The organism is Nocardioides sp. LS1 (genome assembly GCF_003865225.1).
In the GTDB taxonomy this organism is placed as follows: Bacteria; Actinomycetota; Actinomycetes; order Propionibacteriales; family Nocardioidaceae; genus Nocardioides; species Nocardioides ginsengisegetis.
On sequence record NZ_BIFF01000005.1, the window covers coordinates 509,058 to 621,218 of the forward strand.

113 protein-coding genes and 1 tRNA gene (2 of these 114 running past the window's edge) are annotated in these 112,161 nt (G+C 72.2%); 48 read left to right on the top strand and 66 right to left on the bottom strand.

All coding sequences use genetic code 11. The features are described from left to right. The 9 genes from EJF31_RS21945 to EJF31_RS16690 all read right to left on the bottom strand — a co-directional run. On the bottom strand, positions 1–2,020 hold the 5' portion of the coding sequence (locus EJF31_RS21945; RefSeq protein ID WP_185736322.1) for a hypothetical protein. 563 nt of this gene lie to the left of the window's left edge; only the first 2,020 of its 2,583 coding nucleotides appear in the window; the start codon lies at positions 2,018–2,020; the stop codon falls past the left edge of the window. Beyond that, positions 2,017–3,648: a phosphate ABC transporter substrate-binding protein PstS gene (locus EJF31_RS16655; protein WP_125038247.1), complete on the bottom strand. Its 1,632-nt coding sequence runs from the start codon at positions 3,646–3,648 to the stop codon at positions 2,017–2,019. The genes EJF31_RS21945 and EJF31_RS16655 overlap by 4 nt, the downstream gene beginning before the upstream one ends. Further along, positions 3,648–4,823 (bottom strand): phosphate ABC transporter permease PstA, encoded by a 1,176-nt coding sequence (gene pstA, locus EJF31_RS16660; RefSeq protein ID WP_125038248.1) that lies wholly within the window; start codon positions 4,821–4,823, stop codon positions 3,648–3,650. The genes EJF31_RS16655 and pstA overlap by 1 nt, the downstream gene beginning before the upstream one ends. Position 4,824: 1 nt before the next feature. Further along, complete coding sequence (pstC, locus tag EJF31_RS16665; protein ID WP_125038249.1) at positions 4,825–5,832, bottom strand: phosphate ABC transporter permease subunit PstC; 1,008 nt, start codon at positions 5,830–5,832, stop codon at positions 4,825–4,827. A 208-nt stretch (positions 5,833–6,040) separates the two neighbouring features. Continuing rightward, the gene (locus tag EJF31_RS21950) at positions 6,041–6,457 is read right to left on the bottom strand and encodes a VOC family protein (protein ID WP_185736323.1); all 417 of its coding nucleotides are present in this window, start codon (positions 6,455–6,457) and stop codon (positions 6,041–6,043) included. 70 nt (positions 6,458–6,527) lie between these two features. Continuing rightward, on the bottom strand, positions 6,528–7,133 hold the full coding sequence (locus tag EJF31_RS16675) for an HAD family hydrolase (protein WP_125038251.1): 606 nt from the start codon (positions 7,131–7,133) through the stop codon (positions 6,528–6,530). Positions 7,134–7,136: 3 nt separating this feature from the next. Beyond that, positions 7,137–7,919, bottom strand: a complete 783-nt coding sequence (locus EJF31_RS16680; protein WP_125038252.1) for a 3'(2'),5'-bisphosphate nucleotidase CysQ — start codon at positions 7,917–7,919, stop codon at positions 7,137–7,139. 25 nt (positions 7,920–7,944) lie between these two features. Beyond that, complete coding sequence (gene pth, locus EJF31_RS16685) at positions 7,945–8,547, bottom strand: aminoacyl-tRNA hydrolase (RefSeq protein WP_125038253.1); 603 nt, start codon at positions 8,545–8,547, stop codon at positions 7,945–7,947. A gap of 50 nt (positions 8,548–8,597) precedes the next feature. Continuing rightward, complete coding sequence (locus EJF31_RS16690; RefSeq protein ID WP_125038254.1) at positions 8,598–9,272, bottom strand: 50S ribosomal protein L25/general stress protein Ctc; 675 nt, start codon at positions 9,270–9,272, stop codon at positions 8,598–8,600. A gap of 274 nt (positions 9,273–9,546) precedes the next feature. On the opposite strand from EJF31_RS16690, the gene pepN reads away from it, so the two are divergent. Further along, entirely contained in the window at positions 9,547–11,958 is a 2,412-nt protein-coding gene (gene pepN, locus EJF31_RS16695; protein WP_125038255.1) for an aminopeptidase N, read from the top strand. Positions 11,959–12,053: 95 nt separating this feature from the next. Here pepN and EJF31_RS16700 read toward each other — a convergent pair whose 3' ends face one another. The 7 genes from EJF31_RS16700 to EJF31_RS16730 all read right to left on the bottom strand — a co-directional run bounded on the left by EJF31_RS16700 (position 12,054) and on the right by EJF31_RS16730 (position 17,619). Next, positions 12,054–13,025, bottom strand: coding sequence for a ribose-phosphate diphosphokinase (locus EJF31_RS16700; RefSeq protein WP_125038256.1), 972 nt, complete (start codon positions 13,023–13,025; stop codon positions 12,054–12,056). Between the two features lie 43 nt (positions 13,026–13,068). After that, a complete protein-coding gene (glmU, locus tag EJF31_RS16705; protein ID WP_125038257.1) occupies positions 13,069–14,565 on the bottom strand; it encodes a bifunctional UDP-N-acetylglucosamine diphosphorylase/glucosamine-1-phosphate N-acetyltransferase GlmU in 1,497 nt (498 codons plus the stop codon). Between the two features lie 36 nt (positions 14,566–14,601). Beyond that, positions 14,602–15,201, bottom strand: a complete 600-nt coding sequence (locus tag EJF31_RS16710; protein ID WP_125038258.1) for a uridine kinase — start codon at positions 15,199–15,201, stop codon at positions 14,602–14,604. Positions 15,202–15,248: 47 nt separating this feature from the next. Next, a tRNA-Gln gene (locus EJF31_RS16715) sits at positions 15,249–15,327 on the bottom strand. A 26-nt stretch (positions 15,328–15,353) separates the two neighbouring features. After that, positions 15,354–15,608, bottom strand: coding sequence for a DUF6752 domain-containing protein (locus EJF31_RS16720; RefSeq protein ID WP_125038259.1), 255 nt, complete (start codon positions 15,606–15,608; stop codon positions 15,354–15,356). Beyond that, positions 15,605–17,188: a class I SAM-dependent methyltransferase gene (locus EJF31_RS16725; RefSeq protein ID WP_125038260.1), complete on the bottom strand. Its 1,584-nt coding sequence runs from the start codon at positions 17,186–17,188 to the stop codon at positions 15,605–15,607. The genes EJF31_RS16720 and EJF31_RS16725 overlap by 4 nt, the downstream gene beginning before the upstream one ends. Continuing rightward, entirely contained in the window at positions 17,185–17,619 is a 435-nt protein-coding gene (locus EJF31_RS16730) for an adenylyltransferase/cytidyltransferase family protein (RefSeq protein WP_125038261.1), read from the bottom strand. Before EJF31_RS16730 ends, EJF31_RS16725 begins: the two co-directional genes overlap by 4 nt. 139 nt (positions 17,620–17,758) lie before the next feature. Here EJF31_RS16730 and EJF31_RS16735 point away from each other — a divergent pair, with 139 nt between their 5' ends. Both EJF31_RS16735 and EJF31_RS16740 read left to right on the top strand, forming a co-directional pair. Beyond that, a complete protein-coding gene (locus EJF31_RS16735) occupies positions 17,759–18,886 on the top strand; it encodes an ATP-dependent DNA ligase (protein ID WP_125038262.1) in 1,128 nt (375 codons plus the stop codon). Beyond that, entirely contained in the window at positions 18,879–19,430 is a 552-nt protein-coding gene (locus EJF31_RS16740; protein ID WP_125038263.1) for a hypothetical protein, read from the top strand. The genes EJF31_RS16735 and EJF31_RS16740 overlap by 8 nt, the downstream gene beginning before the upstream one ends. Positions 19,431–19,432: 2 nt before the next feature. Here EJF31_RS16740 and EJF31_RS16745 read toward each other — a convergent pair whose 3' ends face one another. Genes EJF31_RS16745 through EJF31_RS16765 form a run of 5 tightly spaced genes read right to left on the bottom strand, consistent with a single transcriptional unit; the run spans position 19,433 to position 23,674 of the window. Continuing rightward, complete coding sequence (locus EJF31_RS16745; protein ID WP_125038264.1) at positions 19,433–19,942, bottom strand: DinB family protein; 510 nt, start codon at positions 19,940–19,942, stop codon at positions 19,433–19,435. Next, positions 19,939–21,021 (bottom strand): DNA polymerase domain-containing protein, encoded by a 1,083-nt coding sequence (locus tag EJF31_RS16750; RefSeq protein WP_125038265.1) that lies wholly within the window; start codon positions 21,019–21,021, stop codon positions 19,939–19,941. The genes EJF31_RS16745 and EJF31_RS16750 overlap by 4 nt, the downstream gene beginning before the upstream one ends. Before the next feature lie 18 nt (positions 21,022–21,039). Then, positions 21,040–21,348, bottom strand: a complete 309-nt coding sequence (locus EJF31_RS16755; RefSeq protein WP_125038266.1) for a hypothetical protein — start codon at positions 21,346–21,348, stop codon at positions 21,040–21,042. After that, positions 21,345–22,562, bottom strand: a complete 1,218-nt coding sequence (locus EJF31_RS16760; protein ID WP_125038267.1) for an acyl-CoA desaturase — start codon at positions 22,560–22,562, stop codon at positions 21,345–21,347. The genes EJF31_RS16755 and EJF31_RS16760 overlap by 4 nt, the downstream gene beginning before the upstream one ends. A 35-nt stretch (positions 22,563–22,597) precedes the next feature. After that, complete coding sequence (locus tag EJF31_RS16765; protein ID WP_125038268.1) at positions 22,598–23,674, bottom strand: ferredoxin reductase; 1,077 nt, start codon at positions 23,672–23,674, stop codon at positions 22,598–22,600. Between the two features lie 104 nt (positions 23,675–23,778). Here EJF31_RS16765 and EJF31_RS16770 point away from each other — a divergent pair, with 104 nt between their 5' ends. Together EJF31_RS16770 and msrB are read left to right on the top strand one after the other, a co-directional pair. Then, positions 23,779–24,654, top strand: a complete 876-nt coding sequence (locus EJF31_RS16770) for an adenylate/guanylate cyclase domain-containing protein (protein WP_221767619.1) — start codon at positions 23,779–23,781, stop codon at positions 24,652–24,654. A gap of 47 nt (positions 24,655–24,701) precedes the next feature. Next, complete coding sequence (gene msrB, locus EJF31_RS16775) at positions 24,702–25,103, top strand: peptide-methionine (R)-S-oxide reductase MsrB (protein WP_125038269.1); 402 nt, start codon at positions 24,702–24,704, stop codon at positions 25,101–25,103. Positions 25,104–25,125: 22 nt separating this feature from the next. Here msrB and hemQ read toward each other — a convergent pair whose 3' ends face one another. The 9 genes from hemQ to EJF31_RS16820 all read right to left on the bottom strand — a co-directional run bounded on the left by hemQ (position 25,126) and on the right by EJF31_RS16820 (position 34,492). Continuing rightward, positions 25,126–25,842 (bottom strand): hydrogen peroxide-dependent heme synthase, encoded by a 717-nt coding sequence (gene hemQ / locus EJF31_RS16780; RefSeq protein ID WP_125038270.1) that lies wholly within the window; start codon positions 25,840–25,842, stop codon positions 25,126–25,128. Between the two features lie 12 nt (positions 25,843–25,854). Beyond that, positions 25,855–26,505, bottom strand: a complete 651-nt coding sequence (locus EJF31_RS16785; protein WP_185736324.1) for a response regulator transcription factor — start codon at positions 26,503–26,505, stop codon at positions 25,855–25,857. Next, complete coding sequence (locus tag EJF31_RS16790; RefSeq protein WP_125038271.1) at positions 26,502–28,565, bottom strand: sensor histidine kinase; 2,064 nt, start codon at positions 28,563–28,565, stop codon at positions 26,502–26,504. Before EJF31_RS16790 ends, EJF31_RS16785 begins: the two co-directional genes overlap by 4 nt. A gap of 89 nt (positions 28,566–28,654) precedes the next feature. Then, entirely contained in the window at positions 28,655–29,386 is a 732-nt protein-coding gene (locus tag EJF31_RS16795) for a hypothetical protein (RefSeq protein ID WP_125038272.1), read from the bottom strand. A 128-nt stretch (positions 29,387–29,514) separates the two neighbouring features. After that, the gene (gene hemG / locus EJF31_RS16800; protein ID WP_125038273.1) at positions 29,515–30,957 is read right to left on the bottom strand and encodes a protoporphyrinogen oxidase; all 1,443 of its coding nucleotides are present in this window, start codon (positions 30,955–30,957) and stop codon (positions 29,515–29,517) included. Between the two features lie 78 nt (positions 30,958–31,035). After that, complete coding sequence (locus tag EJF31_RS16805) at positions 31,036–31,560, bottom strand: flavin reductase family protein (protein WP_125038274.1); 525 nt, start codon at positions 31,558–31,560, stop codon at positions 31,036–31,038. Continuing rightward, the gene (locus EJF31_RS16810; protein ID WP_125038275.1) at positions 31,557–32,069 is read right to left on the bottom strand and encodes an NADPH-dependent FMN reductase; all 513 of its coding nucleotides are present in this window, start codon (positions 32,067–32,069) and stop codon (positions 31,557–31,559) included. The genes EJF31_RS16805 and EJF31_RS16810 overlap by 4 nt, the downstream gene beginning before the upstream one ends. After that, positions 32,066–33,226 (bottom strand): LLM class flavin-dependent oxidoreductase, encoded by a 1,161-nt coding sequence (locus tag EJF31_RS16815; RefSeq protein WP_125038276.1) that lies wholly within the window; start codon positions 33,224–33,226, stop codon positions 32,066–32,068. The genes EJF31_RS16810 and EJF31_RS16815 overlap by 4 nt, the downstream gene beginning before the upstream one ends. 12 nt (positions 33,227–33,238) lie before the next feature. Further along, a complete protein-coding gene (locus EJF31_RS16820; protein WP_125038277.1) occupies positions 33,239–34,492 on the bottom strand; it encodes an SfnB family sulfur acquisition oxidoreductase in 1,254 nt (417 codons plus the stop codon). Positions 34,493–34,705: 213 nt separating this feature from the next. Here EJF31_RS16820 and EJF31_RS16825 point away from each other — a divergent pair, with 213 nt between their 5' ends. The 3 genes from EJF31_RS16825 to EJF31_RS16835 are packed head-to-tail and all read left to right on the top strand — an operon-like array spanning position 34,706 to position 37,520. After that, entirely contained in the window at positions 34,706–35,620 is a 915-nt protein-coding gene (locus EJF31_RS16825) for a LysR family transcriptional regulator (RefSeq protein ID WP_125038278.1), read from the top strand. Positions 35,621–35,661: 41 nt separating this feature from the next. Then, positions 35,662–36,666, top strand: coding sequence for a DUF4349 domain-containing protein (locus EJF31_RS16830; protein WP_125038279.1), 1,005 nt, complete (start codon positions 35,662–35,664; stop codon positions 36,664–36,666). Positions 36,667–36,707: 41 nt separating this feature from the next. Then, entirely contained in the window at positions 36,708–37,520 is an 813-nt protein-coding gene (locus EJF31_RS16835) for an NYN domain-containing protein (protein WP_125038280.1), read from the top strand. Here EJF31_RS16835 and hemE read toward each other — a convergent pair. Continuing rightward, the gene (hemE, locus tag EJF31_RS16840; protein ID WP_125038281.1) at positions 37,508–38,557 is read right to left on the bottom strand and encodes a uroporphyrinogen decarboxylase; all 1,050 of its coding nucleotides are present in this window, start codon (positions 38,555–38,557) and stop codon (positions 37,508–37,510) included. The two genes, EJF31_RS16835 and hemE, sit on opposite strands and share 13 nt — an antisense overlap. Before the next feature lie 70 nt (positions 38,558–38,627). Between hemE and EJF31_RS16845 the strand changes: the two genes are divergently transcribed. Beyond that, a complete protein-coding gene (locus EJF31_RS16845) occupies positions 38,628–39,266 on the top strand; it encodes a DUF3000 domain-containing protein (RefSeq protein WP_125038282.1) in 639 nt (212 codons plus the stop codon). A 3-nt stretch (positions 39,267–39,269) separates the two neighbouring features. Beyond that, entirely contained in the window at positions 39,270–40,628 is a 1,359-nt protein-coding gene (locus EJF31_RS16850) for an HRDC domain-containing protein (RefSeq protein ID WP_125038283.1), read from the top strand. A 6-nt stretch (positions 40,629–40,634) separates the two neighbouring features. Here EJF31_RS16850 and EJF31_RS16855 read toward each other — a convergent pair whose 3' ends face one another. After that, positions 40,635–41,978, bottom strand: coding sequence for an ABC transporter substrate-binding protein (locus EJF31_RS16855; RefSeq protein ID WP_185736325.1), 1,344 nt, complete (start codon positions 41,976–41,978; stop codon positions 40,635–40,637). A gap of 139 nt (positions 41,979–42,117) precedes the next feature. Here EJF31_RS16855 and EJF31_RS16860 point away from each other — a divergent pair, with 139 nt between their 5' ends. Then, positions 42,118–42,915 (top strand): hypothetical protein, encoded by a 798-nt coding sequence (locus EJF31_RS16860; RefSeq protein WP_125038285.1) that lies wholly within the window; start codon positions 42,118–42,120, stop codon positions 42,913–42,915. Here EJF31_RS16860 and EJF31_RS16865 read toward each other — a convergent pair. The 6 genes from EJF31_RS16865 to EJF31_RS16890 form a co-directional block, all read right to left on the bottom strand. Continuing rightward, a complete protein-coding gene (locus tag EJF31_RS16865) occupies positions 42,898–43,782 on the bottom strand; it encodes an aldo/keto reductase (RefSeq protein ID WP_125038286.1) in 885 nt (294 codons plus the stop codon). The genes EJF31_RS16860 and EJF31_RS16865 overlap by 18 nt on opposite strands. A 16-nt stretch (positions 43,783–43,798) precedes the next feature. After that, positions 43,799–44,221, bottom strand: a complete 423-nt coding sequence (locus EJF31_RS16870) for a type II toxin-antitoxin system PemK/MazF family toxin (RefSeq protein ID WP_125038287.1) — start codon at positions 44,219–44,221, stop codon at positions 43,799–43,801. 190 nt (positions 44,222–44,411) lie between these two features. Continuing rightward, complete coding sequence (locus tag EJF31_RS16875; protein ID WP_260430918.1) at positions 44,412–45,008, bottom strand: hypothetical protein; 597 nt, start codon at positions 45,006–45,008, stop codon at positions 44,412–44,414. A 9-nt stretch (positions 45,009–45,017) separates the two neighbouring features. Beyond that, positions 45,018–48,917 (bottom strand): ATP-dependent RNA helicase HrpA, encoded by a 3,900-nt coding sequence (gene hrpA / locus EJF31_RS16880; RefSeq protein ID WP_185736326.1) that lies wholly within the window; start codon positions 48,915–48,917, stop codon positions 45,018–45,020. A gap of 45 nt (positions 48,918–48,962) precedes the next feature. Continuing rightward, positions 48,963–50,450 carry a hypothetical protein gene (locus EJF31_RS16885; protein ID WP_125038289.1) on the bottom strand — a complete coding sequence of 496 codons (1,488 nt, stop codon included), beginning with the start codon at positions 50,448–50,450 and terminating at the stop codon, positions 48,963–48,965. Positions 50,451–50,691: 241 nt separating this feature from the next. Beyond that, positions 50,692–50,916: a hypothetical protein gene (locus EJF31_RS16890; RefSeq protein ID WP_125038290.1), complete on the bottom strand. Its 225-nt coding sequence runs from the start codon at positions 50,914–50,916 to the stop codon at positions 50,692–50,694. 203 nt (positions 50,917–51,119) lie between these two features. Between EJF31_RS16890 and EJF31_RS16895 the strand changes: the two genes are divergently transcribed. From EJF31_RS16895 to EJF31_RS16905, 3 genes are read left to right on the top strand one after another with little or no spacing between them, the layout of a single operon-like run. After that, positions 51,120–51,830, top strand: coding sequence for a response regulator transcription factor (locus EJF31_RS16895; RefSeq protein ID WP_125038291.1), 711 nt, complete (start codon positions 51,120–51,122; stop codon positions 51,828–51,830). Continuing rightward, positions 51,827–53,257 (top strand): cell wall metabolism sensor histidine kinase WalK, encoded by a 1,431-nt coding sequence (locus EJF31_RS16900; RefSeq protein WP_125038292.1) that lies wholly within the window; start codon positions 51,827–51,829, stop codon positions 53,255–53,257. Before EJF31_RS16895 ends, EJF31_RS16900 begins: the two co-directional genes overlap by 4 nt. Positions 53,258–53,304: 47 nt before the next feature. Continuing rightward, on the top strand, positions 53,305–55,128 hold the full coding sequence (locus EJF31_RS16905) for a glycosyltransferase family 39 protein (protein WP_125038293.1): 1,824 nt from the start codon (positions 53,305–53,307) through the stop codon (positions 55,126–55,128). Between the two features lie 9 nt (positions 55,129–55,137). Here EJF31_RS16905 and EJF31_RS16910 read toward each other — a convergent pair whose 3' ends face one another. Further along, positions 55,138–55,752 carry a TetR/AcrR family transcriptional regulator gene (locus EJF31_RS16910; RefSeq protein ID WP_373994725.1) on the bottom strand — a complete coding sequence of 205 codons (615 nt, stop codon included), beginning with the start codon at positions 55,750–55,752 and terminating at the stop codon, positions 55,138–55,140. Positions 55,753–55,801: 49 nt separating this feature from the next. Between EJF31_RS16910 and EJF31_RS16915 the strand changes: the two genes are divergently transcribed. The 3 genes from EJF31_RS16915 to EJF31_RS16925 are packed head-to-tail and all read left to right on the top strand — an operon-like array spanning position 55,802 to position 58,719. Continuing rightward, the gene (locus EJF31_RS16915; RefSeq protein WP_125038295.1) at positions 55,802–57,334 is read left to right on the top strand and encodes an NAD(P)/FAD-dependent oxidoreductase; all 1,533 of its coding nucleotides are present in this window, start codon (positions 55,802–55,804) and stop codon (positions 57,332–57,334) included. Beyond that, positions 57,331–58,173, top strand: coding sequence for an SDR family oxidoreductase (locus EJF31_RS16920; RefSeq protein ID WP_125038296.1), 843 nt, complete (start codon positions 57,331–57,333; stop codon positions 58,171–58,173). Before EJF31_RS16915 ends, EJF31_RS16920 begins: the two co-directional genes overlap by 4 nt. A gap of 12 nt (positions 58,174–58,185) precedes the next feature. After that, the gene (locus EJF31_RS16925) at positions 58,186–58,719 is read left to right on the top strand and encodes a DUF402 domain-containing protein (protein WP_125038297.1); all 534 of its coding nucleotides are present in this window, start codon (positions 58,186–58,188) and stop codon (positions 58,717–58,719) included. Position 58,720: 1 nt separating this feature from the next. Here EJF31_RS16925 and EJF31_RS16930 read toward each other — a convergent pair whose 3' ends face one another. Then, on the bottom strand, positions 58,721–60,079 hold the full coding sequence (locus EJF31_RS16930; RefSeq protein WP_125038298.1) for a threonine/serine exporter family protein: 1,359 nt from the start codon (positions 60,077–60,079) through the stop codon (positions 58,721–58,723). Positions 60,080–60,122: 43 nt separating this feature from the next. On the opposite strand from EJF31_RS16930, the gene EJF31_RS16935 reads away from it, so the two are divergent. Next, positions 60,123–61,256, top strand: a complete 1,134-nt coding sequence (locus EJF31_RS16935) for a glutamate--cysteine ligase (protein WP_221767620.1) — start codon at positions 60,123–60,125, stop codon at positions 61,254–61,256. Here EJF31_RS16935 and EJF31_RS16940 read toward each other — a convergent pair. From EJF31_RS16940 to EJF31_RS16950, 3 genes are all read right to left on the bottom strand, one after another. Continuing rightward, positions 61,253–62,371, bottom strand: a complete 1,119-nt coding sequence (locus EJF31_RS16940; RefSeq protein ID WP_221767621.1) for a DNA polymerase IV — start codon at positions 62,369–62,371, stop codon at positions 61,253–61,255. The genes EJF31_RS16935 and EJF31_RS16940 overlap by 4 nt on opposite strands. Positions 62,372–62,378: 7 nt before the next feature. Next, positions 62,379–63,479, bottom strand: a complete 1,101-nt coding sequence (locus EJF31_RS16945) for an aromatic acid exporter family protein (protein WP_125038300.1) — start codon at positions 63,477–63,479, stop codon at positions 62,379–62,381. 61 nt (positions 63,480–63,540) lie between these two features. Continuing rightward, positions 63,541–63,879, bottom strand: a complete 339-nt coding sequence (locus tag EJF31_RS16950) for a hypothetical protein (protein WP_125038301.1) — start codon at positions 63,877–63,879, stop codon at positions 63,541–63,543. 225 nt (positions 63,880–64,104) lie between these two features. On the opposite strand from EJF31_RS16950, the gene EJF31_RS16955 reads away from it, so the two are divergent. Next, positions 64,105–65,508, top strand: a complete 1,404-nt coding sequence (locus EJF31_RS16955) for a wax ester/triacylglycerol synthase family O-acyltransferase (protein WP_125038302.1) — start codon at positions 64,105–64,107, stop codon at positions 65,506–65,508. On the opposite strand, the gene EJF31_RS16960 is transcribed toward EJF31_RS16955, so the two are convergent. Further along, the gene (locus EJF31_RS16960) at positions 65,505–66,329 is read right to left on the bottom strand and encodes an oxidoreductase (RefSeq protein ID WP_125038303.1); all 825 of its coding nucleotides are present in this window, start codon (positions 66,327–66,329) and stop codon (positions 65,505–65,507) included. The two genes, EJF31_RS16955 and EJF31_RS16960, sit on opposite strands and share 4 nt — an antisense overlap. An 11-nt stretch (positions 66,330–66,340) precedes the next feature. After that, positions 66,341–67,507 carry a site-specific DNA-methyltransferase gene (locus tag EJF31_RS16965; RefSeq protein ID WP_125038304.1) on the bottom strand — a complete coding sequence of 389 codons (1,167 nt, stop codon included), beginning with the start codon at positions 67,505–67,507 and terminating at the stop codon, positions 66,341–66,343. Between the two features lie 92 nt (positions 67,508–67,599). On the opposite strand from EJF31_RS16965, the gene EJF31_RS16970 reads away from it, so the two are divergent. Next, complete coding sequence (locus tag EJF31_RS16970; RefSeq protein WP_125038305.1) at positions 67,600–68,844, top strand: phosphodiester glycosidase family protein; 1,245 nt, start codon at positions 67,600–67,602, stop codon at positions 68,842–68,844. A 12-nt stretch (positions 68,845–68,856) separates the two neighbouring features. Here the strand turns inward: EJF31_RS16970 and EJF31_RS16975 are convergent, their stop codons facing one another. Then, positions 68,857–69,345 carry a hypothetical protein gene (locus EJF31_RS16975; protein ID WP_125038306.1) on the bottom strand — a complete coding sequence of 163 codons (489 nt, stop codon included), beginning with the start codon at positions 69,343–69,345 and terminating at the stop codon, positions 68,857–68,859. 57 nt (positions 69,346–69,402) lie between these two features. Here EJF31_RS16975 and EJF31_RS16980 point away from each other — a divergent pair, with 57 nt between their 5' ends. Next, positions 69,403–69,981, top strand: coding sequence for a mismatch-specific DNA-glycosylase (locus EJF31_RS16980; protein ID WP_125038307.1), 579 nt, complete (start codon positions 69,403–69,405; stop codon positions 69,979–69,981). Between the two features lies 1 nt (position 69,982). Here EJF31_RS16980 and glgC read toward each other — a convergent pair whose 3' ends face one another. Beyond that, positions 69,983–71,239, bottom strand: coding sequence for a glucose-1-phosphate adenylyltransferase (glgC, locus tag EJF31_RS16985; protein ID WP_125038308.1), 1,257 nt, complete (start codon positions 71,237–71,239; stop codon positions 69,983–69,985). A gap of 53 nt (positions 71,240–71,292) precedes the next feature. Between glgC and glgA the strand changes: the two genes are divergently transcribed. After that, on the top strand, positions 71,293–72,483 hold the full coding sequence (glgA, locus tag EJF31_RS16990) for a glycogen synthase (protein WP_125038309.1): 1,191 nt from the start codon (positions 71,293–71,295) through the stop codon (positions 72,481–72,483). A gap of 68 nt (positions 72,484–72,551) precedes the next feature. Then, positions 72,552–72,947 carry a hypothetical protein gene (locus tag EJF31_RS16995; RefSeq protein ID WP_125038310.1) on the top strand — a complete coding sequence of 132 codons (396 nt, stop codon included), beginning with the start codon at positions 72,552–72,554 and terminating at the stop codon, positions 72,945–72,947. Positions 72,948–72,976: 29 nt separating this feature from the next. Here the strand turns inward: EJF31_RS16995 and EJF31_RS17000 are convergent, their stop codons facing one another. Continuing rightward, positions 72,977–74,386: a GntP family permease gene (locus tag EJF31_RS17000; protein WP_125038311.1), complete on the bottom strand. Its 1,410-nt coding sequence runs from the start codon at positions 74,384–74,386 to the stop codon at positions 72,977–72,979. Beyond that, positions 74,386–74,901 carry a gluconokinase gene (locus EJF31_RS17005; RefSeq protein WP_125038312.1) on the bottom strand — a complete coding sequence of 172 codons (516 nt, stop codon included), beginning with the start codon at positions 74,899–74,901 and terminating at the stop codon, positions 74,386–74,388. The genes EJF31_RS17000 and EJF31_RS17005 overlap by 1 nt, the downstream gene beginning before the upstream one ends. Before the next feature lie 143 nt (positions 74,902–75,044). Between EJF31_RS17005 and EJF31_RS17010 the strand changes: the two genes are divergently transcribed. Then, positions 75,045–75,773: a FadR/GntR family transcriptional regulator gene (locus EJF31_RS17010; RefSeq protein ID WP_125038313.1), complete on the top strand. Its 729-nt coding sequence runs from the start codon at positions 75,045–75,047 to the stop codon at positions 75,771–75,773. A 64-nt stretch (positions 75,774–75,837) separates the two neighbouring features. Here the strand turns inward: EJF31_RS17010 and EJF31_RS17015 are convergent, their stop codons facing one another. Continuing rightward, positions 75,838–76,326 (bottom strand): DUF4234 domain-containing protein, encoded by a 489-nt coding sequence (locus tag EJF31_RS17015; RefSeq protein ID WP_221767622.1) that lies wholly within the window; start codon positions 76,324–76,326, stop codon positions 75,838–75,840. Positions 76,327–76,505: 179 nt separating this feature from the next. Between EJF31_RS17015 and EJF31_RS17020 the strand changes: the two genes are divergently transcribed. Next, entirely contained in the window at positions 76,506–76,823 is a 318-nt protein-coding gene (locus EJF31_RS17020) for a WXG100 family type VII secretion target (protein ID WP_125038314.1), read from the top strand. Continuing rightward, complete coding sequence (locus tag EJF31_RS17025; protein ID WP_125038315.1) at positions 76,820–77,116, top strand: WXG100 family type VII secretion target; 297 nt, start codon at positions 76,820–76,822, stop codon at positions 77,114–77,116. Before EJF31_RS17020 ends, EJF31_RS17025 begins: the two co-directional genes overlap by 4 nt. On the opposite strand, the gene EJF31_RS17030 is transcribed toward EJF31_RS17025, so the two are convergent. Both EJF31_RS17030 and EJF31_RS17035 read right to left on the bottom strand, forming a co-directional pair. Then, positions 77,113–78,423, bottom strand: a complete 1,311-nt coding sequence (locus EJF31_RS17030) for a hypothetical protein (RefSeq protein ID WP_125038316.1) — start codon at positions 78,421–78,423, stop codon at positions 77,113–77,115. The two genes, EJF31_RS17025 and EJF31_RS17030, sit on opposite strands and share 4 nt — an antisense overlap. Before the next feature lie 108 nt (positions 78,424–78,531). Further along, complete coding sequence (locus EJF31_RS17035) at positions 78,532–79,218, bottom strand: alpha/beta hydrolase (protein WP_125038317.1); 687 nt, start codon at positions 79,216–79,218, stop codon at positions 78,532–78,534. Positions 79,219–79,304: 86 nt separating this feature from the next. On the opposite strand from EJF31_RS17035, the gene EJF31_RS17040 reads away from it, so the two are divergent. Together EJF31_RS17040 and EJF31_RS17045 are read left to right on the top strand one after the other, a co-directional pair. Then, positions 79,305–80,204 (top strand): alpha/beta fold hydrolase, encoded by a 900-nt coding sequence (locus EJF31_RS17040; RefSeq protein ID WP_125038318.1) that lies wholly within the window; start codon positions 79,305–79,307, stop codon positions 80,202–80,204. Between the two features lies 1 nt (position 80,205). Further along, positions 80,206–80,616, top strand: a complete 411-nt coding sequence (locus EJF31_RS17045; protein ID WP_125038319.1) for a DUF2237 family protein — start codon at positions 80,206–80,208, stop codon at positions 80,614–80,616. Between the two features lie 26 nt (positions 80,617–80,642). Here the strand turns inward: EJF31_RS17045 and EJF31_RS17050 are convergent, their stop codons facing one another. Then, positions 80,643–81,128 carry a hypothetical protein gene (locus EJF31_RS17050; RefSeq protein WP_125038320.1) on the bottom strand — a complete coding sequence of 162 codons (486 nt, stop codon included), beginning with the start codon at positions 81,126–81,128 and terminating at the stop codon, positions 80,643–80,645. A gap of 66 nt (positions 81,129–81,194) precedes the next feature. Further along, the gene (locus EJF31_RS17055; protein ID WP_125038321.1) at positions 81,195–82,718 is read right to left on the bottom strand and encodes a glycoside hydrolase family 30 beta sandwich domain-containing protein; all 1,524 of its coding nucleotides are present in this window, start codon (positions 82,716–82,718) and stop codon (positions 81,195–81,197) included. Between the two features lie 193 nt (positions 82,719–82,911). On the opposite strand from EJF31_RS17055, the gene EJF31_RS17060 reads away from it, so the two are divergent. Together EJF31_RS17060 and EJF31_RS17065 are read left to right on the top strand one after the other, a co-directional pair. Beyond that, entirely contained in the window at positions 82,912–83,238 is a 327-nt protein-coding gene (locus EJF31_RS17060) for a hypothetical protein (RefSeq protein WP_125038322.1), read from the top strand. A gap of 62 nt (positions 83,239–83,300) precedes the next feature. Then, positions 83,301–84,545: a serine/threonine-protein kinase gene (locus tag EJF31_RS17065; RefSeq protein ID WP_125038323.1), complete on the top strand. Its 1,245-nt coding sequence runs from the start codon at positions 83,301–83,303 to the stop codon at positions 84,543–84,545. 24 nt (positions 84,546–84,569) lie between these two features. On the opposite strand, the gene EJF31_RS17070 is transcribed toward EJF31_RS17065, so the two are convergent. Genes EJF31_RS17070 through EJF31_RS17080 form a run of 3 tightly spaced genes read right to left on the bottom strand, consistent with a single transcriptional unit; the run spans position 84,570 to position 86,116 of the window. Continuing rightward, the gene (locus tag EJF31_RS17070; protein ID WP_125038324.1) at positions 84,570–85,172 is read right to left on the bottom strand and encodes a hypothetical protein; all 603 of its coding nucleotides are present in this window, start codon (positions 85,170–85,172) and stop codon (positions 84,570–84,572) included. Between the two features lie 53 nt (positions 85,173–85,225). After that, positions 85,226–85,894: a SprT-like domain-containing protein gene (locus EJF31_RS17075; protein ID WP_125038325.1), complete on the bottom strand. Its 669-nt coding sequence runs from the start codon at positions 85,892–85,894 to the stop codon at positions 85,226–85,228. Positions 85,895–85,951: 57 nt separating this feature from the next. Beyond that, the gene (locus tag EJF31_RS17080) at positions 85,952–86,116 is read right to left on the bottom strand and encodes a hypothetical protein (protein ID WP_221767623.1); all 165 of its coding nucleotides are present in this window, start codon (positions 86,114–86,116) and stop codon (positions 85,952–85,954) included. A 16-nt stretch (positions 86,117–86,132) separates the two neighbouring features. On the opposite strand from EJF31_RS17080, the gene EJF31_RS17085 reads away from it, so the two are divergent. Continuing rightward, positions 86,133–86,738 (top strand): hypothetical protein, encoded by a 606-nt coding sequence (locus EJF31_RS17085; protein WP_125038327.1) that lies wholly within the window; start codon positions 86,133–86,135, stop codon positions 86,736–86,738. A 229-nt stretch (positions 86,739–86,967) separates the two neighbouring features. Here the strand turns inward: EJF31_RS17085 and rlmC are convergent, their stop codons facing one another. After that, positions 86,968–88,092 carry a 23S rRNA (uracil(747)-C(5))-methyltransferase RlmC gene (gene rlmC / locus EJF31_RS17090; protein ID WP_125038328.1) on the bottom strand — a complete coding sequence of 375 codons (1,125 nt, stop codon included), beginning with the start codon at positions 88,090–88,092 and terminating at the stop codon, positions 86,968–86,970. A gap of 104 nt (positions 88,093–88,196) precedes the next feature. Between rlmC and EJF31_RS17095 the strand changes: the two genes are divergently transcribed. Then, positions 88,197–89,351: an acyl-CoA dehydrogenase family protein gene (locus EJF31_RS17095; RefSeq protein ID WP_125038329.1), complete on the top strand. Its 1,155-nt coding sequence runs from the start codon at positions 88,197–88,199 to the stop codon at positions 89,349–89,351. A gap of 26 nt (positions 89,352–89,377) precedes the next feature. Continuing rightward, positions 89,378–90,523 (top strand): acyl-CoA dehydrogenase family protein, encoded by a 1,146-nt coding sequence (locus EJF31_RS17100; RefSeq protein ID WP_125038330.1) that lies wholly within the window; start codon positions 89,378–89,380, stop codon positions 90,521–90,523. A 4-nt stretch (positions 90,524–90,527) separates the two neighbouring features. Here EJF31_RS17100 and EJF31_RS17105 read toward each other — a convergent pair whose 3' ends face one another. From EJF31_RS17105 to EJF31_RS17115, 3 genes are all read right to left on the bottom strand, one after another. Next, positions 90,528–92,471 (bottom strand): amino acid transporter, encoded by a 1,944-nt coding sequence (locus EJF31_RS17105; protein ID WP_260430923.1) that lies wholly within the window; start codon positions 92,469–92,471, stop codon positions 90,528–90,530. Positions 92,472–92,506: 35 nt separating this feature from the next. Further along, positions 92,507–92,716 carry a DUF1918 domain-containing protein gene (locus EJF31_RS17110; protein WP_125038331.1) on the bottom strand — a complete coding sequence of 70 codons (210 nt, stop codon included), beginning with the start codon at positions 92,714–92,716 and terminating at the stop codon, positions 92,507–92,509. Between the two features lie 113 nt (positions 92,717–92,829). Beyond that, positions 92,830–93,864 (bottom strand): ScyD/ScyE family protein, encoded by a 1,035-nt coding sequence (locus EJF31_RS17115; RefSeq protein WP_125038332.1) that lies wholly within the window; start codon positions 93,862–93,864, stop codon positions 92,830–92,832. A 307-nt stretch (positions 93,865–94,171) separates the two neighbouring features. Between EJF31_RS17115 and EJF31_RS17120 the strand changes: the two genes are divergently transcribed. The 9 genes from EJF31_RS17120 (at position 94,172) to EJF31_RS17160 (ending at position 101,334) form a co-directional block, all read left to right on the top strand. Next, positions 94,172–95,596 (top strand): RNase A-like domain-containing protein, encoded by a 1,425-nt coding sequence (locus EJF31_RS17120; RefSeq protein ID WP_125038333.1) that lies wholly within the window; start codon positions 94,172–94,174, stop codon positions 95,594–95,596. Then, positions 95,593–95,886, top strand: coding sequence for a contact-dependent growth inhibition system immunity protein (locus EJF31_RS17125; RefSeq protein ID WP_125038334.1), 294 nt, complete (start codon positions 95,593–95,595; stop codon positions 95,884–95,886). The genes EJF31_RS17120 and EJF31_RS17125 overlap by 4 nt, the downstream gene beginning before the upstream one ends. Before the next feature lie 347 nt (positions 95,887–96,233). Beyond that, positions 96,234–96,650 carry a DUF6318 family protein gene (locus tag EJF31_RS17130; protein ID WP_221767624.1) on the top strand — a complete coding sequence of 139 codons (417 nt, stop codon included), beginning with the start codon at positions 96,234–96,236 and terminating at the stop codon, positions 96,648–96,650. Between the two features lie 305 nt (positions 96,651–96,955). Then, the gene (locus tag EJF31_RS17135) at positions 96,956–97,453 is read left to right on the top strand and encodes a hypothetical protein (protein ID WP_125038336.1); all 498 of its coding nucleotides are present in this window, start codon (positions 96,956–96,958) and stop codon (positions 97,451–97,453) included. 68 nt (positions 97,454–97,521) lie between these two features. After that, complete coding sequence (locus tag EJF31_RS17140) at positions 97,522–98,091, top strand: RNA polymerase sigma factor (RefSeq protein WP_125038337.1); 570 nt, start codon at positions 97,522–97,524, stop codon at positions 98,089–98,091. Beyond that, positions 98,088–98,921 (top strand): zf-HC2 domain-containing protein, encoded by an 834-nt coding sequence (locus EJF31_RS17145; protein ID WP_125038338.1) that lies wholly within the window; start codon positions 98,088–98,090, stop codon positions 98,919–98,921. Before EJF31_RS17140 ends, EJF31_RS17145 begins: the two co-directional genes overlap by 4 nt. Further along, entirely contained in the window at positions 98,918–99,787 is an 870-nt protein-coding gene (locus tag EJF31_RS17150) for an ATP-binding cassette domain-containing protein (RefSeq protein ID WP_125038339.1), read from the top strand. Before EJF31_RS17145 ends, EJF31_RS17150 begins: the two co-directional genes overlap by 4 nt. A gap of 45 nt (positions 99,788–99,832) precedes the next feature. Then, positions 99,833–100,747: a hypothetical protein gene (locus EJF31_RS17155; protein ID WP_125038340.1), complete on the top strand. Its 915-nt coding sequence runs from the start codon at positions 99,833–99,835 to the stop codon at positions 100,745–100,747. Continuing rightward, positions 100,744–101,334, top strand: a complete 591-nt coding sequence (locus tag EJF31_RS17160; RefSeq protein WP_125038341.1) for a hypothetical protein — start codon at positions 100,744–100,746, stop codon at positions 101,332–101,334. Before EJF31_RS17155 ends, EJF31_RS17160 begins: the two co-directional genes overlap by 4 nt. Here EJF31_RS17160 and EJF31_RS17165 read toward each other — a convergent pair. After that, positions 101,226–101,774, bottom strand: coding sequence for a MerR family transcriptional regulator (locus EJF31_RS17165; protein ID WP_185736327.1), 549 nt, complete (start codon positions 101,772–101,774; stop codon positions 101,226–101,228). The two genes, EJF31_RS17160 and EJF31_RS17165, sit on opposite strands and share 109 nt — an antisense overlap. 123 nt (positions 101,775–101,897) lie before the next feature. Between EJF31_RS17165 and EJF31_RS17170 the strand changes: the two genes are divergently transcribed. Next, positions 101,898–102,272 (top strand): hypothetical protein, encoded by a 375-nt coding sequence (locus EJF31_RS17170; protein WP_125038343.1) that lies wholly within the window; start codon positions 101,898–101,900, stop codon positions 102,270–102,272. 119 nt (positions 102,273–102,391) lie between these two features. Continuing rightward, positions 102,392–103,549, top strand: a complete 1,158-nt coding sequence (locus EJF31_RS17175) for a hypothetical protein (RefSeq protein WP_125038344.1) — start codon at positions 102,392–102,394, stop codon at positions 103,547–103,549. 10 nt (positions 103,550–103,559) lie between these two features. On the opposite strand, the gene EJF31_RS17180 is transcribed toward EJF31_RS17175, so the two are convergent. Next, a complete protein-coding gene (locus tag EJF31_RS17180; protein WP_125038345.1) occupies positions 103,560–104,822 on the bottom strand; it encodes an HNH endonuclease signature motif containing protein in 1,263 nt (420 codons plus the stop codon). Between the two features lie 98 nt (positions 104,823–104,920). Between EJF31_RS17180 and EJF31_RS17185 the strand changes: the two genes are divergently transcribed. Then, positions 104,921–105,478: a hypothetical protein gene (locus EJF31_RS17185; protein ID WP_125038346.1), complete on the top strand. Its 558-nt coding sequence runs from the start codon at positions 104,921–104,923 to the stop codon at positions 105,476–105,478. 3 nt (positions 105,479–105,481) lie between these two features. Here EJF31_RS17185 and EJF31_RS17190 read toward each other — a convergent pair whose 3' ends face one another. The 3 genes from EJF31_RS17190 to EJF31_RS21955 form a co-directional block, all read right to left on the bottom strand. Then, a complete protein-coding gene (locus EJF31_RS17190; RefSeq protein ID WP_125038347.1) occupies positions 105,482–106,660 on the bottom strand; it encodes a lipase family protein in 1,179 nt (392 codons plus the stop codon). Between the two features lie 51 nt (positions 106,661–106,711). Continuing rightward, positions 106,712–107,896, bottom strand: a complete 1,185-nt coding sequence (locus tag EJF31_RS17195) for a hypothetical protein (protein ID WP_125038348.1) — start codon at positions 107,894–107,896, stop codon at positions 106,712–106,714. A 133-nt stretch (positions 107,897–108,029) separates the two neighbouring features. Then, complete coding sequence (locus EJF31_RS21955; protein WP_185736328.1) at positions 108,030–108,614, bottom strand: thermonuclease family protein; 585 nt, start codon at positions 108,612–108,614, stop codon at positions 108,030–108,032. A gap of 477 nt (positions 108,615–109,091) precedes the next feature. Here EJF31_RS21955 and EJF31_RS17205 point away from each other — a divergent pair, with 477 nt between their 5' ends. The 3 genes in view from EJF31_RS17205 to EJF31_RS17215 are tightly spaced (at most 20 nt apart) and all read left to right on the top strand, a layout consistent with a single transcriptional unit that may run on beyond the window. Next, positions 109,092–109,448 carry a hypothetical protein gene (locus tag EJF31_RS17205; RefSeq protein WP_125038350.1) on the top strand — a complete coding sequence of 119 codons (357 nt, stop codon included), beginning with the start codon at positions 109,092–109,094 and terminating at the stop codon, positions 109,446–109,448. A 20-nt stretch (positions 109,449–109,468) separates the two neighbouring features. Continuing rightward, on the top strand, positions 109,469–112,141 hold the full coding sequence (locus EJF31_RS17210) for a VWA domain-containing protein (RefSeq protein WP_185736329.1): 2,673 nt from the start codon (positions 109,469–109,471) through the stop codon (positions 112,139–112,141). Positions 112,142–112,144: 3 nt separating this feature from the next. Continuing rightward, on the top strand, positions 112,145–112,161 hold the beginning of the coding sequence (locus tag EJF31_RS17215; RefSeq protein ID WP_125038352.1) for a tubulin-like doman-containing protein. The gene runs 3,349 nt beyond the window's last position; only the first 17 of its 3,366 coding nucleotides appear in the window; its start codon is at positions 112,145–112,147; its stop codon lies off the right edge, out of view.

Below are 112,161 nucleotides of genomic sequence, written 5' to 3' on the forward strand. Positions count from 1 at the left end.
GGGCGAACGGGAGGTCGTCCTTCTTCTGGGTCATCAGGTCGACCGCGGCGGCCAGCGAGGCGTCGTCGGGCTCGACGAACGTGCCCGGCCTGGTCTCGAGTGCTGCCGAGCGCAGGCCGTAGCGGTGCACGTCGCCGAGGCTGACGACCCCGAGCATGAAGCGCGACCCGAACGACTGCCTGTCGATGCGGCCCAGCTTGTACTGCTGCGTCGACTGGTCGAAGTCACAGCGCGTCTGCACGTTGGGCCACGCGTCGAGGAGCGCCTCGGCGATCTTGCGCAGCGTCGTCACCGGCGCCGCGAGCTGGCTGAAGTAGACGGCCGGGTTCTTCTGCCGGCAGGTGTTCTCGGTCTTCGGGATGTAGGAGTCGAGCAGCGGCCACTCGGCGGTCGGGACGGTGATGTCCTTGTACGCCGGGTTGACCTTCATCCCCCACGGGTCCGGCTTGCCGCCGATGAAGGCCATCGCCTCCGGGTCGTGGGCGATGTAGTCGGTCAGCTGCTCGATCACGTCCGAGTCGTTGGACAGCGACAGCAGGGCCGCGCCCGCCTCCTGGGAGATCTGGGTCAACCCGGGGTTGAGCTTCTGGAACTCCGGGTCGTTCATGATCCCGAGCGGGTTGTCGCCGATCCCGGGATGGCCACGACCGAGGTCGGAGCCGAGGTAGGACTCCGTCATCAGCTTGGCGATCAGGCGCGGATTCAGCTTGAGGTCGGCGTACTCCCCCGCATTGTCGGGCTTGTCGATCACGTAGCCGATGGAGAAGCCGGTCACCGCCGTCGGGGCGTAGCCCACGGGGTCGGTGCCGCGCAGGTCGTGCTGGGAGGACACCTCGGCGGCGGCCCCGCCGCCGCTCTCCATGAGGTTCCAGCCGGCCTCGTCGGACATCTGGTTGAGCTGGAACTTGAAGCGGTCCTTGCGCAGGCAGTAGGCCGGCGTCCACTGCAGGGCGGCCTGGGCGAGGAGCTCGGAGCCGTAGAACCCGGTCGGGGCCCGCGGGTCGAGGATGTCGCAGGCGTCCGGCGGGAGACCGAAGCTGATCGGGATGGAGAAGCGGTTCTGCCAGTTCGACGCGGCCCACCACAGCGACGGCGACACGGCCTGGTCGACCCCGTCGTTGGCGAAGTTGCTCGAGCCGGGTGCGAAGCGACCGCCCTTGCGGCAGGCCTGGTCGGACCCGGTCGGCGGGGACGACGGCTGGTCGCAGGACAGGCCGACGATCGGGATGACCTCGATGGTGCAGGCGGTCGTGTGGTTGCAGCCCAGCGACTCGTTCTCGACGTCGCTGCGGACCTCGAACTGCACCGATCCGGTGCCGTCCTTGTCGGTGAACGCGGCCAGCTCGGCGGACGGGAAGGCCGCGCCCACCGCGGCCTCGGGCGGCATGTGGGCGGCGTTGCAGGCCGAGAAGACCTCGCCCTTGGCCGAGACGAACGGCGTCAGGCGCGTGGAGTAGGGGTCGGTGTCGACCCCGGGGCAGTCCTCGGCGCTCGGGAACGGGTCCATGCCCGAGACGCGGGCCTTGTCCGCCTCCGCGGCGACCAGGTCGTGGCGCCAGGACGCCTCGCTGTCCGAACGGGTGATCTGCGAGCGCTGTGCGACCGAGCCGGTCCAGCAGGTCTGGGGGGTCACCTGCTTCTTGACCGGCAGTGAGGCGTCGTCGGTGCCGCGGCACTGGAGGATGACGACGGGGTACTCCTGGAGCAGGCCGTTCTCCCCGTAGGGATTGGAGGCCCGGCCGCCGCTGGGCTGGGCGCCCTTCCAGCTGATCAGGATCCGCTGGCGGCCCCGCAGGTCCTTCGTGTGGTTCGCGTTCACCGTGACCGTGTGGCTCGGGAACTCGTAGGTCGAGCCGTCGGCGTTGGTGAAGACACGGGTCAGCGTCTTGGTCGCCGTGAACGAGTCGTCGCCCTTCCGGTCCGCGTGCACGATCGTCGGGCCGGCCTCGGCAGGTACGTCGGCGAGCAGGCCGCCGCCGACCAGCGCCAGCAGCAGGCCGGCGACCAGGCGCCTGCTCATCGGCCACCGAGCCGGTTGGCGTTGCGTCGACGGCCGAGGGCCGCGACGTAGAGGCCGGGCAGGAGGATCAGCGCGATCAGCTCGAGCACCGCCAGCAACCCGAAGGTGTTGGTGTCGGCCGGGCGGGAGGAGACCAGCTCGGTCGGGTTGGCGTAGATCGCGCCGGCCGAGGTGGTCGTGCCGTCGGGTGCGCCCACCACGGCGCCGGTGACCGGGTCGATGGTCGTCGCCCCCGGATCGGTCCCGCCGGGCGCCTGGCCGACGGAGCCACCCCCGCCTCCGCCCCCGGTCGAGCCGGTCGAGCCGCCGGTCGTGCCACCCGTCGTACCGCCGCTGTTGTCGTCGGTGGACGGCTGGTTGTTGCCGGTCTCGGTGCCGCAGGGACCCTCGCCCAGCTTGTCGCACGCGGCCGGCTGGGGCGCGATCGCGGCCAGCTTGTTCTGGTCGAGGTGCTTGCCGTCGAAGGTCGGGTTGTTGCACTGCGTGACGTCGCGGTCGGTGAGGTCGACGTCCGGGTCGGCCTTCTTGAGCTTGGCGATCTGGTCGAAGCCGGCCTGCACCAGGTTGAGCGGCAGCGGCGAGTAGCCGTAGGGCCCGGCCTTCGTCTGACCCGCGCAGAGCGAGTAGTACATGAAGTCGGCGAGCGTCTGCCGCTTGGCCGTCGTCATCCGCGGGTCGTCGGCGCCCGTCGGGATGATCATGTAGCTGTAGGAGGAGATCGGATAGGCCCGCGGGTCCGGGTTGCTGTAGACCCCGTCGAGGATCTGGGTCAGGTAGAGCTGCGAGCTCTTGTCCTGGTTGATGCGTGCCTTGGTCAGCGCGACGGCCACGTTGTACTGCGTGGGCTCCACGAAGTAGCCGGCCTTGTTGAGGACCTTGACGACCGGGTAGTCCTTGTTGACCGGGTAGGAGTACTCGACGTACCCGATCGAGCCGTTGCCCGCGAAGCCCGCGATCGTGTTCATGACCTGGTCCGAGCCCGCCTGGCCGATCATCCGGCCCTTGCGGGGGTAGTAGGACGTCAGGCCCGAGCGGCCGAAGTACGGGCGCCAGATCGACGGGTACATCTTGTCCATCCACGTCGTGAACTGAGCGGTGGTGCCCGAGCCGTCGGAGCGCACGACCGGCGTGATCGGCAGCGACGGGAACTTCCGGCCGTTGTTGTCCTTGGTGATCGCCGGGTCGTCCCAGTTGGTGATCTGGTTGGTGAAGATCCTGGAGAGCGTCTCGCCGGACAGGCGGAGGTTGCGGACCAGGTCGTTGCCGATCTTCAGCTGGTAGGTGAAGGCCGTGCCGCCCGCGACGATCGGCAGGTAGGCGAACTCACGGCCGTTGCTGGTGTCGGCGTTGCCCTGCTCGTCGACGCCCTGGTAGGGGATCTCGGAGATGGCGAAGTCGGTGCTGTCCTGGCTGAAGTCCTTGCGGCCCTTGGACGAGCCGCCGCCGGTGTAGACGACCTTCATGCCGTTGGCGTCCACGTCGGAGATCCACTGCTGGACGATGAGCTCGGACCACGTGGATCCGGTGCCCTCGATCTGGGCGTAGACCGTGGCGCTGGCCGCACCGGGCAGGGTCAGCACGCAGGCCAGGGCGGCCAGCACGGCGGACAGGACACGCAACCGGGACATCAGGAGGCTCGCTTCGGGGCGGGCCGGCGCAGGAGCCGGCGTACGACGGAGGGCTTGGCCGAGCGCGGACGCGCCAGCAGGCGTGCGGTGACGAAGAGCAGCAGCACGAGGCCGAGCAGGACGGTGGCGGCCGCGAACGCGCGGGTGATCGCCACCGGCTCGCCGCTGCGGACCGTGGAGTAGATGAAGAGCGGCAGCGAGTTCATGACGCCGCCGGTGGGGTTCTGGACCATGAACGCCGCAGCGCCCGAGGTGAGCAGCACCGGGCTGGTCTCGCCGACGCCGCGCGCGACGCCGAGGATGACGGCGGTCGCGAGGCCCGGACGGGCCGTGGGCAGCACGACGTGCCAGACCGTGCGCCACCGGCTGGCTCCGAGCGCCAGGCTCGCCTCGCGGAGACCACCGGGGACGACGCGCAGGACGACGTCGGCGGCCCGGGCGATGATCGGCAGCATCATCACGGCGATCGCCAGCGACGCGGCCAGGCCGGAGCGGGGGTAGCCGAGGGCGACGATGAAGACGGTGTAGATGAACAGGCCGGCCACGATCGAGGGCAGCGCGGTCATCGCCTCGACGATGGTGCGGACCACCCGGGCGAAGCGGCCCCCGACCTCGGTCATGAAGACGGCGGTGCCGATGCCCAGGGGCAGCGTGATGAGCAGGCCGATGCCGAGCTCGATGCCGGAGCCGAGGATGGCGTGGGCGACACCGCCCCGGTCGAAGGGGTCCTTCGGGCCGACGCCCGACATGTCGTGGGTGAAGAAGTTCGGGTGCATCAGCGGCCGCCAGCCACGCAGCACGACGAAGACCACGACGCTGACCAGCACCGCCCCGACCACCGCCGCGCCCGCCGTGACGACCGCGCCGGCGACCCGGTCGCGCACCTCGGTCATCCCACCCGTCATCGCTGCGGTGACGGCGGTGACGAGCAGGCCCATGACGAACCACGTGACGAGGAACCAGGGCAGGCCGGGCATCGGCACCAGGCGCTGCGTGATGAGCCAGGCCAGGCCGAGTCCGGCGGCCCAGGAGCCGAACAGCGTGAACTTCTCGTCGGGGCTCAGCCGGCCCAGCGAGGTGCGCGGCACGGCCGGCGCCGCGGTGGCGTCGTACGTCGGCAGGTGGGTCTGCCCGGCCATGGCGGTGGTCTCGGGCGCGCTCTCGGTCGTCGTCATCTCAGGCGTCCGTCCCGGCGCCGGAGCGGCTGCGGTTGACGATGATCGCGGCGACCGTGTTGACGATCAGCGTGATGACGAAGAGGACGAAGCCGGCGGCGAGCAGTGCGGAGAGCTGGGCGGTGCTCGCCTCGCCGAAGCGGCCGGCGATCAGCGAGGAGACCGTGACGGTGCCGACCTCGAGGATGCGGGGCTTGATCTCGAAGGCGGGCGAGACGATCAGGACGACGGCGATGGTCTCGCCGAGCGCACGGCCCAGGCCGAGCATCGTGCCGCCGATGATGCCGCCGCGGCCGAAGGGCAGGATGACCGCGCGGATCATGCCCCAGCGGGTCGAGCCGAGCGCGAGGGCGGCTTCCTTCTCACCGGCGGGGGTCTGGGAGAAGACCTGGCGCATGACCGCGCAGGACATCGGGAGCACCATCATCGCCACGGCGATGCCGGCGCAGAAGGCGCTGGCGATGTAGCGGCTCGCGTCCCAGACGGCGGCGTCGGGGTCGGCGTGGACCTGGAAGATCGGGATCCAGCCGAAGTGCTTCTGCAGCCACAGGGCGAACTCCGCCGCGTGCGGCATGATCAGGAAGAAGCCCCAGAGGCCGTAGACGATCGACGGCACGGCGGCCATCAGGTCGACGAGGCTGACCAGGGTCGACTTGATCGCGGCCGGGGCGTACTCGCTGATGTAGAGCGCGGTGAGCAGGGCCAGCGGGAAGGCGATCGCCATCGCGACCATCGCGACCTCGACGGTGCCGAGCAGGACCGCGGCGATGCCGAGCGTGTCGGTCTCCGGCTGCCACTGCGTCTCGGTGAAGAAGCTGAAGCCGTAGCGCTGCAGGGTCGGGTAGGCCTGCCAGGCCAGGAAGAGGCCGACACCCCCGGTGATGACCAGCACCGAGGCGCCCACCGCGCGGGAGGCGTGTTCGAAGATCGCGTCGGCACCGGTGGCCTTGCGGGAGATCTTGCGGGGGCGCACCTCGAGGGGGGCGTCCGGAGCGTGGAGGGTCGTCACCGTGGGATTTCTGGCCAGGAGGCTCAGCGGGCGCTGAGTCGGCAGAAGTCTCAGGAGGTCGCGGGAACGAGAGATCCCCTCGCAGGTGAACGACGAACGAACGTCAGCACGGCCTTTCTCCAACAGGCCATGCCAACGATCTCGGCGTAGTCATTTCGGGCTATGCGAACTATTTCCGGGGTAGTCCGAACCGGCCTCGGGTGTTGCCTCAGCTCGGCTGCGGCTGCGGGTTGGCGTCCCGCTCGGCCTGGCTGCGCAGCACGCAGAACTCGTTGCCGGCCGGGTCCGCGAGGGTCGCCCAGCCGATGCCGGGGCCGCGGATGTTGCGGTGGTCCTCGACCCAGGTGGCGCCGAGCGCCAGCAGCCGCTCGACCTCCTCGTCGCGGGTCGTGCCGGGCCGCGGCTGGATGTCGAAGTGGATCCGGTTCTTGACCGTCTTGGTGTCCGGGACCTCGATGAACAACAGCATGTGACCGGTCTCGGGGTCGCGGATCAGGCACTCCTCGTGGCCCGGGAGGTTCGGGTCGCCCTCGAGGTCGACGTACCCCAGGACGGGCTTCCACCACTCCGAGAGCTCGTAGGCGTTGGCGCAGTCGATGGTCGTGTGCGAGATGAACGAAGTCATGCCGCGCACTCTTCCCAGCCCGGCGGCGCCCTGCAACGGGTTTGGTCGGGCCGGCGCCGCCGACTCGATGTCAGACGAGGACGCCGTGGGCGGCGAGCCGCTCCGTCAGGACACCGAGGCCCTCGTCGAGGTGCCAGCACTCGGCGGCGAGGCCGACCTCGCGGGCCGCCGTCACGTTGGTGGCGCTGTCGTCCACGAAGAGGACGTTGGGGGCGGGCACGGCCAGGCGGTCGAGGGCTGCGCCGAAGAAGGCGGGGTCGGGCTTGGCGGCGCCGACCTCGCAGGAGTAGAACGACTCGTCGAAGAGGTCGTCGTAGCCCAGCTCGGCGCGCATGTGGGCGGCCCGACCGGTCTGCTGGTTGGTCGCCAGGTGGACGCCCAGGCCGAGCCCTCGCAGCCGGTGGACGAGCGCGACGGTCCCGGCGACCGGCTCGATGGTGAGCCAGACGGCGCGGTAGACCTCGTCGGCGGAGGCGGCGACGCCGTACTTCTCGAGCACGGCGGCCAGGACGGCCGGGAAGCCGTCGCCGCCGGTCAGCAGGTCGCGCTCGTGTGCGGTGACGTCGGAGAAGAAGGTCGCGGCGTCGTCACCGACGTACGCCGCGGCGGCCTCCACCCAGCCGACGGGATGGCGTTGGAGCACCCCGTCGGCGTCGAGCAGGACGTGGCCGACCACGAATCAGGCCTCCGTGCCGTGCTCCTTGACGAAGGCGACGATCCGCTCGGCGAGCTCGGGGCGGCACACGATGAGGTCCGGGAGGTAGACGTCGTCCTGGTTGTAGCGCAGCGGGGTGCCGTCGACGCGGGAGGTGAAGAGGCCCGCGGCCGCGGCGACTGCGACGGGGGCGGCGGAGTCCCACTCGTACTGGCCGCCGGCGTGCACGTAGGCGTCGGTGACGTCACGCACGACCGACATCATCTTCACGCCGGCCGAGCCCATCGGGACCAGCTCGGCGCCGATCTCCTCGGCGAGGGCGTTGACGAAGGCCGGCGGGCGGCTGCGGGAGACCGCGATGCGCGGCCGCTCCGAGGTGCGCGGCGGGACGACCGGGACCTGCCCGGTGTTGAAGGTCTCCCCCAGCGCCGGCTGTGCCACGGCGCCGACGGTCAGCTCGCCGTCCTGCCACAGGGCGACGTGCACGGCCCAGTCGTCGCGCGGTGGCTCGGAGAACTCGCGGGTGCCGTCGAGCGGGTCGACGATCCAGACGCGGCTGGCCTCGAGGCGGGCCTTGTCGTCCTTGCCCTCCTCGGACAGCACGGCGTCGCCGGGCCGGTGCTCGGCGAGCAGCGCCATGAGGAGGTCGTGGGCGGCGGCGTCGCCGGCGTCCTTGAGCTCCTTGCCCTCCAGGCCCTCGGTGCGGACCTCGAGGAGGCGGCGGCCCGCGGCCTCGGCCAGCCAGGTGGCGAGGACGTGGTCGTCGGTGGCGGCTGCAGCGGGCGGGGTGCCGGGATCGAAAGTCACCCGGTCACCCTAGCGACCGACCCGCTCAGCTGTTGAACCGCTGCTGGGTCTTCTCGAGGCCCTCGGTGATGAGGGTCTCCACCGCGTCGGCCGCGTGGTCGACCTGGAACGGCAGCTCCTTGGTCTCGACCCTGGAGTAGTTGGACAGCACGAAGTCCGCGACGTCCTGGCGGCCCGGCGGGCGGCCGATGCCGGCGCGCACCCGGTAGAAGTCGCCGGTGCCCAGCGAGGCGCGCATCGAGCGCAGCCCGTTGTGGCCGTTGTCGCCGCCGCCGAGCTTGGTGCGCAGCGTGCCGAAGGCGATGTCGAGCTCGTCGTGGATCGCGATGATCCGCTCCGGCGGCACCTTGTAGAAAGTGGCGAGCGCCTTGACCGGCCCGCCGGTCTCGTTCATGTAGCACCGCGGCCGGGCGAGCACGACGCGTGGCCCGGGCGTGCCGGGCGCACCGAGCCGGCCCTCGACCACGTCGGCGCGGCCGGACTTGTGCGCGCGGAAGGTCCCGCCCATCCGGGAGGCGAGCTCGTCGGTGACGAGGTACCCCACGTTGTGGCGGTGCCCGGCATAGGAAGGGCCGGGATTCCCCAGACCCACCACGAGCCACACGTCGGTGGTGGTGGCAGCGGTCACGGCTGAATCCCGGCCCTCTCTACGGAACCTGTGAAGCAGACTGCGGAGGATCACTCCTCGTCGGCGGCCTCGGTGCTCTCGGCGTCGCCCTCGGCAGCCTCGGCGGCCTCGGCGTCGGACTCGTCGCGCTCGATGCCGGCCTCGGCCTCGGCCTCCTCCAGCTCCGCCTCCAGCGCCTCGGCGCTCTGCGCCTCGGTGATGTTGACGATGAGGGTCTCGGCGTCGAGCAGCAGCGTGGAGCCCTGCGGGAGCGTGAGGTCGGAGGCGAGGATCTGGGTGCCGGCCTCGAGGCCCTCGATGTCGACCTCGACGAACTCGGGGATGTGCGTGGCCTCGGCCTCGAGCTGGATGGTCGCGGTGCCGACGACGACCAGCGTCTCCTTGGCGGCCTCGCCGTTGAGGTGCACGGGGACCTCGACGGTGACCTTCTCGCCCTTGCGGACGACGACGAAGTCGATGTGCTCGAGGTGGCGCTTGATCGGGTCGACCTGGACCTGCTTGGTCAGGGCGAGGGTGCTCTTGCCGTCGATGTCGAGCTCGAGCAGGGCGTTGGCGCCGCCGTGCTTGAGGGCCATCATCGTGTCGTGGCCCGGCAGGGTGATGTGGATCGGGTCGTTGCCGTGGCCGTAGACGACGGCAGGCACCTTGTTCTCGCGGCGGATGCGGCGAGCCGCGCCCTTGCCGAACTCGGTGCGGGACTCAGCGGTGATCTTCTCGGCGGACATGCGAATCTCCTCGTACGTACTGCTGTTCTGGAAGCGGGGTGCTGCAAAGGTCGATGGCTGCCTCGGACCCGGCGCCGCAAACGAAACGCCGCGCACCCGGTCGGAGTCGACATCGAGCAGCGCGGCGCACCTGTGGTCAGCCAGCCCTGTCGATCACGGACCACCCGGACTCCGGGCGTCCCTCGCCGAGGCAACCGCAGCAGTCTAGCCGCGGCGACGGGGCGTGGCGAATCCCCGTTGACGGCGTGGACGGGTGGACTGGTTGGGTGGACCCGTGAGCCTGACGCTGACCGAAGCCCGTGACCGCGCCGCCGTCGTCTCCGACGTCTCCTACGACGTCGACCTCGACCTGACCGACACCGCCACGTTCGGGGTGCGCACCGCCGTCCGCTTCACCGTGCTCCCCCCGACCGCCGACACCTTCCTCGAGCTGGCCCACGGCCGCGAGGTCCGCGTGACGGTCGACGGGGAGGACCGCGACGACGGCGGGTACGACGGCCGCCGGGTGCCGCTGACCGGTCTCGCGACCGGGGCGCACGAGGTCGTGGTCGACGCCCGGGTCCCCTACGTCACCGACGGCGACGGCATGCACACGATGACCGACCCGGCCGACGGCGAGCGCTACGTCGGCGCCTACTGCGGCATGGACATCGCCCAGAAGATCTTCGCCTGCTTCGACCAGAACGACCTCAAGGCCACCATCGCGCTGACCGTCACCGCACCCCCGGCCTGGACGGTGCTGGCCAACGGCGCGACGCTCGAGTCGGCCGACGGCCACTGGCGCTTCGCCACCACCCTGCGGATCCCGCCCGCACTCTTCGTCGTCGCGGCCGGGCCCTGGGCGTCGTACCGCTGGGAGCACGCGGGACTGCCGTTCGGGTGGCACGCCCGCGCCTCGCTGGCCGCCGAGCTCGACCGCGACGCCGCCGAGCTGCGCGCGATCACCGAGGGCTGCTACGACCACTTCGCCGAGCTCTTCGAGGAGCCCTACCCCTTCGACTCCTACGACCAGGTGCTGGTGCCCGGGCTCAACTGGGGCGCGCAGGAGATGCCCGGCTGCGTGACCTACCGCGACGAGTACCTCCCCCGCGGTGCCGTCCCCGAGGACCTGCGCCTGTTCCGCGCGGCCGTGATCGCCCACGAGATGTCGCACATGTGGTTCGGCGACCTCGCCACCATGACGTGGTGGGAGGACACCTGGCTGCAGGAGAGCTTCGCCGACTACATGGGCTACCGCGTGGCCGCCGACGGCGCGGGCTTCCACGGCGCGCTGCTCGGGCACGAGGTGGGCCGCAAGCCCAACGCGTACGACGCCGACCGGCGTCGCTCGACCCACCCGGTCGCCCCGGAGGCCGAGGACGTGCCCGACGTCGACTCCGCCGCGACGATCTTCGACGCGATCTCCTACTCCAAGGGCAACTCCGTGCTGCGCCAGCTGGTCACCTGGCTGGGTGACGAGACCTTCCTGCGCGGCGTGAACACCTACCTGACCCGCTTCCGCTTCGCCAACGCCACGCTCGACGACTTCGTGGCCGCGCTCGACGAGGCCTCCGACCGCGATGTCCGCTCCTGGGTCGAGCTGTGGCTGCGCACCACCGGCTTCGACACGATCCGGGTCGAGCGCGACGAGGCCGGCGTGCCGGTGCTCCACCGGGACGGGACCCGTCCGCACCGCATCCGCGTCACGGCGTACGACGACGGGGCGCGGGAGGTCGGCAGCGAGCTGGTCGACGTCGCGGACGACCCGGTGCCGCTGCCGTCGTACGCCGGCCTCGCGGTCGTGCCCAACAGCCACGGCGAGACGTTCGCGCGGATCGTGCTCGACGACGCCTCGGCCGCCGTGGTCGCGACCGGGCTGTGCCGGGTCGACGACGACCTGACGCGGGCGGTGCTGTGGACGATGCTCTTCGACCGGGTGCAGACCCGGCAGCTCGGGCCCGACGAGTTCGTCGACCTGGTCGCTCGCAACCTGCCCGGCGAGCGCAGCGCGACGATGGTGTCGTCGGTGCTCAACCGGACGCTCGGCCGGGTGCTGCCGCTGCGGGTGCCCGCCGCCGAGGCGCCCGCGGCCCTCGCGACGCTGGCCTCGGCCTGCTCGACGGGGCTCGAGCACGCCACCAGCCCCGACCTGGCGCGCGCCTTCGCGAGCGGCTACGCCGACACCTGCGACGACCCCGAGCCGCTGCTCGGCTGGCTCGCCTCCGACGCGGTCGGCGAGCTGCCCCTCGCGCCGGCCCTGCGCTGGCGGGCCGTGCGCCGACTGGCCGCCCTCGGGGCGCTCGACGCGGAGGCCATCGCGGCCGAGGGTGCCCGCGACGCCGGCAGCGACGGACGGGTGGGCGTGGCAGCCGCCCTGGCAGCCCGGCCGACCGCGCAGGCCAAGGCCGACGCCTGGGCCGTCGTCTCCGACCCGGACGTCGACAACCGGCTCTTCACCTCCGCCATGGAGGGGCTGTGGTCACCCGGGCAGGCCGACCTGCTCGCGCCGTACGTCGACCGCTACCTCGACGAGGCGCCCACGTGGGCCGCGCGCGGCCAGGCGTTCGCGCAGGTCGTCGGGCGGGCGTTCCCGGCGTTGCTGCTCACCGAGCAGCAGACCGACCGGCTCCGCACCGCCCTCGAGGACGACCTGCCGACCGTGCTGCGGCGGCAGTGGGAGGACCGGCTCGACGACCTCGTCGGCTGAGGAGGGCGGCGGGGAGGTAGTCCGTCACCTTCTGGTTGTGGACAGTCGATATCCACAGCCAGAAGGTGACGGACTATCCCTCGATCAGACGACGATCAGGCGTGCCCGTCGAACATGCTGGTGACGGACCCGTCCTCGAAGACCTCGCGGATGGCCCGGGCGAGCAGCGGCGCGATCGACAGCTCGGTGAGCTTGTCGAACTTGCGGTCGCTGCTGATCGGCAGCGTGTTGGTGACGATGACCTCGGTGGCCGGGCTGTTCTTGAGCCGGTCGACGGCGGGGTCGGACAGGATCGCGTGGGTCGCGGCGATGACCACGCCCGCGGCACCGTCGGCCATCAGGGCCTCGGCGGCCTTCACGATCGTGCCGCCGGTGTCGATCATGTCGTCGACGAGCACGCAGATGCGGCCCTCGACCTGGCCGACGACGCGGTTGGCCATGGTCTCGTTGGGCCGGTCGATGTTGCGGGTCTTGTGGATGAAGGCCAGCGGGGCGCCGCCGAGGCGGGCCGACCAGCGCTCGGCGACCTTGATCCGGCCGGCGTCCGGGGAGACGACGGCGAGCCGCTGGTCGCCGTACTTCTCCTTGACGTAGTCGGCCAGGATCGGCAGCGCCATCAGGTGGTCGACGGGACCGTCGAAGAAGCCCTGGATCTGGTCGGCGTGCAGGTCGACCGTGATGAGGCGGTCGGCGCCTGCGGTCTTGAACAGGTCGGCCATCAGGCGGGCCGAGATCGGCTCGCGCCCGCGGTGCTTCTTGTCCTGGCGGGCGTAGCCGTAGAACGGCATGACCACGGTGATCCGCTTGGCGGAGGCGCGCTTGAGCGCGTCGACCATGATCAGGTGCTCCATGATCCACTCGTTGATCGGAGCCGTGTGGCTCTGGATCACGAAGGCGTCGCAGCCGCGGACCGACTCCTCGTAGCGGATGTAGATCTCGGAGTTGGCGAACTCGTAGGCCGACTGCGGGACGAGGCCCGTGCCGAGCAGCGAGGCGACTTCGGCGCTGAGCTCGGGGTGAGCCCGGCCGCTGAAGACCATGAGGTTCTTCTCGGTGGTCCGCTTCATTCCGGTCACGGTGGGCAGCTCCTGGATCGCCGGCGGGGTTCGGTCAGGATTCTCCACCACCGGCGTCGGTCTGCCCAACTCCGGCACCGCCGGGGTGAGACAGGTCTCGTTCACCCTCCGTTACGGCGGCAGCCGCCGCGGCGGCGTCGCCCTGCGCGGTGCCGGCGCGCTTCTTCTGCGCCCAGCCCTCGAGGTTGCGCTGCGGGCCGCTCGAGACCGCCAGGGCGCCGGGAGGTACGTCGCGGCGCACGACCGTGCCGCCCGCGGTGCCGGCGCCGTCGCCGATGGTGATCGGCGCGACGAAGGTGTTGTTGGAGCCCGTCCGGGCGTGCCGGCCGACGGTGGTGCGGTGCTTGGCGACCCCGTCGTAGTTGGCGAAGATCGTGCCGGCGCCGATGTTGGTGCCCTCGCCGATCTCGGCGTCGCCGACGTACGACAGGTGGGGCACCTTCGCGCCGTCGCCGATCGCGGCGTTCTTGGTCTCCACGAACGTGCCGATCTTGCCCTTCGTGCCGAGCTGGGTGCCGGGGCGGAGGTAGGCGAACGGCCCGACGGAGGCGCCCTCGCCGATCACGGCGAGCTCGCCGTGCGTGCGGACGACGCGCGCGCCCGCGCCGACCTCGCAGTCCTTCAGGGTCGCGTCGGGGCCGATCACGGCGTCCTCGCCGACGAGGGTCGCGCCGAGCAACTGGGTGCCGGGCAGGATCGTGACGTCGCGGGCGAGCACGACGTCGGAGTCGATCCAGGTGGTCTGGGGGTCCATGACCGTGACGCCCTCGCGCATCCAGCGGGTCACGATCCGCTGGTTGAGCTCGCGGCCGAGGTCGGCGAGCTGGGCGCGGTCGTTGGCGCCCTCGGTCTGCCGGACGTCGTCGATCGCCCAGGCGCCCACGGTCAGGCCGGCGTCGCGCGCGATCTGGACGGTGTCGGTCAGGTAGTACTCGCCCTTGGCGTTGTCGTTGCCGATCCGGGGCAGCGCCTCGAGGAGGAACTCCGCGTCGAAGGCCAGGATCCCGGAGTTGATCTCGGTGATCTCGCGCTGCTCGCGGGTCGCGTCCTTCTCCTCGACGATCGCCTCGACGTCACCCTCGTGGTTGCGGACGATCCGGCCGTAGCCGAAGGGATCGGCCACGATCCCGGACAGGATGCTGACCGCGCGCTGGGCGGCCTCGTGGTCGGCCGCGAACGCCTTGAGGCTCTCGCCGGTGAGCAGCGGGGTGTCGCCGTAGGCCACGAGCACGGTGCCGTCGATCTTCCCGGCTGCCTCGACCGCGATCCGGACCGCGTGGCCCGTGCCGTCCTGGGTCTCCTGGACCGCGAGCACGGCGTCGGGCATCAGCTCCTGGATGTGCGGACCGACCTGCTCGCGCTGGTGGCCGACCACGGCGACGACGTGGCGCGGCTCGATGTCGCGCACGGCGGCCAGGACGTGGCCGATCATGGTGCGGCCGCCGAGGGGGTGCAGCACCTTCATGGTCTTGGACTTCATGCGGGTGCCGCCGCCGGCGGCCAGGACGATGACGGTCAGGTCCTTGGTCATGGCCGCAGTCTGTCACCGGCGCGTGACAGCCCGAAGTCACTGGGTCCGGGCGGGCACCACCAGGTCGGCACGCAGCTCGGGGCGCACCGTGGCGGCGTACGCGTGCCCCTCGGGGATCCACTTGGTGTCCCACAGCCCGAGCTCGGCCGCGTCGTCGCCCTGCAGCAGGTTGCGGGCCTTCGCGCGGCCGCCGGCGGTGTCGGGGTCCATGTCGATCCACACCGACAGGTCGAACCAGTCGCGGGTCCGGTCGCTGAACAGGCGGATCCCCTCGACGATCAGCACCGGCGGCATCGGGTCGTCGCGCACGCCGGTCTCGCCGGTCCACCACCGGTAGGTGTAGCGCATCCGGTCCGGCGGCGGCGTCGTGCGCGCACTGCGCACCAGCGCCTCGAGGAGCGCCCAGTCGTGCTGCTCCCACATCCCGGCGTCCGGCCCGCACGACTCGGCGTAGAAGCGGTCGGTCGGGACGACCCGGTCCGCCCCGAGGGCGAGGTCGGCGCCCAGCGCCCAGGCCAGGGTCGACTTGCCCGCCCCGCCGTGCCCGGAGATCCCGACGACCGGGACGCGGTCCGAGGTGGCGATCAGGGTGCGGATCCGCCCCAGCAGGTCGTCGTACGTCGTCTCGGTGGGCATCGCGGGCCATGGTGGTGCAGGTCGGCCGGCACGCGCCAGCGCATTTGCTCCCCGGGTAGGAGTCGAACCTACGTCGCTAGTCCTGATTCAAAGTCAGGCGGGCCCTGCCGGCAGACCAACCGGGGATTGACCCGCACAGCCTAAGGGTCGGGTCACATGCTGGTGCGGTAGGCCGCGAGGACCTCGGCGGCCCGGTCGGCATCGCGGTCCTGGATCGGGATGAGCAGCTCGGCGACGACATCGGTCAGCTCGGCGAGGCGGCGGTTGAGCTGACGCTGCTCCTGGACCTCCTCCTCCAGCGCGACGAGGCGGGCGTGCACGGTGAGCGGGTGGCGGCGGGCGCGCTGGTAGCGCTCGCGCAGGAAGGCGGCGCGGGCGCGGGCCCGGTCGAGCGAGGTGGCGGTCATCCGGTTCTCCTGGGGTTGCTGGGTGTGGGACGCGGCCAGAGCACGCGCATCCGGCAGACGAGCGGGTCGGGCTCGCCGAGCATGTCGACGCCCTCGGCGAGCTCCTCGCGGGCGATCACGCCGCCGGCCGCCTCGATCTCACGGCGGACGGCGTCGACGTCGAGGCGCCGGACCAGGCCGGCCGGCCCTGGGGCGGGCCCGGGGTTCTGCTCGCCGGTCTCGGCGCTGAACTCCAGCAGCAGCGAGCCGCCGTGCCGCAGCGCCATCCGGGACATCAGCCACAGGTTGGCGCGGGCCGGCGCGTCGAGGCAGCCGAGCAGCTGCCGCGCGTAGAGGTGGTGCCGGGTCCGGGCGAGCTCGGCGCCGGCGAGCAGCACCGAGCGCAGCTCCCCCAGCATCAGCAGGCGTACGTCGATCCCGTGCCCCTTGCTCGCGATGCGGCGTCGGGCTGTGCCGCGGGCGGCGCGGGAGAACTCGTAGGCGACGACCGGCCGGCCCCGCTTGGCGAAGTAGACGGCGTCCCGGCCGTTGCCGCAGCCGAGGTCGGCGATCGCCCCGGTGCTGCGGACCTGCTGGTGCGCCCAGCGCGCGAAGGCCGAGCCGCTCTGCGAGATCCGCCTGGCGTCCGGGCTGCGGTAGAACTCGGTCCAGCGGCCCATGTCGGTGCGGTAGCCGCGCAGCCAGCCGTCGAGGCGGCGCACGCCGGCCACCGGGTCGGCGTAGCGGAAGGACGGGTCCGGGACGCGCCAGCCCGCGCCGTACACGAACGCCAGCATGGCCTCCGGGTCCGCCGGCGCCGGGAACGCGTGGCCGTGCAGGGTGATCGTCGACAGCGGCAGGATCGCCGACTCCGGCAGCCGGCCGCTGCGGTTGCCGAGCTGGTAGAACGTGCCGGCAATGCGGAACGCCACGAACACGTCGATGTGGCACTGCCGCCCGTCCGAGAGCGGGAGCAGCAGCTTCACGTCGCCGCCGGACATCCGCAGGACGTTCCACCCGCGCCCGCGCAGGGTCCGCTCGATCCGGTAGCTCTCCAGGATCAGCTCGGCAGGCGACGACGCCTCGGAGAGGTAGCAGACGTCGGTGTCGGAGTCGTGCGCGATCATCGCGCCGTCGCGGACCGCGCCGAGCAGCGCGCCGTAGTTGAGGTAGGCCCGGACGCCACACCCCTCGGCCAGGTCGTCGAGGGCGCGGCGGGTGCCGGCGAGGATCTCGTCCCGGACGGCGTCCTCGGTCGCGGAGAAGGCGCGGCAGAGGTGGCCGACCTTGTCGATCGCGAGCGGCAGCCCCTGCGGGTCGACGACTCCGATCCGGCGGCCGGACGCGCCACCCAGGGTGACCTCGTCCTCGAGCAGCACCCGCGTGCCCGGTACGTCGCTCACGCGCACGACGGCCGTGCCGCGCAGGAACCGCCGGAGCTGGTCCGGCCACGCCACGAACGTGCCGCCGCGGGCGGGGACGCCGTCGCGCCCCGGGGAGAACGACCAGACGTAGCGGCCGTCGAGGCTGAGCACGAGCGGCTCGACGCCCGGCGAGGCGAGCGTGATCCCCTGCTCGGTCACGGTCACGGTCCCGGTCACGAGGCCCGGCCCGCAGCCCGGTCGATGGCGCGGCGCAGGGCCGTGCTGGAGGTCTGGACGGTGTAGGGGAAGTAGACGACCCTGGCGCCGACGGTCGCGAGCCGCTCCTCGAGGGCCTGGCCCCGGGGGGTGTCGCGCCAGTCGTCGCCCTTGAACAGCTGGTGGAAGCCGACCTGCCGCCAGGCGTCCAGCTTGTCGGGCGTGGTCTCGGCGTAGGTCGCGTCCACGATCCGCAGCCCGTCGACGATCGCGAGCCGTTCCTCCAGCGGCACGAACGGCCGGATCCCCTTGGCCTGCTCGCACATCTCGTCGGAGACGACGCCCGCCACGAGCACGTCGCACAGGGCGCGCGCCTGGGTGAGGACGTTGAGGTGGCCGACGTGGAAGAGGTCGAAGACCCCGGGCACGTAGCCGATCGAGGGACCCGTCACGAGCCGCCACCTTCCGTTCTCATGTGTTTCTCAACTGATTTACTGGACTTTAATACATGGGCGTCCCTCCGAGCCACGCGAACCGCGTGACCTCCACGACAGCGCCCACTGCCGGACCAGCACCACTACTGTCGGTCCCGTGGACCTGCCCGTGATGCCGCCCGTGCAACCGATGCTCGCCAAGGCCGTGGCCGGCATCCCCGACCCGGCGAAGCACGGCGGCCTGAGCTTCGAGCCCAAGTGGGACGGCTTCCGCTGCATCGTCTTCCGCGACGGCGACGAGGTGGAGCTGACCAGCCGCAACACCAAGCCGCTGACCCGCTACTTCCCCGAGCTCGTGGCCGCGATCCGCGAGCAGCTGCCCGAGCGCTGCGTCCTCGACGGCGAGGTCTTCGTCGCGCTGCGCACCGACGACGGCGGCGACCGACTGGAGTTCGAGACCCTGCAGGAGCGCATCCACCCCGCGAAGTCGCGCGTCGACATGCTCGCCGAGAAGACGCCGGCGGGCTTCGTGGCCTTCGACCTGCTGGCGCTCGGCGACACGTCGTACGTCGACCGCCCGCTGTCCGAGCGACGCGCGGCGATGGAGGAGGCCCTGGCCGGGCTCGACGGACCCTGCTACCTCAGCCGGACCACCACCGACCCGGCCGAGGCCACGCAGTGGTTCACGGAGTTCGAGGGGGCCGGGCTCGACGGCGTCGTGGCCAAGCCACTGGGGGCGCCCTACCAGCAGAACGCGCGGACGATGTTGAAGATCAAGCACGAGCGCACCGCCGACGTCGTCGTCGCCGGCTACCGCGAGCACAAGAACAGCACCCCGGAGCGGCCGCTGCTCGGCAGCCTGCTGCTCGGCCTCTACTCCGAGGGCAAGCTCCAGCACATCGGCGTCAGCGCCAGCTTCACCGAGAAGCGACGCGCCGAGCTCGTCGAGGAGCTCGCGCCACTGGTCTGCCCGATCCAGGAGCACCCGTGGGGTGAGTGGGCCGAATGGGCGATCGCCAACCCCGACCGGGTCCCCGGCACGCAGAGCCGGTGGAGCGCCGGCAAGGACCTCTCGTTCACGCCGCTGCGTCCCGAGCGCGTGCTGGAGGTGAAGTACGACCACATGGAGGGCCGCCGCTTCCGGCACACCGCGCAGTTCAAGCGGTGGCGGCCCGACCGCGACCCGGGGTCGTGCGGCTACGAACAGCTCGAGGAGCCGGTCAGCTATGACCTGGCTAAAATTCTGGGTGTGACCCCGATCGCAGGAGGCGACCGCCATGAGTGAGACCAACGCCGAGACCTACCACGTCGTGCTGCTGGTCGAGCAGGCGTTGACGCCCGCCGACGCGGCGCAGGTGCGCTCCCTGCACGAGGGCCTGGACGAGCCGGTGACCTACCACGTGCTGATGCCGATGGAGGACGCCGCGGCCCGCATCGAGTCGGCCATGGGCTCGCTGTCGGCCGGCGAGGTGCTGGGCTCCCCCGCCCTCGCGATGAACGACGTCGACCTCGAGGCGGTCCGCAAGGACTGCGCCGAGCGCTCCTCGGCCGAGCTCGACGCCACCCTCGCCGCCCTGCGCGGCGCCGGCGCGACCGCCGAGGGCTGCGTCGTGTCCGAGCCGCCGATCGACGCGCTGGCCACGATGGTGACCGCCGTCGACGGCCGCGAGGCGATCATCCTGACCCGGTCCCACGTCGTCGCGGAGTTCTTCCACGTCGACTGGACCTCGCGGGCGCGGCGCAAGATCGGCGTCCCGGTGCTGCACCTGCTCGAGCACGAGAACTTCGACGAGCAGTCCGGCGCCGGCGAGGGCGTCTCCGGCCTCTGAGGTCACTCCCCGGTGTGACCGCCGGCCAGCTCGACGGCGACGTCGAGGTGCCCGGCGTGCCGGGCGTACTCCTGCAGCACGTGGAAGCAGATCCACCGCAGGTCCGGCGGCGTCATGCCCGCGAAGCGGCCGGCCGTCGACCCCGGCTCGTCGAGGTCGTGCGCCTCGAGGACCGCGCGGGTGCGGGCGGCGCCGGCGTCCAGCAGCCCGACGACGTCCTCGAGCGTGTGTGTCGCGGCCACCGCCCACCGTCGGTCGCCGTCACCCTGCGAGTCGCCCCACGGCTCGTCGACGGGCTCCCCGAGGAACCCCCACACGAACCACCGCCGCTCCATGAACGCCAGGTGCTGGAGCAGCTCGATCGGCGTCCACCCCGACGGCAGCCGCGAGGCGCGCAGGTCCTCCTCCGGCAGCGAGCGGCACTTCTCGATGCAGGTGGCGCGGTAGAAGTCGAGGTACGCCGCGTGGTGCGCCGCCTCCCCGCCCAACCCGGGATCGGGCTCGACCCTCACGGCTCCACCCGGTTGCCGTCGGCGTCCCAGTGCGACTCGACCTTCTTGCTCGGCTGCACGCGCGGCGGCTCGCCGGGCATCTTGGGGTAGTCCGGCGGGTAGTTCAGCTCGCCGCCCGGCAGCTCCTCCCAGAGCTCCAGCAGCGGGGTCAGGTCGTGGTGGACGTCGTCGATGCCGGCCCACGGGTCGCCGTCGGCGAGTCGCTCGGGGACCGTGAAGAGGTTGTACTCCCGGGGGTCGGTGACACCCGCGAGCTCGTCCCAGGTCATCGGCGTGGACACGGGCGCGCCGGGGATCGGCCGCAGCGAGTAGGCCGAGGCGATGGTGCGGTCACGGCAGTTCTGGTTGAAGTCGACGAAGATCCGCTCGCCGCGCTCCTCCTTCCACCAGGCCGTCGTGACGCCGGGGTCGCGCTGCTCGAGCGCCCGGCCGAAGCCGATCGCGGCGTGCCGCACGTCGGCGAAGTCCCACTCCGGCTTGATCCGGACGAAGACGTGGATGCCGCGGTTGCCGGAGGTCTTGGGATAGCCGGTGATGCCGAGGTCCTCGAGCAGCTCCCGGGCCACGCACGCCACCCGGACGGCGTCGGCGAAGGACGTGCCGGGCTGGGGGTCCAGGTCGATGCGGAGCTCGTCGGGGCGGTCGACGTCGGAGCGACGAACGGGCCAGGGGTGGAAGGTGAGCGTGCCCATGTGCGCGCACCAGACGGGCACGGCGATCTCGGTCGGGCAGATCTCGTCGGCGGTGCGCCCCGAGGGGAAGGTCACCTCGACCGACTCGAGGTAGTCGGGAGCGCCCTTGGGGACGCGCTTCTGGTAGAACGCGTCGGCGCCCTTGTCCATCGGGCCGGTGGCCAGCTTCATGCCCGGCCGGACCCCGGACGTCCAGCGCTCGAGCGCCGTCGGCCGGTCGCGGAGCGCGCGCATCAGGCCGTCGCCGACGGAGGCGAAGTACTCCGCCACCATCAGCTTGGTGACCTCGGGCGTGGTGTCGGTGGCCTCGTAGATCACCCGGTCGGGGCTGGAGACGCGGACCGCGCGTCCCCCCGCGTCGACCTCCGCTGCGGCAGCTTTCGGCATGGGGACACGCTAGCCGGGTCAGAGCAGGGAGTTGGGCCGGAACGTGGGTCGCCGGTCCTCGTCCTCCTTCGCCGGGCGGACGAACTCGAAGCCCGCGGTGGTCACGACCTGCCAGTCCGGGTCGGCGCCGGGCAGGGCCAGCAGCGACTCGGCGCAGGCGACGTGCAGCGGCGGCGCGTGGAAGGCATTGCGGCCGATCTCGTCCGGCGTGCCGACGAAGGCGATCGGCCGGCCCAGCGACTGGCCACAGCCCCCGCAGATCCGCGACAGCGCGCACTGGGTGACCCAGCGCCGGTCGTGGATCCGCGAAGCCTGGGTCACGGTCACGAGGCCTCCCGCGACGAGCCGCGCGACCAGCCGCCGAGCTCCTTGCGGCGTACGGGCCTCTCGGCGTCGGTCTTGCGCGATCGGTCCACGGACGGCGAGGGCGGCTCGGGCTGGTCGCTGCCGGTCATGCCGTTGGGCAGCGACAGCTTCATGATCGTGCGCAGGGCCTGGCCGTACTGCCGGTGCAGCGGGCCGGTCGTGTAGGGGATGTCGTACTTCTCGCAGAGCGCCCGGACCTTGACCGCGATCTCGGGGTAGCGGTTGCTGGGCAGGTCGGGGAAGAGGTGGTGCTCGATCTGGAAGCCGAGGCTGCCGCTCAGGATGTGCAGCGCCGTGCCACCCTCGAAGTTGGCCGAGCCGAGCATCTGGCGGAGGTACCACTCCGAGCGGGTCTCGTCCTCGAGCTCCTCCTCGGTGAAGTGCAGCGCCCCGTCGGGGAAGTGCCCGCAGAAGATGATCATGTAGGACCACAGGTTGCGCGCGAGGTTGGCCGTCGCGTTGGCCTTGAGCGTGGCCTTCCACTGCGGACCCGACAGCGCCGGGTAGACGACGTAGTCCTTGAGGATCTGGTTGCGGCCCTTGCGCGCGATCTGGCGCAGCTGCCGCTTCATCTCCTTCGGGTCCTTCCTGCCCTTGCGGATGGCCTCGAGGTCGAGGTCGTGCAGGGCCACGCCCCACTGGAACAGCCCGGCGAGCAGCGCGTTGTAGACCGGCTGGCCGAGGTTGGCGGGGTGCCACTTCTGCTCGCGCGCCATCCGCAGGATGCCGTAGCCGATGTCGTTGTCGTGGCCGAGCACGTTGGTGAACTGGTGGTGGATGTAGTTGTGGGAGTGCTTCCACTGCTCGGCCGGCTGGGCGGTGTCCCACTCCCAGTTGCTGGAGTGGATCTCCGGGTCGTTCATCCAGTCCCACTGGCCGTGCATGACGTTGTGGCCGATCTCCATGTTCTCGAGGATCTTGGCCACGCCGAGCAGGGCGGCGCCGGTCGCGAGGGCGGCCTTGCGGCTGCGGCGGGACTGGGTGCCGGCCATGAGCGTGACCCGGCCCGCGGCCGCCAGCCCGCGCTGGAGCTTGATGATCCGGTTGATGTACGCCGCGTCGGCGGCGCCGCGCGACTCCTCGACCTCGGCGCGGATCGCGTCGAGCTCCCGGCCGAGCTGCTCGACCTCGTCGTCGGTGAGGTGGGTGTACTCCTGGACGTCACTGATCGCCATGGGGTGCCTTCCTGGATCCGGGGTTGGGTCTCGGGCTAGATGTCGAGGGTGCAGTCGCCGACGGCAGCGGTGACGCAGGTCTGCACCTGTTCGTTGGGCTGGTCGTACTCGTCGCCGTTGCGCAGGTCGCGGACCCGGCCGGAGACGAGGGTGAGGGTGCAGGTGTGGCAGATGCCCATCCGGCAGCCGTAGGGCATCCCGACGCCGGCCTGCTCGCCCGCCTCGAGGACGGTGGTGGCGCCGTCGACGTCGATGCTCTTGCCGGAGTTGCGGAACGTGACCGTGCCGCCCTCGCCGCCGTCGCCGCCGAGCTCGAGGGAGAACCGCTCGAGGTGCAGCTGGTCCTCCAGCCCGGCCTCCTCGAAGTGCTCGTGGATCGCGTCGAGCATGGGGCCGGGGCCGCACGCCCAGGTGTCGCGGTCGCGCCAGTCGGGGCAGATCGCGTCGAGCTTGCCCATCTCGAGCATGCCGTCGGTGTCGGTGTGCAGCCGGTGCACGACCAGGCGCGGGTGCCGCTCCTCGAGGGCGGCGAGCTCGTCGCGAAAGATCATCCGCTCGGGGGTGGGCGAGGAGTAGTGCAGGACGACGTCCGGCATCGAGCCACGCCGGTCGAGGGTGCGCAGCATCGCCATCACGGGCGTGATCCCGCTGCCGCCCACGAGGAAGAGCATCCGGGCGGGGGGCGGGTCGGGCAGCACGAAGTCGCCCTCGGGCAGGGCCAGCCGCACGATGGTGCCCGGCGCGAGGCCGTTGACCAGGTGGGCGGAGAGCTTGCCCTCCGGCATCGCGCGGACGGTGATCGAGATCGTCCGGCCGCGGCGGCGCGGCGGCGAGCTCACGGAGTAGGAGCGCCACTGGAAGCGGCCCTCGACCTGGACCCCGATGCCGACGTACTGGCCGGGGCGGTGGTCGTAGCGCCAGCCCCACCCGGGCCGGATCACCAGGGTGGCGGCGTCCTCGGTCTCGGGGATGACCTCCTCGACCCGGCCGCGCAGCTCGCGGGCGCTCCAGAGCGGGTTGACCAGGCGCAGGTAGTCGTCGGGGTGCAAGGGCGTGGTCAGCTTGGAGCCGGCCTCGCGGACCTTCTGCCACGAGATCGTGCCTGTCGCCATGCGTTCCCCCTGCTGTGGTTGCCCGGAACTGCTCAGTGAACACTTGTCTACTGAGATGGTCAACCCTCCCCAGGGGTGAGGCGCGACTGGCACCATCGCCTCTCGTGAGCACTCCCGTGGTCCTGCTGGTGGTCGCCCTGGCCGTCGTGGCCGCGGGCGAGCTGGCCGCGCTCGTGACCGTCGTGGTGCTGTGGCGCCGGGTGACGCGGCGCGCCGGCCGCCTCGAGCGGGAGCTGGACGAGCGCATCGAGCGCGACCTGGAGCGTGGGCGTCGGCGTCCCCGGCTCGCGCCGCCGCGGGTCCCGTCCACCCGGGAGGCGGTGAAGGCGGTCTGGGAGACCGCCGCGCTGGTGCGCGAGAAGGGCGTGGGCGGGGCGCTGCGCAGCTCGGTCGAGGAGCTCGCCGGGTGGGCGCAGGTGGAGCGGCCCGACCTGGTCCGGCTGGCCGCGGGCGACGGGTCGGTGGCGATCCTCTTCTCCGACATCGAGGGGTCGACCGCGCTCAACGAGGAGCTCGGGGACAAGGCGTGGGTGCGCGTGCTGGAGCGGCACGACGCCGTCGTACGCCGCTGCGTGGCGGCCCGCGACGGGCACGTCATCAAGACCCAGGGCGACGGGTTCATGGTCGCGTTCGGGCCGGCGGCGGACGCGGTCGCCTGCGCGGTCGACGTCCAACGTGCGCTGGCCGGGCGGCGGAGACGGCCGCTGGACCCCGACGTCCGGGTGCGGATCGGCATCCACCGCGGCGAGGCGGTGCGGCGCGAGAACGACCTGTTCGGCCGGAACGTCGCCTACGCCGCCCGCGTCGCCGGGCTCGCGCAGGGCGGCGAGATCCTGGTCAGCGAGGCCGTGGCCGCCGCCACGCCGGACCTGCCGGTCGTGGAGTCCCGCGAGGCGAAGCTCAAGGGGTTGGCCGGGGTGCACGCGGTGCACGTCGTGGCGTGGGACGACCCGGACGCGGCCGCCGTCACCGATCGGTAAGGCCTGGACCATCGGTCTGCCTTGTCGGCGCGACTACCGTGGCGGCCATGGGCTACAACGTGGAGAAGACCGACGAGCAGTGGCGCGCCGAGCTCTCGCCGGAGGAGTACGCCGTGCTGCGCAAGGCCGGCACGGAGCGCGCGTTCACCGGGGAGTACACCGACACCGAGACCAAGGGCGTCTATGCCTGCAAGGCCTGCCAGGCCACGCTGTTCGAGTCGGACACGAAGTTCCACTCCGGCTGCGGGTGGCCGTCGTTCTACCAGCCGATGACCGACACGGTGGAGTACATCGAGGACACCTCCCACGGCATGAAGCGCGTCGAGGTCCGCTGCGCCAACTGCGGCTCGCACCTCGGCCACGTCTTCCCCGACGGCTACGGCACGCCCACCGGCGACCGCTACTGCATCAACTCGGTGAGCCTGACGCTCAAGCCCGCGGACTCCTGAGCCAGCCCGCCGCTCGGGTCCCCTACGGCAGCCGACCCACCAGCTCGCCGACCTCGACCCGGGCGCCGGTGTAGAACGGCACCTCCTCGCGGACGTGCCGGCGCGCCTCGGAGCCGCGGAGGTGCCGCATCAGGTCGACGATGCGGTAGAGGTCGTCGGCCTCGAAGGCCAGGATCCACTCGTAGTCGCCGAGCGAGAAGCTGGCGACGGTGTTGGCGCGGACGTCGGGGTAGTCGCGGGCCATCTTGCCGTGGTCGGCGAGCATGGTGCGGCGCTCGGACTCCTCGAGGAGGTACCACTCGTAGGACCGCACGAACGGGTAGACGCTGACGTGCCGCTTGGGCTCCTCGTCGCTGAGGAACGCCGGGACGTGGCTCTTGTTGAACTCCGCCGGGCGGTGCAGCGCCATCTGCGACCAGACGGGCGCGAGGCGCCGGCCGAACGCCGTACGACGGAAGCGGTGGTAGGCGTCCTGGAGCTCCTCGGAGGTGCTGGCGTGCCACCAGACCATGACGTCGGCGTCGGCGCGCAGGCCGGCGACGTCGTAGAGGCCACGGGTGACGACGTCGGCCTCGGCGAGCTCGGCGAGGAGCTTCTCGACCTCGGCGCCCTCGGCGGTGCGGTCGGCGTCACCGAGGTCACCGAAGACCTGCTCCAGCCGGAACACCGACCACATCGTGTAGCGGATGGAGTCGTTGATCTCGCGAACCTTGGCTGCCTTGCTGGTCATGCCCCCCATTGTGCCGCCCGCTCATGAGCGGCCGAAGCCCGCCTCCCGCGCCTTGATGATCGCCTCGGCACGACCGGCGGCGTGCAGCTTCGTGTAGATCGACGAGACGGCGTTGCGCACGGTCTTGGAGGAGACGTAGAGCTCGCGGGCGATGGCGTCGTTGGAGCGGCCGGCGGCGAGCAGCTCGAGCACGCTGCGCTCGCGGTCGGTGAGGTCCGGGAACGCCACCTGCTCCGGCTCCCGGCGCCCCGCGAACAGCCCGGCCACCCGCCCGGCGAGGCTGGCCCCGAAGACCATGCCGCCCGCGTGCGCGGCCCGGATCGCGCCGTGCACCTCCTCGGCCCCCGACCCCTTGAGCAGGTAGCCGCTGGCGCCGGCACGGATCGCGCTGAGGACGGTGTCGTCGTCCTCGTTCATCGTCAGCATCACGACCCGGACGCCCGGGTGCCGCGCGGTGACGCGCCGGGTCGCCTCGATGCCGTCGAGCTCGGGCATCTGGATGTCCATGACGACCACGTCGGGGGCCACCTCCGCGACGACGTGCAGGACGTCGCGGCCGTCGGCGGCGGTCCCGACGACCTCGGTGCCGTCGAGGGCGCCGAGCAGCGCGACGAGCCCGTCGCGGACGATCTGGTGGTCGTCGGCGACGACGACGCGGATGTTTTGGGTCATACGGGCTCCCCCACGTCGGTACGACGCGTGGGCAGCCACGCGCGGACGGTCGTGCCACCCCGGGGCGGACACGTGACTTCACTGCGGCCACCCAGCTCGGCGGCCCGCTCACGCAGGCCGACCAGGCCCACGCCGGCCTGGGCCTCGGCCGGGATGCCGCGCCCGTCGTCGGCGACCTCGACGACCAGGTGGCCGTCCTCGAGGGCGAGCCCGACCCGCGCCCGGGTGGCCCCGGCGTGCCGGACCACGTTGGTCAGCGCCTCCGCGGCGATCCGGTAGGCCGCGACCTCGACGGCCGCGGGCAGGGTGCCGACCGACCCGTCGACCTCGGAGTCGATCTGGACCGGGACGCCCAGACCCTCGGCGAGCTGCCCGAGGGCGCCGACCAGGCCGCGGTCGTCCAGGGCCGGCGGGCGGAGCTCGTGGACCAGCCGCCGCACGTCGGCCACGACCTCCTTGACGTGGTCGCTGGTCGCGGCGAGGTGGCCCTTCGCGGCCTCGGGGTCGCGGTCGACCAGCAGCCGCGCGGACTCGACCCGGAACACCACCCCGGACAGCGCCGGACCGAGACCGTCGTGCAGGTCGCGGCGGATCCGGCGGCGCTCCTCCTCGCGGGCGACGACGAGGCGTTCGCGGCTGTCCTGCAGCTCGTCGGCCATCCGGCTGGCGCGAGCCGCGGTGGCCGCCTGCCGGACGAGGTCGCCCAGCAGCTGCTCGTCGCGGCGGGAGAGTCGGCTGCGCAGCCCGCGAGCAGGCAGGACGAGGCGGCCCACCGGTGCGTCGCGGTAGGTGATGGGCAGCGTGCGGGTCTCGGCCGGCGGCTCGCCGTACGTCGCGGTGAGGCGCTCGCCGCCACTGCGGTCCACCTCGACGGAGACGTAGCCGACGCCGAACGCCGACGCGACGGCGCGAGCGACGGCGGCGAGCTGGCCGGCGCCCTCGTCGGCGGTCTCGAGCGTGGAGGCCAGGCCGGCGACGGCGTCGTAGGGGTCGGCGCGGTCGCCGAGCATCAGCCGTCGCACGCCGCGGGACAGGCGTTGGCGCAGTGGTCCGTAGAGGGCGGCGGTCAGGAGCAGCACGGTGAGCACGACCTGCCGCTGGCCGAGGGTGTCGCCGAGGGCCGCGGTCAGCAGGGCCAGGACCACGAGGTCGGTGCCGACGAGCACGAGCGAGAGCAGGCCGTAGACCAGGGTGCGGCCGACCAGCTCCTCGACCGGCACCACGCCGGGGTGGACGATCGCGACGGTCATCGCGACCGCGGGCAGGGCGGCGACGAGGAAGACGACCAGGTCCTGCACGGCCCGCAGGTCGGAGAGGAGGCCCAGACCGACCACGATCGCCATCGCGACCACGGACCACAGCAGCCAGCGCATCTGATCGCGCTCGAGGCCGCGGGAGCGGCGGTGCCGTACGACGACCGAGGCCATCGCGACCAGCAGGCCCGCGACGGTGACGGCGACGCCGACGGCCGTGGACCGGTCGGCGACTCCCGGCGGGAGCGGCACGGTCCACAGGTCGAGGTCCACGCCGGGCGGCAGCGCAACGTCGGGGGCGCGCACCCCGGAGGGGGCGACCAGGACGACCAGCGCCGCCAGCACCATCAGGGCGAGGGCCGCGCGGGACACCCGCCCCCACCAGCCGGCGACGAAGCGTCCGCTGGGGAAGATCATCAGGAGCGCGGCCACGGTCACCGGCAGGAACGCGCCGACCCGGTTGAGGAACCACAGGGCGAGGTTCTCCCCCGCCAGCGCCGAGCCCGGGCGGACGCCGTACCGGACGTAGGACTGCGCGAGCGCGTCCAGCACCCAGAAGACGCCCAGCCAGGCCAGGGTCCACCCCCAGCGCTGGCGCACGTCGCGCAGCAGGATGACGGTGGCCAGGACCGCGAGCAGGAGGCCGAGCACGGCGTACCCCCAGCCGTAGCCGGGGGCGAGCTCGACGCCGGGCCCCGTCGCCGGCGTGCCCAGGTCGAGGGCGACGGTGGTGACCAGGCCGGCCCCGGTCAGCAGGGGCAGCACGAGGACGCTGCCGTGCCGACGGAGACCTCCCCTGACATCCACCGGCACATTGTGATGCCGGTCCGGCCCCGAGAGGGCCGGACCGGCAGATTGGTCCCGCGTCGTGTCGGACATTGCGTCGGACTGGGGGATCAGCGAGCCGCCGCTGCACGGTGCTGACGGTCACCGACGAGGAACCCGATCGAGGTGGCGAGCAGCCAGAGCGCGCCGGTCACGCCGGCCATGTACTCCAGCGGCGAGACGCCGAGCAGGACCGTGAGGCCGCCGAGCACGAGGCCGACGAGGCCGATCCAGCGCGGGACGACGCCCTGGCGGTACGCCGTGAACAGGGCCAGGCCGGCGAGGCCGGCGAGCACCCACACCCACGGGATCGTGCCGATCCAGTTGTTGTAGAAGGACGCGCTGCTGTCCGGGATCTGCACGTCCGACTGGCTCATGCCCATCATGAACTCGGTGTCCAGGCCGCTGCCCAGGACGGAGACGACCGCGGTGCCGAGCAGGCCGCTGAACGCGACGGTCGGGGCGAGGCCGTCCGGCAGGACCGAGCGCAGCCGGCGGAACAGGCCGGCGGCGAAGACGACCATGAGCAGCGCACCGATCACCGTGATCGAGTGGAAGGCGAACATGACCGGCGCCTTGTCGGTCAGGGCCGCGGTCACGCCGTCGGTCGTGCCGTTGAACTCGGGCCGGTAGACCACGTCGACCATCGACGAGGTGACGATCGTGCCGATCCCGGCGACCGCCGAGCCGATGCCGGCGACGGCCCAGGCCCGGGAGGTGCGGCTGGCCGGCCGGGTGCGGACCGGGTGGCTCTCGAGCAGGTCGGAGCGGACCGGGTTGTGGGTCGTGACGGAGGTGCTCATGGCGGTGCTTCCCTTCAGGTCAGGTGTTCGATGACCTGACGGTGCCGGGCCGGATGTCCCGACCGACAGGGACAACGGGGCAAGGTCGGCGGATCGCCGTCCCGGCAGTTGCGCCGACTCGAGGGGTCTCAGGCCTGCAGCAGCGCCGACTCGACGGCACGGTGGGCGGAGGCGATGACGGCGGGGATGCCCACGCCGTCGTACGCCGCGCCGCAGACGGCCAGGCCGGGGACCTCGGCGACGGCCAGGCGGATCCGGGCGACCCGGTCGAGGTGGCCGACGGCGTACTGCGGCAGGCCGCCGCCCCAGCGCTGCACGTGGGTGTCGACGGGGCGGGCGGCGAGGCCGGTGGCGTCGGCGAGGTCGGCCAGGGAGGAGGCGACGAGCTCGTCGTCGGTGGCCTGGAGGGCGACCTCCTCGCGGTGCCGGCCCAGGGAGGTGCGCAGGAGCAGCAGGTCCTCGCCGTCGAGGGCGCCGCGGCCGGCGTCGCGGACCCAGCCCCACTTGGCGAAGGAGAACGTCGAGGCCTTGATCCGGCGCCCCTCGACCGGCGGGACCAGGAAGCCGGAGGTGGTCTCGCCGAGGGCAGCGAGCACGTCGGCGGCGCGGAAGGCCAGGGTCACCACGGCCATCGAGGCGGAGTCGATCGCGGCGAGCTCGGCGGACGCCGCCGGCACGAGGTCGGCCAGCAACCGGGCGGTCGGCGCCGCGGGGGTGGCGAGCACGACCGCGTCGGCCTCGACGAGCTCCGGATCCGCGGCGGAGCCCACGGTCAGCGCGAACCGGCTTTCGGTGGTCGAGCCTGCCGCGGCGGTCGAGCCTGCCGAGACCCGGCGCAGCTCCCGCACGGTCGCCCCGGTGCGGACGGTGAAGGTGCCGTCGACGAGGGCGTCGGCGAGCCCGGCCATCCCGCCGGCCAGGCCGGCGAACACCGGGACGTCGGAGGTCGGGAGGGCCGCGGCGGACTCGAGCAGGGAGCCGCGCTCGAGCATCGCGACCAGCTGCGGCACGGTGGCGCGGGCGGAGAGCTCGCGGGCGTGGCCGGCGTACACGCCGCCCAGCAGCGGCTCCACCAGCCGGTCGACGACCTCGTCGCCGAGCCGCGCGGCCACGAGGTCGCCGACGGAGACGTCGCCGTCGATCCGGGTGGGCGGCAGGGTGGGCTCCTGCCGGACCCGGGCCAGGCCCTCGTCCGACAGCACGCCGGAGGCGGCCAGCTGGGCCAGGTCGAGCGGCACGCCCATCAGCGAGCGCGGCAGCGGCCGCAGCGCGCCGCGGGTCCAGATGGTCGAGGCGGCCGCGGTCGGGTGGACGACGGTCAGGCCGAGCGACCCGGCCAGGGCCACGCCCTCGGGGCGCCGGTTGAGCATCGCCTCGGCGCCGACGTCGACGGTCACGCCGGCGACGGGGCCCCGGCAGAGCTTGCCGCCGACCTCGGGCGAGCCCTCCAGGAGGAGTACGTCGCTCCCGCGGGCGGCCAGGTCGTGGGCGGCCGTGAGGCCGGCGATGCCGCCGCCCACCACGACGACCCTGCGTGCCCGGTCCGGGGCGCGGTCGGGGGCGGGATCCACGACGTCAGGTTAAGCCCCGGGCCCAGCCGCGGGTGCACACGGCTGGGACCGGGAGTCAGGGGGGCCGGTCGGCCCGGGTCAGGCGCTGTCGGCCATCCGGCCGAAGGCGCTGCGGTGGAAGACCAGCGGCAGCGAGGTGTCGGCGTGCTCGACGGCGTGCAGCTGGAGGATCACGATCACGTGGTCCCCGGCCTCGACCTCGCGGTAGAGCGAGCAGTCGAACATCGCGAGCCCGTCGTCGAGCGTCACGGCGCCGTCCTCGGTGACGGTGACCTCGAGGCCGTCGAAGCGGTGCTCGACGTCTCCGGCGAGCTGGCGGCAGACGCCGCCGTGGTGGTCGGCCAGCACGGTGAGGCCGAGGTGGCCGGCCCGCCGCAGGGTCGGCCAGGTCCGCGACGTCCGGGCCACGGAGAACGACACGAGTGCCGGCTCGAGGCTGACGGAGGTGAAGGAGCTGGCGGCGAGACCGACGAGCTGACCGTCGACCTCGGCCGCCGCGGCCACCACACCGCTGGGGAACACCCCGAACGCCTCGCGGAGCCGCTTCGGGTCGATGTCCTGGTTGGTGGTGAGCTGGGCCGAAAGAATGGGGCTCAGTGTCATGCGTTCGCTCCTGTCGGGTGGAGGTGGCGGACGGCCGGCCGGACGCGGTCCAGCCACGCGGCGTACGTCGTGGGGTCGTCGTGGGCGGCGTCGAGGACGTAGAGCCCGGGCGTCACCACGAGGGCGCCGATCTCGGTGAGCACCGGCCGGAGCGTCAGCTCCGGGGCCAGCGCGTGCGCCGGGCCGGCGCCGAGCATCAGCGGCACGGCGACGCCCGACAGCCCGTCGGTCGCGAACCGGTCCAGGAAGAGCTTCAGGAGCCCCGTGTAGGTCGCCTTGTACGTCGGCGAGGCGACCACCACGAGGTCGGCATCGCCGACCTCCTCGACGAGACCGGCCACGGTCGGGTCGGTCCAGTCGAGCAGGGCGGTCCCGAGGACGGCCAGGTCCACGACGAGGTCGGGGTCCTGCCCGGTCAGCTCGCGGGCGACGTAGGTGGCCGCGGCCAGCGTCCGGGACTCCGGCTTCGGGTTGCCCACGACGACCGCGACGCGCCGGGTGCCGCTCACGAGGCGGCCTTCCGGCCCTCGGCCGCGAACGGCACCTGGGCGTTGACGGCGGTCGGGTGCGGGTGCTCCCAGAGGCCGCGCTGGGCCAGGATCGGCAGCACGCCCTCGCCGAACCAGTAGGCGCCCTCGAGGTGCGGGTAGGCCGAGAGCACGAACTCGTCGATGCCGACGGAGTGGTACTCCTCGATCCGGTCGGCGACCTCCTGGTGGCTGCCCACCAGGGCGGTGCCGGCGCCGCCGCGGACCAGGCCGACCCCGGCCCAGACGTTGGGATAGATCTCGAGGTCGTCCTTGCTGCCGCCGTTGAGGTCGAGCATCCGGCGCTGGCCCTCGGACTCGGACTTCTTCAGCCCGGCCTGGACCTTGGCGATGGCCTCGTCGTCGATGCCGGCGATCAGCCGGTCGGCCTCGGCCCACGCCTCCTCGGAGGTGTCGCGGGTGATGGTGTGCATCCGGATGCCGAAGGTGATCTCGCGGCCCTGCTCCTCGGCGAGGCGACGGATCCACTTCACCTTCTCGGCCACGGCCTCCGGCGGCTCGCCCCACGTCAGGTAGACGTCCGCATGCCTGGCGGCCACGTTGCCGGCCGCCGGGGACGAGCCGCCGAAGTAGATCGCCGGCTTCGGGTCGGGGATCTGGCCGAGGGTGGCGTTCTCGACCTGCAGGTGCTTGCCCTGGAAGTCGACGGTCTCCCCCGCCCACAGGCGGCGCACGATGGTGAGGAACTCGTCGCAGCGCTCGTAGCGCTCCTCCTTGTCGAGGAAGTCGCCGAACATCCGCTGCTCGTGGCTCTCGCCGCCGGTCACGACGTTGAGCAGGAGCCGGCCCCCGGTGAGGTTCTGGAAGGTGCCGGCCATCTGGGCGGCCAGGAACGGCGAGACCAGGCCGGGGCGGAACGCCACCAGGAACTTCAGCCGCTCGGAGACCTGGCTGAGCATCGCGGTCGAGAGCCAGGCGTCCTCGCACCATGCGCCGGCCGGCGTGAGGGCGGCGTCGAAGCCCATGTCCTCGGCCCCGCGCGCGACCTGGCCGAGGTAGGCCACGGAGGCCGGACGGCCGGACGGGATCGCGTCGACGCCGTGCCCGCCGCCGACGACCTGGCGGCCGTCACCGCCGTTGGTCGGCAGGAACCAGTGGAACTTCAGGGGGGAGGCCATGAAAGTCCTTTCTCAGAGCTGTCCGTGATTGGGCGGCAGGGTGCCGTCGACGGCGTAGCGGCCCAGGTGCTGGACCTTCCACGCCGCCGGGTCGTGGAGCGTGTGGGTGCGGGCGTTGCGCCAGTGCCGGTCGAGGTTGAGGCTGGCCAGCGCGGAGCGGGTGCCCGCGACCTCGAAGAGGCGGCTGGCCACGTCGACCGACGCCTGCGTGCTGGAGGCACGCGCCGCGGCGACCGCGAGGCTGGCCTGCGCGGCGGTCTCCTCGTTGAGATCGGCGTCGGCCCGGTCGACGGCGCGACCGGCCTCGCGGACCAGCGCCTCGGCGGCCCGGACCTGGAGCTCCATCTGGCCGAAGGCGTGCACGACCAGGGGGTCCTCCGCGGCCCGGTCCACCCCGGCGTCGGGGTAGGGCCGGCTCTTGGTGGTGACGAACTGCGCGGCCTCGGTGATCGCGGCCCGTGCGATGCCCGCGTCCAGCGCCGCGTGCAGCAGCTGGGCGAAGGCGCCGTAGGTCTGCGGCCCCTCGAAGGTGAGGTGGTAGGGCATGATCCGCGCCTCGGCCACGTCGACCTCGTCGAGCGTGACGGTGCCGGAGGCGGTGGTGCGCTGACCGAGGCCGTCCCAGTCGTCGACGACGGTGACCCCCGGCGCGGTGCGCTCGACCCACGCCACGTGCAGGGGGCCGTGCCCGGGATCGACCAGCGTGTCGAGGTGCGCGAGGACCGGGATCCAGTCGGCGAAGAGCGCGCCGGTGCTGTAGCCCTTCACGCCGTTGAGCAGCCAGCCGCGGCCGTTGCGGGTCAGCGTGGTGCGGATGTCGCGGACGTGCTTGCTGCCCACCTCGGACTGGGCGTTGCCGAACCGCTTGCCGGCCAGCACCTCGCCGAAGAAGAAGCCCTGCTGGGCCGGCGTGCCCTGGTGGCGCAGCGCGTTGACGTAGACGAAGTGGCTGTGCGGGATCTGCGCCAGGGACGGGTCGCCCGAGGCCAGGATGCGGAAGACCTCGGCCACGGTCTCGGCCGGGAGGTCGGCGCCGCCGAACCGGCTCGGCACCGTGATCGCGAGGAGGCCGGAGGCCGTGACCGCGTCGAGCTCGGCGCCGGGGAGCCGGCGCTGGGCGTCGCGCTCGGACGCTCCCTCGGCCAGCTCGGCCGCGAGCTGCGCGGCCACGAGGACGGCGCCGCTCTCGGTGAGCACCGGGACGGCGTCGCCGGACGGTCGCCCGGCGACGTCCTCGACCAGGCTCAGGGCGGGGGTTGTGCTCATGGTGTGCACTCCTCGTTGGACTCTTATGTTGACTAGATTGCTTGACTTTGGACGCCGATGCAAAGCGAAACGGGTCATCAGGCGTCAGATTCCGGCGAACCGGCGATAGGCGCCGCCTTGCACCCGGCGGGGCACCTGCGACTAGGATCTGCTCAATCTCTACAAGATTACTTGACAATGACGTCGACTCAAGAACCACCGGAAGGAATCCCTGTGCGGATCGAACAGCTCGAGTACTTCGCCGCCGTGACCCAGCACGGGTCGCTGCGCCGCGCCAGCGAGCGACTGCACATCTCGCAGCCCGCCCTGAGCGAGGCGGTCAGCAAGCTCGAGCGCGAGCTCGGCGTCACCCTGCTCGACCGGCGCCGCTCGGGTGCCCGGATCAGCCGGCAGGGCCGGCACCTGCTGCCGAACATGGTCGAGGTGCTCGAGGCCGTGGACCGGCTGCGCACCGCCGCCGGGGACCAGAGCGCCGGCAGCCGGCTGGTCCGGGTCGGCACCGTGGACGCGGCCACCTCGACCCTGCTGGTGCCGGCCGTGCGCGGCTTCCAGGAGGCGCACTCCGGGACCACCGTCGAGGTCCTCAACATGCAGCAGGGCGAGATCCACCAGGGCCTGGCGGAGGGTGCCCTGGACCTCGGCCTGGTCAACGTGCTGGCCGGGGACGACCCGCCGGTCGGCCTGGTCGGCACCGACCTGGTGCACGGCCGCCCCGTCGTCGTGATGCCGGCCGACCACCCGCTGGCGGAGCAGGAGGCCGTCACCATCGACGACCTGCGTGCGGAGCGGTTCGTGGCGATGCGCGCCGGCTACGTCATGCACCGCTTCGCGCACCGGCTCTTCGGGCCGGACATGCCCGGGACGACGTACTCCACCGACGGCGCGGAGATGGGCAAGGTGATGGTGGCCGAGGGGCTGGGCCTGACCGTGCTGCCCGACTACAGCGTGCTCGGCGACCCGCTGCAGCGTGCCGGGATCATCACGCACCGCCCCATCGCGGGCGACCGGACCGCGGTCACGCTCGTGCTGCGCCAGCGACGGCTCGAGCACGTCCCGGCGCCGGTCCGCTCGATGGCGGCCGCCCTGGTCAGCCGGGCGCGGGCCTACCGGGAGGCGCAGGCCGGCTGACCTCACGGGAACCGCGCGGTTGCGTGCTGCGTCCCAGACCCATGACGACCACCGCTCCCCGCCGCCCGACGATCCGCCGCCGTGTCCCCTCCACGGCCGCCGCCCTCGTCCTGGGTCTCGGGCTCGCGCCCGCCCTGGCTGCGTGCTCGGCGGGCGGGGGCGGTGGCTCGGGCGACACCAGCGCGGCCGACGCCCCCGCCCCGGCCATGGGCCGGTCCGCGGTCGGGGGCAGCGCGGTCGACTCCGCGGGCGTGCCGGGCGCGGACGCCTTCCGCGCCGACGGCGTCGCCGCGAAGCAGGCGGCCGAGCCCGCGCCCGACGGCACCCAGCAGGCCCTCATCTCGACCGGCACCGTGTCGCTCTCGTCGAAGGACGTGGCCGCGGCCCGCTTCGACGTCCAGAAGGTCGTGGACAAGTACGCCGGGGAGATCAGCGACGAGCAGACCGACACCGACGACGACGGGCACGTGGCCACGTCGCACCTGGTGATCCGGATCCCGTCGGCGGACTTCGAGAAGGCGATGACCGACCTCAAGGGGGTCGCCGACCTGGAGTACGCCTCGGCCAAGAGCGAGGACGTGACGACCCAGGTGATCGACACCCGCAGCCGGCTCAAGGTCCAGCGCGCCTCGATCGCCCGGATCACCACCCTGCTCGCCCGGGCGCAGAACCTCCGCGACATCGTGCTGATCGAGAGCCAGCTCTCCCGTCGCCAGGCGACCCTGGACTCCCTCGAGCGGCGGGCGGCCTACCTCGCCGACCAGACCAGCCAGTCCACGATCACCGTCGACATCGAGAAGGCGTCGGTCGGCGCGGCGCACAAGAAGCACGTGGACCACACCGGCTTCGTGCCCGGCCTCAAGTCCGGCTGGCACGGCCTGACCGCGATCGCGGTGGCCGTCGCCACCGCCGCCGGCGCGGCCCTGCCGTTCACCGTCGTGCTGCTCCTGCTGGGGCTGATGGCCTGGCCGGTCCTGCGCACGATCCGGCGCCGGCACCCGGGCGACCCCGGCGGCCCCGACCTCGCCGTACCGACCGAGGGCTGATCCCTACCCCTCGCCGCCACCGACCTGCCACGCTGTCGGACGTGCCCGACAGCAGCCGCCTCGCCGTCCTCATCGACGCCGACAACACCTCCGCCACCCACGCCTCCGCGATCCTCGAGGAGCTCGCGCGGTACGGCGTCCCGACGGTCAAGCGCGCCTACGGCGACTGGACGACCCAGGGGCTGGTGCGCTGGAAGGACGAGCTCCACCGCCACGCGATCCAGCCGGTCCAGCAGTTCGCCTACACGACCGGCAAGAACTCCACGGACTCGGCGCTGATCATCGACGCGATGGACCTGCTCTACACCGGCCACCTCGACGCCTTCGCGATCGTCTCCTCCGACAGCGACTTCACCCGGCTGGCGACCCGGCTCCGCGAGGCCGGCAAGACCGTCTACGGCCTGGGTCGCCGGCGCACCCCCGCCTCGCTCGTGGCGGCCGTCGACCGCTTCATCTACCTCGAGGTGCTCGGCACCCAGTCCGGCCAACAGCCGCCGGCGCCGCACGACGACGAGACCAACGGCGACGAGCCGGGGGCTCCCCTGCCGCCGCTCGAGCCGCTGATCCGCGCGGCCATCGGCTCGACCTCGCAGGACGACGGCTGGACCTCGCTCTCGGCGGTCGGCAGCCACATCAGCAAGAACGACCCGTCGTTCGACTCCCGCAACTACGGCTTCCCGAAGCTCGTGGAGCTCGCCCGCGCGCAGAACTACGTCGACGTCGAGCAGGAGCCCGGCCACCCGGTGCGGATCCGGCTGAGGTCGGCCCGCCCCGCCAGGAAGGCCACCAACCGGAGGGCAACCGCGAAGAAGACCGCGAAGAAGCAGGCCGCGGGGAAGCCTCAGACCGGGTAGGACTGCACGAACTCCGTCAGCCGCTTGAGCTGGTCGGGGTCGGTGCTGGGGATGACGCCGTGGCCGAGGTTGAAGATGTGGCCCTTCGCCGCACGGCCGGCCTCGATCACCTCGGCGGCGCGCGCGGTCATCACGTCGGTCGGCGCGAAGACCAGGGTCGGGTCGAGGTTGCCCTGGACGCCGCGGTCGCCGACCTGCGGGATCGCGGACGCCAGCGGGGTGCGCCAGTCGACGCCGACGACGTCGGCGCCGGCCTCACCCATGAGCGTGAGCAGGTTGCTGGTGCCGACACCGAAGTGGATCCGCGGGACGCCGAGCTCGCCGGCCGCGGCCAGCACCCGTGCGGAGTGCGGCATCACGTGGGCCGCGTAGTCGGCGGGGGTGAGCGCGCCGGCCCACGAGTCGAAGAGCTGGACGGCGCTGGCGCCGGCCGCCACCTGGACGTCGAGGTAGGCCGCGGAGATGCCGGAGATCTTGCGCATCAGCGCGTCCCACACGTCGGGGGCGCCGAACATCATCGCCTTGGTCTTCGCGTGCTCCTTGGACGGACCGCCCTCGACGAGGTACGACGCCACGGTGAACGGCGCGCCGGCGAAGCCGATCAGCGGGGTGCTGCCGAGCTCGCCGACCAGGCCCCGGACCGCCTGGCTGATGAACGGGACGTGCTCGGGGGTCAGGTCGGGGATGGCCTCGACGTCGGCGAGGGTCCGCACCGGCTGGGCCACGACGGGGCCGACCCCGGGCTTGATGTCCAGGTCGACGCCGACGGCCTTGAGCGGCAGCACGATGTCGGAGAAGAAGATGGCCGCGTCGACGCCGTAGCGGCGGACGGGCTGCAGGGTGATCTCGACGACGAGGTCGGGGTCCATGCAGGACTCCAGCATCCCGGTGCCCTCGCGGACCTTGAGGTACTCCGGCAGCGACCGGCCGGCCTGGCGCATGAACCACACCGGGGTGTGCGGCACCGGCTCACCCCTGGCGGCCCGCAGGAAGGCACTTCCGGAGAGGTCGGGACGGGTCGTTTCGGTGGCTGCCACGAGACGAATCCTCGCAGGTCAAGCGGCGTGTTCGCACATCGGTCGGGTGGCACGGGCCTACTGTGAGCGCATGGTCGTCCGTCAGGAGACGCACCCCGGAACGGGTGCGGGCGCGAGCCCCCCGGAGTTCCGGGAGGCCGTGGCCAGCATGCATGCTGCCCGGCTGCGCCCCGAGGTCTTCTGCGAGGAGATGCCGGCGCCCCAGCGGATCGCGCCCTTCGCCTCTGCGCTGTCGGCCGACGTGACCGTCGACGACACCGATGTCGGCACCGGCCGGATCATCCTGCTGCACGACCCCGCGGGCAACGACGCGTGGGAGGGCACCTTCCGCTGCGTGGCCTACGCCCGCGCCGAGATCGAGCTGGACCTGATCACCGACCCGATGCTGGCCAGCGTCGGCTGGTCGTGGCTGACCGAGGCGCTGGAGGCCCACGGGGCGACGTACCTCGCCGCGTCGGGCACCGTCACCCGCGTGGCCACCGAGAGCTTCGGCGGCATGGCCGACGAGGGCGGCACCGCCCAGATCGAGATCCGCGCCTCCTGGACCCCCGTCGTGCCGATCACCGCCGCGCCCGGCACCCCGCTCGACCTGGGCCCGCACGTCGAGGCGTGGGGCGAGCTGCTGTGCACCGCCGTCGGGCTCCCGCCGGTCCCCGAGGGTGTCGCGGTGATGCCGAGCCGCCGCGGCCAGCGGGGCTCGGTACGCTGATCCATGCCCTCCACACCCGACGCCGACGAATCCGTGGAGACCGAGGCGACCTCCGACGAGGCCCTCGAGGCCCCCGAAGCCCCCGCGCCGCCCAAGCCCCTCCTCACCCTGCGTGACGGACTCGGTCCCGTCGTGGAGACCGAGGCCGCGCTGCGCGAGGTCTGCGCGGCGATCAGGGCCGGCACCGGCCCGGTGGCCGTCGACGCCGAGCGGGCCTCGGGCTACCGCTACTCCTCCCGCGCCTACCTGATCCAGCTGCGGCGCGAGGGGTCCGGCAGCCACCTGGTCGACCCGATCGCCTTCGACGACCTCGCCCCGCTCCAGGAGGCCATCGGCGACGCCGAGTGGATCCTGCACGCGGCGACCCAGGACCTCCCGTGCCTCAACGAGGTCGGCCTCACCCCGACCGCGCTCTTCGACACCGAGCTGGCGGGCCGCCTGCTCGGCTATCCCCGGGTCGGCCTGGCCACGCTGGTCGAGACGCTGCTCGGCTTCCGGCTGGCCAAGGAGCACTCCGCGGTCGACTGGTCGACCCGTCCGCTGCCCGAGCCCTGGCTCGAGTACGCCGCCCTCGACGTGGAGGTCCTCGTCGAGCTGCGCGACAAGCTCGCGGCCGAGCTGGTCGCGGCCGGCAAGGACGAGTGGGCACGCCAGGAGTTCGACAACCTGCGCACCTTCGAGCAGGCCCCCCGCGTCGACGCCTGGCGGCGCACCTCCGGGCTGCACCGGGTCCGCGGCCGGCGCCACCTCGGCGCGGTCAAGGCGCTGTGGGAGACCCGCGACGAGATCGCCGAGCAGCGCGACGTGACGCCCGGCCGGATCATCCCCGACGCCGCCATCATCGCCGCCGCCACCGCGATGCCCAGTGAACGTGGGGCCCTGCTGGCCACCAAGGGCTTCCACGGTCGCGGCGCCGAGCGCTACTCCACCCGCTGGATCGCCGCGCTGCGCGACGTGGCCGCGATGGACGAGTCCGAGCTCCCGACCCGCGCCCCCCGCGGGGACGGGCCGCCGCTCCCCCGGGCCTGGGCCGAGAAGGACCCCGTCGCGGCCCGGCGCCTCGCGATCGCCCGCGAGGCGATGGCCGCGCTGGCCGAGCAGCACGGCATGCCGGTCGAGAACGTCCTCACCCCCGACTACCTCCGCCGGACCCTGTGGACGCCGCCGCACACGCGCGAGCCCGGGACGCTCCTGGACGAGGTCGCCGGACAGCTCGCGGCGTACGGCGCCCGCAGCTGGCAGATCGCGCTGACCTCGCCACTGCTGACCCAGGCGATCCTGGACGCCGACGCCGAGGCGGCCGCGAAGGCGGCTTCGGCTGTGCCTGACAGCGACGACGACGAGCAGGCCGCCGAGGCCTGAGCGGCCTCAGCCCGAGGGCGTCGCGCTCGGCGAGGCGTTGTCGGGGTCGAGCACGGTCCTGGACTCCGCGTCGACCTCCTCGCTCAGGCCCAGGAGGTCGTCGAGGACCGGGATGTTGAGCATCTCCTGCAGGGTGCCGCTGACGGCGCGCTCCAGGTCGGAATAGGAGTCGAGCAGCGGCGGGACCTGCATGGAGCGCACGGCGGTGTTGAAGACATTGCTGTGCGCGGGGAGCCGGCCCGGCTGCAGGAAGACGTCGGACAGGGCGACGTCGAGGTTGGCCGGGGCGAGGTATCCGGCATGGGTCACCCGGCCCACGGACTGCGCGGACAGGGCGTGGACGAGGAAGTCCGCGGCCTCGGGCGTGGAGGCGGCGTCCTTGGAGATGCACAGGCCGGTGATGTCGCCGACGGTCGCGGAGCTGTCGAGGACGGGCATCGGCATCACGTCGAACTCCAGACCCTGCACCTGGCGCAGCTCGGGGACGAGCGAGCGGAAGCCCTCGATCATCCCGAGCTTGCCGCGCTCGAACCACTTCAGCGGCGTGGCCCGCTCGACCTCGCTCTTGCTGAGCGTGAGGTGCGGGTCGCGCAGGAGCTCCAGGGTCCGCTCGAGGGCGGCCTGGGTGTCGCCGTCGGAGAACGCCAGCGAGGTCGGCTGGTTGTCGTCGTCGAAGAGCTTGCCGCCGCCGCTGTAGATGAAGGGCGCGAGGCCGCGCAGGGTCGGGTCGACGTACAGGCCGTGGGTGCCCTTGCGGGGGCGGGTGGCGAACTCGGCGGCCGCGGCGAACTGGTCGAAGGTCCACTTGGTGGCGCCCTGGCTGATGTCGGGGGCGTCGAGGCCGCGCGCGATCATCGTGTCGAAGTCGATGAGCTCCTTGTTGTAGAAGATCACCATCGGCGAGACGCCGTAGGGCATGCACTGCAGACGGTTGTCGGAGCTGAAGGCCTGCAGCGCCTCGCGGGAGTAGCCGTCGCCGAAGTCCACGCCGCGCTCGTCGAGCATCGCGTCGACGGGTTGGGTCAGGCCCTGCTCCTGCAGCCAGGCGAGGTCGCCGCGGGAGACCATGAAGACGTCGGGGATGTCGTCGCCGCTGCGGATCGCGCGGATCAGGCCGTCGTGGTCGGGCCACGAGCGGACCTCGACCTTGCTGTCCTGCGAGAGCGAGTTGTAGTTGTCCGCGACCCCCTGGAAGGCCGAGATCTCGTCGGCGGGGCCGTAGACCCCGAACTCCAGGGGCGTCTTGGGCGTCGCGCTGATCGGGCTGGGCGCGGGCTGCTGGGTGCCCGAGTCGCAGCCGGCGAGGGCCAGGCTGGCGGCGAGGGCCAGAGCCAGGACGGGACCGCGCACGCGCACCAGCACCCCTTTCGATGGACGACGTCGGGCCCGGAAGGACGTGCCCGGGGCCGTGCCCACCCTATCGACTGGGCGGGCACTCCTTGCGCGCGTCGAGCCGTGAACCACGACCGTGATCTTTACCATGAACGCTGTGCCACGCGTCCTTCCCCACGCAGTCCCCGTCGCGCTGACCGCCCTCGTCCTCCTGCTGGGCGGCTGCGGCTCCGACGACCCCACGACCTCGGCCGACCACGCGATCGGGGCCCCGCGCCACCACCGCGCCCAGCCGGCCACGCCCCCGCCCAGCGAGCCACCGGCTCAGGGCACCGGCGGCGGCAAGGGCGGCCTGAGCAAGCCCCGGCACCAGGACGGCGGCAAGGACGGCGGCAAGGTCGCCTCGCTGTTCAGCCCCGGCGACCCGCGCCCCACCACGATGGGGGCGCACCTGCTGACGGCGCGCGCCATGCCGGTGGTCAGCAAGGGCTCGTGGCGGATCGTCCGCAACGGCGCCGAGGACGAGCGTCCCGTCGGCGCCTGCCAGAAGACGTCGCTGGAGACGATCGGCGCGGTCAGCGCCGTGCTCCGCGACTACGACGGCGGCGGCACGCTGCGTGCCACCCAGGTCGTGGCCCGCTTCGCCGACAAGGTCTCCGCCGCCCGCGCCCACGGCGTGCTGACGGCGTGGCGCAACGACTGCGCGCAGCGCCTGGACTTCCCGCGCACGAAGGTCGGCCCGATCGTGCAGGTCGCCACCCACCGGGGCCTCGGCGAGGCCTACCGGTCGGCGTTCGGCCCGAAGTCCGGCCGTGCGCTGGCGAGTGGCTTCGGCATGGTGTGGAAGGGCCGGTTCCTCTCGATCATCGAGATCGCGGCGGACACCACGACCTACCCCGCCGACTGGGACCCGGCCCGCGCCGCGGTCCGCCGGATCTCACGCACCTTCGCCTGACGCGTCGAGGCGGGCCAGCTCCTCGGGCGTCAGCCGGAGGTGCACGGCGCCCGCCGAGTCCTGGATCGAGGCCGGCCGGCTGGCGCCCGGGATCGGCACCACGTGGTCGCCCTGCGCAAGGATCCAGGCGATGCAGACCTGCTGCGGGCTGACGCCGTGGGCGCGGGCGACCTCCTCGAACGCCGCGTGGGTCGACCCGAGGCCGGCCGCGTCCTGCATGCCGCCCAGCGGGCTCCAGGGCAGGAACGCCAGGCCGAGCCGGGCGCACAGCTCGAGCTCGGGCAGGCTGGTGCGGAAGGCCGGGCTGAACTCGTTCTGCACGCTGACCAGCGCGTCGCCCAGCACGGCGTGGGCCTCGGCGATCTGGCCGGGGTCGGCGTTGGAGATGCCGACCGCGCGGACCAGCCCGGCGTCGTACAGCTCCTTCATCGCGCCCATCGTCTCGGCGTAGGGGACGGCCGGGTCGGGGCGGTGGTGCTGGTAGAGGTCGATCGCGTCGACGCCCAGGCGGCGCAACGAGCCCTCGACGGCCTGACGCAGCCAGGCCGGGCGGCCGTCGACCGGCCAGTCGGCGCCGTCGCGGCGGATGCCGCCCTTCGTCGCGACCAGGACCTCCTCGGAGCGGCCGCGGAGCGCCTCCGCGATGACCTCCTCGTTGTGGCCCAGGCCCTCGTCGGTGGGGTGGTCGTCGGGCCCGTAGCAGTCGGCGGTGTCGATGAGGGTCACCCCGAGGTCGAGGGCGGCGTGCACCGTGGCGATCGCGCGCTCGCGGTCGGGGAGGCTGCCGTCCCGGCCGGGCCGGGACAGCGGCATCCCGCCGAGCCCGATCGCGCTGACGGTGCGGGTGCCGAGGCGTCGAGTGATCACCGGACGACCGTAGCGGTCAGGGCAACGCGTGCAGGCGGCGCGCCTCGACGACGACGCGCTCGAAGACCGCCCTGTCCAGGGCCGCGCCCTCGCGCCGGATGCCCGCGGGGTCGAGCACGATGAGGCGGTCGAGGCGGACCTCGCTGGGGCGGCGCTCCCGGTCCCACGCGCCGGTGCCGACGTCCATCCACGCCCGGCCCCACCGGGCCTCATCCGCGGCGTCGCGGTCGTGGTCCTTGCTGGTCAGCATCAGGCCCAGCCACTGCCGTCCGCGGCGCCCGACCAGCAGCACCGGCCGGTCCTTGCCGCGGCTCGCGTCCTCCTCGTAGGGCACCCAGGCCCACACGACCTCGCCCGGGTCGGGGCGGCCGTCGGCCCGGGGCGCGTAGGAGACGGCGTCGCGACGGCGACGGGTGAGCCGGCGGAGAAGTGATCGCACAAGGCCCAAGACTAGGAGTGCGCCGGACCGGGAGCGCCTCACGGCGCGTGGCCGCTCGTAGCGGCTTATTTTGGGACCCGGGGCTGCCGCGGCCCGGCGCACTCTGGGGGAGAGTCTAACGACCGACCAAGGCAGGGTCACATCAAACGCCGTGACGTCGGTCGCCTGGTTCAGACGGGCTCCCCCTGAGCTACAGCAGGCGGTGGCGCATCTCGGCGTGCCCCGCGGCCTCGAGCTGCTCGGCCAGCACCAGCATCCGCTGGACCTCGGCGGCCGACGAGCCGGGCAGGCTCGCCCGGCCGGTCGCCACGACGCGCGCGAAGGCGGAGGCCCGGAGCAGCACGTCGGCGAAGTCGCTGCGCGCGATCCCGCGGAGCACGTCGTCGGCCATCGCCCGGAGCTCGTCGGGACCCGGCGGGTCGGCCACGCCGGCGACCACCCGCGCCACCTGCGCCCGCACCCGGCCCGCCTCGAACTCGCGGGCCACACCGACCGGGTCGGCGTACACCCAGGAGCGCAGCAGGTAGAGCCGCCACAAGCAGCCCGCCAGCGAGTCGGCGGGCGAGCCCGACCAGACCTCCGCGATCGCCTCGATGCCCTCGGTGTCGGCGAGGTGCAGCAGCCGCTCGGCGACCTCCGCGTCGCCGGCCTCCCGAGCGCCCCGGACCAGCAGCGACGCGGCCCGGTCGGCAGCCTCGGAGATGAGGGCCGGGTCGTCGCCTCCGACGATGTCGTCGAAGAAGCCGGCGCCCGGCGTCATCGGGCGGTGGTGGGGGCGATCGGTCACCACGTCAGGTTACGACCCGCCCGCCAGCGCCTTGCGCAGCCGCTGGTCGGAGACGGGGTAGGGCGTGCCGAGGTGCTGGGCCCACAGCGAGACGCGGTACTCCTCCAGCATCCAGCGCACCTGGCGCAGGTGGGCGCCGGGCGGTCGCCCGTCGGGGAGCGCGTCGAGCTGGTGCAGCCAGGCGTCCTGGAGGTCGGCGATCTGGTCCATCAGCTGGCGGTCGCGGTTGACCGCGTTGCCGCCGCCGTCCAGCTTCTCGCGGCGTACGTCGATCGCCGCGAGGTAGACGCGGTAGCGGCGCAGCTGGGCGGTGCCGGCCTCGCCGACGAAGCCGCGGTGCACCAGGCGGCCGAGCTGGGCGCGCATGTCGGTCAGCGCGGGCAGCTGGGCCATGTCGGCCCGGCCGGACAGCGACTTCTCGGTGTGCCGCCAGGCCGCGAGCACCTCGATGAGGTCCTGCATGACCGCGCGCAGGTGGGCCTCCTGGTCGGCCGCGGCCGCGACCCGGAGCGCCTCGAACGCGGCCTCGTCGCGGACCGCCGGGCGGGCGTCGATCGTGGCCTGGACGACCGCGGCCCGGCAGTCGTCGAGCAGCTCGGCGACCGAGGCGTAGGGCGACCCGGCGAGGCCCAGCTTCTGGGCGTTGTCGAGCCCGTCCAGGACCTTCCGGACCGGAGAGGGCGTGGTCAACAGGAGCAGTCGCCGCACGCCGAGCCGGTGCTGCGCCTCCTGCTCGGACGCGGACCCGAAGACCTTGAGGCCCACGGTGGCGCCCTCGTCGACGAGGCCCGGGAAGCCACGCACCTCGTGGCCGGCGCGCTTCTGCGTGAAGGAGCCCTCGACGGTGCCGAAGACCCACGCGGTCTCGCCGGTGCGGGTGATGCCGCTGTCGGCGGCGACCTCGGCCATCGCCTGGGCGAACTTCGGGCGGAGCGGCTCCTTGAGGGCCTCGAGGTCCTTGCCGCGGGCCTGCTCCGTGCCGTCCTCGTCCACGACCCGGTAGGTCGGGCGCAGGTGCTCGGGGACCTTCGCCCAGTCCCACGCCTCGCGCGGCACGACGACGCCGGTGGTGGAGCGGAAGTGCCGCTCGAGGGCGTCGAGGAGCGGCTCCTCCCCCGCCGGGACGGCGGCGAGGAAGTCGCGGGCCCGGTTGGGGGCGGGCACGAAGTTGACCCGGAGGTTCTTCGGGAGGCTGCGGATCAGCGCGGTGACGAGCTCCTCGCGCAGGCCGGGGACGTTCCAGGAGAAGTCGTCGGCCGCGACCCGGTTGAGGGTCGCCACGGGGACGTCGATCGTCAGGCCGTCCTCGGCCGCACCGGGCTCGAAGTGATAGCTGATCGGGAAGGTCAGCCCCTCCCCGGCGCCGCTGACCCACTCCTCGGGGTAGTCCGAGCGCCGGATCTCCTCGGCCGTCTCGTGGGTCAGCATCGAGGGGTCGAAGGTGAGCAGCTCGGGGTTCTTCTGGCGCTCGCGCTTCCACCACTGGTCGAAGTGCGCGCCGCCGACCACGTCGGCGCCGACGCGGGCGTCGTAGAAGTCGAAGAGGGTGTGCTCGTCGACCACGATGTCGCGGCGGCGGGCCCGGTGCTCGAGCTCCTCGGCCTGCTCGAGCAGCTGGAGGTTCTTCGCGTAGAACCGGTGACGCGTGCTCCACTCGCCGTAGACGAGGGCGTGCCGGATGAACAGCTCGCGGGCCAGCGCCTTGTCGACGTTGCCGTAGTTGATCAGCCGGTCGGCGACCAGCGGTACGCCGTACAGCGTGACCCGCTCGTAGGCCATCACCGCCGCCCGCTTCTTCGACCAGTGCGGCTCGGAGTGGGTGCGCTTGACGAGGTGGCTGCCGAGGCGCTCGGCCCACTCGGGCTTGATCGCGGCGTTCTGGCGGGCCCAGAGACGGCTGGTCTCGACGAGCTCGCCGGCCATCAGGAACTGGGGGTTCTTCCGGGCCAGGCCGCTGCCGGGGAAGATCGCGAACTTCGCGCCGCGGGCGCCGAGGTACTCCCGCATCGGGCGCCGTCCGCCGCCGCTTCCTCCGGTGGTCGAGCCTGTCGAGACCCGCTCCTCGAGCAGGCCGATGTGGGAGAGCAGCCCGGACAGGAGGGCCTGGTGGATGCCGTCGGCGTCAGGTACGTCGGCGGGCTGGCCGACCTCGACCTTCATCTCCTTGCAGACCTGGCGCAGCTGGGACTCGAAGTCCTGCCACTCCCGGACCCGCAGGTAGTTGAGGTACTCGCGCTTGCACATCCGGCGGAAGGCGCTGCTGGACAGCTCGCGCTGCTGCTCCTTGATGTAGCGCCACAGGTTGAGCCAGGTCAGGAAGTCGCTGTCCTCGGCCTTGAAGCGCGCGTGCTGCTGGTCGGCCTGGGCCTGCTGCTCCGCCGGCCGCTCGCGCGGGTCCTGCAGCGACAGCGCCGCGGCGATCACGATGACCTCCCTGACGCAGCCGAGCCGCTCGGCCTCCAGCACCATCCGGCCCAGCCGCGGGTCGATCGGCAGCCGGGCCAGGCGCTGGCCGAGCCGGGTCAGGCGCTGCCGGTCCGCCGGCCCCCCGGTCGAGACCGCGCCGAGCTCCTCGAGCAGCTGCACGCCGGCGGTGACGTTGCGCTTGTCGGGCGGCTCGACGAACGGGAACCGCGCGATGTCGCCCAGCCCGAGCGAGGTCATCTGGAGGATGACCGAGGCCAGGTTGGTGCGCAGGATCTCCGGGTCGGTGAACTCCGGGCGGGCCTCGAAGTCCTCCTCGGAGTAGAGCCGGATCGCGATGCCGGCCTCGACGCGGCCGCACCGGCCCGAGCGCTGGTTGGCCGAGGCCTGACTGATCGGCTCGATCGGGAGTCGCTGGACTTTGGTCCGCACGGAGTAGCGCGAGATGCGCGCGACGCCGGTGTCCACGACGTACCGGATCCCCGGCACCGTCAGCGACGTCTCCGCGACGTTGGTGGCGAGCACGACCCGGCGGCCGGTGTGCGGGGCGAATACCTTGTGCTGCTCGGCGGCGCTGAGCCGGGAGAAGAGCGGGACGACCTCGAGCGGGTTGCGCAGGTTGAGGTCGGAGAGCGCGTCGGCGGTGTCGCGGATCTCCCGCTCGCCGGGCAGGAACACCAGGATGTCGCCGGGTCCCTCGGCCGCGAGCTCCTTGACCGCGTCGCAGATCGCCTCGGTCTGGTCGCGGGTGACGGCCTCGCCCTCCTCGTCCTCCTCGGGCAGCTCCATGAGCGGCCGGTAGCGGATCTCGACGGGGTACGTCCGGCCGGTCACCTCGATGATCGGCGCCGGCTGCGGTTCCCCGTTGTCGCCTGCCGAGACCGAGAAGTGCCGGGCGAACCGCTCGGGGTCGATGGTCGCCGAGGTGATGATCAGCTTGAGGTCGGGACGCTGCGGCAGCAGCCGGCGCAGGTAGCCCAGCAGGAAGTCGATGTTGAGGGACCGCTCGTGGGCCTCGTCGATGATGATCGTGTCGTACTTCAGCAGCTTGCGGTCGCGCTGGAGCTCGGCCAGCAGGATGCCGTCGGTCATCAGCTTGACCCGGCTGCTGCGCGAGGTCCGGTCGGTGAAGCGGACCTGGTAGCCGACCAGGTCCCCCAGCTCGGTCCCCAGCTCCGACGCGATCCGCTCGGCCACCGACCGGGCCGCGATCCGGCGCGGCTGGGTGTGCCCGATCAGCCCGCCCGTACGTCGCCCGTCGCGGCCCTTCGTGGCCACGCCCCGCCCCAGCTCGAGGCAGATCTTCGGGAGCTGGGTCGTCTTGCCGGACCCGGTCTCCCCCGCCACGATCACGACCTGGTGGTCCCGGATCGCCTTGGCGATGTCGTCGCGGCGCTGCGAGACCGGCAGCTCGTCGGGGTAGACGATCTTCAGCTCAGCCGCAGGCGCGCCCTGCTGAGGGGACTGATCGGGCTGCGTGGACATGGTGGGCGCCATTGTGCCCGCGCGGCCCTCGCGCGGGCGAACGGGTTAGCGCAGCACCTGGATCCGGGCGCTGACGGTGTAGTCGCGCACCTCCCAGCGACTGCCTTCGTCGAGGCCGAGCGACCAGTAGAACGTGGGCTCGGAGTCCGCGACGCCCCACACCACCCTATTGCCCGCGACCAGGCCGCGGTGCGTTCCGAGGGCACCGTCGAACTGCGCACGGTCGACGAAGCTGCCGTCCTTGGACCGGTAGTAGCCCAGGACGACGTAGGGGTGCGTCGTCCCGCGCGGGGCGCCGCCGTACACCGAGACCCGGAGCTTGTCGTAGGCCACCGCCGTGGGCAACGGGACGGCGTTGACAGCGATCGCGAAGCTCTGGGCCGTGCGCTTGCACGTCGTCTGCGAGTAGAGGCCGAGACCGCCCTTCCAGCCGTACGACGGGTGGTGGGAGATCGTGCTGCACGCCCCGGGGTTCTCACGCACCAGCGCGCGCTGGGCGGTGTAGGTGTGGGTCCACGTCTTCCAGACGGCGTGCCGGTCGGAGATCTTCAGCGGGGCAGACGCCTCCGCGACGTTGCCCCAGTAGTCGACGACCGTCGCGCGGACGGTGTAGACGCCGTTGGGTAGGTGGCCGCCGTCGCCGTCGGAGCCGCTGAAGACCTCACGGTCGACGCGCCTGATCGTGTGCCTGGCGGGCAAGCGCAGCACGGTGCCGTCGGGAGCGACGACGTCGAGTCGGAGGCGCTGCCCCGTGCCGGAGCGGATCGTGATCCGGACCTCGTCGGCGTAGCCGTCCTGGGCCCAGTAGAGCGCGGGACTGTCGAGCTCGAGGCGCACCCCGGGCGGGCGCGTGTGCGGCGTGACCGGGCGGAACAGGCTCGTCCCCTCCAGGTGCCCGTACTGGTCGGTGTCACTGACCGCCGTGACGCTGAGCCGGAGGTCGTGCTCGTCGAACCCAGTCGTGGGAACGGAGTAGTCGAAGTGGTTCCCGGACACCGGGCTCGTGCCCTGAGACGCCACGGTCGTCGGCGACGTGGTCGTGTCGAGGAGCTGCCACTCGACCGAGTCCGGCGAGACGGGTGACGAGTCGAGCCACGCGTCCTGGGGCCCCGGGCCGACGTCGTTCTGGCTCCCGACGGTCACCGTCAGCTTGCGCACGAGCCAGACGGTGGTGTCCGCGACGGTGTCCGAGCAGCTCGTCAGGTCGGCCGCGCACCGCTGGACCGCGATGTACGTCCCGTCCTGGTCGGTCGGGAGGAACTCGATCGTGGTCCCACCCTGGTCGGCGAGCTGCTGGGTGTGCCCGTTCCACGAGGCGACCAGGACCGTGGTGTCGGTCGCCGGGTCGTTGGCCGAGTCGTCGACCGTGACGACGTACGGCGTGTGGTCGGGGTTGAACGAGGTCACCTCGGGCCAGGTGACCACCGGCGGGGCGAGGTCGTCGGCGAGGGCGGAGGCCGCGGGGACGGTGAGGCCGGCGACGGCGAGGAGCAGGACGAGGAGCCGGACCGTGGTCCGGGCGTACGTGGGCATCGAGAGGTTCCTGAGGGCGTGACGGGACAGTGAGGTACGGGCCCCCGTCGCACCCGCGGCCGGCGGAGGGACGCCACGCGGGCCACATTCTGCCCCGGAACCGTCGCGGCGTGTGCCTCAGCACGCGCCATGTCGCGTCCTCAGGCACACGCGGCCGGGAAAGACGTGGAGTGCGGGCCCCCGTCGTGCCCGCACTCGGCGGTGGGACGGCGGGCCCTGCCCCTCATGACGCGGTTCCGACTCAGGTGTTGGTGCCGCTCGTCGTCTCGCCGCTGGAGTCGGGCTGCACGCCCTGCTGCGGGGCGGTGCCCGGCGGGAGCTGGCCGGGCACCTGTCCGGGCTGGCCCTGCTGGAACTGCCCGCGGCCACCACCCGGCCCGCTGGTCTCGCCGCCGTTGCTCACTGCGCCGAGCACCGCGCCGCCCGCGCCGCCGAGGATCAGGCTGGCGAGCGACACGGCGGTCACGGCGCGCAGGCCGAGGACGCGGTCGCGGAGGCGGGGCGCGGCGGGCGGGCGGTACGACGGGGTCGGGGTTCGGTCTCGGTGCTCATGCCGCCCAGCGTGGGTCGGTGGGCTGTGCGGATCCTGTGCCGGAACGATGCAGGAGTCGTGAGGTCGGCACAGAGCGCCCACAGGAAACGCACAGCGAATTCCGGCAGAGTGCGGGCATGGAGCTGACCCGGGCCGACGGATCCCCCCTGCGCGTGCTGGTGGTGGACGACGAGGTCAACATCGCCGAGCTGATCTCGATGGCGCTGCGCTACGAGGGCCTCGACGTCGCCACCGCCCACACCGGCAGCAAGGCGGTGTCCGCGGCGAAGGAGTTCAAGCCCGACGCGGTCGTGCTCGACATGATGCTGCCCGACTTCGACGGCCTCGAGGTGCTGCGCCGGATGCGCAGTGCGGACCCCGACGTACCCGTGCTCTTCCTGACCGCCCGCGACGCCGTCGAGGACCGGATCGCCGGCCTGACCGCGGGCGGCGACGACTACGTGACCAAGCCGTTCTCGCTCGAGGAGGTCGTGGCCCGGCTGCGCGGGCTGATGCGGCGGGCCGGGGCCCAGCAGGCCACGTCCAGCTCGGTCCTGACCGTCGGCGACCTGAGCCTGGACGAGGACAGCCACGAGGTGTTCCGCGGCGGCGAGGAGATCTCGCTGACGGCCACGGAGTTCGAGCTGCTCCGCTTCCTGATGCGCAACCCGCGCCGGGTGCTGTCCAAGGCGCAGATCCTCGACCGCGTGTGGAACTACGACTTCGGCGGCCAGGCCAACGTCGTCGAGCTCTACATCTCCTACCTGCGCAAGAAGGTCGACGCCGGGCGCGACCCGATGATCCACACGATGCGCGGCGCCGGCTACGTCCTGAAGCCGGCCTCGTGAGGGACCGCCTCGCCTCGCTCACGGCCCGGCTGGTCATCACCGCGGTGGCGCTGGTGGCGGTCGTCTCCGTGCTGGTCGCGACCGCGACCACGCTGGCGATGCGCTCGACCCTGCTCGAGCGCCTGGACCGGGACGTCCAGTCGTCGATCGGGCGCGCCAACGACCACGACAACGACCAGGACTCCGGCCCCCGGCCGCCGCTGGACCCGCGCTACCAGGGGCCCGGCACCCTCATCGCCAACCTCGGCAACGCCACCCCCCGGGGCTGCGTGCTCAGCGAGGAGCACCGCGGCTGCAAGGCCCTGTCCACCGCCGCCCTCGACGTGCTCGCCCGCGTCCCCCAGGACGGCGGCGTGCACAGCGTGAGCCTGCCCGCGTTCGGCGCCTACCGCGTGAAGGTGGTCGGCACGTCCGACGGCGACCTGCTCGTCACCGGCCTGCCGATGACCAGCGTGCAGGAGACGGTGAACTCCCTGATCGGCTGGGAGCTCCTGCTCACCCTGCTGGGCACGGGGGCGGCCGCCGCCGCCGGCCTCCTCGTCGTACGTCGCCAGCTGCGACCGCTCCACGAGGTCGCCTCCACCGCGCACGCGGTCGCCGCCCTCCCGCTGGCCTCCGGCGAGATCGACCTGACCGAGCGGGTGCCGGCGCACCTGACCGACGAGCGCACCGAGGTCGGCCAGGTCGGCGCCGCCCTCAACACCCTGCTCGCCCACGTCGAGTCCTCGCTCGAGGCCCGGCACCGCAGCGAGCAGCAGGTGCGGCAGTTCGTCGCCGACGCCTCCCACGAGCTGCGCACCCCGCTGGCGACCATCGCCGGCTACACCGAGCTCGCCCGCCGCCGCCCCGACGAGTCCACCGTCCGCACCGCCCTCGGCAAGGTCGAGGAGGAGTCCGGCCGGATGACCTCGCTGGTCGAGGACCTGCTGCTGCTGGCCCGGCTCGACGCCGGCCGGCCCCTGGAGCGCAAGCCCGTCGACCTGACCCGGCTCCTGCTCGAGGCGGTCTCCGACGCCCGGGTCATCGCCCCCGACCACCGGTGGCGGCTCGAGCTCGGCGACGACGCAGTCGAGGTGCAAGGCGACGGCCAGCAGCTCCACCAGGTCGTGACCAACCTGCTCACCAACGCCCGCAAGTACACCCCCGCCGGCACCACCGTCACCGTCCGCGCGATCCAGCGCGACGGGATGCGCGGCTTCGCCGTGCACGACGACGGACCCGGCTTCGAGCCGGAGCTGGCGGCCCACGCGTTCGAGCGGTTCGCCCGCGGGGACCGGGCCCGGACCCGCGGTCCGGCCGCCGGCGGAGCCGGCCTCGGGCTGGCGCTGGTGCAGGCGATCGTGACCGCCCACGGCGGCACCGTCGCGCTCGACTCACGCCCCGGCGACACGACCGTGAGCGTCGAGCTGCCCCTCACAGGCGACTGACAGCCGCGCCCGACGGGCGTGCCAGCGCCGCCCACGAGGGTCGGGGCATGACGACCCAGACCGCCCACCGGACCGGCCTCGCCACCCTCCTGCTCGGCACGGCCGGGCTCTACCTCTGGGGGCTGGGCTCCTCCGGCTGGGCCAACTCGTTCTACGCCGCGGCGGTCCAGGCCGGGTCGGAGTCGTGGAAGGCGCTCTTCTTCGGCTCCTCCGACGCGGCGAGCTCGATCACCGTCGACAAGACCCCGCTCTCGCTGTGGCCGATGGCGCTCTCGGTCAAGGTCTTCGGCCTGTCCTCGTGGAGCATCCTCGTCCCGCAGGCCCTCGAGGGCGTCGGCGCGGTCGCGTTGCTGCACGCCTCGGTCCGTCGTACGACGGGGTCGGCCGCGGCCGGCCTGCTCGCCGGTGCGGTGCTGGCCCTGACGCCCGTGGCGGTGCTGATGTTCCGGTTCGACAACCCCGACGCGATGCTCGTACTGCTGCTCGTCGGGTCGGCCTACGCCACGCTGCGGGCGGTCGAGGCCACCTCGGTCCGCTGGCTCGCGCTCGGCGGCGCGCTGGTCGGGCTGGCGTTCCTGACCAAGATGCTCCAGGCGTTCCTCGTGCTGCCGGCGCTGGCGCTGGTCTACCTGCTGTTCGCCGCCCTGCCGTGGCGCCGTCGGGTCATGCACCTGCTGGTCGCGTTCGGAGCGATGGTCGCCGCGGGCGGCTGGTGGCTGGCGATCGTCGAGCTCTGGCCGGCCGCGTCCCGCCCCTACATCGGCGGCTCGCAGGACAACTCGATCCTCGAGCTCACCCTCGGCTACAACGGCTTCGGCCGGCTCACGGGCGACGAGACCGGGTCGGTCGGTGGGGGCGCCGGGGGCGGCGGCTGGGGGTCGACCGGCCTGCTGCGGATGTTCGACAGCGAGATCGGCGGCCAGGTCGCGTGGCTGCTGCCGGCCGCGCTCGTCCTCGGTGTCGCGGCCCTGTGGTTCGCCCGCGGTCTCGACAAGCTCGACCGACAAGACCGCCAGGCGGGGCTGACCCTCTGGCTGGGCTGGCTCGTGGTCACCGGCCTGACGTTCAGCCTCATGGCCGGTATCTTCCACGCCTACTACACCGTCGCGCTGGCCCCGGCCGTCGCGGCGCTGGTCGCGATCGGCGCCCACACCCTCTGGCAGCGCCGCGGCTCGCTGGCCGTCTCCGGCGTGCTGGCGTTCACCACGGCGTTCACGACCTCCCTGGCGTTCGTCCTGCTCGACCGCGCGGGTGACTGGCACCCGTGGCTGAAGTACGTCGTGGCCACCCTCGGCTTCGCCGCCGCCCTGATGCTCGCCGGCGTCCGGCACCTCCCCCGCCGGGTCGGGCAGGTCGTCGCCGCGACCGCGATCGTGGCCGCGCTGGCCGGCCCCACGGCGTACTCCCTGGCCACCGCGGCCACCCCGCACACCGGGTCGATCCCCACGGCCGGGCCCACGAGCTCGAGCGGCCCCGGCGGCGCTGCCGGCGGGCTGCTGAACGGCAGCACCCCCGGCACCACCCTCACGGCGATGCTGACCTCCGACGCGTCAGGCTGGACGTGGGTGGCGGCGGCGGTCGGCTCGAACTCGGCGGCCGGCTACCAGCTGGCCAGCCAGGAGCCGGTGATGGCGATCGGCGGCTTCAACGGCAGCGACCCGAGCCCGACGCTCGCGCAGTTCCAGACCTACGTCGCCGACGGGCAGATCCACTACTTCATCGCGAGCGGTGGCCTGGGCGGCCCCGGGGGCGGCGGGCCGGGCGCCGGCGGCGGCACCTCGTCGGAGATCGCCGCGTGGGTGGCGGCGAGCTTCGAGGCGCAGACGGTCGACGGAGTCACCGTCTACGACCTGTCCTCCGGCGTCGTGTAGCCGCCGGGGTCAGGAAGGACCGGGGACGGCGTCGACCAGGGCCGGGAGGGACGCCGCGAGGATGCCGAGCAGCTCGTCGCGGGTCACCCCGGCCGGGTCGACCACCCAGGTCAGCACGAGCTCCTCGGCCAGGGCGGCCCAGCCCCGCACGATCAGCCGGGAGGCCGGGGTGTCGGGGATGATCGTGCCCTGGGCGTCCTCGCGGAAGATCCGGTCCGTCAGCGCCGACCGGGCCTCCTCGTAGATCTCGCGCAGGGTGTCGTTGCCGCCCGCGGCGCCCTTGACCAGGGACAGGTAGCCCTCGTAGTTGGCGACGACGTAGTCGAGGTAGGCCGCCACGGAGACCAGCAGCCGCTCCAGCGGCTCGCCGTCGACCGGCGGCGCGGTCTGCGCGATCAGGTCGTCGGCGGCCCGGCGTACGACGGCCTCGTGGAAGGCGTGCTTGTTGCCGAAGTAGTGATAGAGCAGGCCGCGCGAGATGCCGGCCTCCTCGGCCAGCAGGTCGATGGAGAGCTCGTCGAGGGACCGGGTGGCGAGCAGCCGGACCCCGAGGTCGAGGAGCTGCGAGCGCCGCTGCTCGGGCGTGAGCCGGGTCCGGGACCCGGTGGGTGTGGTGGCCGTCACGTCCTCCATCCTATTGACACTTTTTCAATAACGCCAATACCGTCGGGGCATGACCCTCGACACGGACCAGTCCACCACGGTCAAGCACCTGATCGTGGGAGCGGGCTTCGCCGGCCTGTGTGCGGCGATCAAGCTGCAGGAGGACGGCGAGACCGACTTCCTCGTCATCGAGAAGGGCGCCGACGTCGGCGGCACCTGGCGCGACAACACCTACCCGGGTGCGGCCTGCGACGTGCCGAGCCAGCTCTACAGCTACTCCTTCGCGCCCAACCCCGACTGGTCGATGAGCTTCTCCCCCCAGCCGGAGATCCACGCCTACATCCAGAAGGTCGCCCGGGACGCGGGCGTGCTGGACCGCTTCCGCTTCCACACCTCCTTCGTCTCCGGCGCCTGGGACGACGCGGCCGGGGCCTGGGTGAGCGAGATCGAGGGCGACCACGGTCGCGAGACGGTCCGCTCCACGACCCTGGTCGTCGGCGCCGGCGGCCTGTCCGAGCCGAAGCTGCCCGACATCGAGGGCATCGAGGACTTCCGCGGCGAGGTCTTCCACTCCGCGCGCTGGGACCACTCGGTCGACCTGGCCGGCAAGCGGGTGGCCGTGATCGGCACCGGCGCCTCCGCGATCCAGATCGTCCCGAAGCTGCAGGAGGTCGTGGGCCACCTCGACGTCTACCAGCGCACCGCGCCCTACGTCCTGCCCCGCAACGACCGCCGCTACGGCCGGCTCGAGAAGGCCGCGCTGCGGCACCTGCCGGGCCTGCAGAAGCTCTACCGCTCGGCGATCTACTGGGGCCGCGAGACCTACGTGCCGGGCTTCACGCGGCAGCCGAAGCTGGCCCTGCCCGCCAAGAAGCTCGCGCTCGGCAACATCGCCAAGGGCATCAGCGACCCCGAGCTGCGCGCGAAGGTCACCCCGGAGTTCGAGATCGGCTGCAAGCGGATCCTGATCTCCAACACCTACTACCCCGCGCTGGCCGCCGAGAACTGCGACCTGGTCACCGACCGGATCGCCCGGGTCACCGACCGCTCGATCGTGACCGCCGACGGCACCGAGCGCGAGATCGACGTCCTCGTCGTCGCGACCGGCTTCCACACCACCGAGCTGCCGATCACCGAGCACATCGCGGGCCGGTCGGGCACGACCCTGGCCGACCAGTGGCGCGAGACCGGCATGGCGGCGTACAAGGGCACGACCGTCCCGGACTTCCCCAACTTCTTCATGCTGGTCGGGCCCAACACCGGGCTGGGACACTCGAGCATGGTCTTCATCATCGAGGCGCAGGTGGAGTACCTCCGCGCGGCCGTGGCCACCATGGAGGCCCACCGCTACGGCACCGTCGAGCCCACCCGCGCCGCCACCGACGCGTGGAACGCCGACGTGCAGCGCCGGATGCAGCGCACCGTGTGGAACACCGGCGGCTGCGCCAGCTGGTACCTCGACGACCACGGCCGCAACACCGTCCTGTGGCCCCGCACCACCGTCGCGTTCCGCCGGCTGCTGGCGTCCTTCGACGTCGCGGCGTACGACGTGACCGCAGCCCCTGCCCCGTCCGTCCCCACCCGTGAGGAAGTGACCGTATGAAGACGCTCGACGACAAGGTGGTCGTGATCACCGGTGCCGGGTCCGGCATCGGCCGCGCGCTGGCGCTGAACCTCGCACAGAAGGGCTCGCTGCTCGCGCTCTCCGACGTCGACGAGGCCGGGCTCGCCGAGACCGTCGACCTGGTCAAGGCCGCCGGCGCCCGCGAGGTGCGCAGCGACCGCCTCGACGTGGCCGACCGCGACGCGTTCGCGTCGTACGCCGCCGCCGTGGCCGATCAGTTCGGCCGGGTCAACGTGGTCATCAACAACGCCGGTGTCGCGCTGGCCGGCGACCTCGTCGAGCTGACCTACGAGGACATGGACTGGATCGTCGGGGTCAACTTCTGGGGCGTCGTGCACGGCACCAAGGAGTTCCTGCCGCACCTGATCGCCTCCGGCGACGGGCACGTGGTCAACCTGTCCTCGCTGTTCGGGCTGATCTCGATGCCCGGGCAGAGCGCCTACAACGCGACCAAGTACGCCGTCCGCGGCCTGACCGAGGCGCTCCGCGAGGAGATGCTGATCGCCGGCCACCACGTCGGCGTCACCTCGGTGCACCCGGGCGGCATCAAGACCGCGATCGCCCGCAACGCCCGCGTCTCCGCGAGCGAGGACAAGGAGGCGACCGCCCGGCTCTTCGACGAGAAGCTCGCGAAGATGACCCCCGAGCGGGCCGCCGAGATCATCGTCAAGGGCATCCTCGGCAACAAGGCGCGGGTGCTGGTCGGGCTGGACGCCCACGCGCTGCACACGTTCGCCAAGTTGACCGGGTCGCGCTACCAGGACGTGATCGCGAAGGTGTCGCAGAAGGTCGTCCCGCCGAAGGCCACGATCGTCTGATACACCTCGGGCGTGAGCCCGCAGCCCGGTGACGCCGTCCGGTTCGTGATGACCAAGTGGGGCGATCGTGCCCACTGGGAGTTCGACGGGGTGCTGCTCGGCAGCGACCACCACGGCGACTGGGTCGGCATCCCCGGCGGCACGTTCATGTCGCGCCCCGGGGCGGAGTACGTCGCCCAGGTCGACCAGGTCGGGCTGGTGCCCGCGCCGACCCTGCCCGACGAGTCGCGCGGCTGGCTGGCGACCTTCCACGCCCGGGGCGGGCCGGTGCGCGTGTACGTCGACATGACGACCCCGCCGGTCTGGGACGGACCGGTGCTGCGCGCCGTCGACCTCGACCTCGACGTGGTGTGCGGGCCGACCGGGCGGGTGTGGGTCGACGACGAGGACGAGTTCGCCGAGCACCGGGTGGCGTTCGGCTACCCCGACGAGGTCGCCCGGCTCGCGATGACGTCCTGCGACCGCGTGCAGGCGGCGGTCACCGCCGGCGAGGCGCCGTACGACGGGACGGCCGCGGCCTGGCTGGAGCTGCTCGCCGCCCGGTGACCTAGGGGCTGTCGACCTCGGCGTCCGGGCGTCGCGAGCGCCGGGCCGTGCGACCGGTGCGGGTGCGGAGCGGCCCGACGAGGCGGGGACCGGCCAGCCGGCCCTCGAGCTTCTGCGCCTCGCGGCCGAGCGGCTGGGCGACGTACTCACCGAGGATCACGCCGGAGGACAGCGCGATCGCGATCGAGGCCGCCGCGGCCATCGCGAGCAGCCCGTCGGAGCTGCTGGCGCCGCCCTCGGCGAGCAGCGCCAGGCCGCGGTAGATCGAGAGACCGGGCAGCATCGGGACCACGGCCGAGACCACGACGACGAGCGGCGGCACCCGGAACCGGCCGGCCACCGGGTAGCCGACGAGACCGATGAAGAACGCCGCCACCGCGGTCGACCACGCGACGCTGAACCCCTGCAGGGCGATGGCCTGGCTGATCACGATCGAGACCGAGGCGATGAGCGCGATCGGCGCGATGATCCGGACCGGGGCGTAGCACGCGAACGCGAAGGCGGCCGCACAGATCGCCGACCCGACGGCCATCACCGTGACGCTCTTGAAGTCCGCGCGTCCGGGGTCGAGGCGGCCCACCTCGACGCCGAAGAACGAGCCGAGGCTGAGGCCGCCGCTGACACCGGCGATGATGCCGGCGGTGGCCAGCAGCGCCTCGGTGAGCCGGGCGCCGGCGGTGACGTAGAAGCCGGACAGGGCGTCCTGGAGGGCGCCCATGAACCCGATCCCCGCGAGCAGCATGACGATGTTGGCGGTCACGACCAGGGACGCGTCGACGCCCAGGTGGGTGGCGGTGGCGAGGACCGCGAGGATCGTGGCGACCCCGCCGCCGGCGACCTGGCGGTAGAAGAACGGCACCCGGCGCCGGGCCATCACGTGCTGGAGCCGGTCGATGCAGACGGCCGCGACGAAGGCGATCGCGATCACCCAGCCGCTGCCGCCGAGGAGCAGGCCGACGCCGCCGCACATCACGCCCCAGCCGAGGGTGACCGCCCAGCGCGGGGTGTTGTGGCCGCTGGAGACGATCCGGGCCAGGCGGGCCCGGGCCTCCATGAGGTCGACGCGGTCGCTGAGGACGTCGCGGACCAGGTGGTCGACCTGGGTGAGGTCCTCGTAGTCGATGTCGCGCTGCTTGACCTGCCGGATCTGGAAGAGCGCGGGTTCCTCGGGGCTGGGCTGGAAGCTCATCGACAGCGACGTGAACGTGACGTCGAGGTCGGGGTGGCGGACCCCGAGCTGCCAGGCGAGCGACTGCATGGTGGCCGTCACGTCGGCGGCGCCGGCGCCGGAGGACAGCAGGATCTCGCCGACGCGGAGGCAGAAGTCGAGGGTCAGGTTCAGAGCGCGTGCCTCCAGCATGTGCGCCATGTTCCCAAGGACCCGCGTGTGCTTCGCTTGCGGGGTGCGCATCGACTTCCACGGCTCCCTCGAGCCCACGATCGGGGTGGAGTGGGAGTTCGCGCTGGTCGACACCACGACCCGCGACCTGGCCAACTCGGCCTCCGACCTGTTCGCCGCGGCCGGCCCGGTGCTGCCCGACCCGGGCAAGCTGCACAAGGAGCTGCTGCGCAACACCGTCGAGGTGGTCACGGGCGTCTGCCGGACCGTTCCCGAGGCGGTGGCCGACCTCCGCCGTACCCTCGAGGCGGTCGTGCCCGTGGCCGACGGGCTGGGCGTGGACCTGTACGGCGGCGGCACCCACCCGTTCGCGTCGTGGAGCCACCAGCAGCTCACCGAGGGGCACCGCTACGAGGAGCTGATCAACCGGACCCAGTGGTGGGGCCGGCAGATGCTGATCTGGGGCGTGCACGTGCACGTCGGCCTGCCCGAGCGGGAGCGGGTGATGCCGGTGCTGTCCTCGCTGCTCAACCACTACCCCCACCTGCTCGCCCTGTCGGCGTCCTCGCCGATCTGGGCCGGCGTCGACACCGGCTACGCCTCCAACCGGGCCCTGATGTTCCAGCAGCTGCCGACCGCGGGGCTGCCGTTCCAGTTCGCGACGTGGGCGGAGTTCGAGGCGTTCGCGACCGACCACCTGGTGACGGGTGTCATCGACGAGCTGTCCGAGATCCGCTGGGACGTCCGTCCGGCCACCCACCTCGGCACGCTGGAGAACCGGATCTGCGACGGCGTCTCCTCCTTCGAGGACCTCGCCGGGCTCGTCGCCCTGATGCACTGCCTCGTCGTGGACCTCGACACGCGCCTCGCGGCCGGCGAGACCCTCCCCACCATGCCGCCGTGGCACGTGCAGGAGAACAAGTGGCGCGCGGCCCGCTACGGCCTCGACGCGATCGTGGTCCTCGACGCCGCCAACACCGAGCGGCTGGTCACCGAGGACCTCGCCGACCTGCTGGTCCGGCTGGAGCCGGTCGCGGCCCGGCTCGGCTGCCTCGACGAGCTCGCCTCCGTGGCCGCGATCCCGGAGCGGGGCGCGTCGTACCAGCGCCAGCGCGCCGTCGCCGCCGCCACCGGCGGCGACCTGGTGGCGGTGGTCGACTCCGTCGTGCGGGAGCTCCGGGTCGGGCTGGGCTGCTAGCCCTCCTCGGGCTCGACCATCTCCAGCCGCACGCCCAGGAGCCGCACCGCCCGGTCGTGCTCGACCCGGTCGAGCAGCTCGACCGCCGCGTCGGCCAGCACCTCAGGGTCGTTGGTCGGCGCCGGAAGCGTCAGGCTGCGGCTGACCGTGATGAACGGCGCGAACCGGACCTTGATCCCCACCCGCGCCGCCGGCCGGCCCTCGCGGTCGATGTCGGCCACGACCCGCTGCGTCAGGGCGCGCACCTCCTCGGCGATCCGGGCCCAGTCCTCGAGGTCCTCCTGGAAGGTCGCCTCGCGGCCGTGCGCCCGCGGCACCCACGGCGTCGCGTCCACCCGGCTGGCGTCCGCGCCCCGGCCGAGCCGGTGGTACCACGGCCCCATCGTCGGCCCCAGCTCCGCCGCCAGCACCCGCACGTCGGACTCCGCGAGCTGGCTCACCGTGTCGATCCCGAGCGCCGCGAGCCTCTTCTGCGTCTTGCGGCCGATCCCCCACAGCGCGTCGGTGGGCCGGTCGCCCATCACCTCGAACCACGTCTCCGCCGTCAGCTGCCACACCCCGCGGGGCTTGCCGAAGTCGGTGGCGATCTTGGCCCGCAGCTTGTTGTCGCCGATGCCCACCGAGCAGTGCAGCCCGGTCGCCTCCAGCACCCGCGCCCGGATCTCCCCGGCGAACTCGCGGGGGTCGAGCGCCGCTGCTGCCTGGGGGGACCCACCCCCCTCCCCCTCACCCATGGCACCCGACCCGGCCGCCACGAACGCCTCGTCCCAGCCGAGCACCTCGACGACGACCGGCACGCCGCCCCACTCCAGGGACCGCAGGGTCGCCATCACCTCGGCGGACGCCTCGTCGTAGGCCGCGCGGTCGGCCGGCAGGAACACCGCGTCGGGGCACTTGCGTGCCGCGACGCGCAGCGGCATGCCGGAGCCGACCCCGAACGCCCGTGCCTCGTACGACGCGGTCGCCACCACGCCGCGCTCCGTCGGGTCTCCGCGGCCACCGACGACGACCGGCAGGCCGGCCAGCTCGGGGCGGCGCAGCACCTCCACGGCCGCGATGAACTGGTCGAGGTCGACGTGCAGCACCCACGCCTGGCCCGGGGGCCGGTCGTTCACCGGGCCCTCATCGTGGTGGCGGCGGCAGGGCGTCGGTGGACTCGATCTGGCTCATCCCGGTGAGCAGCAGGAGGTCCACGACCACCGACCGGATCTGGGCGAGCACCACCTCGGAGGACAGCTCCTCGGTGCGCTCGACCGCGCCGGAGGCCCCGCCGATCGCGAGCAGCGCCGGGCGAGCGGCCTCAGCCATCCGGTCGGCCTGCAGCTCCTCGGCCACCAGGTCGGCAGCGTCGGCCAGGTCGAGCGCGAGCAGCGAGTAGGACGACGGCACCGGGCGCCGGTGGTAGGCCGCGACGGCGGTCTGCCGGACCAGGACGCGGGTGCTCCGCAGCGACCGGTCGAGCGGGTCGACCAGCTCGACCATCCGCCGCAGGTTGCCCTTGTGCCGGACCCGGAAGGGGCTGGAGGCCACCACCGACAGGCCTTCGTCGGCCGCGGCCTGCAGCTCGCGGATGAGGTAGTCGGTGGACCGCGCGTCGGCCAGCAGCGCCATCGCGCGCTCGACCTCGCCGTCGACCATCACCTCGCCCGCGGCCCGCAGCAGCTGGGCGACCTTCCGCACCACCACCGCCGCCTGCTCGCGGGGCCGCCGCAGCGGCGCGGCCGGCACCACGGTCGCCGCGACCAGGGCCACGCCGCCGCCGATCAGGGCGTCGGTCCACCGGGTGAACGCCGCCCCCGGGTCGGGCAGCAGCGTGCTGACCACGATCGACTGGACGGCCGCCTGGGTGACGAAGATCTGGCCGCCGTCGAGCAGGAAGGCGGTCGACATCGCCAGCGCGACGATGATGCTCAGCTGCCACCAGCCCGAGCCGACCTGGTTGACGAGCGCGTCGGCCAGGAACACCCCGATGGCGACACCGAGGGTGACCTCCACGACGCGGCGCAGCCGCTGCCCGTAGGAGGTGCCGAGGCTGACCACCGCCGCGATGGGCGCGAAGAACGGTGTCTGGTGGCCGAGCAGGTCCGAGGCGACCAACCAGGCCGCGCCGGCGGCGAGCGCACACTGCGCGATCTGCCAGCGCTTGGACTGCCAGCGGGCGATCCGCGCGCGGAGGGAGGTCCGGCCGTGGCTCCACATGCGGTCGAGCGGTCCGGGCTCCATGGCGCAGATCCTGCCACGCGGTCACCTCCCTCCGGTCGCGTCGGTCCGCCCGCGATCCGGCTCAGCTGCCGTGCTTGGCGAAGTTGAGGGCGCGCTTGGTCTGGCCCAGATCGCGGTACCAGACCCGCGTCTCGACCCGGCACCGCGTGCGGTCGAGCTCGGTGTCGTACTCGCGGCACTCGGCCCGAGCCTCCGAGTCGGTCGGCGGGCTCAGCTCCGAGCCGTCGTACCGCTTGATCGTGAAGCCGTGCACCTTGTCGCCGGTGATGTCGACGATGGTGTCGGCGAACGGCTTGTAGGCGTCCTGCCCGCCGGACGCGGCACCGGCGGCCACGCCGGCCCCGAAGCTGCCGGCGGTGAAGGCGGCGGCCACGAGGGCCGCTCCGAGCATCCTGTTCATGGGTTCCCCCGAGGGTCGTGGGCCGGCGAGTTCCGGCCTGTCTTCGACGCTAGGCGGCGCCGCGGACGGCCGGCGGAGGGCAGGAGCCGGGCTGTTGAGGAGGCGGTCCGTGAGGGTGGCTGTGGAAGGCTGGTGGCGGAACCGATCCGGGCCTCCGTCGTTGCCCTTGTGGCAACCGGCCCCCAACCGCGAGGATCGGTCGCTACTAGCGAAAACGGGGTTCTCGTGGTCACACCGATCGATCCGACCTCGGCGGCGTTCCTGCTCGCCGAGAACCGGAACATGCCCATGCACGTCGGCGGCCTCCAGCTCTTCAAGAAGCCCGAGGGCGCCGGCCGCAACTACGTCCGCGAGATGTTCGAGGAGATGCGCGACGTCGAGGAGATCGCGCCGCTCTTCCTCAAGCACCCGCACCGGTCGCTCGGCACCGCCGGGCAGCTCGTGTGGCAGCCCGACGAGCAGTTCGACATCGAGCACCACGTGCGGCACAGCGCGCTGCCCAAGCCCGGCCGGGTCCGCGAGCTGCTCGAGCTCTGTTCCCGCCTGCACAGCACCCGCCTCGCCTGGGAGCGTCCCCTCTGGGAGGCCCACATCATCGAGGGGCTCCGCGACGGCCGGGTCGCGATGTACACCAAGACCCACCACGCGCTCGTCGACGGCGTCTCGGCCATGCGGCTGCTGCAGAGCGTGCTCAGCACCGACCCCGACCAGCGCAACATGCCGGCCCCGTGGGGCAAGCGGCCCTCGCGGTCCGGCACCAAGGCGGTCGAGAAGGCCGAGAAGAGCCTCTCCGACATCCCCGTCCAGGCGCTCCGCACGGCGCTGGGCATCACCGCCGAGGCCGCCGGCATGCCGGGAGCGCTCGTCAAGACCCTGAGCAAGGGCCTGCGCAACGAGACCTCCGCGCTGTCCCTCTACGCCCCGCGCACGATCTTCAACCAGAGCATCACCGGCTCCCGCCGCTTCGCCGCCCAGGACTGGCCGGTCGAGCGGCTCCGCGCCATCGGCAAGGCCACCGGCACCACGCTCAACGACGTCGTGCTCGCGATGTGCGCGGGCGCGATGCGGACCTACCTCATCGAGCTCGACGCCCTCCCCGAGGCGCCGCTGGTCGCGATGGTGCCGGTCGGCCTCAACGCCAAGCAGTCGCAGCTCGCCTCGGCCGACGGCGGCAACGCGGTCGGCTCGGTCATGGTCCAGCTCGCCACCGACCTCCACGACCCGGCCGACCGGCTCGCCCGCATCCACAAGTCGATGCAGGACGGCAAGGAGGGCCTGTCGTCGATGACGCCGGTCCAGATCCTTGCCATGAGCGCGCTCGGCCAGGCCCCGGCCATCCTCACGCCGATCCTGCGGATGCAGGGCATCGTGCGGCCGCCGTACAACCTGATCATCAGCAACGTGCCCGGTCCCAAGACCACGCACTACTGGAACGGCGCGCAGCTCCTCGGCACCTACCCGCTGTCCATCCCGATCAACGGGATGGCGCTGAACATCACCTGCACGTCGTACGACGGCCACATGGCCTTCGGCCTGACCGGCTGCCGTCGCACCGTCCCGCACCTCCAGCGGCTGCTGACCTTCCTCGACGACGAGGTCGGCGCGCTGGAGAAGGCGGCGGGGGTCTAGAGGTAGGTCCGCTTCACGATCACGTCGAAGGCCCCGTCGGGGAGCAGCTTGCGCGCACGCAGGATCGTGCCCGCACCTTTGCCGACGGGGTAGCGGGCGCGGGGGTTGCGGGCCAACGTCGCCTTGACGATCTTCTTCGCCACAGTCCGCGGCGAGCTGGCCATCGCCTTGCCGTCGGCGCGCTCGAGGACGGCCCGGACCTTGCGGGCCTGCTGCTCGTAGGCGCCGCCCTTGCTGGTCTCGGTCAGGCTCTGGCGCGAGATCTCGTTCCACTCGGTGAGGATCGGACCGGGCTCGATGATGACGACGTCGATGCCGAACGGCGACAGCTCGATCCGGAGGCTGTCGCTGAAGCCCTCCACCGCGAACTTCGTGGCGTGGTACCACGCGCCCAGCGGCTCGTAGAACTTGCCGCCGATCGAGGAGATGTTGATGATCCGCCCCGACCCCTGCGCGCGCATCGTCGGCGTGACCAGCTGGGTGAGCCGGGCCAGGCCGAAGACGTTGACCTCGAACTGGCGGCGTGCCTCGTCGATCGGGACGTCCTCGACCGCGCCGTAGGAGCCGTACCCGGCGTTGTTGACCAGGACGTCGATCCGCCCGTGGTCGGCGAGGATCCGCTCGATCCCGGCGACCATCGACGCGTCGTCGGTGACGTCCATCGCGAACGTCGTGATGCCCTCCTTCTCCAGGGCGAGCATCCGGTCGACGCGACGCGCCACGGCGTACACCTCGAAGCCGGCCTTCCGGAGCCCGAGGGCCGTCTGCTCACCGATGCCGCTGGAGCCGCCGGTGACGAGTGCTACGCGCGTGGAGGTCATGGGGCCATCCTTCACCCCAGCTCCGCGAGCCCACCACCCAGTGTCTCGGCGACGCGGCGCAGCCGGGCCCGGGTGATGTCGGCGACCGTCAGCAGCCCGGCGTTGCGGGCGTTGGACCCCTCGCGCGTGGGCTCGGCGGAGTTGATGCTGATGCAGCGCCGGGTGCCGCCGTCCTCGGCGTTCTGCAGCGCGACGGCGTGACCCGTCGTACCGCTGCCGGCGAAGAAGTCCAGGACCAGGACGTCGTCGGGCATCGTCCGCAGCACCCGCCGGACCAGGCCGGTCGGCTTCGGCGACTCGAAGACGTGCCCGACGATCGCCTTCAGCTCGGCGACGGCGGTGTCGGTGGAGCCGACCTCCTCGGCCAGCCAGATGGTGCGCAGCTTCTTGCGGCGGCCGCCGTCGCGGTGCAGCCAGTCCTTCTGGAACACGTCGATCCGCGGCCCGGCCTTGCTGCGCACGATCCGGCACACCAGGTCGTCGGGACGCTGCTCCATCAGCGGCCGAGACCAGCGCCAGACCGCCGGCCGGCCGTCGCCGAAGACCGGGCTGATCTCGGTCGCGCCCTCGAACTCCGCGGTCCGCACCTCCCCGGTCTCGGCGTTGCCCCACACCGTGAAGTGCAGGGTCCGCGCCGTCGTCGGGTTGAACTTCTTGTTGGTGTTGCGCAGCGGCAGGTGCCGGTAGCGCCGCCCGTCGGCCTCGGTCAGCGGGAAGTCGCGCTCGTCGACGGTCTCGGTCGTGGTCGCGTCGAGGTGGGTCCGGCGCGCGTCCTTCGCATAGACCAGGAGGTACTCGTGGCTCGTCGCGAACCCTCCCCCCAGCTGCCGGCCCTTGGGATTGAGGTTGACCACCACCTGCGCCAGGAAGTTGTCCTCCCCGAACACCTCGTCGAGCAGCAGCCGCAGGTGCGCCACCTCGTTGTCGTCGATGCTGACGAAGATCGCGCCGGTGTCGGCCATCGCCGCGTGCGCCGCCTCCAGCCGCGGCCGCATCATCGCCACCCACGCCGCATGCCGGGTCCGGCGGGCGTCGCCGTGCCGGAAGTCGTCGTTGTAGGCGAAGTCGTTGCCGGTGTTGTACGGCGGGTCGATGTAGACCAGGTCGACGGGCTCGCCCAGGCGCGGCAGCACGTCGAGGTTGTCACCCTCGATGAAGCTGTTCCACGGCTGGTCCACGGCTCGCACCCTAGTGCGCGGGTCGCAGCGGCCGCGGGGACACGGCGGCCACCTCCCGGTCCGGGACGGGTGGCCGACTTAGCCTGAGGTGCGTGCGTCAATCGATCTCGGCCCTCACCGCAACCCTGTCCGCCCTCGCCCTGGTGGGCGCGGGTCCGGCGCTCGCCCAGCCCCGCCACCCTGAGTCGCCCGGCGGTGAGGCTGCCACCGGCGACCACCGGGTCCTGCACCCGACCACGTCCAGCGGCGGCGGCCTCGGCACGCCCGTCGTACCGCTCCCGTCCTTCCTGCGCGCCTCGACCACCTCGACCGACCCGACCGGCTGGCAGGTCGCCCCGGGTGTCACCTACACGAAGTGGGTCCAGACCAACGCCCGCGGCCCGATGCGGGTGCACCTGCTCGCGGTGAGCTGGGAGACGCCGGGGGTCCGGATCGACTACGCCAAGAAGGGCTCGGTCCGCTCCACGGCACCGGTCCCGGACATCCTCAAGGTCGACCGGGCGGTCGGCGGCGTCAACGGCGACTTCTACGACATCGGCCACACCGGCGCGCCGCTGGGCCTGGGCCGCGACCGCGAGTCCGGCCTCGTCCACGGCCGCACCAGCGGCTGGAACGCCTCGTTCTACTTCGACGCCCAGGGCGTGCCCCAGGTCGGGCAGCTGCCCATGGTCGCCGAGCTCACCGACCACCCCGACATGAAGGTCACGAACTTCAACTCGCCCTTCGTCTACCCCGACGGCATCGGCATCTACACGCGGGCCTGGGGCCGCACCGACGGGTACGCCGTCACCCGCGGCCAGACGACCGGCGTACGGATGGTCCTGGTCCGCGACGGACGGGTCGTGGCCACGAAGAAGAAGCTGCCGCACGACACCGCGATCAACGGCCTGCTGCTCATCGGCCGCGGCCACGGCGCCCAGCAGCTCGGCCACCTCCAGAAGGGTCAGAAGGTCGCGGCGTCGTGGCACCTCGAGGGCCACCCGCAGATGGCGATCAGCGGCAACCACGTCCTCATCGGCGAGGGCGTCGACGTGGCCCTCGACGACCAGTACAAGGCGCCGCGCACCGCCATCGGGATCGACCGCGACACCCATGAGGTCCTGATCGTGGCCGTCGACGGCCGCAAGAAGTCCAGCCGCGGCGCCACCATGGTCGAGCTCGCCGACCTGATGCAGAGCCTCGGCGCCGACGAGGCGCTCAACCTCGACGGCGGCGGCTCCACCACGATGGTCGCCAGGAAGCCCGACGGCACGACGCCGGTGGTCAACGTGCCCTCCGACGGCTTCCTGCGCTGGGTCTCGAACGCCGTCGAGGTGACCTACACCAAGCCCCAGTAGGGCCCCGGGCGGTCAGACCGCCGAGGACGGCACCGCCACCAGCGCGACGGTGGTGACCGGCGCGAAGCACTCCATCTTCGGCTTGGCCACCTTCTGCGGCGTGATGACCACGCCCTCGGCGCCCGGGGTCACCGTCACCCCAGGAGGTACGTCGCACCCGACGGCGACGACGGCCGCCACCAGGGTCTGGTCGCCGGCGAGCCGGGCCGAGCCGGCCTTCGCGCGGATCTGGTCGCCCAGCGAGCCCCGCGTGAACTGCCCGGCGAAGTCCGCGACCGCCGCGTCGTCGCCGAGCACCGTCGCCTGCGTGGAGGTCGCCCCGCCGGCCCCGGTCTGGGACAGCAGCGCCACCACGTGGGCCTCGAAGGCCGCGCCGTCGGTGGCCGAGGACGAGTGCGCAGCCGGGTCGGGGGCGAGGCCGGGGTCGCTGTCACCGCAGCCGGTGAGCACCGACGCGGCCAGGGCCAGGCCGAGGGACAGGGTTCCGAGAGTTCGTCGCATGGTGATCGGACGCTACCGCCCGGAGCGAGGTTCCACCCCGGCACCTAGGCTCGAGCGGTGCCCCGCTTCACCCGCGCCGAGCTCGAGTCCTTCCGCGACGCGGAGGTGCCGGACCTGCTCCCGGACCCCGCGCAGCACGACCTGCGCCTGCTCTTCGTCGGCATCAACCCCGGCCTGTGGACCGCGGCCACCCAGACCCACTTCGCGCACCCGGTCAACCGCTTCTACCCCGCCCTGCTGCAGGCCGGCATCCTCGAGCACCCGGTCGACCCGTCGGCCGGCATGACCGACGAGGACCGCGACCGGTTGCGGGCCCGCGGCATCGGGATCACCAACATCGTCCGCCGCGCCACGGCCCGCGCCGACGAGCTCGGGCGCGCCGAGCTGCGCGAGGGAGGCGAGGCCCTGGCGCGGCTGGTGGCCGAGCGGACGCCGAAGGTCGTCGCGGTCCTCGGGATCACGGCGTACCGCTCCGCCTTCGGCCACCCGAAGGCGGTCCCCGGCCGCCAGCCCGAGCCGCTGGCCGGCGCCGAGCTGTGGGTGGTGCCGAACCCCAGCGGGCTCAACGCCCACGAGAACGTCGCGTCCCTCGCCGAGGCCTATGCCGCCCCGGCGAGGGCCGCGGGAGTTCTGTGACTCAGGCCGGCACGATGCTCGGGTAGGTCTGGTCCTTGCCTAGGATCGTGAGCCCGTCCTCGACCACGAAGCCGCGGGCCCGGTCCTCCTCGGGGTCGACCCCGATCCGCGCGCCCGGCGGCACCACGACGTTCTTGTCGAGGATCGCGTTGCGCACGATCGCGCCCGCCCCGATCCGCACGTCGTTGAGCAGCACCGCGTCGGTCACCTCGGCGCCGGAGCCGATGAACGCCGCCGGCGAGAGCACCGACCGGTTCACCGAGCCGCCGCTGATGACGACACCGGGCGAGAGCAGCGACTCCAGCGTCCGCGACGCGTGGCCGTCCTCCCCCGGCGTGATCTTCACCGGCGGCTGCGGGCCGTAGGAGGTGAAGATCGGCCAGTCGAAGTTGTAGAGGTTGAAGACCGGCAGCGGCGAGACGAGGTCCATGTGCGCGGCGTAGTAGGACCCGATGGTCCCGACGTCGCGCCAGTAGCCGCGGTCGCGCTCGGTGGCACCCGGCACGGAATTGTCCTTGAAGTCGTAGACGCCGGCCTGGTCACGGCGCACGAACGCCGGGACGATGTCGCCACCCATGTCGTGCTTGGAGCCCGCCTCGGTCGCGTCGCGGGTCACCGCCTCGACCAGCGCGTCGGCGTCGAAGACGTAGTTGCCCATCGAGGCCAGCACCTCGCCGGGGCTGTCGGGCAGGCCCACCGGGTCGGTCGGCTTCTCCAGGAACTCCCGGATCCTGCGCGGGTCATCGGGCTGGACGTCGATGACGCCGAACTGGTCGGCCATCCCGATCGGCTGGCGGATCGCGGCGACGGTGCAGGCCGCGCCGCTCTCGACGTGCTGGTCGACCATCTGCGAGAAGTCCATGCGATAGACGTGGTCGGCGCCGACCACGACCACGATGTCGGGCTTCTCGTCGCGCAGCAGGTTGAGGGACTGGAAGATCGCATCGGCGCTGCCGAGGTACCAGTGCTTGCCGACCCGCTGCTGTGCCGGCACCGGGGTGACGTAGTTGCCGAGCATCGTCGACATCCGCCAGGTCTGGGTGACGTGACGGTCCAGGCTGTGCGACTTGTACTGCGTGAGCACGACGATCTGGAGGTAGCCGGAGTTGACGACGTTGGAGAGCGCGAAGTCGATCAGGCGGTAGATGCCCCCGAACGGGACACCCGGTTTGGCACGGTCGGCGGTCAGCGGCATCAGCCGCTTCCCCTCTCCACCGGCGAGGACGATGGCCAGGACCTTCTTGCGCGATGCGGTCATGGCTGCACGCTAGCCCTGTCGGACCGTCGCCCGGCAGGGGTAGTTTCATCGACGTGCGAGTCGACGTGTTGTCCAAGGAGTACCCACCCGAGATCTACGGCGGCGCGGGGGTGCACGTCGCCGAGCTCGTCCGGGCGCTCCGGCGCCGGTCCGACCTCGAGACCCGGGTGCACGCGTTCGGCGCGCCGCGCGACGAGGCACTGACGTCGTCGTACGCCGACCACGCCGAGCTCGCCTCGGCCAACGGGGCCCTCAAGACGCTGGGTGTCGACCTGTCGATCGCCGACGGCTGCGCCGGCACCGACCTGGTCCACTCCCACACCTGGTACGCCAACTTCGCCGGCCACCTGGCCTCCCTGCTGTACGGCGTCCCGCACGTCATCAGCGCGCACTCGCTCGAGCCGATGCGGCCGTGGAAGGCCGAGCAGCTCGGCGGCGGCTACGCCGTCTCGTCGTGGGTGGAGAAGACCTCCTACCTCGCCGCGTCGACCGTGATCGCGGTGTCCTCGGCGATGCGCGACGACGTGCTGCGCTCCTACCCCGACATCGACCCCGGCAAGGTCCAGGTCGTCCACAACGGCATCGACACCGACGACTGGGCGCCGGTCCACGACCCCGACCGGGTGCGGTCGCACGGCGTCGACCCCGACCGCCCGTCGGTGGTGTTCGTCGGCCGGATCACCCGCCAGAAGGGGCTGCCGCTGTTCCTGCGGGCGGTGGCGCAACTGCCCCCCGACGTCCAGATCGTGCTGTGCGCGGGCGCCCCGGACACCCCCGAGATCGAGGCCGAGGTGGTCGCCCTGGTCGACGGGCTCAAGCAGACCCGGCAGGGCGTCGTGTGGATCCGGGAGATGCTGCCGCGACCCGACGTCGTCGCACTGCTGACCAACGCCACGGCGTTCGTGTGCCCCTCGATCTACGAGCCGCTCGGCATCGTCAACCTCGAGGCGATGGCCTGCGAGACGGCCGTCGTGGCCACCGCGACCGGCGGCATCCCGGAGGTCGTCGTGCACGGCGAGACCGGCCTGCTCGTGCCGATCGAGCAGGCCACCGACGGCACCGGCACGCCGCTGGACCCCGACCAGTACGTCGCCGACTTCGCCGCCGCGCTCAACGAGGTCGTCTCCGACCCCGAGCGCGCGGCGGCGATGGGCAAGGCGGGCCGGCAGCGGGCGATCGACGCGTTCAGCTGGGGCGCGATCGCCGAGCGGACCGTCGAGGTCTACCGCTCGGTCAGCGGCTGAGGAGCGTCGCCGCCCGGGGCTGTGGATGACCTCCGACGTCCGATCCGGATCGGGGGCAGGCTGGCCGCATGAAGCAGCTACCACCGATCCACACCCAGGCCGACCTCCACGAGGCGTGGCGAACGCTGATGCAGCCCCTCGGGTTCTCCGGGCACAGCATCTGGCTGATGTTCCTCACCCCGGACGGGGAGGCCCTGCCCCAGCTCACCGAGATCACCGAGGCCGCCGACCCTCCGTCCGCGGGCGGGGAGTCCGGTCTCGCCGAAGTCCTGCGCCACTTCGCTGACTTGCGCGCCGCCTTCCTGCGCACGCGCCCGGGACCGGCCGTGATCACCGCCGATGACCGGGCGTGGGCACGAAGCCTGTACGCCGCCTGCCGCAGCGCCGAGGTTCCGGCCGAGGTCGTCCATCTGGCGACCGACACGGCCATCGTGGCGTTGCCGCGGGACGAGCTCGCCGCCTGACCGGCGGCGAGCCCCCTGACGTCGTCCGGCTAGACCACGATCCCGAGCAGCAGCACGAACACCAGGCCGGTGACCGACAGGATCGTCTCCATCAGCGACCAGGTCTTGAGGGTCTGGCCGACCGACAGCCCGAAGTACTCCTTGACCAGCCAGAAGCCGGCGTCGTTGACGTGGCTGAAGAACACCGAGCCGGAGCCGACGGCGAGCACCACCAGCGAGGTCTCGCCGGTGCTGAGACCGTCGACCAGACCGATCATCAGCGAGGACGCCGTGATGGTCGCGACGGTCGCCGAGCCGGTGGCGAGGCGGATCAGGACGGCGAGCACCCAGGCGAGCAGGAGCACCGAGATGTTCTTGTCGGCGGCCCAGTCGGCCAGCAGGGTGCCGATGCCGGTGTCGACCAGCACCTGCTTGAAGCCACCGCCGGCGGCCACGATCAGGATGATGCCGGCGATCGCGGGCAGCGAGCCCTCGAGGGTCTTGCTGACCCGGGCGCGGTCCATGCCGGCGCCGCGACCGAGGGTGAACATCGCGACGACGACGGCGATCAGGAGCGCGACGAGCGGCGTCCCGAGCAGGTCGAAGACCTGGCGGAAGGTCTGGGTCGAGTCGTCGATGAAGATGTCGACGAGGGCCTTGCCGAGCATCAGCGCGACCGGCAGCAGGACGCTGAACATCGTGACCGCGAACGACGGACGCTGGGCGTCGGCCTCACGGTCGGCGTCGAAGGTGTGCGGCGCGGGTACGTCGACCCAGCGGCCCGCGATCCGGCCGAAGAGCGGACCGGAGACGATCACGGTCGGGATCGCGACGAGGACGCCCATGGCCAGGGTGACTCCGAGGTCGGCGCCGAGGTAGCCGATCGCGGTCAGCGGACCGGGGTGCGGCGGGACCAGCCCGTGCATGGCCGACAGGCCGGCCAGCGCCGGGATGCCGACGGTGATGAGCGAGACCTGCGCGCGGCGGGCGACGAGGTAGATGACGGGCATCAGCAGGACGAGGCCGATCTCGAAGAACATCGGCAGGCCGATGATCGCGCCGACCAGGGCCATCGCCCACGGGAGCGTGCGCGGCGAGGCGTGCCCGACGATCGTGTCGACGATCTGGTCGGCGCCGCCGGAGTCCGCGAGCAGCTTGGCGAACATCGCGCCCAGGCCGATCAGGATGCCCACGCCCGAGGCGGTCGCGCCGAAGCCGGTGCCGAAGGACGTCAGCACCCCGAGCCCGTCGGCGTTGGGCAGGACGTTCTGGCCGGCGAGCGCGCCGACGGTGATGGCGCCGAAGGTCAGGGCCAGGAAGGGGTGCACCTTGGCGACGGTGATCAGCACGACGATCAGGGCGATGGCGACGAGCGCGGCCGTGATCAGCTGCGCACCCGACGCGACCGGCTCGACGAGCGGGGCGGCTGCCAGGGGCAGGACGGCGGACAGGGCGGACATCAGTTCTCCTCATCGGGGGTGGTGGGGGTGATGCGGGTGACGGCCTGCTCGACGATCGCGTCGACGCTCTGGTCCACGTCGACGACGATGCCGCGCTCGTCGGCCTCGAGGGGCTCGAGGGTGGCGAACTGCGAGGCCAGCAGCGAGGCCGGCATGAAGTGGCCGGGGCGGCTGGCCTGGCGGCGGGCGATGACCTCGTGGGAGCCCTCGAGGTGCACGAACCCCAGGTCCGGCACGTGCCGGCGGAGGTGGTCGCGGTAGCTCCGCTTGAGGGCCGAGCAGCTCACGACCCCGCCGTCGGCCCGGGTCGCCAGCCACTCCCCGATCCGCTCGAGCCAGGGCTCGCGGTCGAGGTCGTCGAGCGGCTGGCCGGCGCTCATCTTGGCGATGTTGGCCGCGGGGTGCAGGTCGTCGGCGTCCTCGAAGGGGACTCCGAACCGCTGGGCCAGCGCGGCGCCGACCGTGGACTTGCCGGAGCCGGAGACACCCATGACGACCAGGAGTGGCTGGGACATGACGGGTTCCTCCGGATCGGGTGCCGATGACTGTGGCTGTGGCTGCGCTCACATGGTGCAAGCATTAGTCATACTTTTGCAACCCTTTGATTCAGATTTATCCGTTCTTTCACTCATCACAGGCCTGGTGCGAGGATGTATGGGTGACGACGACCCCTTCGAATAGCCAGTCGCTCGGCCAGCACGCCGGCGTCCTGGACGCGCTCGGCGGCCGGATCGCGTCGGGTGAGCTCGCGGCCGGCCAGGTGGTCACCCTCGACGGCCTGTGCCAGGCGTACGCCGTCTCCCGCAGTGTGGCCCGCGAGGCGATCCGGGTCCTGGAGTCGATGGGGCTCGTGGCCTCGCGTCGACGCGTCGGCATCACCATCCAGCCGCGGACGCGGTGGAACGTCTTCGACCCGCGGGTCATCCGGTGGCGGCTGGACTCCGACGACCGGACCGAGCAGCTGCTCTCGCTCTCGGAGCTGCGGCGTGGCATCGAGCCGGTCGCGGCGGCGCTCGCGGCCGAGCGGGCCAACCCGCACCAGTGCCGGATCCTGGCCGCGGCGGTCTCCGACATGGTCGTCCACGGCCGCGACGGCGACCTGGACTCCTACCTGCTGGCCGACACGGTCTTCCACCGCACGCTGCTGGAGGCCAGCGGCAACGAGATGCTCAGCGCCCTGGACTCCGTCGTGGAGGAGGTCCTCAGCGGCCGGACCCACCACGGGATGATGCCGCACCGGCCGAACCCCGAGGCGATCGCGCTGCACGACGAGGTGGCCCGCGCCGTACGCCTCGGTGACGCCGAGGCCGCCGAGACGGCCATGCGCGCGATCATCGCCGAGGCCGCGGCCGCCCTGCGCGAGGAGCAGGAGAACGACCAGAGCTGAACCGCCCGCCCGACGTGGGGCGCGAGCCCCACCCCGGACGGGCGGTCAAGAGGTGTCGGTGCGGTCAGGCGGCGCCGACGGACTTCCAGTAGTCGTTGAGCGCGCCGTTGGTCTTGACGAACCACACGAGCGGGCCGATCAGGATGAAGACGCCGGGGAAGTACCACAGGCCGGTCATCGCGGAGACCGGCTTCTCGCGGCCCGCGCGCTCGTAGAGGCCGCCGACCTCGCCGGAGGTCAGGTAGGGCATCACGATGCCGACGAAGAACGCCAGGATCAGGGCGAGCGCGCCGCCCATGCCCTGCCCGGAGTGGCGCTTCATCTCGTCGTGGGTCTTGTAGAACCACACGAGCGAGTAGATGCCGAACGTGACGATCGCCAGCAGGATGCACAGGCCGGTCGAGCGGACCTTGCCGGGCGCCCCGAGCGTGGCGCCCATCGGCATCATCCCGGCCTGCGGCGCGGTCATGGGGGTCGTCATGGGAGCGCCGTACGACGGTGCGGGCGCGGCGACGTCCCCGGTCGGGACCTCGGACGGAGTTGTCTCGGACATGTGGTGGTTCCTGTTCCCCTGGAGTTGGTGTCCCTCGCGGGACGGCTGCGCGAGGAATCTATGGCCGCGCCTCCCGCGGCGGTGCCGAATCCCGGTTATCCACAGGCGCGGTCCGGACGGGTTGGCGGCGGCGTCGGACCGGGCAGGCTGTCGGTGACGACGACCTCGCGGGAGACCTCATGACCATCGCCCTGGACCACACCGCCTTCGACACGGGCGTGTCCGACGTCCGCACCGCGTCCCTCGACCTCGACGAGCGGCGACGGCGGCTCGACCGGGACGTCACGGGACTGCTCGACGGCGCCTGGACCGGCGCGGCCGCGACCGCGTTCGGTAAGGCCTGGACCGAGTGGTGCGAGGGCGCCGACGAGGCCATCGCGGCCCTCGCCGGGATGGCCGAGCTCCTCGAGGCCGCCCACGACGGGCTGGTCCGGCAGGACGACGCCTCGGTCGACCGGACCACGCGCCTCGCCGCACGGCTGGGTGGGCTCGGATGAGCGGCTTCGGGGTCGACCTCGACGAGCTGCGTCGGGTCGTGGCCCGGGTCGACGCCTGCGAGACGGCCTTCGAGGCGATCGCCAGCGACCTCGGCGCCCGGGTCGCCGCCCTCCACGGCACCTGGGATGGCCTGGCGGCCGACGCGCACCTGACCGCCCAGGCCCGGTGGGAGCACGGCTTCGCCCGGATGCGCGAGGCGCTGCGGGCGCTCCACGGCGCCGCGTCCGACGCCGCGGACAACTACACCGCGGCCGCCTCGGCCAACGAGCGGATGTGGGAGCAGGTCGTCTAGCGGGTGGTGTCGGTCGGGCTGGGTGCGCTCGTGGTCGGGCTCCCCGGGGGCGGGCCGATCGAGAGCGCCGGCGACGTGGCGGCGAGGTTGCCGGCGGTGGCGGGCACGGTGACGACGTAGCGCCAGGTGCCGCCGAGGGTGTCGGCGACGGGGATGGCGTAGCGGCCGTCGGCGTCGGTCCGGGCCGAGCCGACCTGCACCGGGCGCTTGGCCGTGAGGCGCCACAGCGTCGCGACGACGCCGGCCTTGGCGGGAGTCATGGTGCCGGTGACCAGGACGCCACCGTCACGGTCGGCCAGCCGGTCGGCGGTGACGAGCGGCGTCACGTCGACCACGACGGGCGCGGAGGTGCTGGCGTCGGTGGAGGAGCTGCCGAGGAAGCGCCAGCGGTAGAGGGTGCGGGTCGTGGGCTGCACGGTCAGCGTCGCGTGGCCGCCGCGCACCTCGGACCCCTCGACCGGCGAGAAGGCCTTGGCCCCGAACGGCTGCGCCTCCAGCACCAGCAGCCCCTCGGGGACGGGCGCACCGGACCCGGACAGCAGCGTGCCGTCGAGGCGCACGGCGTCGCCGACGACGACGGAGGGACCGGAGGCGGCGATGTCCGTGACCGAGGTGTAGCCCTCGAGGTCGTACGTCGTCACGCCGGCCGGGCCGCCGATCCGCAGCGCGTCGATCTTGAACGGGTTGCCGTCGCAGCCGAAGCCGATCGCGTAGAACCCCTGGCCGTCACCGCCCTGGGTGGCCATGAAGTCGGTGACCGTGGCGCTCCCGGGCGCCGGCAGGTCGGTGGCCCGCGGCGGCACGGGCGCGTGGGTGACGGCGTCGACGTGGCTCCACGTGTAGGTCAGGCCGGTGACATCGACCGGCCGCCAGCCACCGGGGGCGGCGGACAGCTCGGCGCGGCCGACCCAGATCCGGTCGGAGTCGCGGTCGGCGGGCGGCTGGTAGCCGACGTACGCGACACCGGTGGTGCCCGACGGCGCCGCGAGCGACAGGCCGGCGACGGTGGTCGCGGCCAGCGAGGCGACCCGGTGCTGGGAGCCGACGGCGTTGCCGCCGGCGAGGTCGTACTTGAGGCTGCGCTCGCCCGCGGGGGCGCCGTCGCCGCGGCTGAGGAAGGTCGGAATCGGCTCGGGGACCCGGTCGTAGAGGCCGGCGCAGCCGACGATGGCCAGGCTGTTGTAGGCGTCGGGGAAGGCGAAGCCGCGGACCACGACGGTCGTGTCGGCGGAGGCCGGTGACGCAGCGCCCACGGACATGACCGCAGCCACGACCGCTCCGATGACCAGCACCACTGCTCGACGCACGAGCCCCTCCTTCGGCCTCCCCCACGAAGGCCCTCCCGAAAGCCCCCGATGGCTCTGGGAGGAAGGGTACGTCGGGATGCCGACATCGTCAGCGGTCGAGCCGGCCTTTCACCAAGCTGTCACCCACTGCTCGCCGTGCAGGACCCGCGAGACGGGGTCCGACTGCCGGATCCGCTCCCGCTCACCCAGCAGGGTCGCGGTCGCGAACCGGGCGGCGGCGCGCTCGAAGAACGAACCCTGGCGGAGCATCGCGTGGCGGGCGCCGGGCACCGCGACGTACCCGACGTCGGCCCGCTGCCCGATCCGGCGCGCCACCCGCGCGGCGTCGCCGGGGGCGGCGATGCGGTCGGCCGTGCCGTGCACGAACAGGACCCGGCGACCGCTCAGGTCGGCGTCGTCGTCGGGGTAGAGCCACGGGTTGAGCGCGACCACGCTGCGGACGCCCTCGTGGTGGCCCGCGAGCAGCGCCGCGCGGCCGCCGAGCGAGTGCCCGACCAGGCTGGTGGGGAGGTCGCCGAGCCGCTCGCGGACCCGGTCCAGCGCCCAGGCGACGTCGTCGACGGGCGTGTGCGAGGCGTCCCAGCCGCGGTGGGAGTTGAGCAGCCGGAACACCGCCAACCGCCCATGTCCGGCCCGCGCCACGCGACGGGCGATCGGGATCATCCGGAGCACGGAGAGCTGGGTCGGGCTCACCTGCGGCCGGCCGGGGCGCTGGGCGCCACCGTGCAGGAGGAGTACGGCGCCCTCCGGTCGCGCGGGCACCCGCGTGTCGAGGAGTCGGGGTTCGGCGTGCACGGATCCAGTGTGGCGGGTGGCCGGTTGCCGATGGTCACGGCCGTCTGGGCGTCGTAGCCTCGGCTCACCACGGAGGAGAGGCACGCATGACCGACGACGGCTACATCGACGTCCGCACCCACGACGGCCGCACCCTGGAGGTGCTGGTGGGCGGCGAGCCGGACGGCTTCCCGCTGCTCTACCACTCCGGGTCGCCGTCCGCGGCCGTGCACAGCGAGGCCTGGGACCGCACCGCCCGGGACCTGGGCCTGCGGCTGGTGACCTACTCCCGTCCGGGCTACGGCCGGTCCACGCCACGGCCGGCGGTCGGTGCGGCGCAGGTCAAGGACGACGTCCTGGACATGGCGGCGATCCTCGACCACCTCGCGATCGACGAGTTCGTGACGATCGGCCACTCCGGCGGCGGCCCGCGGGCGCTGGCGGCCGCCGCGCTGCTCGGCGACCAGTGCCGCGGCGCGGTGTCCCTGGCCGGCGTTGCCCCGCCGGACGCGGAGGGCCTGGACTGGACGGCGGGGATGGCGGCGGAGAACGTCGAGGAGTACGACACGGCTCGCCGCGGCCCCGAGGCCTACCGCGCGCTGCTCGAGCGGGCCTACCCACCGATGTTCGCGGCGTCGGCCGACGAGATCGCGGCGGCGTTCGGCGGCCTGGTCACCGAGGTGGACAAGGCCGCGATCACCGGCGAGCTGGCCGAGGAGCTCGCCCGCTCCTTCCACCACGCCGGCGCGCAGGGCGTGGCCGGCGCGCTCGAGGACGGCCTGACCATCATGGCGCCGTGGGGCTTCGACCTCGCGGAGATCGACGTACCGGTCGCGATCTGGCAGGGCCGCCAAGACGCGATGGTCCCCTACGCGCACGGGGCCTGGCTGGCGGCGCACGTGCCGACCGCCCAGCCGCACCTCTTCGAGGACGAGGGGCACCTCTCGCTGGTCGCCCAGCTCGAGCGGATCCTCGACGACCTCATCCACATCGCGGGTCTCGCCTGAGATGGACCCGCGTCAGGAGCGCGAGGAGCGCAACGTCCTCGGCGCCGAGCTGCAGCCCTGCGGCACGGACCCGATGACCGGCTTCCACCGCGACGGCAGCTGCCGCTGCGGCCCGGAGGACATCGGGCTGCACGCGGTCTGCGCGGTGATGACGCGGGAGTTCCTCGACCACCAGCGGGCGGTGGGCAACGACCTGGAGACGCCGCGACCGGAGTTCGGCTTCCCGGGGCTGGTGCCCGGCGACCGCTGGTGCGTGGTCGCGCTGCGCTGGCTGCAGGCGCACCAGGCGGGTGCGGCCGCGCCCGTGGTGCTGAGCTGCACCAGCGAGCGGGCGCTGGAGTTCATCCCGCTGGAGATGCTCCAGCAGCACCGCGTCGACGTCCCGGAGGACGCCAGCTCCCTGGAGGAGTGAGACCGGTCGGCAGGTCGTTCAGTCGGTCAGTCGGTCGCGAGCGAGCGGCCCTCGGGGCTGAGCTCCCACACGCCGGGCTGGGTCACGGGCAGCAGCAGGCCCTCGTCGAGCATGGCCTTGCGCTCGAAGCGCGCGGCGTTGCGCCAGCGCAGCTCGCCGGTCGGCATCTTGTCGCGGTCGCCGTCGAGGAGCACGTCCTCCATCAGCCGCTCCACGTCGGCGAGGACGTCGTCGGTCGAGCCCTTGCCGCCGGCCTCGACCAGCGCCTCGAGGATGTAGTGGCGGTAGTAGCGCTGCGGGGTCCGCTTCGCGTCCGCGCGGCGCACCGAGATGTCGGCCTTCACGGGCTTGGCCTCGACGGCCGCGGCGGGCGACGAGGCGCGGGTGCCGGGGACGCGCGGAGGCGTCTTCGTGCGGGCGGCGGGCTTCACCTCGACCGGCGGCGGCGCGGGCATCCCGTGCACACAGGTCGACAGTGGCAGGTCACACAGGTCGCAGTAAGCGTCCGACACGAAATCCTCATCCCTTTCCGGCGCCAGTCCGACGCCGACTCTCGAGCCTACGAGATGGACCGCCGATCAGCGCGATCGGTAGGTGAACAGCTCCCCGGCGCGGACCTGGTAGGAGACCGTCGCGCCGCCCTGCACCTCGATGCGCACGACCTGCTCGGTCCCGGTCGCGTTCTGGCCGAACACGCCGATCGACCCATCGTCGTTCCTGAAGGCCGCCACGGCCAGCCCCGGCGTCGACGTCGAGGAGACGACCCGTGCCCCCGGCGTCGCGGCCCGGGACAGGTGCGCCAGGGTGTAGAACTCCGGCTCGCGCGTGACCCCCTCCGGGGTCACGGTCAGGAGGCCCCGACAGTTCTTGCAGCCGTACGACGATCCCGTGTCGACCGGCCCGTGCGCGGCGTCGAGCGCGAGGTTCCACATCATCAGCCCTGACGAGCCCGCCGTGACCGCGTCGGCTACCAGGTTGCGGGCGTCCCAGGCGAACGTGCCGGCCCAGCCGTCGGTCGTGCCGGTGCACTCGGTCACCATCCGCGGCACCTGGTCGGCGGCCATCGCGTCCGGCCGGCCGCCGTAGCAGTGGTAGGCCACGCCGTCGTAGGCCGCGGGTGCCCCCTGCAGCGAGGCCGCGGCGTGCGCCTGGTCGGACCAGTTGTGGTCCAGCGCCCACAGCCGCACGCCGAGCGTGTGCAGCCGCGGCCCCGCGGCGCGACTGACCTGCACGAGCTGGTCGTCGCTCATCCGCATCGAGGGGTAGTCACTGCTCCACTCGGGCTCGTTGCCCACGGTGGTGGCGAACACGGGCACGCCCTGGCTCTTGAGCCAGGTGTTCTGGGCGGCCAGCAGGTCGGCGTACGCCGTCTCGGCGCCGGCCGCGAGGCTGCCGCCGCGCAGGGAGTGGTTGGACTTCATCGTGGCCGGCGCCGTCCACGGCGCGGTGACCACCTTGAGCCCGGGCCGGAGCCCCAGGATCTGGCCGCGGAGCAGGTCGACGGCTGCGGTCTCCTGGCTGGGTGGCGAGGGGCGGGTGCCGTCCCAGGCCCACGCCCACGGCTCCGGGGAGAAGTCGGTCGCCGAGAGCGGCAGGCGGAGCATGCTGAGGCGGGCGCCGTCGGAGGCGTAGGCGCCGTAGAGCGCGCGGAGCGCGTCGGGGTGGTCACGCAGCAGGCCGACCGAGGCGTCGGTCAGCGCGGCGCCCGTGCCCCACCAGACCTGCCGGGGGTCGCCCGGGTCGACCGAGACGGTGGCCGTCGCTGGGCCGGCCGCGCCCGGCTCGACGAGCAGCCGCCGCGAGGCGTCCGTGGGCGAGGACACCCAGAAGGTGCCGGTGTTGACGGGGTAGTGCGGGGACCGGACGTCGCCGCCCTGCCGTCCCGAGCGGTGACCGTGCTCACGGCCGTGGGCGTGCTGCTGGGTGTGGTGCTGGGCGTGGTTCTGGGCGTGCTGGCTGAGAGGGTGGTCGTGGAAGGTCGGCGCCGAGTCGGGGTCGGTGGCGGCACAGCCGCCGGAGAGCGTGGCGAGGGCCACCGTCGCGGTGAGCCCGAGGGAGAACGCCGTACGCCGACGCGACCGAGGCCGGTGGGTCACAGGCATGTCGATTCCCGTCCGAGTGGGGAGGTTCCTCATCCACTCTGACGGACCACGGCCCAGAGTCAAACCGGGCAGGGTGAGGAGAAACCTCCAGATTCCCTCAAGACGCGTGTGTTGGCGGTGTGGCGGCTCTCCGGTGGCTTTACCTTTCGAGGACCGGGTCACACGACCGCAACCGTCTCTGGGGGGAGCACACATGATGGTCGACGAGCGCACACCGACGTCCTCAGGCTGCGGTTCCTACGACCCCGGCCACCTGCTGCACTGGGCGCACTGGAAGCAGGCCTCCGCCGCCGAGTGCCTCGCCGTGCTGGACGTCATCCAGACGGGCTCCTCGCTCGAGATCGTCCTCGCCGGCGAGCCGCCGCTGCGGTGGTACCACCACGACCCGGTCGCCCTCGCGACCGCGCTGGCGGGCACCCGCGGCCCCATCGTCGTCTCGCGCCGCCACCAGGCGCTGCGCGTGGACGGCTACTGGTTCAACTGCGCCACCGACGTCAGGGCCCTTGCCGCCTGCGGCTGACCGGCGATCCTCTGGGAGGATGGGCGCGCACCGCCGCCCCTCGGACTGGAGTGACCGCCTCGATGGACCCCGTCGTAATCGCTGACCGCTACGCCCTCGAGGACGTCCTCGGGCGCGGCGGCATGGCCGACGTGCACCGTGCGACCGACCGGGTGCTGCACCGTCCCGTCGCCGTCAAGGTGCTGCGCGAGACCGCCACCGACGAGAACGACCGCCTGCGGTTCACCGCCGAGGCGCAGACCCTGGCCCGGCTGTCCCACCCCGGCCTGGTGATGGTCCTCGACGCCGGTACGACGGCCGAGCGGCCCTACCTCGTCATGGAGCTCGTCGAGGGCCGGACCCTCGGCCGGGTGTGCGCGGACGGCCCGCTGTCGCCCGAGCGGACCGCCGCGCTGGGCGCGCAGGTGGCGGCGGCGCTGGCCTACGCCCACGACGAGGGCGTCGTGCACCGCGACATCAAGCCCGGCAACATCATCGTGACCGACACCGACCGCACCAAGATCGCCGACTTCGGCATCGCGCGGCTGATCGGCGACACCGTCCGGCACACCCAGACCGGTCACGCGATCGGCACCGCCGCCTACCTCTCCCCCGAGCAGGTGCGTGGCGAGGACGTCACCACCGCGGTCGACGTCTACTCCCTCGGGCTGGTGCTGCTCGAGGTGCTCACCGGTGAGCGGTCCTTCCCCGGGTCGCCGACCGAGTCGGCGCTGGCGCGGCTGAGCCGGGACCCCGAGGTCCCCGACTGGCTGCCCGAGACGTGGGCCGGCTTGCTCGGCGCGATGACCGCTGCCGACCCCGCTGCCAGGCCCTCCGCGGACGAGGTGGCACGGAGACTCGGCGAGCTCGCGAACCCCTCCGCCACCCGCGTCATGACCGCCCCGGTGCCGGTCGCGGCGCCGGTCTCCGCACCGGCCGCCGCGCCTGCCGCCGCATCTGTCGCGGCGCCCTTCGCCGCACCCGCCGCCTCCGCGGCCGCGCTCGTCGCGTCGGGTCGGGAGCGGCTCGCAGCCGTGCCCGCCCACCAGCGCGGCGTGATCGGAGCCGTCGGCGCGATCCTGGCGCTCGTCGTGGTCGTGGCGATGGCCGCGGGCAGCGGCGGCGACACGGGCACGCCGACGTCGCCGGTGAGCACGCCGTCGTCCTCGCCCGTCAGCAACACCAAGCCGTCGACGCCCGCCACGCCGACGTCCACGACGCCGACCCCGACGTCGACAAAACCGACCCCGACGCCCGCGAGCAAGCCCCCGCCGCCGGCCAAGCCCGAGAAGGAGCACGGGCACGGCAAGCACAAGGGCAAGCACTGACCCTGGCGGGTCCGGACACTCCGCTCAGGAGGCGAAGGGCGAGGCGCGCAACGGCTCGAGGCCGGGCAGCGTGTTGACCTCCGGGAGCGGCTCGAACTCCTCACCGACGCACGGTCGCGACGAGATCCGCAGGTCTGCGAAGACCTGCCAGTCGCCCTCACCGACCCGGCCGGCCAGCTCGAACGACTCCGCGCCCGTCTGACGGGCGCGCAGGGACACCGGCCCCGCGTCGGAGAGGTACGGCGACTCGGTCACCAGGACCACCTCGCGGGCCGCGCGACGCGGGCTCGGCGGGCTCCACGCGGGACGCGCCGGCGCCCGCAGCACGAGGTCGCCGACCGAACCGTCGGCCTGCTCGACCCGCAGGCAGAGTCCGGTGACGGCGATCGACGTACCGGCCAGGGAGAGCGGTGAGACCAGCCGCACCCGGGCGTCGTCCACGCCGCCGTTGTCGAGCCACGGCACGTCGACCGGGGGCGTGAGGCCGTGCCGGAAGATCCGGGCGCGCAGGGTCTCGCCGGGTGGCAGCCAGGGTGCTGCGGGGCGCAGACCCACGGAGCGGGTCATGGTCGAGAGGAGATCGCCGGCGTGGGAGCCGGTCAGCCGGGGGATGGCGAGGAACGACACGTCGTGAGCGTGCCCGATCGCGCCACTTTCAATCCTCCTCCTCCGCGGTCTAGTCAGCGGACGGGCTCGACCCACGCGAACGGCACCCGCAGCAGCATCCGGCCGGCCTTGAGGTGGTAGGTCGTGCGGCCCCGCTTGACCACCCGCCCGACGACGCCGTGGTGCTCCCCCGCGGCGGTGACCCGGGCCCGGCTCCCGACGGCGAGCCAGGCCAGCCGCTCACCCCGGCGCAGTGCCGCCAGCTCGGCCTCGTAGTTGGGGTGCATCGGCGCCGGCCGGCCGTGGTGGGTCCACGCGAAGACCGCCGCCAGGTCGAAGGTGGGGCTGCAGGTCGGGCAGGAGACCACCCGCTCGGGCCGGCGGTGACGCCCGACGGTGTGGCCCTCGGGGCAGGTGCCGAGCCAGGCCGCCTCGACGCGGGGCGAGTCGGCGTCCACGCAGCGCGCACCGGAGGAGCCGATCTCGCGGGCGACCCGCCGCCAGGTCTCGTCGTGGCCGTGGCGCGGGCCCACGAGGGCGTGGGCGATCTCGTGGAGGATCGTGTCCTCGACCTCCGCCAGCGAGTGCAGCCTCGTCAGGGGCGCGCTGAGGCCGATCACCCGGTCGCCGAACCGGCAGATCCCGGCCCGGCGCTTGGCGCTGTCGAACTCCACCGACCACGCCGTCAGCCCGTGCCGCGCGAGCAGGTGCTCGGCGAGGGCGAAGGCGTCGGGAAGCTCCATGGCGAGAACGCTAGGCGAGCCCTCCGACAGTGGTCGTACGGCGGGCCGGTCGGGCCGTCAGTCCTCGCTCGAGCCCGCCAGCCGCTCCTGCAGACGCGCCCGCACCTCGTCGGGCGTCAGCTGCGCGCGACGACGCTGGTCACGCGCGATGATGACCCCGGTGGCCGCGACCCCGGCCACTCCCGCCACCCCGAGCAACCTCCAGAGCTTGCCAGCCTTCATGACAGGGACTCTAGACATGCCCAGCATCGGCCTCGACGAGGCGGTCGACCTGACCCGCACCGGCGACCTGTGGCTCTTCCGCGGCCACTCCGCCGCCGACCACGCGATCCGCGTCGTCACCAACGCGCCGGTCAACCACGTCGGCATGGCGGTGGTGCTCGACGACCTGCCACCGCTGATGTGGCACGCCGAGCTGGGCAAGGGCCTGGAGTGCGTCTGGTCCGGCGCCCACCACCGCGGCGTCCAGCTGCACGACCTGCGGGCGGCCGTGGACCAGTGGTCGGGCCGCTACGAGCAGCAGGCCTGGCTGCGCCAGCTCGACGCGACGATCACGCCGGTCATGGAGGACGCCGTGCTGCGCACCATCGCGCGGCTCGACGGCACCCCCTTCCCCGCGACGGTCGCGCTGGCCGGCCGCTGGGCGCGGGGCCGGCTGCGACGTCCGGCACCCGCCGAGATGACCTACTGCGCCGAGGTGGTGGCCGCGACGTACGCCGCCATGGGGCTGCTCGACGACCGGCTGCCGACCAACTACTTCGACCCGGGCATGTTCTGGTCCGGCGACGACCTGGCGCTCCAACGCGGCGCCCGGCTGGGCGACGAGATCGCCGTCGCCACCTGACGCGCACGCCCTCATGCACTCCCCTCATTGAAACTGGGGATGACGCGCCCGCCGCCGTCCCGTTGGCTGGGGACGGCTCGGTCGGCGGAGCCGCATGCGCTGCGGGTCCGGCTGGGAGAGGTGGGCGTTGCCGGGGGGCGACGCCCGCTTCACCGCCGGCGTCACCCGCGGGTGAGGCCCGAGGGCCCGGGGGCCGCCGCTGCCCCGGGCCCTCGGTTCAGTCCCGGGTTCACCCGCGTGCGAGCAGGACGAGCACCTCGTAGTGCCCGGTGTTGGGGAACATGTCGAGCAGCCGCGCCCGCACCGGCCGCAGCGACGGCATCTCCGCGAGGTCGCGCGCCAGCGTCTGGGCGTTGCAGCTGGAGTAGAGGACGCCGGGCACGCCGGACTCCTCGAGCCACCGGCTCAGGTCGGCGCCGATCCCGCGCCGGGGTGGGTTCACCACGACCAGGTCCGGCGGCGCCTCGCGGGCGGTCGCCCAGGCGATCGCGTCGCCCGCCTCGAACCGGACGCCGGTCAGCCCGAGCTCGTCGCGGCTCTGCTCCGCGCTCGCGATCGCCTCGGCGCTGACCTCGATGCCGACGACCTCGCGACCCGGGGCGGCCACGTGGAGCGCGAAGCCGCCCACGCCGCAGTAGAGGTCCCAGACGGTCTCGGGCGCGCGCTCGCCCACCCACTCCCGGCCGAGGCGGTAGAGCTCGGCGGCCATCGCGGTGTTGGTCTGGAAGAAGCTCTGCGGGCGCAGGTGCAGGTCGATCCCGTTGACCCGCATCCGCAGCGTCGTCGCCTCACTCAGCAGGATCTCCCGCTCGCCCTCGAGGACGGCCTTGTGCTCGGGCTGGAGGTTGGCCGAGACCACCACGACCTGCGGCAGCGCCTCGTGCAGCCAGCCGAGGTGCTTGCGGATCCGGGCCAGCGACTCCTCCGAGCGCAGCACGAACCGCACCATCAGCTCGCCGTCGGGCGACTCCGTGACGAGGAGGTGCTTGAGCTCGCCGCGGCGGGTCGGCACGTCGTACGGCGTGAGCCGCGCGCGGGTCACGAAGTCCGCCAGCACCGGCAGGGCCGCACGCAGGCCGTCGGTGTGCAGCCCGCAGCCGCGCAGGTCCACGCCGAGGCCGTCGCGGTCGAGGATCCCCAGCGTGGGCGCCTCGACCGTCCCGCCGGCGACCATCTTGGCCTTGTTGCGGAAGCGCTCCTGCGGGCTCGCCACCGGCGGCAGCCACGTCAGCCCGCCGAAGCCGGCCAGCAGCTCCTCGCAGGCGGCCTGCTTGTCGGCCAGCTGGCGGGCGTAGGGCTGCTCGATCAGGGAGCAGGACCGGCAGCGGCCGGCGTCGTAGTAGTCGCACTGCATGGGACCGCCAGCCTAGTGGCGGCCCGCCCTGGTTCCCGTCCTTCCTACCGCCGGGTAGGTTCCCCCCAGGACCCGATCCGAGGCCCCGATCGAGGAGTACGCCGATGCAGCTGGAGCTGTCCGCCGAGGACGCCGCGTTCCGCGAGGAGATGCGGACCTTCTTCACCACGAAGGTCCCCCAGGAGATCCGCGACGCCGTCGCCGCGCGCCAGGAGCTGACCAAGGAGCAGATCGTCGAGAGCCAGCGGGTGCTCAACGCCGCCGGCCTCGCCGTTCCCCACTGGCCCGTCGAGTGGGGCGGCCAGGACTGGAGCGAGCTGCGCCGCCACATCTGGCACGACGAGATGCAGCGCGCGTGCGTGCCGCTGCCGCTGGCCTTCAACGCCTCGATGGTCGGCCCGGTGATCGCGCAGTTCGGGTCGCAGGAGATCAAGGAACGCTTCCTGGCCAAGACCGCCAACCTCGACATCTGGTGGTCCCAGGGCTTCTCCGAGCCCGACGCCGGCTCCGACCTCGCCTCGCTGCGGACGACCGCGGTGAAGGACGGCGACGAGTTCGTCGTCAACGGCCAGAAGACGTGGACCACGCTCGGCCAGCACGGCGACTGGATCTTCTGCCTGGTCCGCACCGACCCCGAGGCCAAGAAGCAGCGCGGCATCTCGTTCCTGCTCATCGACATGACCTCCCCCGGCGTCACGGTCCGCCCGATCGAGCTGATCGACGGCGGCCACGAGGTCAACGAGGTGTGGTTCGAGGACGTCCGCGTCCCGGCCGAGAACCTCGTCGGCGAGCTCAACGCCGGCTGGGACTACGCGAAGTTCCTGCTCGGCAACGAGCGCGTCGGCGTGGCCCCCGTCGGCGCCACCAAGCGGGTCCTCGCCCAGGCCAAGGAGTACGCCGGCGACCAGCTCGCCGACCCGCTCACCGCCGCCCGCTTCGCCGAGCTGGAGAACGAGCTGCTCGCCCTCGAGCTCACCGTGCTCCGGGTCGCCGCGCACTCCGCCGACGGCAAGCCGCACCCGGCGTCGTCGGTCCTCAAGCTCAAGGGCACCGAGCTGCAGCAGGCCGTCTCCGAGCTCGTCGTCGACCTCGCTGGGCCGGCCTCGCTGGCCTCCGGGGCCGGGTCCGACAGCTCGGACCTGCCCGCCTGGACGCACCGCGCCACGCCGGCGTACCTCAACCTCCGCAAGGCCTCGATCTACGGCGGGTCCAACGAGATCCAGCGCCAGATCATCGCCAAGACGATCCTCGGACTCTGAGCCGGACTTCTGGGAAAGGCACTTCCATGGACTTCACCTACGACGAGGAGCAGCAGGCGCTCCGCGAGGCCGTCCGCGGCCTGGTCGGCAAGACCTACGCCGACTACGAGAACCGCCGCCGCACGGTGGCCGAGGAGCCGGGCTTCGACGAGAAGCTGTGGGCGCGGCTGGCCGAGATGGGCGTGCTCGGGCTGCCCTTCCACGAGGAGGACGGCGGCTCCGGCGCCGGCCCCGTGGAGGTCGCGATCGTGGCCGAGGAGATCGGCCGCGTGCTCGCGCCCGAGCCCTACCTGACCGCCGTCGTCCTGGCCGGTGGGCTGGTCGCCGCGGCCGGCTCGGCCGAGCAGCGCGCCGAAGTGCTGGGCGCGCTCTCTGCCGGCGAGCGGCTCCTCGCCTTCGCGCACGCCGAGCCGGGCGCGCGCTGGACCTCGTCCGCCACGGCGGTCACGGCCACGGGCGACGGCTCGTCCTGGACCGTCTCCGGCACCAAGGAGCCGGTCCCCCACGGCGCCCGCGCCGACCAGCTCGTCGTGTCGGCTGCACTGCCCGACGGCGGCACCGGCCTGTTCCTCGTCGACCCGTCGGCCGACGGCGTCACCCGCGACGGCTATGCCACCCACGACGGCGGCCGCGCCGCCCGCATCGCCTTCGCCGACGCGCCCGCCACCCCGCTAGGCGAGGCCGGCGCCGACCGCACGCCCACCATCGCCGCGGTGCTCGACATCGCCCGCGTGATGGCCTGCAACGAGGCGATCGGCCTGATGGAGGTGGCCCTGTCGACGACGACGGAGTACCTCCGCAACCGCAAGCAGTTCGGCGTCCCGCTCAACACCTTCCAGGCGCTGAACTTCCGGGCCGCCGACATGTACGTCTCCCTCGAGCTCGCCAAGTCGATGACCGTGTGGGCCACGATGGTGCTGGCCGCGGGCAAGCCCGACCAGATGGCCGAGGCAGCCTCGCGGGCCGCGCTCCAGGTCAGCCGCGCCTCCCGCCACGTCGGGCAGGAGGCCATCCAGCTGCACGGCGGCATCGGCATGACCGCGGAGTACTCCATCGGGAACTACACCAGCCGCCTCACCGCGCTCGACCACCTGCTCGGCGACGGCAACTTCCACCTCACCCAGCTGTCGGCCACCGTGGCCGACCACGAGCAGGTCGACCCGCTGCCGTAGGCAGTCAGCCGCCGACGTGCACGTGCGGCCGGCGGGCGTCGTCGGGCTCGGCGCGCCGGAGGATCTCGCGGGTGAGCGGCGGTACGTCGCCCTCGCCCGCGAACAGGAACCGGAGCGCGTTCTCGCCCGGCCCGTTCTCGCTCCACTCGAGGTAGACGTGCGGGGGCTCGTCGAGCATCTCGCCGAGCGCGAGCAGCACGGCCGCCAGCACGTTGGGGATGCTGGTGCCCCGCGCGCGCAGGACGTGGTGGCCGGCGATCGTCAGGCCCGTGACCGGGACGCTCGAGGCGAAGTCGCTGGCGTCGGTGACCTCCACCTCGAGGAAGAGCGTCGAGTCGTCCTCGGTCAGGTGGTTGTCCTTGCGGACCTCGGCCGCCTTCTCGTCGTACTCCTCCTGGTCGCCCTCGTCGAGCTGGTTGGCGATGAAGCGCAACGGCTGCGGTCCGCGGGCCGCGTGGTCGATCAGCTCGCGGGCGGCCTTGTCGAAGTCGACGTGCGCGACGCGCAGCTCGGTGCTGCGGGTGATCCGGGAGACGAGCGAGATCACCAGGATCATCAGCACGAACACCAGGGCGATCATCAGGCCCTCGGGGCGGTCCAGGATCGTCACGGAGATCGTGTAGACGAAGACCGCCGAGACCAGGCCGAAGAAGGCCGCGACCGGGCGGTGGCCGCGGCGCCACTCCGTCAGCGTCACCGCGACGGCCGCCGAGGTCATCAGGGCCAGCACGCCGGTGGCGTAGGCGCCGGCCTGCTTGTCGACGGAGGCGTGGAAGAGGATCGTGACGACGGCCGCGATGGCGGAGAACACGAGCACCAGCGGCCGGGTCGAGCGAGCCCACTCCGGCGCCATGCCGTAGCGGGGCAGGTAGCGCGGCACGATGTTGAGCAGCCCCGCCATCGCCGAGGCGCCGGCGAACCACAGGATGCCGATGGTGGCGGCGTCGTACGCCGTGCCGAAGCCCTCGCCGAGCGAGCCGTGCGCGAGGTAGGCCAGGGCCCGGCCGTTGGCCTCGCCGCCGGGCTCGAAGGCGGCCGCGGGGATGAGCAGCGTGGTCACCAGCGAGGAGCCCATCAGCATCACGCTCATGATCAGCGCGGCCGTCGTGAGCAGCCGCCGGGCGTTGCGGATCCGGCCCTTCGGCTCGGCGTGGGTGTCGGACTCGTCGCCCTCGACCAGGGGCATCACGACGACGCCGGTCTCGAACCCGGACAGGCCGAGCGCCAGCGCCGGGAAGACCAGCAGCGAGGCGCCGATGATGCCGAGCGGTGAGGAGTGGGCGTGAGTCATCGCCGAGGTCCAGTCGCTGAACGTCGTGGTGTCGGCGAAGACCTGCGAGAAGCCGTCGACCACGACGACCAGGCTGAGCCCGAGGTAGATCGTGACCAGCACGACCGCGATGCCGATGGCCTCGCTGAAGCCCTTGAGGAAGACCGCCGCGAGCAGCGCGAGCAGGCCCAGGGTCACCAGCACCCGGTGCCCGGAGAGGGTGTCGTGCAGGTAGGGGTTCTCCGCCAGGTGGGCGGTCGCGTCCGCCGCGGAGAGGGTGATCGTGATGATGAACCCCGTGGCCACGAAGCCGATGAGCGCCAGCACCAGGAGCTTGCTCGGCCAGTAGGACAGCAGCTTCTCCAGCATCGAGAGGCTGCCGTCGCCGTGGGGGCTCTCCTGCGCGACGCGTCGGTACATCGGCAGCGCCCCGAACAGCGTCACCAGCACGAGCACGAGGGTCGCCACCGGGGCGAGCGCTCCCGCGGCCAGGGCCGCGATCCCGGGCTGGTAGCCGAGCGTGGAGAAGTAGTCCACGCCGGTCAGGCACATCACCTGCCACCAGGGCTTGACCTTGTGCTGGGACGCCTCGCGCTCCCGGTCGCTCTGGCCGCTGGGGTCGGGATGCTCGGTCTGGAAGAACCAGCGCCTCACAGCGGTCGCCTGCGTCGTACTCATCACAGGCGGAACTGTAGGTGCCGCCTCCCGAAGCCTCAGCCGGCCCCGACCACGTGCGCGTCCGGCCCGGGGTAGACCAGCCCCTCGTGGCCGTCCAGCCACTTCACGACGTACGGCGGTGCGCCGTCCTCGCCGTGCACCTCGATGATCTCGCCCTCGCGCCGGTGGGCCTCCGCGGCCCGGCTCTCGACGACCAGACGGTCTCCGACCTTTGCCTGCACCCTGACCACCTCCTGCTCTCCCATGATGCTCCGCTTCGAGGGGCCCGCAAGCCCCAGAAGACCCCTCCCCACGGGAAGGACGGCCCACCACCCCCGAAGCAGCGGGCCGTCCGGTCCGGGACCCGGTTGTTCGCCGGTCAGTCGTCGTGTCCGCTCCCGCCGAGGTCGGCGGTCCAGATCTCGCCGTCCAGCGTCACGACGTACGCGCGATGCCCCACGATCTCCAGCGACGTCGGCCGGTCGAGTGCTGTCGTCACGGTCGTCATCGTGCCGTCGGCGTTGACCCGCAGGATCGACCCGGTGTCGGGCATCGCCGGCGAGCCCGGCTGGTCGCCGGCGTGGAAGGTGCCCTGGGACAGGGCGTAGAGGGTCCGGCCGTGGTGGCCGGGACCGAACTCGACGTCGACGTTCAGCGGCGCCCCCGACGCCACGTCGGTCGCGGTGGCGTCACCCGGCTCGAACCGCACCACCTTGCCGGTCGTCGCGAGGTGCGGCACCGGTCCGGCCTCGGCGAGGTAGAGCGTGTGTCCCTGGCGCGCCATGCCGGTCGGCACGATGTCACCGAAGGCGATCACCTGCGACACGTTCGACCCGAGCTTGCCGTCGAGGTCGACGAGCAGGACCCGGTTGTGGTGCCCGTCGGTGACGAGCAGGTCGCCGCGCCAGGGCTGGAGCGCGTACTGCACGCCGCTCGGCACCTCGAAGGCCGTCGCCGGCGGGTGCGTGGTCGCCCAGGTGCCGATGTCGGCGACGACCGTGTGGGTCGTGGTGCTGTCGATCCGGTAGATCCCGACGGTGTTGGTGCCGCCGACGTCCGCGCCGACCAGGGTGACCAGGACGTACGCCGTACCGTCCACGAACGCCACGTCCATCGTGCCGCCGAGCGGGATCACGCGGGTGGGGAGGCCGCTGGCGTACGTCGTCTTCGCGCCGGTGGCCGGATCGACCCTGGTGATCCGGCCGGCCAGCGCCTCGGTCACGTAGAGGGCGCCGTCGGGGCCGATCGTGCTGCCGCCGCCACCGGCGAGGCCCGAGGTGAGCAGGGTGGCGGCGCTGCTGTGGTTGGCGTGGTGGTGCGCGGGCTGGGCCGCGGTGGCGGTCTGGGGTGCGGTGAAGGCGATCAAGCCGGCCACGGCGGTGGCGGCGATCAGGAGTGCGCGCTGGGGACGCATGGTTGCTCCGTCGGCAGGTAGGGCTGAGGTCGTATCGACTGGTGCCACCAGCGACCCGAGAGGGGACGCGCGACAGAGGTGGTAGTGGTTCGGCTACGTCGACTCCGACTCTTCCGCCGGCCCGGGCACCTGTCACCCCCGATCTGGGTGATGAGGCCGCACGACGGGCGCTGTCAGCCTGTGGTCCTCGGCCCGCCTCTCCATCCCGGTCCCGGTCGGGAGCGACACTTGCCGGGGCCGGGATGGTTTTCCACAGATCCGATTTCGCCGGTGTGCCGACCCTCCCGACTCGGGAAGGGTCTCCGGCATGAAGCTCGAGATCGACGGCGGCGGCTACGAGTCCGCCCGCACCGCGTTCGGCGAGGGCAACCAGCTCGGCGCACTCGCGCACCAGCGACTCGTCGCCGGCCTCACCTCCACCGGCGGGATGGCGGGCGACGACAGCACCTCGCAGGAGTTCTCCGCGGCGTACGACGACAGCGCCCGCGAGGCCGTCACCGCCCTCGCCGACCTGGTCGACTCGTTCGCCGGCCTCGGCGCCCTCACCCACGCCACTCTTCTCAACCACGCCCGCGCCGAGGCACGCTCGGTCGTCGGCGGCACGCCCGTCTACGACGGCGGCGTGTTGCCCGATGTTGGTCCGGGCACCGGGTACGTCGCCGTCCTCCCCTCCACCCCGCCCACCTGCCTCGGCGCCACCACCTCAGCCCCCTACGGCCACCTGGTCGGCTGGATCCTCGACCACATCCAGGGCTTCGTCTGGCCCAACGCCGACACCGACCGGCTCCGCGAGGCCGGCGCGACGTGGCGCGCCGCCGCCGACGGTCTCATCGACCTCGAGACCGCCTGCGACCAGGCGGTCCGCGGCTTCTGGGGCGAACGCTCCCCCGAGGTCCCCCTCGCCGTCGACGCCACCCACGAGCTGCGCAGCACCGTCCGCACCATCGCCGACCAGTACGCCGCCCTCGCCGCCGCCTGCGACACCTACGCCGACCAGGTCGACGCCAAGCGCCACGAGGTCATCGACCTCGCCGAGTGGCTCCTCGAGCAGGTCGTCGAGGGCATCGCCATCAGCGCCGCCATCGGCGCCCTCACCGGTGGCGGCGGCGCCATCGCCGGTGGCAGCGCCACCGTCGCCCGCGTCGGCGCGGAGACCCCGCGCTTCCTCGAGATCCTCACTTCCCTGAAGGCGCTGTCGGCCTCGACCGCCGGCACCGTCCGCGCCACCCGCGACGCCCTCCGCTCCACGCGGGGTGTGCTGGTGAAGTTCAAGGAGGCGTCCGTGGCTCGGTCGGTCGCCAAGGGCGAGCGAGGCGAGCTCCGAGTGTTCTGGAAGCGACCGGGTTGGCTGGCCAAGGAAGAGAGCGGCCCGAGCCACACGCTCTCGACGCACGTCGCGCGGTCCCGGGAACAACTGGCCGGTCGATTCTCGGAGAGGAACCCACCACCCTTCGCCTCCACGTTCCCCGACCAGGCTTCGGCTGAACGACTCCTCGCTCACGCCATGGACGACAACACCGCAGGGATCGAGAAATGGCTCTCGACCAACGAGCGAACCCTTGTGCTCCACGGCGTGTGCAAGGATCCGACAGGGGTCTCGATGGACCCCACCGGAGTGATTCACGAGGTTTACGGAGTCAGAGTGGTGCTTCGACGAGACCCGTCGGTACCCGATGGGTACCGCATCCTCACGTCCTTCCCGGAGCCGGTGGCGAGGGGAGCGGGCTCGTGAACACACCCGCGCTGCGGAAGCTCGTCGATGGCTACTTCCACCAGGACTGGTACGCCGTATATGGCGACGAGAGCCTGGTCGTACAGGACTTCGTCGACGGCGAACCTGACCTCGCTCCCCTGCTCGCGGAGGAGATCCGCGAAGTGGTCACCACCTTGACCGGAGACGTCGACATCAGGGACTACCTGCTGGGACTCGGCTCCTGCTACACCGTGGCGCCGGACACGACGTACCGCGAGTGGCTCACTGAGGTCGCCAAGCGGATCGAGGAGTACCTGGCGCACAGCTGAGCCGCCACCGAGTCCGAGGACGTCATACGGAAAGGGCCCTATGGCTCACGGAACGCATGACGTCCTGAGGTCGGCGAAGTCGGTTGTCCACAGATCCAATTCCGGACGTTTCGGCGGCGGCAATGCGTGGGTAACGTCGCAGGTGTCGCCCTCGTTGGGCGGCCGTGGATCTCGGGAAGGATCGGCGCGTGCATCGCTCTCGGATGGCATTCGCTCTCGGCGCCGTTGCGCCGTTGCTCTTCCTCAGCGCCTGCTCGGGCGATCCCGAGCCCAAGGTCGGTCCCTCCCCATCTCCCAATACGTCGACCTCATCGTCACCGTCGCCCTCAGGTCCGGTTGAACCGGTCATGCCGGAAGCCGCCAAGGCCCACACTGCCGCCGGCGCAGAAGCTTTCGTGAAGTTCTACTGGGAGATGGTGAATTACGCCCAGTTCACTGGCGACCTCGACGCGCTGGAGCAACTCGGTGAGGACGGATGCGCAGCATGCAACGGAGGCGTCAAGTTCCTCAGGAACGTGTACGCGAAGGGCGGGACAGTCAAGGGTGGCCGCTCCACTGTTTCAGAACTCCACGCAACGCGGTTGTCAGTCGGGAACCACGACGCGTACGAGGTCACGTTCAAGTTGGCCAATACTCTGCAGGTCATCGACTACGAGGGTGACAAGGATGATCAGAGGTACCCGGCGGCCATCGTGTCGGGACAGTTCGTTGTTGATCCCGCAACCCCCGGGTGGTCCGTCGGATTCTGGACGACCCAGTCATGACGTCGACGAGGGCCACCGCACGGGTATACGCACTCGCGCTTGGCCTGCTTCTTGGGTCTCCCTCACTACCTGCAAGCGCCGGTGACCAAACAAGCACTCAGCCGCAGGGAAACGGCTTCTCTGTCTCCGGAACGTTGAGCTCCTATGTCCATCAGGACACTGGGGCAGAGGCAGTCGACAGCGTTGCTGGTCACTGGAACAGCCAGCCTGCCTGCCAATTTGGCGGTGCGGCTACCTGTCTCGACTACTTGACCTGTCCCGACGGCTCCCCCATGACACATTTCTGGTTCGTTAATCCTGCTGGAGTGACGTTGCAGGAGTACTACTACTGCCCCGACACAGGGATGACACCCCAACCCCAGATCACCAACGCCCTCGTCCTCCGCGCCCTCCGACGCATCGACCTGCCTAAGTCCGAGCTGACCGTCCAACCCGAAAACGGCCGCACGCTCGTCAACTTCGACACGAACTTCTACACCGAGCAGGGCGCCTTCGACCGCACGGTCCGCCTCCTGGGGCAGCGGGTGGACCTGCACATCTGGCCCAGCCAGTACCACTGGGTCTTCGACGACGGCCGGAGCCTCAGCAGCACGAGCCCGGGCGCGCCGTACCCCCACCTCGACATCACCCACCGCTACACCCGCAAGGGCAAGCTGGCGCCGAGCGTCGACACGACGTACGCCGCCCGCTATCGCGTCAACGGCGGACCGTGGCGCGATGTCACCGGCACCGTCACCATCCCGGGCAGCCCCGTCCCGCTCGAGGTGACCACCGCGAGCCCGGTCCTCGTCGGCTACCACTAGCCCACGACCCGAGGACGTCCCCACCAAACCCGGGAACCATTTCCGCCCTCCGGTGCGACAGTGTCAGCATGGGAGCCCTCGCGGCTGACAGCCGGGCACACGCCGACCAGGACGACACGGTCCTCGTCGCCCTGGTGGCCGGCGGCGACGCGGGAGCCCTCGAGGAGCTCTACCGCCGCCACTCGCCGTGGCTCTTCGCCCGGTTGATGCGGCGCTGCAACGACTCCGAGGTCGTCACCGACGTCGTCCAGGACACCTTCGTCACGCTCTGGAAGGACGCCCGCCGCTTCCGGGGCACGGGCGAGGTCGCGGCCTGGCTGTGGGGCATCGCGTTCCGCCGGATGGTCTCGCGGCTCCGCTCCCGCAAGGACGTCCTCCTCCTCCCCGAGTGGGAGGCCGGCCAGACCCCCGCGGCGGAGGACGAGGTCCTCCTCGGCGTCGAGTACGGCGACCTCGCGGGCGCCCTGCGTCGCCTCTCCCCCGAGTTCCGCTCGGTCGTCCAGGCGGTCGTGCTCGACGGCCTGACCACCAAGGAGGCCGGGCGGCTGCTCGGCGTACGCGAGAACACCGTGAAGACCCGTCTCCACCGCGCGAAGGCCCAGCTGCGCGGCTCGCTCGTGGACACCCAGGAGGCATGACGATGACGACCCAGCACTGGCACGCCGACGCCGACCTCCTGAGCGCGTACGTCGCGGGCTCGCTCAACGCGATCAGCGGCGCGTCCGTCGAGCAGCACCTCGTCCGCTGCGCCGAGTGCCGTACGGCGATCGCCGCCCACGTCCCCGCTCCTGCCCTCGACCGCGCCTGGACCCAGATCCGCGACGCCGTGCAGAGCCCGCCGCTCCCGCTCCCGATCCGGATCGCCCGCCGTTGCGGCGTCAGCGAGCCGACCGCGGTCCTCCTCGCCGCGACCGCCTCGCTGCGCACCGCCTGGCTGGTGGGAGCGTTCGTGGCGGTCGGGTTCGCGACGTTCGCGGTGATGGTGGCCGGCCAGGACCACGTCGCCCCCTTCCTGCTGGTCGCGCCGATGGTCCCCGTCATCGGCGTTGCCGCCGCCTACGGCCCCGACCAGGACCCGCTCGAGGCACTCGTCGTCACGGCGCCCTTCGGCCGGACCCGCCTGATCCTCATCCGCACGCTCGCCGTGCTCGTCTCGGTCCTCCCGTTCACCGCCGCGCTCGGTCTGCTCCTCCCCGGCCCGGACTGGCTCGCGGCCGCCTGGCTCGGCCCCGCACTGGCCCTGGTCCCGGTCCTGCTGGCGGTGTCGAGCTTCGTCGGCCCCCGCACCGGCGCGGCCGTGCTGTCGATCGCGTGGAGCGGCGTCGTGCTCCTCTCGGTCCGCCACTTCCCCGCCACCTGGCCCGTCCAGGCCACCCAGCAGCTCGCCTACCTCGCCCTCGCCCTCGCCTCCTGCGCAGTCCTCGCGCTGCAGGCCCGCCGCGACCGGAAGATCGGAGCCCTGCTGTGAACACCGTCGAGCTCCACGGCGTCACCAAGTCCTTCGGCCGCACCCGCGCCCTGACCGACGTCGACCTCACCTTCGACCGCGGCGTGACCGGCCTCCTCGGCCCCAACGGCGCCGGCAAGACCACGCTGCTGCGGATCGTGGCCACCTCGATCGCCGCCGACCAGGGCCGCGTCAGCCTCCTCGGCCGCGACCCGGGCGGCTCCCACGACGACGTGACCGCGATCCGCCGCCAGCTCGGCTACCTCCCCCAGGAGCTCGGCTACCCCGGCGACATGACCGCCTTCGGCTTCGTCGAGTACGTCGCGGTCCTCAAGGAGTGGAACGACCGCGAGCGGCGGCTGGCCGAGGTACGTCGCGTCCTGGCCCTCGTCGATCTCGCCGAGCTCGCGACCAAGCGGGTCACCAAGCTGTCCGGCGGCCAGCGACGTCGCGTCGCGCTTGCCCAGGCGCTGATCGGCGACCCGCGGATCCTGGTCCTGGACGAGCCGACGACCGGTCTCGACCCGAGCCAGCGCGCGGACCTCCGCCGCACCCTCTCCGTGATTGCCGGCGGCTGCGCCGTGCTCCTCTCCACCCACCAGACCGAGGACGTCGCCGCGCTGTGCGAGCGGGTCGTGGTGCTGGCGGGCGGGACGATCCGCTTCGACGGTCCGGTCGCCGACCTGATCGCCACCGCCGAGGGCCTGGTCTGGCTCTCCGACGAACCCGCCCCGGACGCGCTCGCCAGCTGGCGCACCGGCACCGGTCGTCACCACGTCGTGGGCGGGACGCCGCCCCCTGGCTCCGTCGCCACGGAGCCCACCCTCGAGGACGCCTACCTGCTCATGCTCGGCGCCGACGCGCGGAACGTTCGCGCCCCGGCCTGATCTGCCTCTCCCTCGGGCCCTCACACATCCCCACAGGAGCACCCCATGACCAGCATCTCCCTGCCCGCGACCGGCACCGGCGGCGCCGGCGGCCTCGGCGCCATGGCCGGCATCGAGGCCCGCCGCCTCGTCCGGCACCCCGTCTTCCTCATCGGCGTCCTGCTCGCCTTCGGCGTCACCGTGCTGACGTTCGTGACGGCCAGCGAGCCCGCCGACGACCCCACGATCGGCGACCTGCTGTCCTGGCCGGTCATCCCGGCCTTCTTCATCGGCCTGACCAGCCTGGTCGCGATGGCCCGCCTCACCCGGTCCACCGAGGCCGCCGTCGAGGCGGTCGGCACCGCACCGGGCACCGAGGGACGACGTACGGCGGCGCTCGCCCTGGCCTGCCTCCTCCCTTGCGCCGTCGGTGCCGTGTGGACCGCCATGATGCTCGCGATGGTGGCCGCCAAGCCGCCGGCACCGCAGGAGTGGTGGTTCGGCACCATGCCCGACTGGCAGGTGTGGAGCATCCTGGTCGCGCTCGGGCCGGTCGCCTGCCTGGGCGGCGGACTCCTCGGCGTGCTGACCGGTCGCTGGGTGACGTTCCCCGGCGCGGCGGCCGTCGTCGTGGTCGGCCTCGTCGCCCTGGACCTGGTCGGGCAGATCGGCTCGACGGGCGGCGCGTCCGAGCTGCGGCTGTGGGTGCCGTGGGCGATGTTCCACTCGGGCACCAACACCGACGGCACCGCCGACGTCGGTGCCGGCAACCCGCTTTTCTACCTCGGCTACGTCCTGTGCCTGTGCGCCGCTGCCGCGCTCTTCGCGATCTGGCACGACAAGGCCGCCCGCACCCGTCAGCTGCGCACCGCGATCGTGGCCGTCGTGATCGCCGGCCTGGCCTGCCTGACGCTGGCCATGGTCACCGGCCCCGGCGAGGTCCGGCACTCCGACCCGATTCCCTACAAGGTCTCGACGTGACCCTGCGCTGGTGGTACCTCCGCCGCGGCGTCGCCTGGCACCCACTCCTCGGGTGCTGCGCCGCCGCGGCGCTGGTCACCGGGCTGCTCGCCCGCTGGCCGTCGAACGCCCCGGCCTTCCTCCCCGCACTGCTCGCCCTGTGCGCGGCCGGGTCGGCGTTCGCGTACGACGAGGCGGCGCTCCCCGTCGTCGCCGTCACGCCCCGCGGCGCCGCGTGGCGCCGTACGACGCGGCTCGGCCTTGCCGCCGCACCCCTCGGGCTGTGGACCCTCGTCGTCCTCGTCCGCCCGGGCGACCTCCCGCTCCAGCGGTCGGGATGGTGGCTCGCGGGGGCAACCACCATCACGCTGGCCGCCGGCCTCGCGGCCCTCGCCTCACGCCGTGAGGTCGGCGCTCCCGGCTCGATCCTCGCCGCGGTGCTGGCCCTCGCCGTGTTGGGGGCGCTGGTCGTCACGAGCTTCCTGGGCTGGGACTCCGTCTATCCGATCGCCGGCTTCAGCGGTGGGGTGTGGACCTTCTGGCTGACCCTCCTCGCCGGCGGAGCGCTGACGCTGCTCGCCGCGCTGCGGCCGGGGATCGAGGCCTGATTCCGCGGCCGGAGCTCGATCGCGACCGGCACGCCCGCCGACTCGGGCACGCAGCAGGTCAGGTCGGCGCGGCAGGCCGGCGGCGGCGACTCGGCCTCCAGCGCCCGGCGTACCCCCTCCAGCTGGTCGGCGAACTGCTCCAGCTCCGCGATCCGGTCCGCGACCTCCTCCTGCTTCTCCTCGATCAGGTCGACGACGCGCTGGTGGGCGGCCCCGCAGTTGGTGCCGGCCCAGATGGGCAGCAGCGACGTGATCTGCTCGCAGGTCAGCCCCATCCGCCGGGCCCGGGCGATGAACAGCAGGCGCGCGGCCGCGTCCTGGTCGTAGTCGCGGTAGCCGGACGCGGTCCGGACCGGAGGGGGCAGGAGGCCGACCCGTTCGTAGTACCGCACCGTCGTGGCGGGGAGTCCGGCCGATGCGGCGAGCTCGGAGATCCGCACCCGTCCACGGTAGACCTTGCACCCGGGTGCAGGGTCAAGGTCTTGACCTTGCACCCGAGTTCAACTCCTAGGTTCGGCGGCATGGACCGGCACCCGGTCGGTCCCCGACCCAGGAGCACCGCCATGAGCACCTTCACCCGCGACAACACCGAGCTCGCCGTCGACGTCCCCGGCGCCGGCCAGCAGCACCGTGCCGAGGCCGGCGGGATGACCATCGCCCTCGAGCGCTGGAACGCCGGGCTCGACACCGCCGAGTGGTTCGCCGACCTCCCCGGCGGCGCCTGCCAGGAGCCGCACTGGGGCTACTGCCTCAAGGGCCGCGTCACCATGCGGTACGCCGACGGCGGGACCGAGGAGATCACCGCCGGGCAGGCCTACTACATCCGGCCGGGACACAACGCCCACCTCGTGGAGGACACGGAGTTCGTCGAGTTCACGCTCGCCGACCGCACGCCCGGCATCAACACCGTCGAGCTCGAGTCCGCCGGCCAGCGGTAGTGCGTGGCCCGTCCGGGTTGCCCCGTCCGCCTCATTGACCGGTCCATTCCCGGCCCCGACACTGCAGGAGTGGGGCGCCGGTGTCGGCGTGGGACCACCCCCGACGCTGGGCGGTGTCCATGAGGCGATCGACGACAGCCACGGCCGCGGCGTTGGTGCTCGCGGCGAGCCTCGCTGGTTGTGGCGGGAGCTCCCAGGACACCACGTCGCCACCCGCGACGAGCCCGACCTCCGGTTCCGCGACGGCGTCGTCGTCCGCGACACCGTCCGGCTCGGTCGCCGCGCTTCCCCACCCCGGGCTCTTCGTGATCGTGTGCACCGGCGGCACCGCGGGGACGATGCAGCTGCTGGACCTCGACCCCGCCAGCGGTGCCGTGGCCGGTGAGGTCGACCTGACGTCGTACGTCGAGACGGGGCCGTGGACCGACGCCTCCCTCGTGACCGCGTGCGACCCGGCGCGGCCGTCGTGGCGGGCGCGCGAGGCCTTCGACCCGACGTTCGGGCGGATCGCGATCAGTCTGCCGTTCCCGGACGACGGCACCTACCGGGTGGGGTGGTACGACGTGGCCTCCGGCGACGTCACCGACGTGACGGGCGGTGACGTCGACAGCGGATTCTCCGGGGGGACGCTGCGGGACATGGAGCCGGTGTTCGACCCGGTGTCCGGCGACCTGTGGTTCGAGCGCGGCGACAAGACCATCTCAATCGATCCCTCGACGATGGCGGAGACCGACCGCGGACCGTTCACGGTCGCCACCAACACCGACAGCCAGCTCGGCGTCGCGAACGGCCACCTGGTGACGACGTTCGGCTTCGTCCCCGACGCCGAGGGCAAGCGCGCCGCCGGCATCGTCCCCGGCAGCGACGGGGGTGCGGTCCTCCGGGTGCTCGACGCGACCCACGGGGTCATCGACGAGCAGGCGCGCGGCACCGAGATCCCCTACCCCGGCCCCGGCAACGAGTGCGTCGTCGAGACCTGGCTGGATGCCTCCACCGTCATCGTCGGCGGCCCGAACGGCGCCGACTGCCCGTTCACCAAGGTCGACGTGGACGCCGCGAAGCCGACCCCCGAGCCGGTCCTGCCCGCGGTCACCAACGACCGGCTCAACAACGACTTCGTCGCCGCTCCCGACGGCAGCGCGTTCGCGCTGCTCACGACCGCCGCCGACACCGTCACCGTCTACGAGAGCGACGGCTCACCCACCACCGACCCGAAGGAGTTGTGGCAGGCGCCGGCCACCGGCCTCGTCCAGGCCGTGCTGTTGTGCTGGTGCTGAACGCGCCGGCCTATGTCCGCCGGGCGAACCGGACGTCCCCGTTGGGCAGGCGACTGGCGTCGTAGCGGTCGTCGTGGGCCAGATGGTGGTGGTGGCTGCAGAGCAGCACCCCGTCGGCCAGATCGGTCAGCCCGCCCAGGGACCAGGGATGCAGATGATGTGCCTCGCACCAGGCCGCCGGGATCGTGCACCCCTCGGCCCGGCAGTGACCGTCGCGGACGGCCATCGCCTTGCGCTGGGACGCGGAGTAGAGGCGAGCGATCCGCCCCAGGTCGAGCACCTCGGACGGGCCGCCGAGCACGAGGGGCATCAGGTCGGCGTTGCAGGCCAGCCGACGCGCCTCGCCGGCCGTGATCACCTCGCCGGACCCGAGGGTCGCGACCCCCAGGCCGGAGAGCAGGTCGTCCAGCTTGATGGTCACCATGACAGTGGTGGCCGTGCCGCCGTGCTGCGGCAGCACCTTCGAGGGCAGTCGCTCGAGCAGTGCGCAGAACGCCTCACCGAGGCGGCGGCCGTAGGGCAGTCGGGCCACGTCGCCCAGGTCGATGCCGGCACCCTCGGGGTCCCGGTCGTGGCGGCGCGGCGAGGTCATCGACTCGAGATAGACCTTCAGCCGGGCGGCCACCTGTTCGGGGACCCGGATCCTGATGTCGGTCGACCCGTCGCCGCGGACCCGCATGGTGAGCCGAGTGTCCTTCCTGGCGGCCCGCTCCTCGGCCTCGTGACGACGCCGCTCCTCCTCCGTGGCCACGTCGGGCGCGACCACCTCCAGCACCCCACGCCCGAGCACCCGCAGCTCGGAGGGCCCGAAGTGTGCCGCCTCGTCGACGAGGTGCGCCTCGGCCTTGATCCGCACCTCGGGCTCGAGGTCCTCGGGCAGCGCGTCGAGGGCGTTCACGATCACCGCGGCCTGGTAGCGGTTGACCCGCCCCTCGGCCAGCGCATCCCCCACCAGCAGGCAGCGTGATCCCAACGCCTCGGCCAGCCGCTGCGCCGCAGCACCCTGCTCGCGGCCGCATCGCGTCTCGTGCGCGAGCCAGGCCCCCGCCGAGCGGGCACCCGCCTCGAGCGCCACGTCGTCGGCCGCCGCCAGCACGCGCAGGGTCAGCTCGTGGAGCCGCTCCTCGTCCCTGGCCAGCGCCCGCAGAGCCGCCGCCTTGTCGTCGACCGTCATGTAGATCGGCTCCACGCCGGCGACCTCGTCCAGCAGCGCGGCGAGCTGCGCGGCACACCGGTTGACCGGGTGCGTGAGCTCGGGGACGCCTGCTGTCATGCCTCGATTCTACGCCGCGTTACCACGAAGTGAAAATATGTTCGAATACTTGTGGATAACTCTTCGCCCCTCACGTCGGCGCCCCTAGACTCCAGGCCATGCACGACGACGACGTCTACGACCACCTCACCGCCATCGACATGTCGCGCAGCGCCACGAAGGCGGAGGAGTTCGAGGAGCTGGCCGGGTCCATGCCCGTCGGCGAGAACGGTCGGGCGACCTTCCTCCTGGCGGCGGGCCAGCACCGCCAGATGCGCAAGGAGTACGAAGAGGCGCGCCGGCTCTTCGAGCTCGCCCTCGAGGACGGCGGCGACTCGGGCACCGAGCCACTGGCCAACCTGCACAGCCTGGCCCTCGACACCGGCGACGACGCCGCAGCCGAGTCACTGTCGAAGCAGCTCCGCGTGCTCGTCCGAGAGGGGGACCTCGGCGCCGACAGCTGTCACTTCGTCGGCGACACGCTCAGGAGTCACGGTCGTCTCCGGGAGGCGCTGCGCTGGTTCACCATCCCGCTGACGTGGGCCGACGAGGACGACGAGCTCGACGACCTCTGTCTCGTCAGCCGCTACCACGTCCGCCGCGAGCTCGGGATGGCCGAGGACCGCTTCGACCAGATCGCAGCTGCCGAGATCGAGTTCCGCTCGTCGACCGGCTGAACGTCAGCCCGCGAACAGCGCCTTCACGAACGGCACCGAGTCGACCAGCGACGCCTGCATGGTGCCGTTGTGGTCGGTCGGGTAGGTCCGGAACGTCACGTCCGCGCCGTTGGCCGTGATCACCCCGACGTACGCCGCCGTCGTCTCCATCGGCACGTCGGTGTCGACCGCGCCGTTGGCCATGAAGACCGGCTTCTCGAACGACGTCTCCGGCATGCCGAGGTAGTCGCGCGCGGCCTGCACGAAGCCGGGCAGCGAGGCCAGCGGCTTGGTGAAGAAGTCGCCGATCGCCGTGCCCTCGAGGGCCTTCTCGAACTCGTTGGTGCACGCGTGCTCGCCCATGTCGACGAACTTCCTGCCCGTCTCGGTCAACGCACTGTTGATGTGCAGCTCGGGGTGGACGTAGCGCATGCCGGCGAGGATGTAGGCGAGGTACTCCGTCAGCGCCGGGCTCACATCGACCGGCGGCACGCCCGGCCCGGGCAGCGAGACCAGCAGCTCGATGTACGCCGGAGCGCCGGTGCCGACGCCGCCGCGGAAGTCCAGCGCCTTGCCGCCGAACTCCGTCGCGTACGACGATGTCGCGACCGCCCCGCCGCCGCCCTGCGACTGGCCGATGACGACCCACTTGTTGCTGAGCTTCTCGGTCGCCGGCAGGTCCAGGTTGCGCGCCGCCTTCACCATGTCGACGACGTTGTGCGCGGTCGAGCGGTTGTGCAGGTAGGCGTGCATCCCGGGGGTGCCGAGGCCGGCGTAGTCGCTCGCGACGATCGCGTAGCCCTGCTTCATCCAGGTGCCGAGGTAGGCCCAGTCACGCTGCGGCAGCGCCGGCCCGACCCGGCTGGGCGCGCAGGCGTCGCCGATGCCCGACGTGCCGTGCGCCCACGAGATCACCGGCCAGCCGCCCTTCGGCGCCTCACCCTTCGGCAGGAACACCGTGCCCGTGCTCAGCGCCTTGTGCCCGAACGCGTCCGTGGTCACGTAGGTCAGCTTCAGCGCCCGGCTCGTGGTCTTGGGGATCCACAGGTCGCGGTCGAGCGGGCCCGACTCCAGCACCGTGCCGATGCCCGGCAAGTCGTCGCTGCGCTGCGTCGCCGCCACGGTCGCTCCCGCGGGAGCGACGGTGGACGACGCGGTCGTGACGAGGACAGCCAGGGCGAGAAGGGCGGATCGCAGGCGCATGGTCCCCCAACGACCCACCCCCGGGGCTGGTTACCCGGTGTGGGCCACCCCTCAGGCCGCACGGGACTCACTCAGCTCCGCCAGCAGCTCGAGACGACCACGCGCCGGCTCCGGGACGAGGGCCGCCCATCGTTCCCAGGCCGACGCGTGGCGAGGATCGACCAGCTGGCGACGAGCCTCGGCGAAGCCGGCCGGGTTCACCACGGCCGCGGCGACGTACGCCGCCATGTCGTTGTCGCCGAGCGTCCCCTCGGCGGCTCGCCGCAGGATCCGGTACGCCGCGCGGCCGATCTCGTCGCGGCCCGCCGCCAACTGCGCCATCGTGCTGGCGAGCGCCGACGGTGCGGTGAAGCGCTTCACGAGCTCGAGGCTGGGCACGTCGGTGACGAGCTCGCGGTCCTCCCTCAGCAGGATCGACCGGTCCAGCCGGTCGTCACGGAACGCATGGTCGAGGGCAGCCACCCACGCGCCGCGCTCCGTCCCGGCCGCCGTCTCCCGCGCGGTCTCCTCGTCCACGGGCATGGGGCGGGTGTCGAACATCAGCGCTGGCGTCGTACCGCTCGGCACCAGCCGTCCCAGCACGAAGCCACCGGGCTCAATGCCGGAACACCCACCCAGGTCGAGCAGCGTGCGCGTGCACCCCGAGACGAGTTCACGCACGACCAGGCCACCGGGCCCGGACGACTCGAACCGATAGGCACCCATCCGGGCCCGCACCCACTCACGGGCGAGCACGCTCTCCTCGGCGAGCCGGCCGGCCGCCACGGTGTCGAGGTAGGCCTCGAGCCCGCCGAACTCGTAGGTGCACAGCTGGTGGAACGCCCAGTCCTCGCCGGCGACCTGCGCCAGGAACGGCACCGGGTCCTCGCCGTCGACGTACGCCTGGCCCATGCGCTCGGCGTGGAACATTCGCACCGTGTATTCGCCGGCGAAACGATTGACCTCGCCGGCCCGGGTGCCCGTCTCCTCGTAACGCGTGCACTGGTAGGCCGCCCAACGCGCCCACAGCCACGGCGTCATCTCCTCCGCGAGGTCGGCGAGCTGGGCGAGCTGGATGCGATGGGCGCCGCGGACGAACATCGGGACGCCCTGGTGGTACTCCAGGGCGGTCGCCGCGTCGCCCGTGCACTCGGCGGCCCGCGCGCTCTCCGCGAAGGCGAGGTAGTCGCGCGTCATGAGGTCCGCGATCCGGGGGCCGCGGCCGAATCCGAGGGGCTTGCGAGGTGATCTGGACATGCCTCCAGACTTCGCCTCGCGGCGCCCTCCGATCAAGGCACCTGAGGCGATCTGTGGACAACCCGGCCCGACGAGGCGCCTGTCCACAGTTCGCGGCTGAAGTCATCGAGATTGCTAACGGACCCGACGGCACTCAGAACTCGCAGACGACGCCATCTCGGTCATTGTCGTCGTACCAGGCGTATTCCGGGTCGCGACCCATCACGTAGTTGCCGAAGCCAGCCGCATTCGCCTCATAGCAGTAGTCGAAACGCGGATCGGTATGCATTCCTGACGGTCGCGTCGGAGCGCCCTTGCTGGGTGCAGGATTGGACAACAATCCCGCCGGCTGACCGAAGTAGTCGCAGGCCCCCCACAGCCCCCTTTTGGACAGTCGGGCACTTCGCTCGGCCCGACGCATCTCTTGAATATGAAGGTCGTTCGGCTCGTACAACACCGCTTTGGCCTGACCTTCCTTCACCATGGCCAAGTTGACGAAGGTGCCGTCGGCGGTCCACAGATACAACAAGGCTCGGTCGTAAGGATCGAGAAGGTCTCGATCCGGGAGCGCCCAGGCGTGGCTACCCAGCGGAAGCAGGTGAGCAAGCCGATCACTCGCCCGTTTCGCAAAGCATTGCAGTGGTGAATTCGGATCGACCGACTCAGGCGTGTCGATCTCCAGCAACCGGACCGTGGTGTCGACACCAACCGACAATGTTGAGCCTGGTGCGAGTGCCACGACGTGCAGGGTGTCCCCGTCGGTGTGCTTCGAGATAACGACTTGTTGAGCATTCGGCGGCACTCCCGCAGCCGGGGCTTTCGCTGTGCCCCGACGTGGCATGTGGGACGTCGGAGTTTCGGAGCCCTGCGTGGTCCGTGACGGGCTTTCCTGCTGTGTCGGATGCGCGTCAGATACTCCGGACCACGGCGCAACCGTCACTAGCCAGGCCGCCGTCGCGATCGTGGCCACGCACAGCAGTACGAACACCATTCGGTCTCGGAACATGTCTCCCCCGATCAACGACGATAGGTGGAAGTCCGTGGCCCGGCGCTCGGAATTCAGCCAGCCCGTCACTCTCTAGTCACAAATGACTATGACGGGCGTTCCAAATAGGCCGGATTGAAGCAAAAGTCAACGGAAGACACGCTCGAACACCCCAATCTTGGACTGCTGCGCTCGGGCTAGGGGGTCTGAGACCACCAGGCTGCAAGGGGGATGAAGTCTGTGTCGTTTCTGACATCAAACAATGTGCACGACTCCGCCACGTCCTCCCCCGTGCGGGTGCCGCAGTGGCCGATGTTCGGTGCCGCGGTCCTGGCCGTCGCAGCGATGCTGATCCCGTTCGTGTCCCGGCAGGGAATCATGCTGCCGAGTGTCGGGTATGCGCTGGGCGCCGTCGGCACTCCTTGTTTCGCGGTGATCCATCGCGTAATGCTCGAAGGCCGCTCGAAGAGCCCCTGGTTCGTACCGTCCCCGGTGCAGAGCCGTGTTCTCGCGCTCTTGCTGGCGGTCGGCCTCACGGCCGGCCTGTTGAACGCCTGGTTCCTCGCAACCGAACTGGCCAAGCGATGAACCGGGCCTGGAGCGCTCTCGTGGCGACAGCCCTCCTAGCACTGGCGATCACCGGCGGAGCCCGTGAGGCATCGGCCGCAGCACTGCCACAGACCCATTCGGACAAGGGTTTCGCCGAGGTGGCCGGCTGCATCTCCAGCGCCGACAACCTATTGATCTCGATCGTCGTGGACGAGTCACAGAGCCTGCGTACGACGGACCCGCACAACCTGCGGGTCCAAGGAATCACGTCCGCCGTCGATTCTCTTGAGCAGCTGGCCGAGCTGTCCCGGATCTCGGGCCGCGACCTGCGTGTCGAAACCTCGCTCGCAACCTTCGCTCGTGGATACGAGGTCCTGAAGGACTGGACCAGGCTGACCTCCTCGACCGCCGCCTCGATGCGCGAGTTGGCGGTCCAGGAGCTGCCCGGCCGAGCCGACGGCAACGCGACCGACTATCGCCAGGCGCTGTTGGGTGCCAAGCGCCAGCTGGAGGTGCGGGCCGGGCAGCTCGGTGACTCCCACACCTGCAAGGTCGTCCTCTGGTTCACCGACGGCGCGCTCGACGTCGACTCCGCGACGCAGACCGCCGCGACGGAGATCTGCCAGACGGGAGGAATCGCCGACTCGATGCGTCATGCAGGCATCAGTGTCATCGCGCTGGCCTTGTTCGCTCCCGGCGCAGACGTGTCGCCAGCCCAGAGGGACCAGCTGCGGGCGGTGGCCGAGGGATCAGGTGCGTCGACCACGTGCGGTACGACGCCCATCTCGGCCGATGACACCACGGGGGTCTACCTCCCCGCCGACGACCCTGCGGCTCTGCAACTTCTCTTCGCCGGCGCCGGTGCTTTCGTGGCCGGAGGCACGGCAGGACCATCGGCCACCTGCCCTGGCCAGATCTGTGCCCACGGTGCGTTCCCGATCCAGGTGGATCGAGGAATCGCCGGCGCGCGGATCGTGGTGCAGACCCAGGGCAACGTGGTCCTGCGCTCGCCTTCAGGCAGGGAGGTCAGGCTCGTCGATGGCCTCTCGGCAAGCGTTGACGGCACCCAGGTGCTCGGGCTCAAGAGGGGCACTCTCACCACCATCAATCTCGCCTACGACCCCTATGCCCAGTCGGTTGCTGACTGGACGGTGATATCCAGCGGTCCCTCTCGAGTCGAGACCTACTGGTTCTGGGGCGCCAAAGCCGTTCCGGTGACGAAGGATCTCCGCGCCGGCTCGCAGAGCCGAATCACCTACCGCCTTGTCGATCAGGCGGGCAACGCACTGCCGGCCGAGCTGTTCAGTGACGTGCAGGCCAGCATCACCGTAGGAGGCGAGAAGCTCGCCACCCGAGTGGATCCCGACGGGAGTGTTTCCGCCGCCTACCGACTTCCCACAGACGACCTCCCCTCGTCCCTGCCCGGCAGGGTGGAGATCACTGCGATGAGCTCGCCGTCGGGAATCCGGCTGGGTCCGGTCGTGGCGTCGAACAAGCTGCGCGTGACGTTGCCGCCAGAGTTTCCGACGGTCACGCCCGACACCGTCGACTTCGGCAGCCTCGAGGGGTTGGGGACACGCACGGCGAACCTGGACCTGGTCGGAAGCGCCCTCGGAGCCACCAAGGTCTGTCTGTCTGGCTCTTCCATGACGGCGCCCGGACAGCAGTCGGACTCCGAGCAAGTGCACGCCGACAAGAACTGTGTCGAGCTTCCCCGCAACGGCCGCGGCACGATGCGACTCTCCTGGACTCCCCAGTTCAGCGCCGATGGCATCGCGACGGGCACGATCACGCTTGCGCTGGAGAGCGCTGAGGGCAAGCACGCCAATCTGTCCCTGCCGGCCTCACTCTCGATGGCACGTCAGGTGGACAAGGCCAAGCGCTGGGAGCTGATCGCCGCTCTCTTCCTGCTCGCCCTGCTGATCCCTACTCTGCTGCTCGTCGGCAGCAACCTGCTCCTTGGCCGTTTCTCGATGACATCCGGAACCCGAGTCGCCCGGGTCCCGGTGCAGATCACGACCGGAGGGTTGTCACGACAAGACGGACGCCCACTTCTCGAGTCCTCAGACCTGAAGAACGTGGGCTTCTCTGGTCGACGCCGGTCTGCCCGTCTGCCCGTCGACGGCACTGGGGTGACGCTCCGGGCACGACGAATCATCAGCCTCCGCGCGCCCCTGGGGGTCGCCAGTGATCCCGGCGCTCTCAAGCTCGTGTCCGGCTCGGGCAGGCGCGAGGTCACGAGGAAGAAGAGCGACGCTCCCGTCGGCCTGGGCGAGGTGGACGCCACCTTCGTGAGTGTCATGTCCAAGGACGCCGACGGCGGGCTGGCAGCCGGGACTCTCATCGTTGTCGTCCCCGCCTCTGTTGACCTCGCCGGAGCCCAGGCCCGTGCGCTCCAGATCGCGTCGCGCACCGACTGGCGGCGAATCCTGGATGAGCTCGACGAGCCCGAGGCCCCCGCCGCCCGCCCGAGTCGAGCTGCGGCTTCGACTCGCGTGTCGCCCTCACCGACAGACCCTTCTGGGACCGATCACAGCAACGAGCCTGGCATCACGGGGCTCCCGGGCTTCCTCTCCGGAGCCTCCAAGCACTCACCACCCGCGTCCGATGTCCCGAGCCGCGGCTCGGCCATCAGCAGGCGGCGCAAGGCCGATCAGCCACCGTCACAGCCGACCGGCTCGACGGAGTCCAGCCTGCCTCCCCTCCCGGACTTCCTCAGAGACAAGGACTGACTCATGCTTCGTCCATTCTT

Bases quoted from the DNA above. Each gene is read 5' to 3' on its own strand.
- EJF31_RS16655 (WP_125038247.1), bottom strand. From the start codon at position 3,648: ATGTCCCGGTTGCGTGTCCTGTCCGCCGTGCTGGCCGCCCTGGCCTGC.
- pstA (WP_125038248.1), bottom strand. From the start codon at position 4,823: ATGACGACGACCGAGAGCGCGCCCGAGACCACCGCCATGGCCGGGCAG.
- EJF31_RS21950 (WP_185736323.1), bottom strand. From the start codon at position 6,457: ATGACTTCGTTCATCTCGCACACGACCATCGACTGCGCCAACGCCTAC.
- EJF31_RS16690 (WP_125038254.1), bottom strand. From the start codon at position 9,272: ATGTCCGCCGAGAAGATCACCGCTGAGTCCCGCACCGAGTTCGGCAAG.
- EJF31_RS16700 (WP_125038256.1), bottom strand. From the start codon at position 13,025: ATGAAGCGGACCACCGAGAAGAACCTCATGGTCTTCAGCGGCCGGGCT.
- glmU (WP_125038257.1), bottom strand. From the start codon at position 14,565: ATGACCAAGGACCTGACCGTCATCGTCCTGGCCGCCGGCGGCGGCACC.
- EJF31_RS16710 (WP_125038258.1), bottom strand. From the start codon at position 15,201: ATGCCCACCGAGACGACGTACGACGACCTGCTGGGGCGGATCCGCACC.
- EJF31_RS16720 (WP_125038259.1), bottom strand. From the start codon at position 15,608: ATGACCGCCACCTCGCTCGACCGGGCCCGCGCCCGCGCCGCCTTCCTG.
- EJF31_RS16740 (WP_125038263.1), top strand. From the start codon at position 18,879: ATGAGTGAGACCAACGCCGAGACCTACCACGTCGTGCTGCTGGTCGAG.
- EJF31_RS16750 (WP_125038265.1), bottom strand. From the start codon at position 21,021: ATGCCGAAAGCTGCCGCAGCGGAGGTCGACGCGGGGGGACGCGCGGTC.
- EJF31_RS16760 (WP_125038267.1), bottom strand. From the start codon at position 22,562: ATGGCGATCAGTGACGTCCAGGAGTACACCCACCTCACCGACGACGAG.
- EJF31_RS16765 (WP_125038268.1), bottom strand. From the start codon at position 23,674: ATGGCGACAGGCACGATCTCGTGGCAGAAGGTCCGCGAGGCCGGCTCC.
- msrB (WP_125038269.1), top strand. From the start codon at position 24,702: ATGGGCTACAACGTGGAGAAGACCGACGAGCAGTGGCGCGCCGAGCTC.
- hemQ (WP_125038270.1), bottom strand. From the start codon at position 25,842: ATGGGGGGCATGACCAGCAAGGCAGCCAAGGTTCGCGAGATCAACGAC.
- EJF31_RS16785 (WP_185736324.1), bottom strand. From the start codon at position 26,505: ATGACCCAAAACATCCGCGTCGTCGTCGCCGACGACCACCAGATCGTC.
- EJF31_RS16795 (WP_125038272.1), bottom strand. From the start codon at position 29,386: ATGAGCACCTCCGTCACGACCCACAACCCGGTCCGCTCCGACCTGCTC.
- EJF31_RS16805 (WP_125038274.1), bottom strand. From the start codon at position 31,560: ATGACACTGAGCCCCATTCTTTCGGCCCAGCTCACCACCAACCAGGAC.
- EJF31_RS16815 (WP_125038276.1), bottom strand. From the start codon at position 33,226: ATGGCCTCCCCCCTGAAGTTCCACTGGTTCCTGCCGACCAACGGCGGT.
- EJF31_RS16820 (WP_125038277.1), bottom strand. From the start codon at position 34,492: ATGAGCACAACCCCCGCCCTGAGCCTGGTCGAGGACGTCGCCGGGCGA.
- EJF31_RS16830 (WP_125038279.1), top strand. From the start codon at position 35,662: ATGACGACCACCGCTCCCCGCCGCCCGACGATCCGCCGCCGTGTCCCC.
- EJF31_RS16845 (WP_125038282.1), top strand. From the start codon at position 38,628: ATGGTCGTCCGTCAGGAGACGCACCCCGGAACGGGTGCGGGCGCGAGC.
- EJF31_RS16850 (WP_125038283.1), top strand. From the start codon at position 39,270: ATGCCCTCCACACCCGACGCCGACGAATCCGTGGAGACCGAGGCGACC.
- hrpA (WP_185736326.1), bottom strand. From the start codon at position 48,917: ATGTCCACGCAGCCCGATCAGTCCCCTCAGCAGGGCGCGCCTGCGGCT.
- EJF31_RS16885 (WP_125038289.1), bottom strand. From the start codon at position 50,450: ATGCCCACGTACGCCCGGACCACGGTCCGGCTCCTCGTCCTGCTCCTC.
- EJF31_RS16895 (WP_125038291.1), top strand. From the start codon at position 51,120: ATGGAGCTGACCCGGGCCGACGGATCCCCCCTGCGCGTGCTGGTGGTG.
- EJF31_RS16905 (WP_125038293.1), top strand. From the start codon at position 53,305: ATGACGACCCAGACCGCCCACCGGACCGGCCTCGCCACCCTCCTGCTC.
- EJF31_RS16915 (WP_125038295.1), top strand. From the start codon at position 55,802: ATGACCCTCGACACGGACCAGTCCACCACGGTCAAGCACCTGATCGTG.
- EJF31_RS16920 (WP_125038296.1), top strand. From the start codon at position 57,331: ATGAAGACGCTCGACGACAAGGTGGTCGTGATCACCGGTGCCGGGTCC.
- EJF31_RS16930 (WP_125038298.1), bottom strand. From the start codon at position 60,079: ATGCTGGAGGCACGCGCTCTGAACCTGACCCTCGACTTCTGCCTCCGC.
- EJF31_RS16945 (WP_125038300.1), bottom strand. From the start codon at position 63,479: ATGGAGCCCGGACCGCTCGACCGCATGTGGAGCCACGGCCGGACCTCC.
- EJF31_RS16950 (WP_125038301.1), bottom strand. From the start codon at position 63,879: ATGAACAGGATGCTCGGAGCGGCCCTCGTGGCCGCCGCCTTCACCGCC.
- EJF31_RS16960 (WP_125038303.1), bottom strand. From the start codon at position 66,329: ATGACCTCCACGCGCGTAGCACTCGTCACCGGCGGCTCCAGCGGCATC.
- EJF31_RS16975 (WP_125038306.1), bottom strand. From the start codon at position 69,345: ATGCGACGAACTCTCGGAACCCTGTCCCTCGGCCTGGCCCTGGCCGCG.
- glgC (WP_125038308.1), bottom strand. From the start codon at position 71,239: ATGACCGCATCGCGCAAGAAGGTCCTGGCCATCGTCCTCGCCGGTGGA.
- EJF31_RS16995 (WP_125038310.1), top strand. From the start codon at position 72,552: ATGAAGCAGCTACCACCGATCCACACCCAGGCCGACCTCCACGAGGCG.
- EJF31_RS17000 (WP_125038311.1), bottom strand. From the start codon at position 74,386: ATGTCCGCCCTGTCCGCCGTCCTGCCCCTGGCAGCCGCCCCGCTCGTC.
- EJF31_RS17005 (WP_125038312.1), bottom strand. From the start codon at position 74,901: ATGTCCCAGCCACTCCTGGTCGTCATGGGTGTCTCCGGCTCCGGCAAG.
- EJF31_RS17015 (WP_221767622.1), bottom strand. From the start codon at position 76,326: ATGTCCGAGACAACTCCGTCCGAGGTCCCGACCGGGGACGTCGCCGCG.
- EJF31_RS17020 (WP_125038314.1), top strand. From the start codon at position 76,506: ATGACCATCGCCCTGGACCACACCGCCTTCGACACGGGCGTGTCCGAC.
- EJF31_RS17025 (WP_125038315.1), top strand. From the start codon at position 76,820: ATGAGCGGCTTCGGGGTCGACCTCGACGAGCTGCGTCGGGTCGTGGCC.
- EJF31_RS17040 (WP_125038318.1), top strand. From the start codon at position 79,305: ATGACCGACGACGGCTACATCGACGTCCGCACCCACGACGGCCGCACC.
- EJF31_RS17045 (WP_125038319.1), top strand. From the start codon at position 80,206: ATGGACCCGCGTCAGGAGCGCGAGGAGCGCAACGTCCTCGGCGCCGAG.
- EJF31_RS17055 (WP_125038321.1), bottom strand. From the start codon at position 82,718: ATGCCTGTGACCCACCGGCCTCGGTCGCGTCGGCGTACGGCGTTCTCC.
- EJF31_RS17060 (WP_125038322.1), top strand. From the start codon at position 82,912: ATGATGGTCGACGAGCGCACACCGACGTCCTCAGGCTGCGGTTCCTAC.
- EJF31_RS17065 (WP_125038323.1), top strand. From the start codon at position 83,301: ATGGACCCCGTCGTAATCGCTGACCGCTACGCCCTCGAGGACGTCCTC.
- EJF31_RS17075 (WP_125038325.1), bottom strand. From the start codon at position 85,894: ATGGAGCTTCCCGACGCCTTCGCCCTCGCCGAGCACCTGCTCGCGCGG.
- EJF31_RS17080 (WP_221767623.1), bottom strand. From the start codon at position 86,116: ATGAAGGCTGGCAAGCTCTGGAGGTTGCTCGGGGTGGCGGGAGTGGCC.
- EJF31_RS17085 (WP_125038327.1), top strand. From the start codon at position 86,133: ATGCCCAGCATCGGCCTCGACGAGGCGGTCGACCTGACCCGCACCGGC.
- rlmC (WP_125038328.1), bottom strand. From the start codon at position 88,092: ATGCAGTGCGACTACTACGACGCCGGCCGCTGCCGGTCCTGCTCCCTG.
- EJF31_RS17095 (WP_125038329.1), top strand. From the start codon at position 88,197: ATGCAGCTGGAGCTGTCCGCCGAGGACGCCGCGTTCCGCGAGGAGATG.
- EJF31_RS17100 (WP_125038330.1), top strand. From the start codon at position 89,378: ATGGACTTCACCTACGACGAGGAGCAGCAGGCGCTCCGCGAGGCCGTC.
- EJF31_RS17105 (WP_260430923.1), bottom strand. From the start codon at position 92,471: ATGAGTACGACGCAGGCGACCGCTGTGAGGCGCTGGTTCTTCCAGACC.
- EJF31_RS17110 (WP_125038331.1), bottom strand. From the start codon at position 92,716: ATGGGAGAGCAGGAGGTGGTCAGGGTGCAGGCAAAGGTCGGAGACCGT.
- EJF31_RS17115 (WP_125038332.1), bottom strand. From the start codon at position 93,864: ATGCGTCCCCAGCGCGCACTCCTGATCGCCGCCACCGCCGTGGCCGGC.
- EJF31_RS17120 (WP_125038333.1), top strand. From the start codon at position 94,172: ATGAAGCTCGAGATCGACGGCGGCGGCTACGAGTCCGCCCGCACCGCG.
- EJF31_RS17130 (WP_221767624.1), top strand. From the start codon at position 96,234: ATGCCGGAAGCCGCCAAGGCCCACACTGCCGCCGGCGCAGAAGCTTTC.
- EJF31_RS17140 (WP_125038337.1), top strand. From the start codon at position 97,522: ATGGGAGCCCTCGCGGCTGACAGCCGGGCACACGCCGACCAGGACGAC.
- EJF31_RS17145 (WP_125038338.1), top strand. From the start codon at position 98,088: ATGACGATGACGACCCAGCACTGGCACGCCGACGCCGACCTCCTGAGC.
- EJF31_RS17155 (WP_125038340.1), top strand. From the start codon at position 99,833: ATGACCAGCATCTCCCTGCCCGCGACCGGCACCGGCGGCGCCGGCGGC.
- EJF31_RS17170 (WP_125038343.1), top strand. From the start codon at position 101,898: ATGAGCACCTTCACCCGCGACAACACCGAGCTCGCCGTCGACGTCCCC.
- EJF31_RS17175 (WP_125038344.1), top strand. From the start codon at position 102,392: ATGAGGCGATCGACGACAGCCACGGCCGCGGCGTTGGTGCTCGCGGCG.
- EJF31_RS17180 (WP_125038345.1), bottom strand. From the start codon at position 104,822: ATGACAGCAGGCGTCCCCGAGCTCACGCACCCGGTCAACCGGTGTGCC.
- EJF31_RS17185 (WP_125038346.1), top strand. From the start codon at position 104,921: ATGCACGACGACGACGTCTACGACCACCTCACCGCCATCGACATGTCG.
- EJF31_RS17190 (WP_125038347.1), bottom strand. From the start codon at position 106,660: ATGCGCCTGCGATCCGCCCTTCTCGCCCTGGCTGTCCTCGTCACGACC.
- EJF31_RS17195 (WP_125038348.1), bottom strand. From the start codon at position 107,896: ATGTCCAGATCACCTCGCAAGCCCCTCGGATTCGGCCGCGGCCCCCGG.
- EJF31_RS17205 (WP_125038350.1), top strand. From the start codon at position 109,092: ATGAAGTCTGTGTCGTTTCTGACATCAAACAATGTGCACGACTCCGCC.